Below are 115,343 nucleotides of genomic sequence, written 5' to 3' on the forward strand. Positions count from 1 at the left end.
CGATCCTCATTCTCATTCCGCCGGTACGCGATCTCGTCTGGCGGGCAATCGCCAAACGCTTCGTCGTCGTCAATGCTAAGGGCGGCTCTTCTTCCGGTCCGCAACCCGATTTCCGCGACCGCAAGCCGAACTCGAAGGTGGTCGATCTCGACGAGGAGGACTATCATAGAGAGCCGGATCGCAACTCGCCGTGGTCCGGCAAGCATCTTGGCGATTGAGGCACTGCGGCTGATCAACCGGGCCAAGCGCCCAGGCCAAGCGCTCAGGCCAAGCGCTCAGGGTTGTAAGCCCTTCCCTGAAATGTTAGATGGCGGCACCATTCCCATGCCCCTCGAGGAAAAGCCAATGGCAGACGATAACAACAGCAACGGTGCGGCCAACCCCACCCTTTCGATCCTTGCGCAGTATACCAAGGATCTGTCCTTCGAAAATCCGGGTGCGCCGCGTTCGCTGCAGGCCCGCGACAAGGCGCCGACGATCAACATCAATGTGAACGTCAACGCCAACCCGCTTTCCGATACGGATTTCGATGTCGTGCTGTCGCTGAATGCCGAAGCCAAGGACGGCGACAAGACGGTTTTCCATGCCGAACTCACCTATGGCGGCGTTTTCCGCGTTGCCGGCTTCCCGCAGGAACACATGCTGCCGGTTCTCTTCATCGAGTGCCCGCGCATGCTCTTCCCCTTCGCCCGTCAGATCATCGCCGACGTCACCCGCAACGGTGGTTTCCCGCCGCTGATGATCGACCCGATCGACTTCACGCAAATGTTCGCTCAGCGCGTTGCCGAAGAACAGGCCCGCGCCAAGGTTCAGGCCGTTCCGAACTGACCGGCTCTTTTTTGTCTGAAATGCGGATGCCCGGGCTGGTCCCGGGCATTTTCAATTGAGGACGGTTAATCGAGGTTGGCGTATTTCGCCCAGATGCTTTTTTCACCGAGCTTGGCGACGAGCGCCTCATGCGCCTGCTCCTCGATTTGGCTGAGGCGCGGGGCGAGCGGCCGGGGCCGCTCGAGCACGGCGGCAATCATCACATCGTCTTCCATCGCCATCTCACCGCGAGCTGCCTGGTTGGATTTGCCGACCATGCCGAGGCCGAGCGCCGCCTGTCTGCCGCCGATCATCTCGATATAGACTTCGGCAAGCAGTTCGGAGTCGAGCAGCGCGCCGTGTTTGGTGCGGTGCGAATTATCGATGCCGTAGCGCCGGCAGAGCGCATCGAGCGAATTCGGTCCCATCGGGTGTTTGCGCCGCGCCATCGACAGCGTATCGAGCACCCTTTCCGGCAGGATTGGCGGCAAACCGATCCGCGCGAATTCTGCGTTGATGAAGCCCATATCGAAGGTGGCGTTATGGGCAATCCACTTCGCATCGCCGAAGAAGGTGAGGATTTGTTCGGCGACTTCCGCGAAAGGCTGCTTGTCCTTCAGGAATTCATCGGTAATGCCGTGCACGGCGAGCGCATCCGGATGAACCTTCTGATCTCCAGGATTGATGAAGATGTGGATCGTGTTGCCTGTGGGGAAATGATTGAAGAGCTCGATGCCGCCGATTTCGATAATGCGGTCGGCGCGGTTGTCGAGGCCGGTGGTTTCCGTATCGAAGATGATCTCACGCATTCCGGAAATCTCCCTTGGCAATCCGCGTTTTCAGGTCGGCGACGATCTCGAACACCCGTTCCCTCGTCGTCGAAATACTGTGACTGGTGTCGATCAGATAATCGGCCCGGCGCCGTTTTTCCGTGTCCGGCGTCTGGCGTGAGAGAATCATGTCGAATTTTTCCTCGGTCATGCCTTCGCGCGCAAGCACCCTTTGGCGCTGAATCTGTGGATCAGTGCTGACGACGACGATGACATCCACTCTTGCCTCGGCGCCGGTTTCGAAAAGTAATGGAATATCGAGCAATACCATGTCGGCGCCGGCGGCGCGTTGTCGCTTCAGAAATTCCGTCTCACGTTTGCGAACCAGCGGATGGACGATCGCTTCCAGGCGTTTGAAGCCGTCAGGATCAAGAGCGAGCTGGCGGCCGAGTTCACGCCGGTCGACTGCTCCATCCTTCATCGTGCCAGGGAAGGCGGCATTCACCAGGGGTGCAGCCTCGCCGGCATAGAGATCGTGGACCACGGCATCCGAATCGTTCACCGGGATTCCGGCATCTGCGAAGAGCTTTGCCGCCGTCGATTTTCCCATTCCGATGGAGCCGGTGAGACCGATCTTCAGCATCAGTGTGCTTCCATATCCGCGATGATGAGCGCGCGTAGCGCTGCATCGACGATGGGACGCTGGCCGAACCATTTTTCGAACCCGGGCACGGCTTGGTGCAAGAGCATCCCCAGACCATCGACGGTCGAAAATCCTTGCTCTTCCGCCTGCGTCAGGATCGGCGTCTTCAAGGGCACATAAACGATGTCGGTGACGACGGCATCGGCTGCCAGAGGCGAGAAATCGAGTTGCGGCGCCGCCTCGCCGTCCATGCCGAGCGAGGTGGTATTGATGAAGAGGCCGGCCCCTTTCATGACTTCGGCAAGCGCCCCGGCCGAATGGGCCTGGACACGCGGGCCAAAACGATCCGCGAGTTCACGCGCGCGTTCGACGGTGCGGTTGACGACGTGGATCTCCTTGAAACCGCGATCGCGAACCGCCTGGATGATCGCCCGGCTGGCGCCGCCGGCGCCAAGGACGACAGCCGCGCCATGCCGGTCCCAGCCGGGATGGCGTTCATCAAGATTGTCGATGAAGCCACGACCGTCGGTATTCGTCGCATGCAGAGCGCCATCCTCCAGCCAGAGCGTGTTGGCGGCACCGAGTTCGCGCGACAGCGCGTCCGGTTTGTCGGCGAGGCGGAACGCCAACTCCTTGTGAGGAATAGTGACATTACCTCCGGTAAAGCCGGAACTGCCATCCTTCAACGAGTCAATGAAATCGGCAAAGGCCTCGGGTGCCACTTCATGAGCGCAGTAGCTGCCTGGCAGGCCAAGCGTCTTCAGCCAATATCCGTGGATCAGTGGTGAGCGCGAATGCTTGATGGGAAAGCCGGTGACAAACGCTTTCGGCCCCAATGTTTCACGTGAATCACCCATCGATTGCTCCGAGTTCTCGCAGTTTTTTTAAGAGCGGCAGCATCGGCAGGCCGAGAATAGTGAAATAGTCACCCTCGATGTTTTCGAAAAGCTGGATGCCCTCCCCCTCCAATTGATAGGCGCCGACGCTGGAAAGCGCCCGTTCGCCAACCCGCGCCAGATGTCTGGCGATGAACTCCACCGTCAGCGGCCGCATCGTCAATTCCGCATGCGCAAGATGTTCCCACAAGACAACGCCGCCGCTGACCATCGCGACAGCACTGTTCAATCGGTGGGTTACGCCGGAAAGAGCTTGAAGATGGCTAGCCGCGTCGGCCAAGTCCTTCGGCTTGTGGAAGACGCTGTCGCCGAGCGACATCGTCTGATCCGAACCGATGACCAGGCTAGCCGGAAAACGGCTGCTGACTTCCTCCGCCTTGGCCCTGGCCAGGACGAGGGCCACGGCATCAGGCTTAGCGCCGGCTTTTTCCAGCGGCGCTTCGACGGCCCGTTCATCGATCCTTGCAGCATGCGCCTCGAAGGATAGACCGGCATTTTCCATCAGCATCCGGCGAAAGGGGCTCGACGATGCAAGGATGAGTTTCGGCGTCATGGGTTCCTCGGCGTGCCGGCTTTTCGTCAGCGCTTAGCGCAGCTTCGGCCGCAGGGCAACGATTGCCGCGGCTGTTTCCTCGATTGAGCGGCGGGTGACGTCGATCAGCGGCCAGTTATGACGGGCGCAAAGAGAGCGGGCATATTTCAGCTCCTCCGAAATCGCGGCGCGATCAGTGTAGTGTTCGCGATCGAAGCCCTGCGTCACCCCGAGCACCCGGTTTTCCCGCACCTGGGAAATACGGTCGGTGGTGGCGATCAGGCAGACGATCAGCGGTTTGCTCGCAACGAAGAGGCTCTCCGGCAATGGCACGCCATAGACGATCGGAATGTTCGCCGTCTTGATGCCTCGGTTGGCGAGGTAGATGCTGGTCGGTGTTTTCGACGTACGGCTGATGCCGATGATCACCACATCGGCGTCGTTGTAGTCATCGGGCATCTGACCGTCGTCATGATCCATGGTGAAATTCAGCGCTTCGATGCGCGCGAAGTAGCCGGCATTCATCACATGCTGGGCCCCGACACGACGGCGCGACGGGGCGCCGAGATAGATCTGGAAGGCATTCATCACCGGCTCCAGCACATTCACAGAGGCGACGCCCATCTCGATGCAGCGTTCATCGATCAGGCTTGCAAGCTCCCGGTCGACAATGGTGTAGAGCACGATACCGGGGGCGTCATCGATCGCCTGCAGAACCGGCAGCAGCTGCTTGCGATTGCGGATCAGCGGATAGACATGTTCGATCGGCTGCGCCGATCTGAACTGCGCCGACGCGGCGCGCCCGGCGGAGATCAGAGTCTCTCCCGTTGAGTCAGAAATCAGATGCAGATGAAAGAAGTTCGTTCTGTTCTCCACGCTATTTTCCGCTGCCTGTTGAAAAGACTGGATGAAACAGAGCTACGGCGGCGAGGCAGTCTCCGGCAAGGGAAAACATGCCTCCTTATCCACATTTCGGATTCTGCGGATCGGTTTCGATTGGCCCTGTGGACGATGGGGAAGAGATCTATTTCTTGAAAGCTAGTCCACAGCCTATCCACAGCGATGAGAAAAATTGCCGATCCGGAAGGATTTGGAATCGTTTTCGGATTCGGCTTCTCCCCGAGATTCGGACGAGATCGACAAATCCGTCCGATGTTCTTTTACGGGCGCGCGACAAATGGCATCGGCGGTGGATGGATTTTAATCCTTGATAGTCACCGACTCTAAGAAATAGAAACCTTTTAAAATATCTTTGTTTTTTTATAGGGAAGAAGCGCTTGAGCGATACGCGCCGAAAGATCATGAGGGTTTTGAGTGGCGAGAGCCTCTCCCCTCCTCCTCTCTGGCTGATGAGACAGGCAGGACGTTATCTCCCGGAATATCGGGAGACACGGGCAAAGGCAGGGAGTTTTCTCGATCTCTGCTACACGCCTGACCACGCCGTCGAAGTGACATTGCAGCCGATCCGCCGCTATGGCTTCGATGCTGCGATTCTGTTTTCCGATATCCTGGTCATTCCAGACGCAATGAAGCGGAATGTCCGGTTCACCGAGGGCTATGGCCCGGAGATGGATCCGATCGATGAAGCCGGTATCGGCAGTTTGAACGGCGAAGAGGTTGTCGATTATCTCCGGCCGGTTCTGGAGACGGTGCGGCGGCTGCGCGAGGAGTTGCCAGTCGAGACGACGCTGCTCGGCTTCTGCGGCGCGCCATGGACGGTTGCGACCTACATGATCGCCGGTCACGGCACGCCGGATCAGGCCCCTGCCCGCCTTTTCGCCTACAAGCATCCCCGGGCTTTCGAGCATCTGCTGATGCTGCTTGCCGACGTATCGACCGATTATCTCGTGGCCCAGATCGATGCCGGCGCCGACGCCGTGCAGATCTTCGATTCCTGGGCAGGTGTTCTCGGCGAGAAGGAGTTCGAGGCGTTTGCGATCAGGCCGGTTGCGCGGATGATTGCTTCCGTCAAATCGCGACGGCCGCATGCTCGCATCATCGCTTTTGCCAAGGGTGCCGGCTATCAGCTCAAGACCTATCGCCAGAAGACGGGTGCTGATGCAATCGGCCTCGACTGGTCGGTCCCGCTGGCCTTTGCAGCCGAACTTCAGAAAGATGGACCGGTTCAGGGCAACCTCGATCCGATGCGGGTCGTTGCCGGCGGCCGGGCGCTGGAGGAAGGCATCGACGATATTCTGCAGCATCTCGGCAATGGTCCGCTGATCTTCAATCTCGGACACGGCATTACACCGCAGGCCGATCCAGAGCATGTGCGTCTGCTGGTGGATCGCGTGCGAGGCGGAGCGTGACGATGGAAAAACAGACCGATCGGAGATCTGGCGCTTACGCCCGGCGCCGGGCTCATTTTGCGCTGGCCTTCTTTGCGCTGATGGCGGTCGGACTTTTTGCCTGGAACCCCGATAATCTCTATCTCTGGATCAAGGCGCTGCACATCATCGCGGTCATTTCCTGGATGGCCGGGCTGTTTTATATGCCGAGGCTGTTCATCTATCACACCGATGCGGAGCCCGGCTCGGTGCAGTCGGATACCTTCAAGGTGATGGAGCGCCGGCTGCTTCGGATCATCATGACGCCGGCGATGATGTTGACGTGGATTTTTGGTCTCTATCTCGCCTGGTCGGTTTATGGATTCCAAGGCGGCTGGCTGCATGCCAAGATCGGTCTCGTCGTGTTGCTGACCGGTGTTCACATGTTCTTCAGCCGCGCTGTCAGGGCCTTCGAGCGGGATGAAAACCGCCGCTCGGCGCGCTATTGGCGGTTCATGAACGAAGCTCCGACAGTGCTGATGATCCTGATCGTCATCCTCGTCGTGGTGAAGCCGTTCTGAGGAAAATCGTCCTCAGGTTAAATTTGCTTCATTTTAAGCAGCCCTCTTGCGGCAGCGATTGCGAGTCGCTATTTTCCGCGCATCTCATCTACGTGGCATGTGTGTAGAGTTCAGTCGTCTGCGAGCCCTTTCGCGGTACCGAATACGACCCAACATCGCCTTTCCCCTTTGAAATTGAAAAGAGTATTGGTCACTTCATGGCTGAAATGAAGCTTCAGGAACTTAAGAGTAAATCCCCGACGGATCTGCTGGCATTTGCCGAATCGCTCGAGGTCGAGAATGCAAGCACGATGCGCAAGCAGGAGCTGATGTTTGCGATCCTCAAGATGCTTGCCAGCCAGGATGTCGAAATCATCGGTGAAGGCGTCGTCGAAGTGCTGCAGGACGGTTTCGGCTTCCTGCGTTCGGCCAATGCAAATTACCTGCCGGGCCCGGACGATATTTATATCTCCCCATCGCAGATCCGCCGTTTCTCGTTGAAAACCGGCGATACGGTCGAGGGCCCTATCCGGGGGCCGAAGGAAGGCGAGCGCTATTTCGCGCTGCTCAAGGTCAACACCATCAATTTTGACGATCCGGAAAAGATCCGTCACAAGGTTCATTTCGACAATCTGACGCCGCTCTATCCGAACGAGCGCTTCAAGATGGAACTGGATATTCCCACCACCAAGGATCTGTCGCCGCGTGTGATCGATCTGGTGGCGCCGCTCGGCAAGGGCCAGCGTGGATTGATCGTCGCACCACCGCGTACCGGTAAAACCGTGTTGCTGCAGAACATCGCGCATTCGATCACCGCCAATCATCCGGAGTGCTATCTGATCGTCCTGCTGATCGATGAACGCCCCGAAGAAGTGACCGACATGCAGCGCTCGGTTCGCGGCGAGGTTATCTCCTCGACCTTCGACGAACCGGCCGTGCGTCACGTGCAGGTCGCCGAGATGGTCATCGAGAAGGCCAAGCGCCTTGTCGAACACGGCCGCGACGTTGTCATTCTGCTCGATTCGATCACGCGCCTGGGCCGTGCCTATAACACGGTCGTTCCCTCGTCAGGCAAGGTCCTGACCGGCGGTGTGGACGCCAACGCTCTGCAGCGGCCGAAGCGCTTCTTCGGCGCTGCGCGTAACATCGAGGAAGGCGGCTCTCTGACGATCATCGCGACGGCGCTGATCGATACCGGCAGCCGCATGGACGAAGTCATCTTCGAAGAATTCAAGGGTACCGGCAACTCGGAAATCGTCCTCGACCGCAAGGTCGCCGACAAGCGTATCTTCCCGGCGATGGATATCCTGAAGTCGGGCACACGCAAGGAAGATCTTCTCGTTCCACGCCAGGATTTGCAGAAGATCTTCGTGCTCCGCCGCATCCTGGCTCCGATGGGCACGACCGATGCGATCGAATTCCTTATCGACAAGCTCAAGCAGACGAAGAACAATTCCGACTTCTTCGATTCGATGAATACCTGATCCTTAGCCGGATTCAACTTCCAGAAGCTGGAGGCATCGTCACGGTGTCGCCAGCTTTTCTATTTGAGAGGAATCGATTTCGATTCCAACCGATGAACCAGGCGATATGGCCATGTTGAATGATACCATATATGCGCTATCGAGCGGTGCCCTGCCTTCGGGTGTTTCAGTCGTTCGAATCAGCGGCCCGCTGACCAGAGACCTATTGGTGAAGCTGGTCGGATCCGTTCCGGCAGCCCGGCATGCGTCTTACCGAACGATTCGGACTCGTAACAATCAACCGATCGACTCCGGCCTGGTGCTGTTTTTCCCGGCTCCGAATTCGTTTACCGGCGAGGATGTTGCCGAGCTGCAGATCCATGGCAGCAGAGCCGTGCTGGCGGCGCTGTTCCACGCGCTTGGCGATATTCCGGGTGTTCGCATGGCGGTCGAGGGTGAGTTCTCCCGTCGGGCTTTCGAGAACGGTAAACTTGATCTGGTCGAAGTTGAGGGGCTGGCCGATCTCATTGGCGCCGAGACCGAAATGCAGCGGCGCCTTGCAGTCGAACATAGCGCAGGCGGGCTGTCCGCAATTTACGATTCGTGGGCGGAACGATTGACTCGTGCCCGAGCGCTGATCGAGGCGGAGCTTGATTTCCCTGACGAGGATGACGTTCCAGGGTCCGTATCGGATATGGTTTGGGCCGATATGGCGAAGCTTCGCAGCGGTATCGAGGATCACCTAGCGGCAGCTTCTGCCGGCGAGATTATCCGAGACGGCTTCAAGGTGGTCATCGCCGGCGCTCCGAATGCTGGAAAATCGAGCCTGTTGAACGCCTTAGCGCGTCGAGACGTTGCCATCGTCACGGAGATCGCCGGAACCACCCGCGACGTCCTGCAGGTTGATCTCGACATCGATGGTTATCTGATCAGGCTCTATGACACTGCGGGTCTTCGCGAGGCGGATGACAGGGTCGAAATGGAAGGTGTGCGGCGCGCGCGCGTAGCGCTGCGTGATGCCGATCTTGTCCTGTTGCTGGTCGACATGACGAAACCTCTGATTCCCGACGACTTGGAGCAGTCCTCTTCGCATGTTACTGTTGGGACAAAGAAGGATCTGACCGAAATCGCTTCGGGCCGGTATGATCTGCAGATTTCGACCGCGACGGGTGACGGTCTACCGGAACTAAGGCGGTTGATCGGCGACATTGTCGAGACACGTTTTGCCGGTCTTTCTATGGCAATTCCAAGCCGGCAGCGACATAAGGATTCGCTAGCGAAATGTTTAGCGGCGCTTGATGCGGCCATATCGCAGACGGATGTGGATCTTGAACTGCGGACCGAGCAGCTGCGAATTGCAGCGGAGTATTTGGGCAGAATTACCGGACGAGTGGATGTCGAACAATTGCTCGCGGTAATCTTCTCCGAATTTTGTATTGGCAAATGATTCACGTGAAACCTTTAGGGCTAAGGCCCTCTGCACGGTTTCACGTGAAACGTCTGCGGATGTGGAGTCTTGAATGACCGATAATGTGTTCGATGTGATTGTGATCGGTGGCGGCCATGCGGGGTCGGAGGCTGCCAGCGCAGCTGCGCGCCTCGGGGCAAAAACCGCTCTGATTACGCATAGACGGAACACGATCGGGGTGATGTCCTGTAATCCGGCGATTGGCGGGCTGGGCAAGGGCCATCTTGTTCGGGAGATCGATGCGATGGATGGCCTGATGGGTCGCGTCGCCGATGTTGCCGGCATTCAATTCAGGATGCTCAACAAGAAGAAAGGTGCAGCTGTCCGAGGACCGCGGACGCAGGCGGATCGAAAGCTTTATCGCCTGGCAATGCTGGCGGCGATCGAAGCGACGCCGGACCTGGATATCATCGAAGGCGATGCCTTTGACCTAGACGTTGTCGATGGTTGCGTCGCTGGCGTGATTATGAAGGACGGTCGGACCCTGAAAGCGCCAGCGGTGGTTTTGACCACGGGAACCTTTCTGCGCGGTCTTATTCATATTGGGTCGGAAAAGACACCGGCCGGGCGTGTCGGCGAGGCGCCGTCGGTCGGACTGTCTGCGACCCTCGCCCGGCTGGGACTGCGGCTGGGACGTCTGAAGACCGGCACACCCGCCCGACTGGACGGAAAGACGATCGACTGGCAATCCATCGGTCGACAGGGAGCTGACGAGGAGCTTGTCCCCTTTTCCTTTATGACAGATACGATTACTACGCCACAGATCGAATGCGGGGTCACCAGGACGACCGAAGCAACCCACCGCATCATTGTCGATAACATCATGCGCTCGGCAATGTATTCCGGGCAGATCGAAGGCGTCGGGCCTCGTTATTGCCCGTCGATCGAAGACAAGCTGGTTAAATTCGGAGAGCGGGATGGACATCAGGTCTTTCTCGAACCCGAGGGACTGGACGATGACACGGTTTATCCGAACGGGATTTCTACCTCCTTGCCGGCGGAGGTACAGGCCGACTTCATCAAAACGATTCCCGGCCTTGAAACGGCAAGAATACTGCAACCGGGCTATGCGATCGAATATGATCATGTCGATCCCAGAGAGCTCACTCCGTCGCTGGAGGTTAAACGGCTGAGAGGCCTGTTTCTTGCCGGCCAGATCAATGGCACCACCGGATATGAAGAGGCCGCCGCGCAGGGGTTGGCAGCCGGGCTGAATGCCGCATTGCGAAGCAGCGATTCGGATCCGTTCCATTTCAGCCGAACGAGTTCCTATATCGGTGTCATGATCGACGATCTCACGTCGCGAGGCGTTACGGAGCCGTATCGAATGTTTACCTCGCGCGCGGAGTATCGGCTGACTTTGCGGGCTGACAACGCTGATATGCGCTTGACGCCGCTGGCCATGCGGCTTGGCTGCGTCAGTGACGCGCGAGTGCAGCGATTCACAACCTATCAATTAGAGATCGAAACCGGTCGAGCGCTGTTGCAGTCGCTGGCGGTTACCCCGAATGAGGCGCGTCGCGCGGGCTTGAATATCAATCTCGATGGGCAGCGCCGAACCGCGTATGATTTGTTGTCCTACCCGAATTATGATTTCACCGTGCTCCGTCATGTTTGGCCGGAGCAGCTCGGTATGATTGGACCGAAAGTTGCGGAAGCGTTGGAAATAGAGGCGGGCTATTCGGTTTATCTCGATCGACAAGCCGCGGCGATTGCCGATCAGCAACGCGACGAGGAACGGCAGATACCGCTTGATTTCAGCTATGACGCGCTGTCCGGTCTCTCGAACGAGCTGAAGGCAAAGCTGAGCGCTGCTCGCCCTTTCAATATTGCCCAGGCTGCAATCGTTGAAGGGATGACACCTGCGGCAATCGCGCTGCTGCTCGTACATTTGCGTCGACTATCCTCTGCCGAGCGCCATAGCGCTTGATTACAAGATTTGAGAGTCTTTCAGAATGGAATTAAACGGTTTGCGTGTTTCACGTGAAACACAGGAACGGTTGCAACACTTTGCAGCGCTGTTTCAGAAGTGGGCAAAAGCAATCAACCTGGTGGCGCCGTCGACACTCGATGATCTATGGCACCGGCACATCGCTGATAGCAGCCAGATCTTTCAGATTCATCCTCAACCGACTACCTGGGTTGACCTCGGCAGTGGGGGCGGCTTTCCTGGCGTCATTACGGCCATTTTTCTGGCCGAGCTGAAAGGTGGATGGGTCCATCTGGTCGAAAGCAACCACAAAAAGGCAGCGTTTCTGCGGACAGCGCTGCGGGAGACAAATGCGCGCGGCAGCGTCCATAGCATTCGAATCGAAGATGCTTATACTGAGGTTGGCGAATGTGGTGCGATTTCAGCGCGTGCCCTTGCGGATCTTGAGGGGCTCATCGGTTATTCATCCCCCTGGATGCTTGGCAAGGAAAATTGTCGCGGCTTCTTTCATAAAGGCCGGGATTACCTCAGGGAAATTGACAAAGCACGTGGTCGGTGGGAATTCGATCTGTTAGAACATAAGAGCGCCGTCGAGCAGGAATCTGTTATTCTGGAAATATCAAATCTCCGGCGCTTGGTTTAACAGATCGGATATTGCGGCAATGGCTGGCGAACGACATCGGATTATCACCATCGCAAATCAGAAGGGTGGCGTCGGCAAGACGACCACAGCAATCAATCTGGCAACGGCGCTTGCTGCTATAGGCGAGCGCGTCTTGATCGTCGATCTCGACCCGCAGGGCAATGCCAGTACTGGCCTCGGTATCGATCGTCGTGATCGCAAGCTGTCCTCCTACGACCTTATGGTCGGTGATCGGGGGATCCCCGAAGTGACTCTCGAAACAGCGGTTCCTAATCTGTTTATCGTCCCCTCGACGATGGATCTGCTCGGCATCGAGATGGAAATCTCGCAGCAGAGCGATCGGGTGTTTAAATTGCGGAAGGCGCTGTCTTCGCCCGAAGCCATGGCGTTTTCTTACATTCTTCTGGATTGCCCGCCGTCGTTCAATCTGCTGACGATGAATGCCATGGCGGCAGCGCATTCGGTCCTGGTGCCGCTGCAATGTGAATTCTTTGCCCTGGAAGGGCTGAGCCAGCTGCTTGAGACCGTCAGCCAGGTTCGCCGGACAGTTAACCCGCGTCTGGATATTCAGGGTATCGTCTTGACGATGTTCGATGCGCGCAACAATCTTGCCCAGCAGGTTGTCAATGACGTGCGTACGCATCTCGGGGACAAGGTTTACCACACGTTAATTCCGCGCAACGTCCGGGTTTCCGAAGCTCCGTCCTACGGTAAGCCGGCTATTCTCTATGACTTGAAGTGCGCGGGCAGTCAGGCCTATCTCCAACTGGCCTCCGAGGTCATTCAGCGAGAACGCCAAAGACTGGCCGCGTGATATCATTTTAGGGGTGTAGGTGAGTGTAGATCATGAATGACGATGTATCAAAGCGGCGATTGGGCCGCGGCCTTGCGGCGCTGATTGGTGAAATGGATCAGCCTGTCCCGGTGGAAGCCGAGCGGACTATCAGCGCCGACAGAATGATCCCGATCGAGTTCGTCAGCCGTAATCCCCGCAATCCCCGTCGGTTCTTCGATGACTCGGAGTTGCACGATCTCGCAAGCTCCATTCGTCAACATGGTATCGTTCAGCCGATTGTTGTGCGGACGATGTCGCGGGATCGATATGAAATCATCGCCGGCGAGCGACGCTGGCGCGCCGCTCAGCTTGCCGGGCTGATCGAGATTCCTGTCATTGTCCGTGATGTGGATGACAAGACGGCGCTGGAAATCGCGATTGTCGAAAACGTGCAGCGCGCGGATCTCAATGCCCTGGAAGAGGCGTTGGGTTATGAACAGCTTATCTCGGAATACGGCTACACCCAGAACGACCTTGGCGAAATCATCGGCAAAAGCCGCAGCCACGTTGCCAACTCGTTGCGCCTGTTGAAATTGCCTGATCCGGTTCGCGATCTGCTTGCCGCCGGCAGCTTATCGGCCGGGCACGCGCGAGCATTGGTTTCGACATCCGACCCGGCAGGTCTTGCCCGTACGATCGTTGCCAAGGGCATGTCGGTGCGTGATGCGGAAAAGCTGGCGCAAAACAATATCAAGGCCCAATCGGAGCCGCAGCAGGCGACATTGCGGCGAGATCAGAAAGATTCCGATACGCTGGCGCTGGAACGGACACTTTCCGATGCACTCGGCCTTGATGTTGCGATCAATCACAAGGCAAGCGGCGGCCAGATCAAAATTTCCTATAAGTCGCTAGAGCAGCTCGAGGAAATCTGCCGTTTGCTCGAGAGGCGCTAGAGCGCTGTAGGACGCTCTAACTCCTTGAATCAACGCGTCGTGCTTTCAGAAAACGGTTGTGATTTTCAGTCAATGTGCCCTGGTTAGGCGGATTTCCGACCGGATTGAAGGGTGGTGGACAGCAGCGTTTGCATCGCAACGCTGTCTTCCAGCACCTGCCGCCGTCTGCTTTGCAGAATAGCGGCCTGTAGCCGATTGGATTCACGGGCGATGCTTTCCGCGGTCCATTGGCGCAGCGCTTGTTCGATGATCGGTTTGCGGCGGAAATGCAGATGCCGCCCCATCGTCTGCATGATCTGTGGCGGCTGTAGCCGCTTTTCATCCATTTCGGCACGCATAGAATCCAGAAGCTGGAATTGCTTCAGGCATGCCTGCAGTACGAGAAAGATTGCAGTTTTCGAGCTGCTGATTTTTTGCATGGCGTGCAGAAAGGCGTTGAGATCACCGCCGAGAATGGCGTCGACGGCGTCGTCAACCGAGATGGCGCTGGCGTCGCCGATTATTTCGGTAACGTGATGTTCTTCGACCGTATCGAAGCCGCGGCAGTAAAGAGCAAGCTTGCGCACCTCGTTTCGGGAAGCGATCCTGTCGCCGCCGATCAACGCGATCAGCGCCTGGCGCGCGGCCGGCGTAATGCCGAGCTTTTCTGCACCGAGCTCCGTATCGATCAAAGCATTCAAGGCCCGGCTGTCATCGGCATAGGAGGGGATCGTCATGACAGATCGTGCGGCTTCCGCGGTCTTGCGCAGCAGGGAACCCTTCTTGAGGTCACCGGCCTCGACGATCAGATAAGCGGCTTCGAGTGGTTTTTCGGCCAACAGCGCCAAAGAATCGACGAGATATTTCTCGTTGGCAGCACCGCGGATCCAGATCAGTTTCTCACCGCCGAACAGGCCGATCGACTGGACCTCGTCGACCAACCGACCGGGGTCTTTCTGCAGGTCGCCGATATCGAGCTTCGTCAGCGAGAAGGGATCATCGAGAGCAACACCGCTCTTGCCGGCGAGCTGGCTTGCCCGTTCGGAAACAAGACCACGATCCGGTCCGTAGATGACGTAAATCCGATAGTTCCGTGCCGATTTCTGCAGGAATGTCTCGAATTCGTGGGATTTTATCTCTGCCACGTCTCCGCCCTCAGCGGCTGAGGGCAGCGGCGATATCGGCTCCCACGAATTCCGCCACCTGATCCGCCGCGCGGTTCTCCGCGTCACGGATCGCCCGCTGCTTGGCGAATTCCTGTTCGGAAAAATCCACCAGCGCCGTGGTAGCGCGGCTGCCGGCCTTGATGATGTGATCGTCGGTCGCCGAACGCAGCGTGTAGGTGACGCTGACGGTCACACGGCCGGCGCGCGACGTATCCGAGGAATCCGTCAGGAGCGTATCGGCAACAGACGAGGTCGCGCGAAGCTCAACCTGATATTGCGGGTTTACCGCTTCACCGGCACCGCGCGACGCAAGGAAGATCAGGCGATTGCGCACCTGCTGCTCGACGCGGCTGCTTGCTGGGGAAAAGCCGACCGAGGAAAGCTTTTCGACGACGCCGGAATTCTCGGAGTAAAGCGGTCGGACCTGGCAGGCGGAGAGAAAAGCCGCCGAGGCAAAGATCATGGCGATGCCGGCATCGCGGGCCAGCTTGCAAGCGATATCAAACGACAATGTTTACAATCCTTTGGGGAACCACGATGATCTTCTTCGGTGCCTGTCCGTTCAGCGCATTCTTCACCGCATCCAGAGCCAGCACGGCGTCGGTGACGGCATTCTGATCTGCATCGCGAGAAATTGTCAATTCAGCGCGTTTCTTGCCGTTGATCTGTACCGGCAGGACGACATCGTTTTCGATGACGAGTGTTTCGTCGTAGCGCGGCCAGTCTGTCCGGGCAAGCAGGCCTTCATTGCCGAGCGCGGCCCAGCACTCCTCAGCCAGATGCGGCGTCATCGGAGAGACGAGCTGAATCAGGATCTCGGCGGCATCGCGCACCGCCGCGCGATAGGTGGCATCACCCTCGCCTGCCGCAACTCTCGTCATCGGTGCGGCCAGCGCATTGACGAGTTCGTAAATTCGGGCAACGGCCTTGTTGAACCAGAGCTTGTCATAGTCGTTCTCGACAGCCTTCAGCGTCTTGTGGGCGGCCTGCGAGATCGACAAGGCTTCCCCATCGGTTGCCGGCGCAGGTGCAACGGCGGAGAGCGCGTCCGCTGCTTCGGAAATCAGGCGCCACAGACGCTGGGTGAAACGATGGGCGCCCTCGACGCCTGCCTCGGACCAGATGACATCACGCTCTGGCGGGGAGTCGGACAGAACAAAGAAACGAGCGGTATCGGCGCCGTAAGAGGCGATAATATCGTCGGGATCGACGACGTTCTTCTTCGATTTCGACATTTTCTCGATCGAGCCGATCGCGACTTCTTCGCCCGACGTCAGCAGGAAAGCCCGGCGTTTTCCATCGAGTTCGTCGATACGGATATCGGCGGGAGCCACCCATTCGCGGCTGGCGCCGGCGCCGCGGCTATAGGTTTCGTGGACCACCATGCCCTGGGTGAAGAGACCCTTGAAGGGTTCGGTGGCGGCGACGTGACCGGTCTCGCGCATGGCGCGGGTGAAGAAGCGGGAATAGAGCAAGTGCAGGATCGCGTGCTCGATGCCGCCGATATACTGGTCGACCGGCAGCCAGCGGTTTGCCGCCGCGGGATCGGTCGGCTTTCCTTCCCAGGGTGCGGTGAAGCGGGTGAAGTACCAGCTCGAATCGACGAAGGTGTCCATCGTATCCGTCTCGCGGCGGGCATCCTTGCCGCAGGTCGGGCAGGAGACGTGACGCCAGGTTGGATGACGGTCGAGCGGATTGCCCGGCTGGTCGAAGGTGACGTCGTCGGGCAGCTTGACCGGCAGGTCTTTCTTCGGCACCGGCACGACGCCGCAATCATCGCAATGGATGACCGGGATCGGGCAGCCCCAATAACGCTGGCGGGAAATGCCCCAGTCGCGCAGGCGGAAATTGACCTTGCGTTCGCCCTGCGGCGCATTGCCGAGCGAAGCGGCCGACAGCCGGTCGGCGACGATATTGAAGGCTTCTTCGATCGTCTTGCCGTCGAGGAAGCGTGAATTGATCATCACGCCATCGCCGTCATAGGCGGTGTCACCGACGGAGAAGCTTGCGGCATCGCCATCCCTCGGCATGACGACGGCCACCACCGGCAGGCCATATTTGCGTGCAAAATCAAGGTCGCGCTGGTCGCCCGAGGGGCAGCCGAAGATCGCGCCGGTGCCATAATCCATCAAAACGAAATTGGCGATATAGACCGGCAGCTCCCAGGAGGGATCGAGCGGGTGCCGGACGCGGATACCGGTATCCATACCCTTCTTTTCGGCGGTCTCGAGTGCTGTGAGCGAGGTGCCGGCGCGGCGGCACTCCTCGCAGAAGGCTTCGATATCCGGGTTCTTTGCGGCGGCATCCCTCGCCAGCGGATGATCGGCGGCGATTGCCAGGAAGGAAGCGCCGAAGAGCGTGTCCGGCCGGGTCGTATAGACCGTGACTTCGCTTTCGCCGGCAGGTGCCGTTTCCGGCACGATCTCCCAGCGGATCGTCAGGCCCTCCGAACGGCCGATCCAGTTCTTCTGCATCAGGCGCACTTTTTCCGGCCACTGGTCGAGCGTATCCAGCGCGTCGAGCAGATCCTGGCTGAAGTCGGTAATCTTGAAAAACCATTGCGTCAGTTCACGCTGTTCGACCAGCGCGCCGGAACGCCAGCCGCGTCCATCGATCACCTGTTCGTTGGCGAGCACGGTGTTGTCGACAGGATCCCAGTTGACCTTGGACTGCTTGCGATAGACCAGGCCCTTCTCGAGGAAATCCAGGAAAAGATGCTGCTGGTGCTGATAATATTCGACGTCGCAGGTGGCGAATTCGCGGCTCCAGTCTAGCGAAAGACCCATGGCCTTCAATTGCGCCTTCATCGAGCCGATATTCTGGTGCGTCCAGGAGGCAGGATGCACGCCGCGCTCCATGGCGGCATTCTCCGCCGGCATGCCGAAGGCATCCCAGCCCATCGGATGCAGCACGTTGTAACCGCGGGCGCGCTTGTAGCGGGCGACGACATCGCCCATGGCGTAATTGCGGACATGACCCATGTGGATGCGCCCCGAGGGATAGGGGAACATTTCGAGGACGTAATATTTTTCGCGCGGATCGGCATTGTCGGTTTCGAAGACCTTGTCTTCATTCCATTTTTGCTGCCAGCGGGGCTCGGCATCGCGCGGATTATAACGTTCGGTGGCCATGGTATTCGTATTTCCGGAAAATCAGGGGAAGTTGGTTGAGACCTTCACCATGAAACCACCGTAGCGTCAAGTTTTGCAGGCGCTGCGAGCGTCCGATCTTGATCATGACCAGGCGATTTCGCTAAGGCGGGTCTTGGCAAGCACAGGCTGGCTGGTTAGTTCATTGCCGATCCTTTCATGCTGGTATGTCGAGGCAGAACGATGGAACTTCAAGAGCGCTTGAACGATGTGCGGTCGCGGATTGCGGCCGGGGAACGCGAGGCAGGTCGTTCGGCGGGTTCCGTTCAGCTCGTCGCGGTGTCGAAGACCTTCGAGGCGGACGCGATCCGCCCGGCCATCGAAGCCGGGCAGCGTGTCTTCGGCGAGAACCGGGTGCAGGAAAGCCAGGGCAAGTGGCCGGCGCTGAAAGCAGAGCATCAGAATATCGAGCTGCATCTGATCGGACCGCTGCAATCGAACAAGGCGGCGGATGCTGTGGCGCTTTTCGACGTCATTGAGACGGTAGATCGGGAAAAGATCGCCCGCGCGCTTGCCGAGGAGATGAAGCGGCAAGGCAAGGCGCTGCGGCTCTATGTCCAGGTCAATACCGGGCTCGAACCGCAGAAGGCCGGCATCGCTCCTGACGACACGCCGGCCTTCGTCGCCTTCTGCCGCGACGAACTCGGCCTTTCGATCGAAGGTTTGATGTGCATTCCGCCAGCCGAGGAAAATCCCGGGCCGCATTTCGCCCTCTTGGCGAAGCTCGCGCTCAAATGCGGCGTCGAAAAACTTTCCATGGGCATGTCGGGCGACTACGGGACGGCGATCGCCTTCGGCGCCACCAGCGTGCGTGTGGGATCAGCGATTTTCGGCACGCGCTGAAACGCTGCTTTGGTCGGGCTTCCTGTTCCCCTTAATGCCGCCTAGATTAGGTTTGCATGTCCTGGGGAGGAGCAGATGCAGAACGGCTATCATCAGGCCTATGCGGCCTGGAAGCGCGATCCCGAAGCCTTCTGGCGCGAAGCGGCCAGTGACATCGACTGGTTCAAGCCGGCGGAGCGGGTGTTCTCGCCGAATGACGGCGTCTATGGCCGTTGGTTCTCAGATGCCGAAACCAATACATGCCACAATTGCCTGGACCGGCATGTGGCTGCCGGCCGCGGCGGCGAGACAGCGGTCATCTTCGACAGCGCAATGAACGGCGAGAAGCGCCGTTTCACCTATGATGAGGTGCTTCGCGAGGTGATGGCCGTCGCATCAGCCTTGGTCGAGCGCGGCGTCGGCAAAGGCGATCGCGTCATCCTTTATATGCCGATGGTGCCGCAGGCGGTCTTTTCGATGCTCGCCTGCGCCCGCATCGGTGCGGTTCACTCCGTCGTTTTCGGCGGGTTTGCCGCCAGCGAACTTGCGGCGCGCATCGACGATTGCGGTGCGAAGCTGGTGATCACCGCGAGCTGCGGGCTCGAGCCTGGTCGCATCGTCGCCTACAAGCCACTGGTCGATCAGGCGATCGAGATTGCGCGTTCGAAGCCGGAGCGCTGTCTGGTGCTGCAGCGGCCGGAGCTTCGGGCAGATCTCGTCAGCGGTCGAGATCAGGATTTCGAGGTGGCGGTGGCGCAGCATCGTGGCGCTGAGATCGCCTGTGTCTCCGTCAAGGCGACCGATCCGCTCTACATCCTCTATACCTCGGGCACGACGGGCCAACCCAAGGGCGTCGTGCGCGACAATGGCGGCCATATGGTCGCGCTCAACTGGTCGATGCAGAATATCTACGGCTTGAAACCGGGCGAGGTCTTCTGGACGGCTTCGGATATCGGCTGGGTTGTCGGGCATTCCTATATCGTCTATGCCCCGCTGCTCGCCGGCGTAACCACTTTGATCTTCGAGGGAAAACCGGTCGGCACTCCGGATGCAGGCGCATTCTGGCGCATCGTTTCAGAATATCAGGTGCGGGTGCTCTTCACGGCGCCGACGGCATTCCGCGCCATCCGGCGGGAGGACGGTGACGGTGAACTGATGCACCAATATCCCATGCCGGATTTGCGCGCATTGTTTCTTGCCGGCGAAAGGGCGGATCCGGAGACGTTGAAATGGGCCGAGCGCATGCTCGGCATACCCGTCATCGATCATTGGTGGCAGACGGAAACCGGCTGGCCGATCGCCGCAAATCCCCTGGGCCTCGGCGCTCTTCCGGTCAAGCACGGTTCGCCGGCTCTGCCGATGCCCGGCTATGATATTGCGGTGCTCGACGATGCCGGTCATCCGATAGAGCCGGGAACGCTCGGCAATATCGTCGTGAAGCTGCCCCTGCCGCCCGGCTGCCTGCCGACCCTTTGGAACGCGGACGACCGTTTTCGCTCCGCCTATCTCGATGAGTTTCCCGGCTATTACAAGACGGCCGATGCCGGCTATGTCGATGAGGACGGCTATCTCTTCATCATGTCGCGCACCGACGACATCATCAATTGCGCCGGGCATCGGCTCTCGACAGGGGCGATGGAGGAGGTCTGTGCGCGTCATCCAGATGTCGCCGAATGCGCGGTCATCGGTGTGATCGATGTGCTGAAGGGTCAGGCGCCCTGCGGTTTCCTGGTGCTGAAGCGAAATGTTTTCCGTGATGCGACGGCAATCGAATCAGAGGTCGTATCGATGATTCGTGATTCGATCGGGCCTGTTGCCGCCTTCAAGACGGCCATCACCGTTAACCGGTTGCCGAAGACACGCTCCGGCAAAATCCTGCGTGGAACAATGCAGAAAATCGCCGACGGCATACCCTGGAAAATGCCTGCAACCATCGATGATCCAACGATTTTAGAGGAAATTGCCGAGGCGCTGCGCGGGCGCGGTTTAGGCTCCCTGCCGATGTGAATTAAACTTTCGGTAAGCCTAATTGAGGAATTGTTAACCATGTTGATGCAAGCATTTGTTAACGGCAATGGCTTGCATAGCAGGCTTTGCATGACGCGGTCGCCGTTACCGGCTTAGTCCGGATGCCCCTATCTCAACGATTGTGGAACGGATCATGACAAGCATCCTCACCAACAACGCTGCCATGGCAGCGCTGCAGACTTTGCGCGGCGTAAACGATAGCCTCAAGGACACCCAGGGTCGCGTTTCATCGGGTTATCGTGTCGAGAAGGCGGCTGACAATGCCGCTTACTGGTCGATTGCCACGACTATGCGTTCTGACAACAAGGCGCTTTCGGCCGTCTCCGACGCGCTCGGGCTTGGCGCGGCCAAGGTCGATACCGCTTATTCGGCCATGGATAGCGCGCTCGATGTCGTCAGCGAAATCAAGGCCAAGATCGTCGCCGCCACCGAAAAGGGCGTCGACAAGACGAAGATCCAGCAGGAACTCGACCAGTTTCAGGAGCAGCTGCTCAGCATCGCCCAGTCGGCGTCCTTCTCCGGCGAAAACTGGGTTGCCGGTGCCTCCGGCACGAAGAGCGTCGTTTCGTCCTTCGTGCGCGACGGCAGCAATGCCGTTTCGGTCAAGATGACGGACTACGTGCTCAATGCGGGCACGCTTGGAAACGTGCTTTTCGGCATGACCAGTACCGGTGCGATCGAGACGACCAGCGGTATCATCGGTACGGCCTTCAACGGAACCTATGGCGGTGCCGTCATCGTCATGCCTTCGATATATGCTCTCGACATCACCAATTTCACCCAGGGTCAGCTCGACGCAGCCCTGACCGGTATCGAACTGGTTCTCGGCGCAATGACCGCCGCCGGCTCGGCGCTCGGCTCGATCTCGACGCGTATCCAGCTGCAGGAAACGTTCGTCAGCGGCTTGCACGATTCGATCGACTCCGGCGTCGGCCGCCTGGTCGATGCCGATATGGAAGAGGAATCGAGCAAGCTCTCGGCGTTGCAGACGCAGCAGCAGCTCGCCATCCAGTCGCTCTCGATCGCCAATACCTCGGCGCAGAACATCCTCACCCTGTTCCGCAGCTAATCCGAAACAGGCCATCCGCAATAAAAAACCCCGCCGGTCAGCTCATACCGGCGGGGTTTTCATGAGATGACCGGTATCTCAGTACTGATCGTCGTCCTCGTCCTTCGGCGCCGAGCGCAGCGAGCTCAGCTTGCGGAAGACGGCGTCGGCGTCGATTTCCTTTTCCTTTTCCTCCTCGCGCTCGTAGCTCGGGGTCAGGCGCTCTGTGTCCTGGGCCGATTGCAGCGTTGCGCCGAGCTCGGCAGCGGTCGGCAGCGGACGGCCCTTGGAGGCCTTTTCCACTTCCATGTCGAGATCGATCTGGCTGCAGAGGCCGAGCGTGACCGGATCCATCGGCGCCAGGTTGGCGGAGTTCCAGTGGGTGCGCTCGCGGATCTGCTCGATCGTCGATTTCGTCGTGCCGACGAGGCGGGAAATCTGCGCGTCCTTCAGCTCCGGATGGTTGCGAACCAGCCAGAGAATGGCGTTCGGGCGGTCCTGACGCTTGGAAACCGGCGTATAGCGCGGACCGCGGCGCTTGGATTCCGGCACCCGCACCTTCGGTTCGGAAAGCTTCAGCTTGTGGTTCGGATTGGCCTCGGCGCGGGCAATCTCGTCGCGGGAAAGCTGTCCTGTCGAGATCGGGTCGAGGCCCTTGATGCCCTGCGCCGCTTCGCCGTCGGCGATCGCCTTGACTTCGAGCGGATGCAGTTTGCAGAACTGCGCGATCTGATCGAAAGACAGTGCCGTATTGTCGACGAGCCAAATGGCTGTCGCCTTCGGCATGAGCAGTGTTTGAGCCATGGATATAGTCCTTCTATCGTCCGCGCCGGTCGCGGTCCGTGGATTGTCACCACAATGTCCGGGAAATATGGCGCTATATAACCGCACTGTCGCAGAATTGCAATTCTTCCGAAATGAAATGACCTTTGTCTAATTGCCGTGGCGATGCGAACTGCTATGAATTGCCGTGATTTCAAGTCCGGGCCCTGCATAGCTCACCTGGCCCGTCGCATGTCCCATGAGGAGGAGTTGCATGTCGGAGAAGATTTATCCGGTCACGAAGCCGGTGAAGGCGCGCGCCCTGATCGATAAGGAAAAGTACCTGAAATGGTACGAGGAAAGCGTCGAGAACCCGGACAAGTTCTGGGGCAAGCACGGCAAGCGGATCGACTGGTTCAAGCCCTATACCAAGGTCAAGAACACTTCCTTTACCGGCAAGGTTTCGATCAAGTGGTTCGAGGACGGTCAGACAAACGTCTCCTACAACTGCATCGATCGTCATCTGAAAACGAATGGCGACCAGGTGGCGATCATCTGGGAAGGCGACAACCCCTATATCGACAAGAAGGTCACCTATAACGAGCTCTACGAGCATGTCTGCCGGATGGCGAACGTGTTGAAGAAGCACGGCGTCAAGAAGGGCGATCGCGTTACCATCTATATGCCGATGATCCCGGAAGCGGCCTATGCGATGCTTGCCTGCGCCCGCATCGGCGCGGTGCATTCGGTCGTCTTCGGCGGTTTCTCGCCCGAGGCGCTCGCCGGTCGCATCGTCGACTGCGAATCCACCTTCGTCATCACCTGCGACGAAGGTGTGCGCGGCGGCAAGCCGGTGCCGCTGAAGGACAATACCGATACGGCGATCCATATCGCCGCCCGCCAGCACGTCAATGTCAGCAAGGTGCTGGTCGTTCGCCGCACCGGCGGCAAGACCGGCTGGGCGCCCGGCCGCGACCTCTGGTATCACCAGGAGATCGCCACGGTGAAGGCGGAATGCCCGCCGGTGAAGATGAAGGCGGAAGATCCGCTCTTCATTCTTTATACGTCCGGCTCGACCGGCAAGCCGAAGGGCGTGCTGCACACGACGGGCGGTTATCTCGTCTATGCGGCGATGACGCATGAATATGTCTTCGATTATCACCACGGCGACGTCTACTGGTGTACGGCCGATGTAGGCTGGGTGACCGGCCACTCCTATATCGTCTATGGGCCGCTTGCGAACTGCGCGACGACGCTGATGTTCGAGGGCGTGCCGAATTTCCCGGACCAGGGCCGTTTCTGGGAAGTCATCGACAAGCACAAGGTCAACATCTTCTATACGGCGCCGACGGCGATCCGCTCGCTGATGGGTGCCGGCGACGACTTCGTCACCCGCTCCTCGCGCTCCTCGCTGCGCCTGCTCGGCACGGTCGGCGAGCCGATCAACCCGGAAGCCTGGGAATGGTATTACAATGTCGTCGGCGACAAGCGCTGCCCCGTCATCGATACCTGGTGGCAGACGGAAACCGGCGGCCATATGATCACGCCGCTGCCTGGCGCCACCGATCTGAAGCCCGGTTCGGCGACGGTGCCATTCTTCGGCATCAAGCCGCAGCTGGTCGACAATGAAGGCAAGGTGCTGGAGGGCGCGGCCGACGGCAATCTCTGCATCACCGACAGCTGGCCAGGGCAGATGCGCACGGTCTATGGCGATCACGAGCGCTTCATTCAGACCTATTTCTCCACCTACAAGGGCAAGTATTTCACCGGCGACGGCTGCCGGCGTGATGCGGACGGCTATTACTGGATCACCGGCCGCGTCGACGACGTTCTCAATGTCTCAGGCCACAGGCTCGGCACGGCGGAGGTGGAATCCGCTCTCGTGTCGCATAATCTGGTCTCGGAAGCAGCGGTCGTCGGCTATCCGCATCCGATCAAGGGTCAGGGCATCTATTGTTACGTGACGCTCATGGCGGGTCATGATGGGTCGGACACGCTTCGCCAGGAACTGGTGAAACATGTGCGGGCCGAAATCGGCCCGATCGCCGCACCCGACAAGATCCAGTTCGCGCCCGGCCTGCCGAAGACCCGCTCCGGCAAGATCATGCGCCGCATCCTGCGCAAAATCGCCGAAGACGATTTCGGTGCTCTCGGCGACACTTCGACGCTTGCCGATCCGGCCGTGGTCGACGATCTGATCGCCAACCGGCAAAACAAGGCGACCGCCTGATATGTCGAGCCGCTCCGGCCGCCCCATTTAGGGCTTCCAGGCGGCTCTTTTGTTTCCGCGTTTTCGATGCTTGTTTGCCGCGTCCATTCACGGGCGAAGGCCTGAAAGAAGATTGCCGGCGAGGTCACGCCCGCTAGATGCGGCTGAAATACCTGCCGGCCAGATGTCGTTAGCCGGAGTCTTAGCTCCATTCTGCTGCGGCCGAGGATGCCAACACAAATATTGGCTTAGAAATCGATCGCCCTGCCATTGATTTCGTAATCGCCGAAGCGCGCCGGCTCGGCTCCGCCGCGGCCGCCGATCTCCGGCGGCAGTTCCAGCGGCTTCTGGTTCTTTCGCCGCTCCTCGGCTTCGGCAAGGGCGCGCCGGGCAGCCGGGGACAGCATCTTGCGTGGCGGCTCCGATCCCTCAGCCGTCGGCGTTTCGCTGTTGTCATTATCGGCGTCCTGCATGGCCGTCTCCTGCCGGAATATTGAAAATGGCTGATGAATAACCAAATCATAATGCGCCGGTGCCGGGATTGAAAGCTTGCGACGCCGAAATTGGAGATGGAGATCCGCCATGAACCTCGTTCGCACTGCCATGTTGCTTGCCTTCATGACGGCGCTTTTCATGTTTGTCGGCTTCCTGATCGGCGGTCGGGCCGGCATGATGATTGCCTTCGTTATCGCCGCCGGCATGAATTTCTTCTCCTACTGGAATTCCGACCGCATGGTGCTTTCGGCCTATCGCGCCCAGGAGGTCGACGAGCGTAACGCGCCGGAATTCTTCCGGATCGTGCGCGATCTCGCCCATAATGCCGGCCTGCCGATGCCGAAGGTTTATCTTTACGACAGCCCGCAGCCGAATGCCTTTGCCACCGGCCGCAATCCCAACAATGCCGCCGTCGCCGCCTCGACCGGCCTGCTGAGCGCCTTGTCTGCCGAGGAGGTCGCAGGCGTGATGGCGCATGAACTGGCCCACATCCAGAACCGCGACACGCTGACGATGACGATCACGGCAACGCTTGCCGGTGCGATCTCCATGCTCGGCAACTTCGCCTTCTTCTTCGGCGGCAACCGTGAGAACAACAGCAATCCCCTCGGCTTCGTCGGCGTCATCGTCGCGATGATCGTGGCGCCGCTCGCCGCCATGCTGGTGCAGATGGCGATCAGCCGCACGCGCGAATATTCGGCCGACCGCCGCGGCGCCGAGATCTGCGGCAACCCGCTCTGGCTCGCTTCGGCGCTCGGCAAGATCGCCCGCGGCGCTGCCCACGTGCCGAACGAGGATGCTGAGCGCAATCCGGCGACGGCGCATATGTTCATCATCAATCCGCTCTCCGGCGAACGCATGGACAATCTGTTTTCCACCCATCCAAACACGGAAAACCGCATTGCTGCGCTGCAGGACATGGCGCAAAGCGGCATGAATGTCTCGACGTCGCCGGCGCGTGCTGCTAATCCGTCGCGCAAATCGCGCTCTGTTCCGAATACGGGTCTTGGTCGCGGTGGCTCGCAACCGCCAAAAGGTCCGTGGTCTTGAATTCAGACGGCACGAAGAAGCCATTCCGCAAGCATAAGCCCTCCACCGAGCGATCTGCTCCGGCAAAGCCCGGCCTGCAGGCCCGGGCCGCGGCGGCAAAAATTCTTGCCGCCGTCGTCGACCGCAAGCTGCCGCTCGACGGCGCTCTCGATCATGAACACGGCAATCCGGCCTATAGGGCGCTCGGCGAAAGCGACCGGGCGCTCGTCCGCGCCATCCTGAACACGACGCTGCGCCACCTGCCGCGCATCGATGCTGCGATTGCCGGGCTGCTGGATTCGCCGCTGCCGGAGGGGGCAAGGGCGCTGCATCACGTGCTCGCAATCGGGGCGTCGCAGATCCTCTATCTCGACGTGCCGGATCATTCGGCTGTCGATCTCGCCGTCGAGCAGGCCAATCAGGATCCGCGCAATCGCCGTTTCGCCAAGCTGGTCAATGCCATCCTCCGCCGTCTCGGCCGCGAGAAGGAGCAGGTGCTCGCCGAGATCGGCAAGGTCGCGCCGATGCCGGCCTGGTTCATCGCCAGGCTGGAAAAGGCCTATGGCCGGGACGCGGCGCTGGCAATTTCGGAATCCCAGCTCGAACCGGCGGCAATCGATCTGACCGTCAAGTCCGACGCCGAAGGCTGGGCGAAGCGGCTGAACGGCGTTGTTTTGCCCACAGGCGGCATTCGTCTCGCCGCCTTCGACGGCGGCATCCCCTCGCTCGAAGGCTTCGACGAGGGCGAGTGGTGGGTTCAGGATGCGGCGGCAAGCATTCCTGCGAAGCTTTTCGGCGATCTCTCGGGCAAGCGTGCCGCCGATCTCTGTGCTGCGCCCGGCGGCAAGACGGCGCAGCTCGTCCTTGCCGGCGGCGCAGTCACCGCGCTCGACCAGTCGGAAAACCGGCTGAGACGGCTGCGCTCGAATCTCGACCGGCTCGGCCTCAAAGCGGAGACAATTGCAGCCGATCTGACGACATTCGAGCCGACGGAGCGTTTCGATGCAATCCTGCTCGATGCGCCTTGCTCTTCCACCGGCACGACACGCCGGCACCCTGATGTGTTGTGGACCAAGGGAGCTGAGGATATCGCCAGGCTGGCGGCGCTGCAGGAACGGATGCTGCGTCATGCGCTGACATTGCTGAAGCCGGGCGGCACACTGGTTTTTTCGAATTGTTCGCTCGATCCTGTCGAGGGTGAGGACGTCGTCGCCCGTGTTCTTTCCGATACGGATGCGGTCGAGCGCGTTCCGATCGGCGCCGGTGACTGGCCGGGCCTTGAGACGGCGATCACGCCGCTCGGCGAATTCCGCACGCTTCCCACCATGCTGAAAATGCCTGACGGCATCGGCTCCGGCCTCGATGGCTTCTATGCGGCTGTGCTGCGGCGCCTGGCCTGATTGCAAGGCGTGAACGTTCGCGACGAGCGCGTACGATACGAGGTGCTTGATAGCCTCGTGTCACGCATGCCGTTCTCTCCAAAACCGCCCGCATGATTTCAGGTGAAACGCGTTAATTTGCGTATATTCGAACCTTGTCACAAATTAATTCATTGTGGGCGATGAAATCGGCCGCTTTTCACCTATTCTTAACCACGAGGGTCAATAGACAATAGAATATGCAGTCCGGTCGGCGTTTTGCGAGCATGTATGTTCGGGAGGCTTGGCGGCGCGCCTTGCGCCGCGTCGCGTTGCTGCGCCTGAAGCTCTTTCGCCATTCGATCAAAGTGCCGGAGCGTCTGATCGTCGCGCCGACCGATCTGCGCAGTATCGATCCGCATGTGGCCGACGAGATCCTCAACGGACGGTTTCTTCTGGCCGGGCGCATGCTGGAAACGAACGGAAAGTCGCCCTTCACCTTCACCTTGCCCTCACGCCCTTTCGCGATCCGTCTTCACAGCTTCGGCTGGCTGCGGCATATGCGGGCGAATAAGACGGAGCGTAGTTCGGCTGCGGCCCGTGCGATTGTCGACAGCTGGCTTTCCATCCATGCCGGTCGCATGGAGGGGATTGCCTGGGAGACCGATGTCACCGCCCAACGCGTCATCGCCTGGCTGTCGCATTCGCCGGTGGTGCTGCAGAACGCCGACCGAGGCTTCTATCGCCGCTTCATGAAGTCGCTGGCGTTCCAGGTGAGGTTCCTGCACCGCATGGCGCCGTTCACCCTCGGCGGCTTGGAGCTGTTTCGGCTGCGCATTGCGCTCGCCATGGCCTCCGTCGCTATGCCGGCGCGCGCCTCTACGCTCAGAAGGGCGGCGCAGGCACTCGACCGCGAGTTCGATAGCCAGATTCTATCAGATGGCGGCCATGTGTCGCGCAATCCGCGCGTCGGGCTGGAATTGCTGCTCGATCTGCTGCCGCTCCGGCAGACCTATGTCAATCTCGGCCATGACCTGCCGCAGAAGCTGATCTCCGGCATAGACCGGATGTATCCGGCATTGCGGTTCTTTCGCCATCAGGACGGGGACCTGGCGCTCTTCAACGGGGCGACTTCCACGCTCGCAAACGAGCTGATGTCCGTGCTGCGATATGACGAGACTGCCGGTCAGCCGTTCAAGGCTTTGCCGCATTCGCGCTATCAGCGGCTTTCCGGGGGAAAGACGGTGATCATTGTCGATACCGGCACGCCGCCTTCGGGAGGCGCGCTTCGCACCGTGCATGCCGGCAGCCTCTCCTTCGAGATGTCGTCCGGCCGTCATCGCTTCATCGTCAATTCCGGTTCGCCGAAATTTGCCGGGCATCGTTATGTCCAGATGGCGCGCACGACGGCGGCGCATTCGACCGTCATCCTCAACGACACCTCGTCCAGCCGTTTTTCGCCCTCGCCCTTCCTTAACCACGCAATCATCGAACCGGTGAGGACAATCACCGTCGAGCGTGCCGAAACCGAAGACGGACGCGACGGCATCAAGCTCAGCCACGACGGTTATCTCAGGGTGTTCGGGGTGCTGCACGAGCGTGAGCTGACACTCAATGCCGCAGGCTCGATCGTGACCGGCCACGACCGGCTCGTCGTCCGCGAAGGATATGAGAGTGACGAGCTCCTGAAGGCCGTCGCCCGTTTTCATATCCATCCTTCGATCGTCCTGCATCAGAGTGACGGTGAATCCGTGCTGCTGACGGCGCCGGACGGCGAAAGCTGGCTGTTTTCCGCGCCCGGCAATGAAGTGCTGATTGCCGAGGACATCTTCTTTGCCGACAGCTCGGGCATCTGCGGCTCGGACCAGATCGAAATCGATTTCGATCTTGCCGAGAAGACCGAAATCCGCTGGTTCCTATCCCGCAAAGGCTAGATCATGCGTTGATCCTGTTTGCGAGGCGGCAAAGCTGTGCTAACGCGGCGCCAGCATGCGAACATCCCTTGCGGATGTCCTCCCGAAGCCCGAACGGAGAAGGTTTCATGGCCGTCATTTCCAAGAAGATCCCCGCCCCCGACAAGGTCGAAATCAAGACCGCGCTCATCTCCGTCTTCGACAAGACCGGGATCGTCGACCTCGCCCACGCCTTGTCTGCCAGAGGTGTGCGCCTGCTTTCGACCGGCGGCACGTTTAAAGCGATCACCGCTGCCGGTCTTGCCGTCACCGATGTTTCCGAAATCACCGGTTTTCCGGAGATCATGGACGGGCGTGTGAAGACGCTGCATCCGACGGTGCATGGCGGCCTGCTGGCGATCCGTGACGACAGCGAACACCAGGACGCGATGAAACAGCACGGCATCGAGGGCATCGACCTCGCCGTCATCAACCTCTATCCCTTCGAGGAGGTGCGCGCAGCCGGCGGCGACTATCCGACAACCGTCGAGAATATCGACATCGGCGGTCCGGCGATGATCCGCGCATCGGCCAAGAACCATGCCTATGTGACGATCCTGACGGATCCGGCCGATTATGCCGAACTGCTGGAGCAGCTTTCCGCAGATGACGGCAAGACCGCCTATGCTTTCCGCCAGCGTATGGCCGCCAAGGCCTATGCCCGCACCGCCGCCTATGATGCAATGATCTCCAACTGGTTTGCCGAGGCGCTGTCGATCGACACGCCGCGCCACCGGGTCATCGGCGGTGCGCTGAAGGAAGAAATGCGCTACGGCGAAAACCCGCACCAGAAGGCCGCCTTCTATGTGACCGGCGAGAGGCGTCCGGGTGTTTCGACGGCCGCTCTTCTCCAGGGCAAGCAGCTCTCCTACAACAATATCAACGATACCGATGCGGCCTATGAGCTCGTCGCCGAGTTCCTGCCGGAGAAGGCGCCGGCCTGCGCGATCATCAAGCACGCCAATCCCTGCGGCGTCGCCACCGGATCGACCCTGGTCGAGGCCTATCGGCGGGCGCTCGCCTGCGATTCCGTTTCCGCCTTTGGCGGCATCATCGCGCTCAACCGGACGCTGGATGCCGAAACGGCCGAAGAGATCGTCAAGCTCTTCACCGAAGTCATCATCGCGCCGGATGTCACGGAGGAGGCGAAGGCGATCGTCGCCCGTAAGCCGAACCTGCGGCTGCTGTCCGCCGGCGGCCTGCCCGATCCGCGTGCCGCGGGCCTGACGGCGAAGACCGTTTCCGGCGGTCTGCTGGTCCAGAGCCGCGACAATGGTATGGTCGAGGATCTGGAACTCAAGGTCGTCACCAGGCGCGCGCCAACGGCGCAGGAGCTTGATGATATGAAGTTCGCCTTCAAGGTCGGCAAGCATGTAAAATCGAATGCCGTGGTTTATGCCAAGGACGGCCAGACGGCCGGTATCGGCGCCGGCCAGATGAGCCGGGTCGATTCCGCCCGCATTGCCGCGCTGAAGGCCGAAGAGGCGGCCAAGGCGCTCGGCCTCGCAGTGCCGATGACGCATGGCTCGGCAGTTGCCTCCGAAGCTTTTCTGCCTTTTGCCGACGGTCTTCTGTCGATGATCGCAGCAGGGGCGACGGCGGTTATTCAGCCGGGCGGCTCGATGCGCGACCAGGAAGTCATCGACGCCGCCAACGAACACGGCATCGCGATGGTCTTCACCGGCATGCGTCATTTCCGTCACTGAGAGGTTTGGGCAACCGGCCCGACGGGCCGGTTGTTATGCCCGATCGGCCGGATAGGGCGTGCGGATCAGGAGCACCAGTCCCCCGGCGAGGAACAGGATCAGCGTTGCCATTCCAAGCCGCGGCGATCCGCTGATATAGGTCATCAGCGAGAAGAGCAGCGTTGCCATGAAGCTGGTGGCGCGCCCCGAAAGCGCATAGATGCCGAAGTAGCGGCCGGCTTCCTCGATGTTGACGCTGCGGGCGAGATAGGAGCGTGACGAGGCCTGCACCGGCCCGAAGGCGAGCCCGATCAGCAGGCCATAGAGGATATAGGCCTTTTCTGCAGCCGTACCGAAGAGACCGCCGGAATCCGCCGCCGGCAGCGGCATCAGTCCGAACAGGGTGTAACCCGGTCCTGTCGAGATGATGCCGATGGTGGCGAGAAGCAGCATCGTCAGGCTGATAACGACGGTCACCTTCGAACCGACGCCCTTGTCGATGCGGCCGGCGATCAGGCAGCCGAAGATCGCAACGACATTCAGGATGATGCCGTAGATGCCGATCTCGATCGTCGCCCAGCCGAACATGCCGGCCGCGAAGATGCCGCCAAGGATCAGCAGGCCGTTGACGCCGTCCTGATAGACCATTCGGGCGATGAGGAATGCCAGGATGCCGCGGCGCTCTCTGAGTTCGCCAAGCGTGTTTTTGAGTTCCCGCAAGCCGGAGCGCACCGCGGTGCCGAAGGGAAGACCCTTGCCGACATCGGGCGTGAAGAAGAACATCGGCAGGATGAAGATCAGATACCAGACGGCCGAGATCGGCCCGGTGATGCGGGCATCCTGGCCGGTCTTCGGATCGAGACCGAACAGCGGATCAAGGCCCAGGATGGTCTTGCCGCTCTCGGGGCTCGCCGCCAAAAGCGTGACGACGGCAATGAGCACGATGATGCCACCGAGGTAGCCGAGCCCCCAGGCGGTGTTAGAGAGCCTGCCGACCTCGTGCTTGCCGACCAGGCGCGGCATCATCGAATCGTTGAAGACGATCGAAAACTCGGCCGAGATCGAGGCGAGGATCATGAAAATGACGGGATAGAGAACGGGTGAACCGGGTGCGGCGAACCACAGGCAGAAAAGGCTGGCGATCTTGATGATCGCGAAGAAGCCGATCCAGGGTTTGCGTGCGCCGGATTGGTCGGCGATCGAGCCGAGGACGGGTGAGAGCAGGGCGATGATCACCGAGGAGATCGTCGCCATGTTGCTCCACGTCGTCTGCGCGGAAACCGGGTCATCGGTCAGGCGGGAAACGAAATAAGGCCCGAAGATGAAGGTCGTGACCACGGTAAAGAAGGGCTGCGCTGCCCAATCGAAGAACATCCACCCCCAGATGCCCTTCTCCGTGGCCTTCGGCGGTTGCGTTCCTGTCCAGTCAATGCGATTCAACATCCGCTCCTTGTTTTGACGCGGACTGTCTCACCTCACCCGGTCGCGCGCAAGATCGGTCAGGATACCTGCAGCAACGGTAATACGCGCGAGATTGGGATCGCCGCCGTCGCTGAGGCTTGAAAGCTCCTCGAGGATACGGTTGATGCGGATACGATCCTGTGCATGCCAGGCTTGAACGGGAAGCTTTTCCTTGCCGTGATCGGAAAGGGCCGAGATGACGATGTCGCGCCTTGCGCTGGCGATCTGGTCGATGCTGCGGGCAAGCGCCAGATTCTCGTAATGGTCTGAGGTGAGGATCCGGCCGCCCGCCGCCAGCAGCCTGCCAATACGGAAGGTCTGCGACACGGCGATGTAGTTCTCGGCGGCGCGCACCAGGGGTTCGCCGGTGCGCTCGGCGATCTGCATGATCTCCGGCACCAGTGCGAAGATCGGGAGGCTGGCGATCTCGGCCGCGAGTTTTTCGGGCAGGCCCGCCTGGCTATACTCCGCCTGGCGCACGGCAACCTCGCTGGCCACCTGTCCGGCGAAGGCGGTTTTCAGCTTCTTCAGGGCTGCCTGCAGCCGGCTAATCACTTCCGCCATATCGGCCTTGGTCATGCCCGTTTTCAGCAGCAGGCGCGTTAGCACGACAAAGCTGTGGCTGATCTCCTCGTAGATGCGGTTCTGCATCTCGCCTGATATCTTGCCGTCCAGGGCGTCCGTCCCGGCCCAGAGGCTGGTCAGGTCGAAACCGTCTCTAGCGACGATTGCGGCGCGCACCACTTCCGGTGCCGAAGCCGCCGTTGCGTCCATCATGGCGACGGTGAAGCTCGGCCCGCCGCGGTTGATCGCCTCGTTGGCAAGCACGGTCGCGATGATTTCACGCTTCAGCCGGTGGCCGGCGATATCGCCGGCGTTCGACTTCTGCATCTTGACGGGGAAATAATTCGACAGCGTCGCGATGAAATAGGGATCGTCCGGCAGATCGCTTGCGGCGAGCGCATCGAAGAGCACGATCTTGGCATAGGACACCAGCACGCCGATTTCCGGCCGGGTCAGCGGCTTGCCGGCCGCATAGCGCTCCGCCAGGGTCTGGTCGTCCGGCAGCGTCTCGACCTTGCGATTCAGCTGCTTGGCGCCCTCCAGAACCGTCATGAAGCGCGCAAGTTCCAGGCCGTTTGCCGTACCCTTGCGTTCCGTCAGCGAGATCGCCAGCGACTGCAGGTAGTTGTTGCGCAGCACCAGGGTCGCGACTTCGCCGGTCATCGACGAAAGAAGCTGGTCGCGTTTTGCACGCGTCAGGCGCCCGTCATGCATCGCGGCCGCCAGCGCGATCTTGATATTGACCTCGACGTCCGAGGTGTTGACACCGGCCGAGTTGTCGATGGCGTCGGAATTGCAGCGCCCACCTTTCAGACCGTAGGCAATGCGGCCTTTCTGGGTAACGCCGAGGTTTGCGCCTTCGCCGATCACCTTGGCGCGCACCTCCACCGCGGTGATGCGGATCGGGTCGTTGGCGCGGTCGCCGACTTCGGCGTCGGTTTCGGACGGCGCTTTCACATAGGTGCCGATGCCGCCGAACCAGAGCAGGTCGACCGGGCTCTTCAGGATCGCCGTCATGATCTCGAACGGCGTGGCCACGGCCTTGTCGATGCCGATCGCGGCAACCGCTTCCGGCGTCAGCGTGACCGATTTCGCTGCGCGCGAAATGATCATTGCACCCTTCGACAGAACGCTCTTGTCAAAATCCTGCCAGCTTGAACGCGGCAGGTCGAAGAGCCGCTGGCGCTCAGTCAGCGTCTTTTCCATATCGGGGTCGGGATCGATGATGATGTCGCGGTGATCGAAGGCGGCAATGAGCCGGATCTTCGGAGACAGCAGCATGCCGTTGCCGAAAACGTCGCCCGACATGTCGCCGACGCCGGCGACGGTGAAGGGTGTCGTCTGGATGTCGATGTCCATTTCCCGGAAATGGCGTCTCGCGGTTTCCCAGGCGCCGCGGGCGGTGATGCCCATCTTCTTGTGGTCGTAACCGGCCGAGCCGCCGGAGGCAAAGGCGTCGTCCAGCCAGAAGCCGGCTTCCTGCGCCAGTGCATTGGCGGTGTCGGAAAAGGTCGCGGTGCCCTTGTCGGCGGCGACGACGAAATAGGGATCGTCACCGTCGAGCCTGACGGTATCCTTCGGCGGGACGATATCGGCACCCGCTATATTGTCGGTGATCGAAAGCAGTGTACGGATATAGGTCTTGTAAGCCTCGCGGCCGGCATTGAAGATCTCGTCGCGGCTGCCGCCGACGGGGAGTTTCTTCGGATAGAAGCCGCCCTTGGCGCCGACCGGCACGATCACTGCGTTCTTGACCTGCTGCGCCTTGACGAGGCCGAGCACCTCGGTGCGGTAATCCTCGGCGCGATCCGACCAGCGCAGGCCGCCGCGTGCCACTTTGCCGAAGCGCAGGTGCACGCCTTCCACCTCGACGCCATAGACGAACATCTCGCGGAAGGGTTTCGGCTGCGGCAACCCGTCGACCAGGTGTGGATCGAGCTTGAAGGCCAGCATCGGCTTCGGCGAACCATCCGGGTTCTTCTGGAAATAATTGGTGCGCAGCGTCGCATCGACGATGTTGACGTAGCGGCGCAGGATACGGTCGTCGTCGAGGCTCGGCACGTCGGCAAGCTCGGCCTCGATCGACTGGTGCAGTTCGGCAAGCTTCTTGACGCGGACCTTCTCCGAAAGCCTGGTGTCGAGCGTGTCATGGAAGAGACGAAAGATAGCGGCGGCGACACCGGGATATTTGTCGAGCGTCGTGGCGATATAATCCTGCGAATAGGCGATGCCGGCCTGGCGGAGATAACGCGCGTAGGCGCGTAGCACGTTCGCCTCGCGCGCCGAGAGCCCGGCCGAAAGGATCAGCCGGTTGAAGCTGTCATTGTCGATCGTGCCGGCGAAGGCGGCGACGAAGCCTTCCTCGAGGGCGGCGCCGTAACGCTGGAGATCGATTTCGCCGCCATTGCGGGCCTCGAGCTCCATGTCGTGCAGCACGACGAGTTTCTTTTCTCCATCGGCGGCCGGCACCCCGATGTCGAAAGTGCGTTCACTGACGACGTTGAAGCCGAGATTCTCGAGAAGCGGCACGCGGCGCGACAGCGCCAGCTGGCCGCCAGCGTGGAAAATCTTCAAGGAAAGGATGCGGCCCTGTTCTTCCTGACGATGGTAGAACTGGATGCGCAGCGGTTCGCCGGCGGCGCAGGCACCGATATCGGCGAGGTCGGCCACGGTTTCCTCCGGCGTGAAGGAATCCTGGAAGGCTTGGTCGACGGATATCTTCGGAGCTTTGGCCCCGGCCAGCGCCTCGAAACGGTCGTCCCAGCGGGCCGTGATTTCGCGGATCACCTGCTCGAGCTTTGCCTGCGGAATGCGTGGCGTCTTGCCGCCCGAGCGGCCGATGATGAAATGCACGCGCGCCACGCCGCCTTCCGGGAAAGCCGGGTAATAGGCGGAGACACGACCGTCGTAGACAGTCTTCAGATAGGTGCCGATCCGTTCGCGGACGATCGAGTCATACTCCTCGCGCGGCACGTAGACGATCACCGAGACAAAGCGGTCGAAATGGTCGATGCGCGGCAGGACGCGGACGCGCGGCCGATCGGCCAAGTCGTTGATCTGTTCGGCAAAACTTGCAAGCAGCGTCGTGTCGATCTGGAAAAGGTCGTCGCGCGGATAGGATTCCAGCGTGTTGTCGAGCATACGGCCGGAATGGCTCATCGGGTCGAAGCCGAAATGTTCCTTCACCTTCTCGATCTTGGAACGCAGCAGCGGGATTTCCGAGGCGAGCGAGGTATAGGCGGTCGAGGTGAAAAGGCCGACGATGCGCAGCTCGCCGGTGACGTTACCCTCAGCGTCGAAGCGCTTGACGCCGACATAATCCATATAGGCCCGGCGATGGACGATCGATTTCACATTCGCCTTGGTGACGATCAGGAAGTCGGGGCCGTCGAGGAAGGCGAGGATCTCAGGCGTTGTCGTTACGGCGTCCTTGCCGGTGCGCAGCACGAGAACATCGGGATTGGAGAGGATGCCGAGGCCTGCACCCTTGTCGCGTTCGACCCTGGCATCGGTCCCCTTGCCGGAATAGACATATTCCCGCATGCCGAGGAAGGTGAAATTCTCATCGCGCAGCCAGGTCAGGAAAGCGACGGCTTCGTCGCGATCGGCCTTCTTCCGGCTGGCGCCATTGGCCGCAAGCTCGGCGATCACTCCGTCGATCTTGGAAAGCATCGGCTTCCAGTCGGAAACCGACAGGCGGACCTGTTCGAGGACTTTTTCGATGCGTTTGACGAGATCGGCCGCCTGGGCGGAATTGAGGGGGGCAATATGAAGCTGGATATGGCTGACGCGGTTGGCCGGATCGCTCGGGTGATCGGCGGAATACATCGCCGGCGCCTTGCCCTTTTCCATGACCAGGATGGGATGCACGGCCATGAACAGGTCGCGATAGGTGCTCGTCACTTCGCCCATGACCGATTCAAACAGAAAAGGCATGTTCTGGTCGGTGACTGAAAGCACCGAGACGGCGATGCCATCAGGCGTCACATCGGCAATCGTGTCGATGCTGACGCGGCGCGCCTTGCCGTTCCAGGCAGCAAGCTCCTTTGCCGAATGCACGGCGGAGAGCGCTAGCATTTCCGGCGTATAGAGTTCGAGATCGTCATTGCTTGCCCGGCCGAAGAGAATTTCCGGATCGAGATGCGCCTCGCCTGTCGCCTTGGCGATCTTGCGCGCGCTTTCGATCTGCTTTTCCCGTTTCGGATTGTTTCTGGCAGCCATGGATCGCCTCCCTCAATGTCTGATTTTTTGCAAGCTAGCAGAAGATTCTTCGAAAAAATCTCTAAAAGAGAGGTCCGAAGGATTGTTTTGACGCTTTTTTGGCGCTGGAAAAGAGAAATTGTAAGAGATTTTCCGCTTTCTTCGCCAAGCGAAAGCGAAAGTCCCGTCTTCCGGTTTTTCGTTCCGCCGAACATTTCCACGCCCGCATGAAGAATGGTTGACAGCGTGGCGTCAAAAAGATCATCAAACGCGGTCATCATTCGGATCTTGGATATCATGTCGGAAAATGCAGCGGGCGCAGTCATCGTCATTTCCAGCCATGTGGTGCGGGGCTCGGTCGGAAACCGGGCAGCCGTCTTTGCGCTGGAGACGCTCGGTCATCCGGTCTGGGCCTTGCCGACCATCGTGCTGCCCTGGCATCCCGGCCACGGCCGCTCGACGCGGCTGACTTTTGCGGAAACGGATTTCGACGCGGCGATCGACGATCTGATCCGCGCGCCCTGGATCGGCGAAGTCAAGGCGGTGCTTTCGGGCTATTTCGGCAATGCCGCCCAGGCGCGCTCCGTCGCCCGGCTGATCGGCGCGCTGAGGCAAAACAATCCCGAGCTGCTCTATGTCTGCGATCCCGTCATGGGCGATCTCGGCGGCCTTTACGTGCCGGAAGCGACCGCTGAGGCCATTCGCGATCATCTCATTCCGCTCGCCTCGCTCGCGACGCCGAACCGCTACGAACTCGCATGGCTTTCGGGGGCAGCCCTCGAAGATAACAGTGCGATCATGGAGGCGGCGCTCGCGCTCGGACCATCGCGCATGCTCGTCACTTCGGCGGTGCCGATGATGGCGGGTGGCACCGGCAATCTCTATCTTTCCGGCCGTCACGCGCTTCTTGCGGAGCATCGCGTCGTCGACAACCCGCCGAATGGTCTCGGTGACCTCATCGCCGCCGTCTTCCTGTCGCGCCTGCTTTCCGGGATCGAGGACGAAAAGGCGCTGCAGCTTGCCACCGCCAGCGTCTTCGAGGTGCTTGCGCGTGCCGTCAAGCGCGGCAGCAACGAGTTGATGCTGGCAAGCGATGCTTCCAGCCTTTCGACGCCGATGGCCATGGTGCAGATGCGCCGGCTCGTGCACCCGGCGCAGCGGCGGAAAAAATGACGCATCTGCCAATATGCTCATTTTGCGGTGCAGCAGTTGATCTTGGCTTCGGCGCGCGCTAATCCAGAAGCATGCAGCGTTTTCCAAACCCCCTTCTGGACGGCTATCGCAACTTTATGAACGGGCGTTATGCCGACGCCCGCGACAGGTATCGGCAGCTTGCCGAAAACGGTCAGAGTCCCCATACGCTTGTCATTGCCTGTTCGGATTCTCGCGCGGCACCGGAGCTGATCTTCGATGCCGGCCCAGGCGAATTGTTCGTCATCCGCAACGTCGCCAACATGGTGCCGCCCTACGAGCCGGACGGTCATTTTCATTCGACCTCGGCCGCACTCGAATTTGCCGTGCAGGTGCTGAAGGTCTCGGATATCGTCGTCATGGGCCATGGCCGCTGCGGCGGCATCCGCTCAGCGCTCGATCCGAATGCCGAGCCATTGTCGCCCGGCGATTTCATCGGCCGCTGGATGTCGCTGGTCAAACCCGCCGCCGAGCAGATCCAGAGCAACGACGTGATGACGGCTGCAGAGCGGCAGACGGCGCTGGAGCGTGTCTCCATCCGCAATTCGATCAACAATCTCAGAAGCTTTCCCGACATCAAGGCGCTCGAGGAAGCGGGAAAGCTTCATCTCCACGGCGCCTGGTTCGACATTTCGACCGGTGAACTCTGGGTCATGGACGCCGAGACACGCGACTTCATTCGTCCCGAAATCTAGGGACATGCCAGTTTATCAGTTTTTTAAGGATTGTTGTTAAGCTTGCCGTCAATTGGTCGCGCACGACCGACGTTTTGATCACCGTGGCGATTGGCGATGAAGTTCGAAACCATCAAAAGGGTTATCCTGGCCGCCATCATGCTGCCCTTCGTCTTCATGCTCATTGAAGGCGTCGTCGTCATACGTTCTTCGGTCAATCAATATTGGAACCTCGAAAAGGACCGGCAGTTCGCCGATGTGCTTGCCCGTGGCGGGTCGATCGCCGCCACGGAGATTCTGACCGAAATTGGCGCGACCCGCCGCTACCTTGCACATCCCAGCAGCAGGACTGCCATCGACATGCAGCAAAGCCGGGTGACGCTCGATCGCGAACGCCGCGCTTTTTACGCCAGCCTGCCCTCCCGCGATGCGCTCGACGAGGGTCTCGTCGGCGAATTATCGATTCTCAGCCTTGCCTATAGCCGCATCGTCGCGGCGCGCAGCGCCGTCGACCAGGGCCGTTATACCGGCAGCGATCCCGGTTCCATCTACTGGTATGCGGCTCTCAAGCAGCTTGCCGTCGTCGATGCGCTTTCACCGCTGATCAGCGATCCGGTGCTGCTTGAAAAATCCAACCAGCTGATGGGCATCCTGCTGACCTATTACGGCGAAAGGCTGATCACCGGGATCGGCACCCGTTATCTCGACCAAGGGGCTTCCGCCAGATTGCCGGTGGAGCTCTTCGTGCAGGGCAAGGTCATGCTCGGCGAGGGCATGGATCACATGGTTTTCCATTCCTCCGCGCCGGTCGTGCGCCACATCGTTGCTTATCTCGGCCGCAGCAGCCAGGTGAAGGCGGATGCGATCACCGATGCCATTCTCGCCGGATCGCGGCCGACACGCGCCGTGCATGATTTCTGGGCCGCCGCGCAGAGCGAGCGCATGAGCTTCCTGCAGCAGAAAATGATCGAGGCCGCACAGGATATTCACGAGACCGGCGAAAACCTTTCGACGCGCTCGCACATACACCTGACGCGGATCCTGGCGCTGTGTGCCGGCCTGCTGATACTCGCCACATTGGTGCTGCTGCTGGCGGCAAAGGGCCTGCACCTGATCGACCGGCTGACCCAGGATCGGGAGACGCTGGTGGGCGAGTTGCGCAGCGCCGCCCAGACCGATCTTCTGACCGGCCTTTACAATAGGCGCGGCTTCGAGGTCGCCGCATCCGCACTTCTCACACAGGCCGAGCACGGATCACGCTGGATTTCCGTCGTGCTCTTCGACCTCGATCATTTCAAGAAGACCAACGACGTTCACGGGCATGACGCCGGCGATGCCGTGCTCCGGCATGTCGCGGGCGTCGCGCGTGAGAATTTTCGTTCCTTCGATCTGCTGGTGCGCCATGGCGGCGAGGAGTTCCTGGCGCTTCTGCCCGATTCGACGCCTGACGATGCCGCAATCGTTGCCGAGCGTGTGCGGCTGGCGATCGAGGCGGCGGAAATCCCCCTGCCGAGCGGCGATGTTCTCAAGGTGACGGCGAGTTTCGGATGCGCCGGACGGGCAAATGAAGCCACCAACCGGAACTTCGAGGATCTGGTCAAGCGCGCCGACCTGGCGCTTTACGCCGCCAAGGCCTCCGGCCGCAATTGCGTCGTCTCGGGACCAATCCTGCCGGCCCCGGTGCAGGAGGAGCGACGCAAGGCGGCGTCCGGCGGCGGCTTTGATTCCCGCATATGAAAAACGCCGCATATCGCAGCGGCGTTTTCGCGTATTTTATCGGGCCTATCTGCCGTCGATCTGCTGACCGATATAGGCGATAGCCTGCTGGTAGACGCTGGCGGCGTTCCAGCCCTGGATGGCAACGAAATTCGGCTCTCCCGGCTGATAGCCGGCGCCGGCGCGCCAGCCGTGGCCCTTGAGGAAATTCGCCGTCGAGGCCAGTGCATCGGCGCGGGAACCGACCATGTCGACGCGGCCGTTGCCGTCGCCGTCGGCGCCGAAGCGCACCACATTGCGCGGCAGAAACTGCGTCTGGCCGATTTCACCATGGGCAGCGCCCTTGGCCTGCGGGCTCAGATAACCCTCGGAGACGAGCTGGAGTGCTGCATAGAGCTGGTCGGTGAAATATTGCGAACGACGGCAGTCATAGGCGAGGGTCGAAACAGCCGACAGCGTATGCTGGTTGCCCATATAGCTGCCGAAACCGGTCTCCATGCCCCAGATCGCAATCAGCGGGCCGGCCGGAACGCCGAAACGGCGCTCGATCGAGGCAAAAAGCGCCTGATTGGCGGCCTTCATGCTGCGGCCGCGGGAGATGATCGCGGCACCGCCGCGCTTCTGCATGAAAGCGTCGAAGGAGAGCTTGAAGCTCTTCTGGCCACGGTCGGCGGCAATCGTCGGCCTGTTGTAATTGACGTTGGCGAAGGCGCGGTCGAGGACCGAGCGGCTGACGCCGTTTGCCGCCGCTTCCTGCTTGAAGTCGGCGACCCATGCACCGAAACCGCTGCTATTATTGCCGCATTGAGCGCCCTGGGCCGCTGCCGGCAGCGCCTGGAGGACGCCCGCCGCCGTAAACGCCGCCAGAAAGAATGTTGTCATGCGCATGAGAAACCCCGCTTCCGATCTACTGAAGCGCGCCGCGGCCGATTGGGGCCATGCGACGCGCTCAAAGTCTTCGTTCTGTCTGTCCCGAACCGCTGCGCGGTTTTGGACGGCATGCTTTGGCTTGATGCCGGGCAGAATGCCAGCCGAAGACGATCTTGTCACGATCACCTTTTTCAGCAAGCGCTTATGGACAGAAGCGTCCACAATTCGGCAAAAGCCCTGCCTCAATCATCAGCAGGGCTTTAGCATATTATGGTTTACAAATGGTATCAGGCGGCCTGCTTGCGCGGCTTGACGAGACCACGATTGACGAGCAGCTCGGCGATCTGGATGGCGTTCAACGCAGCGCCCTTGCGCAGATTGTCGGAGACCACCCAGATGTTGAGGCCGTTTTCGACCGTCGCATCCTCGCGGATGCGCGAAATGTAGGTCGCATCCTCGCCAGCGGATTCATAAGGCGTGATATAGCCGCCATCCTCGCGCTTGTCGATGACGAGGCAGCCCGGTGCGTCGCGCAGGATATCGCGGGCCTGGTCGGCGGTGATCTCGTTTTCGAATTCGATGTTGACGGATTCCGAATGACCGATGAAAACCGGCACGCGCACCGCGGTGCAGGTCACCTTGATCTTCGGGTCGAGCATCTTCTTCGTCTCGGCCAGCACCTTCCACTCTTCCTTGGTGTAGCCGTCCTCCATGAAGACGTCGATGTGCGGGATGACATTGAAGGCAATACGCTTGGTGAACTTCTTGTTCTCGATCGGATCGGCGACGAAGACGGCGCGCGTCTGGTTGAAGAGCTCGTCCATGCCGTCCTTGCCGGCGCCGGAGACCGACTGGTAGGTCGAGATGACGACGCGCTTGATCTTGGCGAAGTCGTGCAGCGGCTTCAACGCCACCACCAGCTGGGCGGTCGAGCAATTCGGATTGGCGATGATGTTGCGCTTGGTGAACTGGCTGATGGCATCCGGGTTCACTTCCGGCACGATCAGCGGCACGTCGGCGTCGTAGCGCCAGGCCGAGGAATTGTCGATGACGATGCAGCCCTGCTGGCCGATCTTCGGCGAGAACTTCTTGGAGACCTCGCCGCCGGCCGACATCAGGCAGATGTCGGTATCGGAGAAATCGTAATTCTCCAGATTGGAGACCTTCAGCGTCCGGTCACCGTAGGAAACCTCGGTGCCCTGCGAACGCGAGGAGGCGAGTGCCACGACCTCATCGGCGGGGAAGCCTCGCTCGGAGAGGATGTTGAGCATCTCCCGGCCGACATTTCCGGTCGCTCCCGCAACTGCTACTTTGAAACCCATTTCTCAAGCTCTCTTTCTCTTCTCTCCTCTTGTCCGATGAGGGGAAAGGCGCGATTAATCGCGTCTTCCTGTCCCCAGCCGAGCCGGGGAGAGAGCGGCAGGCCAGAGACGTCAGACGGTTTTCGTCGTCGTTTTGGCCTTGGTTTTGGCAGAAACCGGAACGGCAATGTCCACCCCGGCAACTCGTGCCCGGTCATTGCATTCGGCAATGGCGTGTTCGTCGCGAACCATGGAGATTCCTTTTCCGCTGTTGCTCTTAGAAGGTTTTCTACAGGAGTCAAGGTTTTTGCGCTCAGAGCCGGCAGGCGAAAGCGGCGGCCGCCATGCTGCGACGTTTTGTCATGCCGCTGTCATCCTCGGGAGGTATCCCGGCCCAGTTATCAATGTCTGCAACGAAAACGGGGGTTTTCCATGCGTACGCTTCTTGCCGCCTTTGCGGCCACCACCATCCTTGCGGGCGCCGCTCAGGCGACGACGGTCTATCCGCTCGATCGCGCCACGATTCTTGCCGGCTCGCCGTTCGATTTCAAGGTCGAGCTCAACAAGCAGGTCAAGCCTGAAGACGTGAAGATTACCGTCAACGGCCAGGACTATAAGACCGTTCTCGGCGTAGAGGCGCAGTTCGTCGAGCTGGAAAAGGGCAAGGAAGACAAGGCGCTCGGCTCCGCTCTCCTGTTGCGCGGCCTGAAGATTTCCGCCCCCGGCGCCTATAAGGTCGAGGTCGCTGCCGGCGACGAAACGAAGTCCGTTACCTGGAACGTCTACGAAACCGCGGCTCAGCCGAAGGCCAAGAACATCATCTTCCTCTTGGGTGATGGGCTCTCCGTTGCGCATCGCACCGCCGCCCGCATCATGTCCAAGGGCATGACCGAAGGGAAGGCCAATGGCCGGCTGAACATGGACGACCTCGATCGCATGGCTTTCATCGGCACATCGGCGACGAATGCGGTTGCCACCGACTCGGCCAACACCATGTCGGCCTTCATGACGGGCCATAAGACGGCCGTCAACGCACTCGGCGTTTATGCGGACCGTACGCCGGCTCTGCTCGATGATCCGCGTGTCGAAACCTTTGGGGAAGCCGTTCGCCGCACGACCAAGAAGTCGATCGGTATCGTCGCGACCTCCGAAGTCGAGGACGCGACGCCAGCTGCGGTCGTTTCACATACCCGCAGCCGCAACGACAAGGCCGACATCGTCGGCATGCTGCTCGAGGTGAAGCCGGAAGTTATCCTTGGCGGCGGTTCGGCCTATTTCCTCGGCAAGGAGGTTGCCGGTTCGAAGCGCAAGGATAACCAGGATTACATCAAGCTGTTCCGGGATGCCGGCTATAAGCTGGCGACCGATAAGAACGAGCTCGCCGCCAATGCCTCGGCTGAAGGCAATCTCCTCGGTCTCTTCCACACCGGCAACATGGACGTCACGCTCGATCGAGAGTTCCTGAAGAAGGGCACGGTCGATAAGTTCCCGAACCAGCCGGGCCTCGTTGATATGACCAAGGTTGCGCTCGATCGCCTCTCGAAGAATCCGGAGGGTTTCTTTCTGATGGTCGAAGGCTCCTCCATCGACAAGATGTCGCATCCACTCGATTGGGATCGTGCGGTCATCGACACCATCGAATTCGACAAGGCGATCGGTGTTGCCCGCGAGTTCCAGACGGCCCATCCTGATACGCTGATCGTCGTCACCGGCGACCACACCCACGGCGTATCGATCATCGGTACCGTCGATGATGAGAAGCCCGGCACGGAAATGCGCGAAAAGGTCGGGACCTATGCCGAGGCTGGCTTCCCGAACTACAAGGACGAAAACGGCGACGGCTATCCCGATAAGGTCGACGTCAGCCGCCGGCTGTTCCTGAGCGCCAATAACGGCCCCGATCACTACGAGACCTTCCGTCCGAAGCTCGACGGTCCGTTCGTTCCGGCTGTCCAGAACGAAAAGAAGGAATATGTCGCCAACGAGCAGTATAAGGATGTTCCCGGCGCGGTCTTCGTTCAGGGCAATCTTCCGAAGAGCAGCGAAAGTGGCGTCCATGCGGTCGACGACGTCGTCCTGCAGTCGGCGGGCCCGGGTTCGGAAGAGTTCCATGGTTACATGGAACAGAGCGACGTCTATCGCGTGCTTGCCGACACCTTCGCTCTCGGCGCCAAGCAGACGAACTGATCTGAATCCGGCAAGGCCGCTTGCCGGCCCTGCCCCTTTCGTCGATCATGGTCCCGGCCGTTCAGCGGCCGGGACCTCATTCTTGGAGATCGCCATGGAAAAGCTCCCTTCGCCGCATCTCAGCCGCCGCGGCCTGATCGGCGCCATCGGTACGATGGCCTTTACCGCTGTGGCTCGCCCGAGTTCTGCTGCGGATTCCTCGATCAGCTTCGATGAACTTTACGGCAAGTTCGGCGTGCTCGGCCTCGAATTTTCCGACAAGGTGAAGCGCCTTGCCGGCAACGACGTCAGCATGAAAGGTTTCATGGCACCGCCATTGAAGGCCGAGGCCCAGTTCTTCGTGCTCACCGAGGTGCCGATGTCGCTCTGCCCCTTCTGCTCCTCGGATGCGGACTGGCCGGACAATATCGTCGTCGTCTATCTCGGCGAGAAGCAGACCTTCGTGCAGCCGCGCCAGACGATCGAAGTGCGCGGCACGCTGGAATACGGTTCCTGGACGGACCCGGACACCGGCTTCGTCAGCCTGCTGCGCCTCCGCCAAGCCGAATATTCCGCTGCCTGAACGATATGCTCGCTCTTGATATCGAAAACCTTTCCGTTGCCTTCCGGGGCCTGTCCTCGCCGGCACTTGCGATCGGCCGCCTGTCGATCGATGCCGGCAGCAGGGTCGCCATTACAGGCGCTTCCGGTTCCGGCAAAAGCACCTTCGTCAATATCGTTGCCGGGCTGGAGCGGACACGCCAAGGCCGCATCCGCTGGAACGGCGAGGATATCGCGAATTTTTCAGAAAGCCGGCGCGACCGATTCCGTGCCGCCAATATCGGCCTGGTTATGCAGGAGTTCCATCTCTTCCCCGGCCTGTCGGCGCTGGAAAACGTGCTGCTGCCGGCGCGTCTTGCCGGCGCCGCCACGGATGATGTCATCGAGCGGGCGCATTCGCTTTTGAGCACCGTCGGTCTTTCCCGTCCGGGCCAGAAGATCGAAACCATGTCGCGCGGCGAGATGCAGCGCGTGGCGATCGGCCGGGCGCTGCTGCGCAAGCCCGGCGTCATCATCGCCGACGAGCCGACCGCAAGCCTCGATGCCGAAAGCGGCGAGGCGGTCGGCGATCTCATCCTCGATCTGGCCATCGCCGAAGGCAGCACGCTGATCGTCGTTTCACACGACCAGCGCTTGGCCAGCCGCCTCGATCGGCGCATCACCTTCGGTTCCGGCCGGATCAGCGAAGATTCCGCGGCAACGGCAGGAGAAGCTGCATGATCCGCTTCATCCTTTCCGATCTTCGTCGCCTCTGGGCGGGATCGCTGGTGGTCGTGCTGCTGGTGGCGCTTGCGACCGCGCTCGGCGTTTCCGTCGTCCTGCAGGAGCGGGCGCTTCGTCTCGGCAGCGCACGCGCTGCCGACAAGTTCGATCTTGTCATCGGCGCCGGCGGCAGCGAGACGCAGCTCGTGCTGTCCTCCGTCTTCCTGCAGCCCTCGCCTTTGCCGCTGATGCCGGGCGAAGTGCTGGGCAGGCTTGCCGCGGATCCACGGGTCGATTGGGCAGCTCCGATCGGCTTCGGCGATTCCTTCTCCGGCTATCCGATCATCGGCACGACGACCATGCTGGCGCAGAACCTGTCCGGCGGTCTGGCCGAAGGCAAGATTTTCGGGCGCGAGGGCGAAGCCGTGATCGGCGCCGCTGTCAAGCTGTCGCTCGGCGCCGAGATCAAGCCGATGCACGGGTCGCTGGAAGAGGGCGGCGAGACCCATACCGAGCTCATCTATCGTATCGCCGGCCGCTTGCGGCCGACCGGCACCGCCTGGGATCGGGCCATTCTCGTTCCGATCCAGGCCGTCTGGCACATCCATGGCATGGAGGCGGAAAAGCATTTGGAGGATGGTGCCGAAGCCGAGCACGATCATGAAGTGGCGTCCGGCACGGATAGCGCTGAACATGGTCATGAGCATGAGAAAGCCGGCGCTGATCACCATGGGCATGAGCATCACGGGGAAGCTGATCCGGATGCCGCGCTTGATGAGAGCTGGACTGCGGGCGCTCTCGGCCTTCCCGCCATTCTCGTCAAGCCAAAAACGATCGCCGATGCCTACAAGCTGCGGCAGGACTATCGCAGCGGTGATACCGTCGCCGTCTTTCCCGGCGAGGTGCTGACCAATCTCTACGCCACGCTCGGCGACGCCAAGCAGATTCTCGTCGCGGTCGCCTCCGGCGCGCAAGCTCTCGTCGCAGCCTCGCTGGTGCTGGTCACGGTCATCCATATCGGCCAGCGCCGCCGTCAGATCGGCGCACTCAGGGCCTTCGGCGCCCCGCGCGGCGCGATTTTCGGCATCGTCTGGCTGGAATTCTTTTTCCTGGTCGCGGTCGGCATCACACTCGGATTCGCGCTCGGTTATGCCGCGGCCCTCACTTTGTCCAATATGTTCTCGCAGACGAGCGGGATCACCATGCCGGTCGGCTTCGCCCGTGAAGATACCGCGCTTGCAGCGGTGCTGCTTGCCTTTGCCACAATTCTTGCCGCGCTGCCGGCAGTGCTCGCCTACCGGCAATCGCCGGCGCAGGCGCTGAGAGCGTAACGGGTCCACGTCGCAAACCGCAGTGATACCTGCTTCCAAACCTTCGGCAGCGAAGTCCTCAGGGGCGGCGGCGGGGCTGATGTGCGTGAGAACCGGGCGCCATTATTAGACTAAAGTCATAATCCGAAAGCCTCTCTCTTTTTGATCTGTCGTTTCTGGCACACTCCTGTCAGGCGTGTCGCGGCCAGGGGTATGCTTTGAGGAAAGTAGGTCGCGCGCGTTGATCATCACTCTGTGGAGGACAGACAATGGCAAATGTCGCAAGCATCGACGGCGCGAAGGCCGCTCCGATGACCGGCGAGGAGAAGAAGGTCATCTTCGCCTCTTCGCTGGGCACCGTTTTCGAATGGTACGATTTCTATCTCTATGGTTCGCTCGCCACCTATATCGGTGCGACCTATTTCACCCAATATCCCGAGGCAACGCGTAACATCTTCACGCTGCTCGCCTTTGCCGCCGGCTTCCTGGTCCGCCCTTTCGGCGCGCTGGTGTTCGGCCGTCTCGGCGATCTCGTCGGCCGTAAATACACCTTCCTGGTGACGATCATGATCATGGGTCTGTCGACCTTCCTCGTCGGCATCCTGCCGGGTGCCGCCACCATCGGTATCGCAGCCCCGATCATCCTGATCGCGCTTCGCCTGCTCCAGGGTCTGGCACTGGGCGGTGAATATGGCGGTGCGGCAACCTATGTCGCCGAACATGCGCCGAACGGACGCCGCGGCTACTTCACCTCATGGATCCAGACGACGGCGACGCTCGGCCTGTTCCTGTCGCTGATCGTCATCGTCTTTGTTCAATATCTGATGGGTGCGGCTGAGTTCGCCGCCTGGGGCTGGCGCATTCCGTTCCTGCTCTCGTTCGTCCTGCTCGGCATTTCCGTCTGGATCCGCCTGAAGATGAACGAATCGCCGGCGTTCCAGCGGATGAAGGCGGAAGGTAAGGGCTCCAAGGCGCCGCTGACCGAAGCCTTCGGGACATGGAAAAATGCCAAGATCGCGATCATCGCGCTGCTCGGCGCCACCATGGGCCAGGCGGTCGTCTGGTACGGCGGCCAGTTCTATGCACTGTTCTTCCTGCAGAACGTGCTGAAGGTGGACCTGTTCTCGGCCAATGTCATGGTCGCCATCGCACTTCTCCTCGGCACGCCGTTCTTCGTCATCTTCGGCGGCCTCTCCGACAAGATCGGCCGCAAGCCGATCATCATGGCAGGCCTTCTCATCGCAGCGGTGACCTATAATCCGCTGTTCAAGGCGATGACCTGGACGGCGAACCCGGCGCTTGCCGAAGCGCAGGCTTCGATTCGGGCAACGGTGACGGCTGATCCGGCCGATTGCAGGTTCCAGTTCAACCCGACCGGCACGGCAAAGTTCACCAGCTCCTGCGACGTGGCAACGGCGTTCCTGACGAGGAACTCGGTGCCCTACGACGTCGTGCCCGGTCCTGCCGGACAGCCGGCAACGGTGAAGGTCGGCAACGCGACGATCCCAAGCTTCGACGTCGTCGCTGCCGGCGACAAGGCCAAGGGCATGACCGCCGCCTTTGAAAAGGGCGTCAACATCGCGCTCCAAGGTGCCGGCTACCCGCTGAATCGCGGCGCCGTCAAGGTGCCGGATGCCAAGCTCGATGCCTTCATCGCGGCCAATCCGGAACTGGCGCTCAACGCCGATACCGTGCGCGCCGGCGAGAAGGAAACCATGCCGGCGGCGAAGCTGGTCGAAGGCAAGCTGCTGACGGCGGATGAGGCCAATGGCGTCACCGACATGGCGGTCTACAACATCGCCAATGGCGGTACCTTCGCCATGACCGCCGATCCGGCTCGCGTCAACTGGATCGGTACGATCGCCGTGCTGTTCGTCCTCGTCCTCTATGTGACGATGGTCTACGGCCCGATCGCCGCTCTGCTGGTCGAGCTTTTCCCGACCCGTATCCGCTATACCGGCATGTCGCTGCCCTATCACATCGGCAACGGCTGGTTTGGCGGCCTGCTGCCGGCGACAGCCTTCGCGATGAGCGCTGCCGCAGGCGATATCTACTACGGTCTCTGGTACCCGATCGTCTTTGCGACGATCACGCTGGTGATCGGCCTGATCTTCCTGCCGGAAACGAAGAACAGGGATATCCACGCCATGGATTAAGCGGCCGATTGAGGCCAATCCCTGCTTGAGAAAAAGGCCCGGCGCTCATAAGGCGCCGGGCTTTTCCATATTACAGCGCCGCGCGTCTTTTCGGACGCGCAAGGACGCTGTAACATTTTGAATTGCTGGATAATTTTATCCTTAAATCGATTCCGATTTAAGGAATTATGCAGTGCGAAACAGGCGCTTCGAGAGCGGCCAGCCGTCCGGCGCCAGCTTGAAGAGCAGACCGCAGCGGGCAAAGACGATCGCCGTCAGCAGCGAGAACCAGGCGCCGAAGGCAAGGCCGGCGATGACGTCGCTCGGATAATGGGCGCCGACCATGACGCGCGTCATGCCGAGCCAGATGGCGCAGGCGATGAAGGCAACACGGTAGCGCGGAAACAGCAGGGCGAAGGCGGCGAAGAAGGCGCCGACCGTGGTGGAGTGGCCGGACGGGAAACTTTCGAAAGCGGAATGGCCCGAAAAGGGCGTGAAGGAAAACATGCCGTAGTCATGGAAATGATCGGGACGCGCCCTGCCGATCGCACGTTTCAGCAGATTGGCGAGAAGTCCTGAGAAAACGACCGTGGCGAAGAGATAGGCGCCGATCCAGCTGACATAGAGCGCCTGCGCCTTGGAACGCGCTGTCTTCAAAAGCTTGTAACCTGCCCTGCCCTGAAAGAACAGCAGGATGCTGGTGTAGATCAGCCAGGCGGAATCGCCGAAACCGGTCAGCATCTCGCCGAGGTGTTTCACCGGCGCGGGAACTTCGCTGGCGCCGATCGGCGCGTCGAAGAGCAGCATCGAAAGGATCACGGCATTGAGCGTGACGAAGAGGCAGGCCTGCCAGCGCAAAGGCGGCAGGCCAGCGTCGCTCCGGCGCCAGCGCCTGTCCAGGGAAGCCCAAAATGCCCGCATTTCGTCGTCCGTTCGAATTTGTCCGCTCGTTAAAATCCGGCGCAAAAATACACGAGATTGTGGCTAGGAATAGTCCGTTTAGGATAATTCGACCAAACCGGTCCGGCGAGCGCTCTCAAGAAAAAAGCCCTCCGCATGCCTCATGCGAAGGGCCGGTACTGTTTCACGTGAAATATCAGGCGGAAAGCGTCTTGAACTCGGCGAGGATCGCATCGCCCATCTCGACGGTGCCGACCTGTCTTGCGCCATCGGCCATGATGTCACCGGTGCGGATGCCCTTGTCGAGCACGTTGGCGATCGCCTTTTCCAGATCGTCGGCTTCCTTCACCAGATTGAAGGAGTAACGCAGGCACATGGCGAAGGAGGCGATCATGGCGATCGGATTGGCGATGCCCTTGCCGGCAATGTCAGGGGCCGAGCCGTGCACCGGCTCGTAAAGCGCCTTGCGCTTGCCGGTCTTGCCGTCAGGCGCGCCGAGCGAGGCCGAAGGCAGCATGCCGAGCGAGCCGGTCAGCATGGCGGCAACGTCGGAGAGCATATCGCCGAAGAGATTGTCGGTGACAATGACGTCGAACTGCTTGGGCTGGCGCACCAGCTGCATGCCGCCGGCATCGGCCAGCATGTGTTCGAGCTGGACGTCGGAATATTTTGCCTTGTGCGTCTCGGTCACCACCTGGTTCCAGAGCACGCCCGACTTCATGACGTTGCGCTTTTCCATGGAGCAGACGCGATTCTGCCGCGTGCGGGCCATTTCGAAGGCGACGCCGGCGATGCGCTCGATCTCGTAAGTATCGTAAACCTGCGTGTCGATGCCGCGCTTCTGGCCGTTGCCGAGGTCGATGATTTCCTTCGGCTCGCCGAAATAGACGCCGCCCGTCAGTTCGCGGATGATCAAGATATCGAGGCCTTCGACCAGCTCCGGCTTCAGCGACGAGGCCGCAGCAAGGGCCGGATAGCAGATGGCGGGGCGCAGGTTTGCGAAGAGCTGCAGATCCTTTCGCAGGCGCAGCAGGCCGGCTTCCGGGCGCACTTCGTAAGGCACGCTATCCCATTTCGGACCGCCGACGGCGCCGAACAGAACGGCATCGGCGGCAAGCGCCTTCTGCATGTCGGCTTCCGAGATGGCAGCGCCATGCGCATCATAGGCGCAGCCGCCGACAAGGCCTTCGTCGGTGACGAAACCGGCATTCATTGCCTCGTTCATATAGGCGATGATCTTGCGGACCTCGCCCATGGCCTCGGGACCGATGCCGTCACCCGGCAGCAGGAAAAGATTGCGCGCTGTCATGAAGCCCTCCTGGGAAAAACAAGTTGCGGTTTCTTAGACCCCGGAAATGGGCATTTCAAGCGACAGAAGCAGTGAATCGGTACGCTTCGCTCTTCGCCGCGACGGTTGCTCCTGCGTCCGCAAACGGATTAGAACGGTGACCCTATCTTTATCCTGGATGGTTCCTATGCTTTTCGCGCCTCTCCACCTCGATACGCCCTTGCTCCAGACGGCGACTGGCTACAGCGTCAGCGGCAAACCGCTCTGGCTGAAGCTCGATGCGCTGCAGCCTTCCGGCAGCTTCAAGCTGCGCGGCGTCGGCCGGCTTTGCCAGCACGAGGTGGAAAATGGGGCGCGCGAAATCTTCTGCGCTTCCGGCGGCAATGCCGGCATTGCGGCGGCCTATGCCGGCCGGGCGCTCGGTGTGCCGGTCACCATCGTCGTGCCGGAGACGACGGCGGCCGACGTAAGGCAGACGATTGCCGCAACGGGCGCGAATGTCCTCGTTCATGGTTCGGTTTTCGATGAGGCCAATGCCCATGCGGTCGAACTCGCCCGGAGCCGCAAGGCAACCTATGTGCACCCCTTCGACCATCCGCTTCTGTGGGATGGCCATGCCACGCTGATCGACGAGGTGGTGGCGAAAGGGGCAAAATTCGATTGCGTGGTCACCAGCGTCGGCGGCGGCGGGCTGCTTGCCGGCATCGTCGAGGGGTTGAAGCGCAACGGGCTCTCCGAGGTACCTGTTATCGCCGTCGAAACGGAGGGGGCGGCTTCACTTCATGCCAGCCTCAAGGCGAATGAGCGTATCACCCTTTCCGCCATTACCTCGATTGCCAATTCGCTCGGGGCGCGGCAGGTGGCGCAGCATGTCTTCGACCTGCCGAAGCAGCATCCGATCGAAAGTGTTGTCGTCAGCGACGCCGATGCCGTTGCCGCCTGCCTGAAATTTGCCGATGCGCAGCGCATTCTGGTCGAGCCGGCCTGCGGTGCGGCGCTTGCGGTTGCCGATGTGCATGCCGGGCTGCTTCAGCGCTTCGATCATCCTCTTATCGAGGTCTGCGGCGGCATTGGCGTGTCGCTCGAAAAACTCAGGGCCTGGAAAGAAAAGTTTCTTTGACCCACACCAAAGAAAAAGCCGGGCGTAAGCCAGGCTTGATCGGTAACCGATTGGAAGGGCTCAGGCTGCCCAGGGGTGCGAAGCGGCGTTCTTCTTTTCGAAGCTGTCGATCGCCTTGCCCTTTTCCAGCGTCAGGCCGATATCGTCGAGGCCGTTCAGCAGGCAGTGACGCTTGAACTCGTCGAGATCGAACTTGATCGAGCCACCATCGGGGCCGGTGATCTCGAGGTTTTCGAGGTCGACGGTCAGGATGGCGTTGGAGCCGCGCGAAGCGTCGTCCATCAGCTTGTCGAGATCGTCCTGGCTGACCTTGATCGGCAGGATACCGTTCTTGAAACAGTTGTTGTAGAAAATATCGGCGAAGCTGGTCGAGATGACGCAGCGGATGCCGAAATCCAGAAGCGCCCAGGGCGCGTGCTCGCGCGAGGAGCCGCAGCCGAAATTGTCGCCGGCAACCAGGATCTTGGCATCGCGATAGGCCGGCTTGTTCAGCACGAAATCCGGGTTTTCGGAGCCGTCTTCGTTATAGCGGGCCTCTGCGAAGAGGCCGGTGCCGAGGCCGGTGCGCTTGATCGTCTTCAGATAATCCTTCGGAATGATCATGTCGGTGTCGATGTTGACGACCGGCAAGGGCGCAGCAACGCCCGTGAGCTTCACGAATTTATCCATGACCCATGCTCCATTTCTGCAAATCTACTTCCTGAATTTGCATCTAGTCCAGTTTTTCGCCGAAATGAAGGAGAATCTTTCTAAAGTGGCGGCCGCGCGCGACGTTTCGCGCGGCCTGCCATTGTGCGTGTTTGGTTATTTGGACGGTGCGTTCAACCCCCAGAGGACGCCGAACGGATCACGAAGCTGGCCATAGCGGTCGCCCCAGAACATCAGTTCGACCGGCATGACGACTTCGGCGCCGGCGGAAACCGCGCGATCCCACCAGAAATCGATATCGTCGATAATAAGCTGGATGGCGAAGCCTTCATGGCCTTTGAAGGGGCCGAATTCGGGATAGGCATCCGACAGCATGAGGGAGCTGCCGTTGATGTAGAGATGCACATGCATCGTCCGGCCGTTCTCGTCGACCGGCACGCGATAGGCTTCTTCGGCGCCGAAAGCCTTCTTGTAGAATTCCGCAGCTTTCACCGCGCCGCTGACCGTCAGATAGGGCAGCAGGCCGTTCTTGACCGGTGGCATCTTGGTCGGGTTGCTCTCTGTCGTCGCATCCATGCTTGTCCTCCATTCATTTTTGAACGCCGGCTGAATGCCTGGCTGCTTCAAGGACGTGGCATGGAAGCGTGATCCGACAGTGCCGGCCGAAAATTTTCAGCGACCAAAATTTTCAGCGAAAAGATGATCAGAGATCGATGATCGTGCCGCGGCCGTCGTTCCAGATGCGCATCTCGCGTTGGCCGTTGTTTGCCTTGGCGCGGACCGGAGCGGGCTTCATCTTCATCGAAAGCGCGCGTCCGACCATGAGCACGGTCAGGATGCCGCCGACGGCGAGCGTCACCGAAAAGGTGAAAATCAGCATGGCCACGAAAACGGTGGCGCCGGCAAGCATGAGGAAGATGGAGCGAATGTTCTGCATGGGTTTGAGACCTTTCTTCGGAAAGGAATGTGGTCCTTCTCTTTCCTCTCTGCAAGGCAAGCATGGCTTTTTGTTGTTCTGCGGGAGGTTCTGGGGTGGGCTGCTTGCTTCGGCCGTCAAAGCTTGGCACTAATTCGCCATGAGCCGAAACCACATGACCCGCTCCGTCCGCCTGCGCCGTTCGGTGTTAAGCGTGCCTGCCGTCAATCCCCGCGCCCTCGAAAAAACCCATGCGGTCGATTGCGATGCGGTGATCTTCGATCTCGAGGATTCCGTGGCGCCGGAAAAGAAGGCGGAAGCGCGGGAAAACCTGAGGAATTTCTTTTCGGCTCGGCCGCTCCAAGGCAAGGAGCGGATCATCCGCATCAACAGTCTGTCCACCGATTTCGGCCTGGCGGACATGGAGCTGGTGACGGCGCTTGGTCCCGATGCCGTGCTGCTCCCGAAGGTCGACGAACCGCAGGATGTCATGGCGCTCAGTGACCTTCTCTCCGAGGCCGATGCACCGGAAGATCTGCGCATCTGGGCGATGATCGAGACACCGCGCGGCATCCTCAATGTGGCGGCGATCGCCGAGGCCGGGCGCACGCCGGGCTCGCGGCTCGATTGTCTCGTCGTCGGGCTGAACGACCTGCGCAAGGAAACCGGCGTGCTGCCGCAGCCGGGGCGGAGCTATCTCGTGCCGTGGCTGATGCAGGTCGTCCTTGCGGTCAGCGCCTATGGGCTCGATGCGATCGACAGCGTCTTCAACGATTTCAGGGACGAACAGGGTTTCGATGCCGAATGTCTGCAGGGCCGGGCCATGGGCTTTGCCGGCAAGATGCTGATCCATCCTGCGCAGATCGAGCCCGCCAACCGCCATTTCGGCCCGGATCCGGCAGCGATTGCGGAAGCGGAGGCGATCATATCAGCCTTTGCCGATCCCGCTTCCGATGGGCTGAACGTCATCAATGCAGGCGGGCGGATGGTCGAGCGGCTGCATCTTGTCCAAGCGGAAAGTCTGGTCCATAAAGCCCGCCTGATCGCAGCCCGCCAGGCTGCAGCACGAAAGACGATGTGATGAAACTCTACCGCTTCCTGACCGGTCCCGACGATGCTTCCTTCTGCCATAAGGTCACTGCCGCCCTCAACAAGGGCTGGGCGCTGGAGGGCTCGCCGAGCTATGCCTTCAATGCCGCAACCGGCGCGATGCAGTGCGGCCAGGCCGTCGTCAAGCAGGTCGAAGGCAAGGATTACAATCCCGAGATGAAACTCTCCGAGCAGTAAACGCGTCCTTTTGGACGCGCGGTGCTCAGCGCTCGGCAGCTTCCTCGGCGCTCGCCTCGATCCGCTCCATGTCATCGTCGCTCAGCCCGAAATGGTGGCCGATCTCGTGGATCAGGACGTGGGTGATGATATCGCCGAGCGTCTCGTCGTTCTCAGCCCAGTAATCGAGGATGGGACGGCGGTAGAGACGGATGCGGTTCGGCATCTCGCCGGTTTCCACCGTGAAACGTTCGGAAATGCCCCTGCCCTCGAAAAGACCGAGCAGATCGAAAGGGGTTTCCAGCGCCATGTCCTCGAAAACGTCGTCATCGGGGAAATCTTCGATCTCGATCGTGAGGTTGGTCGTCAGTTGGCGGAATTCATCCGGCAGATGGCTGTAGGCCTCCATGGCCAGCGACTCGAAGGTGCTGATCGTCGGTGCATGGCGGTCTTGCCAATCATCGCTCTGGTCTACGCGGGCCATGAATCTTCCTTCCTTTGCGGGCCCATATAGAACCTTTATCGCCGATTTTCGAGTGCGGAATCAAAGGCAGGAATATTTTCATAGAAAATGGACGTTGACTCTTCATTAGCTCTCTGGAATCTATAAGAACATAACAGGAACAAGACGGATCGGAGAACGCCATGGCGCAGCACGCCCTGGCGCGCGAGCGGCTTTTTGCGCTCCGCGAAACCATCGCCAGACTGGAGGGAAAGCCTGCGCCGGCGCTTGCGGCAGCGGAGCAGGAAGCCTTGGCGGAAGGACGTAAGACCCGCCAGGAGCGCACTCTGCCGCCCCTGCCGTTTGGGGTGGAGTTTCTCGACGGGGCGCTGGAAGGCGGCCTGCCGCTCGATGCGATCACCGAATTCCGTTCCGCTCTGTCTCGTGATGCCGGTGCTGCAAGCGGGCTGGCGATGGCTGTTGCAGCGCGACTGCAAAAGCAGGAAGCGGATGCCGGCCGCCTTCTGCCGTTGCTCTGGATTGGCGATGCCGTCGGCACGCTGGAGGCCGGTCGTCCCTATGCCCCCGGGCTTCGGGATTTCGGGCTGAGCCCGGAGCGGTTTCTCCATGCCGCCCCGCGCAAGCTGGACGAGGCGCTCTGGCTGGCGGAAGTGGCGGTGGAAAGCGCTGCCTTCTCGGCCGTCATCTTCGAAGTGCGGGGCAATCCCGCCCATTTCGGCCTGACCGAAAGCCGCAGGCTCAGTCTCAGGGCGCATGCTGCCCGCTGTCCGCTCTTTCTTGTCCGTCAGGCCGGAGCGGAGGAGGCAAGCAGTGCGGCCTTCCGTCTGCAGGTCGAACCAGCCTCGTCCGCTCTGCGGTCGTTGCCGGATGGATCGAAACTTTCCGGCAGCATCGGCAATCCGATTTTCCGTCTGACGCTGGAGAAGAGCCGAAATCCGGCCCCGCTCTCCTTTCTTCTGGAGTGGAATCCCCATGAACGCGAATTTCTCCCTGTCGCCGAACCAAACCTCGTTCGTCCTTCAGGCGAACAATCAGCGCATTCTGGCGCTCAGCTTCCCGCATCTGCCAACGGACCGCATCGCCCGCAGGCGATGGGGGCTCTCCTGGCGTTCGAAAGGGCGTCCTGAGACGCCGCCTATCGTCTGTTCCGGCAAGCTCAACAATGCCATGCGGCTGACGGCACTGGACGAGTTGGCCGAGAGGCTGGGGTTGAAGAAGGAGCTGGGCGTTGCCGAAGCGCGCGCCATGTACCCGATGCTCGAGGTCGCGGAAGAGGATCCGGCGGCCGACCGCCGGTTGCTGGAGGCAATTGCCGACTGGTGCGACCGCTATACGCCGCTGGTGGCGTTTGACGGCAAGGACGGCCTGTTTCTCGACATTAGCGGCTGCGCCCATCTTTTCGGCGGTGAAAAGGCGCTTCTCAAGGATGTGCTGTCGCGGCTTTTTCATATGGGATTCGATGCCCGCGGCGCGATCTCATCGTCGCCCGGCCTTTCCTGGGCCGCGTCCCGCTTCGGGCAAGGCGGCGTGATCGAGGACGAAGAGACGGAACATGTGCTGACGTCCTTGCCGGTTGCAGCCTTGCGGCTGGAAGGACAAACCGTCGATGCCCTGAAGAAGCTCGGTCTGAAATATATCGGCGACGTTATCGATGCACCGCGAGCGCCGCTGACCCGCCGGTTCGGCCCGGAGCTGCTTCTGCGTCTCGACCAGGCGCTGGGACGTGAAGAGGAGCCGGTCTCGCCCCGGCGTCCGGTTGCCAGCCTCTCGGCCGAAAGCCGGCTGATCGAGCCCATCGGGACGGAAGAGCAGATCCTTGCCGTCACCAGGCAGGTCGCCTTATCGCTGCAGCCGTCGCTGGAGGCGCGGGGGGCTGGCGGGCGGGTGTTCGAACTGGTGCTGTTCCGTGTCGACGGCAGGGTCTTTCGTATCTCCGTCGGCGCTTCTCGGCCGCTTCGCGAACCAAAGTTCATTGCCGGACTTTTTTCCGAGCGATTGCAGGCGGTCTATGACGATCTCGATGCCGGCTATGGTTTCGAGATCCTGCGGTTGAATGTGTTGCGGCACGATCCCTTCAACGAGGCGCAGGGTGATTTCGAGGGCGACCGTCAGGGAGAGATCTCGCTTTCGGCCTTCGTCGACCGGGTTTCCGCCCGGCTTGGTGCGGATTGCCTGCAGAGCTTCCAGCTCCGCGAGAGCCATGTGCCGGAACGCGCCGTCATTACGGTTCCTGTGATGGAGAGCCTTCCCAGGCGGAAGGCCGCGCCGGACATCCAGCTTCCTTTCCGCCAAGAGCGCCCGCTGCGGCTCTTTGCAACGCCGGAGCCCGTCGAGACCATACTTGCCGAAGTGCCCGATGGTCCGCCGCAGATCTTCCGCTGGCGGCGCATGCAGCATCAGGTGGCAAGAAGCGAAGGGCCGGAACGGATTGCCATGGAATGGTGGATCGATGGGGATGAGGCCGAGGCGCGTGACTATTTCCGCATCGAGGACGAGACCGGGCATCGCTTCTGGATCTATCGCCGCGGCTTTTATGGTCAGGAATTCCATCCTCGCTGGTTCATGCACGGTGTTTTCGCATGAAGAGCGAACCCGCATTTTTCGAGATCGGCACGAGAACGAATTTCTCGTTTCTCGAAGGCGCCTCCGGCCCAGAAGAGATGGTCGTACAGGCCGCTCATCTCCGGCTCGGCGGCCTCGGGATTGTTGACCGGAATTCGGTTGCCGGTGTGGTGCGGGCGCATGCACAGGCGGAGCAGCTTGAGGAGAGATACAAAAACAAGGATGCGATTTTAGCCGAGGCGAAGAAGAAAGGAAAAACGGAGGTCATTCTCGATCCTATCCGGGTTCAACCGGGCGCCCGCCTCGTCTTTTGCGATGGAACGCCTGATATCCTCGCCTATCCGCGCAACCGGCGAGGCTGGGCAAATCTCTGCCGTCTGCTCAGCGCCGGCAATCTGAAGGAGGAATCGGTCAAGGGAAGCTGCATTCTGACAGAAGCGGAACTCATGGAATGGGGGGACGAGATGATGCTTGCCCTCGTTCCGGATCGCACCCTTGTCGATCATCAGGCGGGTCAGTCGACGCTGGAAGATTATCTGGAACGGTTTCGCAGACGCTTCCGCAAGGCTTTTTTTATGGCGCTGGCGCCAGCCTATGACAGCCGCGACAGGCAGGTCTTTGCGGTGCTTGCCATGCTTGCTGCTCGAAATCGTGTGCCGCTGATTGCCACCAACCAACCGCTTTACCATCACCCCGAACGCCGGCCGCTTTCGGATGTCGTGATCGCGATCCGGGAGCATGTACAGATAGCGCAAGCCGGTTTCCTGCTGGCGCCGAATGCCGAACGCTACCTCAAGGATTCACGTGAAATGGCCCGGATCTTCCGGGACTATCCTAATGCGGTCGAGAATACGCAGGTATTTTTCGACAGTTTGACCTTTTCGCTGAAGGAACTGGAGCACAATTATCCGCCAGAAAACGATCCCGGCGAAACGCCGCAGGAGACTCTCGAAAGGCTGACGAGAGCGGGAGCGGTAAGACGCTATCCCGAGGGTATCCCGCCCAAGGTGGCGCAACAGATCGATTATGAACTAAAACTCATTGGGGATAAGAAATATGCCTCCTATTTCCTGACGGTGCACAGGATCATCCAGCACGCCCGCTATGAACTCAAGGTCTTGTGCCAGGGGCGCGGATCGGCGGCAAATTCGGTCATCTGCTATTGTCTCGAGATAACGGAAGTCGATCCCGAAAAGAGCACACTGCTCTTCGACCGCTTCATTTCGATGGATCGCGACGAACCGCCGGATATCGATGTCGATTTCGAGCATGACCGGCGTGAAGAGGTCATCCAGTTTATTTACAAAAACTACAAAAGAGAACATGCGGGACTGACGGCGGGGGTGACCACCTACCGCACCCGTTCGGCCGGCCGCGAGGTCGCCAAGGCCTTCGGTCTGTCGGAGGATGTTCAGTCGGCGATCAGCAGCCTTGTCTGGGGCTGGTCCGAAGACAATCTCTCGGAACGGGATGCCAAGGCAGCTGGCCTCGATATCAAGGATCCGGTGACACGGAACGTGCTGAAATATGCCTCAGAGCTTCTCGGCTTCCCGCGCCACCTCACCCAGCATGTCGGCGGCTTCGTCATCACGCGGGACCGGCTCGACGAGGTGGTGCCGATCATGAAGACGGCGATGCCGGATCGCTACATGATCGAATGGGACAAAGACGATCTCGACAACGTCAAGATCCTCAAGGTGGATGTGCTGGCGCTCGGCATGCTGACCTGTCTGCGGAAGGCGTTTTCGCTGCTTGAATTGCATTACGACGTGAAGAAGACGCTCGCAGACCTCGGCAACAAGGAGCATGGGGACGAAGGCGAGCCGGTCTACGACATGATGGGCCGGGCCGATACGCTCGGCGTCTTCCAGATCGAAAGCCGGGCGCAGATGAGCATGCTGCCGCGTCTGAAGCCGACGCTATTCTACGATCTCGTCATCGAGGTGGCGATCGTGCGGCCAGGGCCGATCCAGGGCGACATGGTGCATCCCTATCTGAAGCGCCGGGAGCAGCGGGCCAAGAACATCCCGATCGAATATCCGAGCAAGGAGCTGGAAACGGTTCTGGAAAGAACCCTCGGCGTGCCCTTGTTCCAGGAACAGGCTATGCAGATCGCCATTACCGCCGCAGGCTTCAAACCGGCGGAAGCCGACAAGCTTCGCAGAGCGATGGCGACATTCAAGAGAACCGGTACGATCGGCAATTTCGAAAAGCGGTTCATCGAAGGAATGGTCTCAAAGGGCTATGCCCAGGAATTCGCGCAGCAGTGTTTCAACCAGATCAAGGGCTTCGGCGAATATGGTTTCCCGGAAAGCCATGCCGCTTCCTTCGCGCTGCTCGTCTATGCCTCCTCATGGCTCAAGGCCTATTATCCCGACGTCTTCTGCGCGGCGATGCTGAACTCTCAGCCGATGGGCTTTTATGCACCGGCGCAGCTGGTGCGGGATGCACGCGAGCACGGGGTAAGGATCCTGCCGGTCGATATCAATGAATCGAACTGGGATTGCGGGCTGGAAGAAGCTGTCTTCGATCAGAATGCCGTCGATTTCCGGCATGAGAAGATGCGCGCGATCATCAAGACCCGACATGCGGTGCGGCTCGGCTTCCGGCAGATCAAGGGCCTTTCGACAGACGATATGGAACAGCTGGTCTGTCATCGAGGCGAAGGCTACAGCTCGGTGCGGGATCTCTGGCTACGCTCCGGTCTGCAGAAGTCGGTCATCGAGCGACTGGCGGATGCCGATGCGTTCCAGTCCCTCAAACTGTCACGACGCGACGCGCTCTGGGCGGTGCGGGCGCTGGATGTGAAGAGCGCGGCCGAGGAGCTGCCGCTTTTCGAGCAGGTCAGTCATGTCGACCTCCAGGCCGAGCCTGCGGCAAAGTTGCCGGAAATGCTTCCCGGAGAGCAGGTCATCGAGGACTATCGTTATCTCTCACTGTCACTGAAGGCGCACCCCGTCTCCTTCTTGCGTGAGGAATTGCGCAAGGCCGGTGTGACGCGCAATGTCGATCTGTTGAAAGTCGCGAACGGAAAGAGGGTGACGATCGCGGGCCTCGTGCTGGTGCGCCAGCGGCCGGGTTCGGCCAAAGGTGTGATCTTCATGACGTTGGAAGACGAGACCGGGGTTGCCAATGCGATCGTCTGGAACAAGATATTCGACAAATACCGCTCGGTCGTGATGGGCGCCCGGCTGGTGAAAATCCGCGGCAGGCTGCAAAGCCAGAGCGGCGTGATCCATACCGTCGTCGAGCATATCGAGGACATGACGCCGGCGCTCGGGATCCTGCAACGCGAGGCCCGGCGTTTCGGCGTCTGCGAGCGGGCAGACGAGGTGTTGAGGCCGGGTGCCGATCAGCGGCAGAAAAAGCTTGCGAATGTGCAGGAGAGGGCCGAGCTGGAAAAACGGATTGTTGCCACAGGCCGCCATGCTGGCGCGGCAGAAACCGCCCAAGTGATGCCGCGCGGACGCAACTTTCATTAAAAATGCGTCGCACCGATAAGGACCATACGACGCGCCTTTATTTGCTTATGGCGTCATCATCCTGAAACCGCTGCATAATCCCGGACGATATGCATCGAGGTCTCACCGGACACCGCTGTTCAATGATGCAGGACTCGAATTTTTTCTTGACAGCCACCATCTTCTTTAGCAGAAAACACGATAGTCAGTGTCATGTTTGGAATGAAGACGTGCTTGTCTGCAGCTGCAATTATATAACCGATAAAGAAATTCGGGAGGTTATCACCAACCTTCTCGATGAAGACTGTTGGCAGCTTATCGTGCCTGCGAAGGTCTACCACGCCATGGAAAAACGCGGCCGCTGCTGCGGTTGTTTCCCCAACGTCGTCGACATCATTATCCAGACGACCGAGGAATATCACGCCCGTCGCCACTCGACGGAGACCGAAATATTTGATTTCATGTCCCGCTTGAAACAATTCCATGAGGAAAACAGGAGAGCGGACATTGAAAGGCGACAAAAAGGTCATCGAGCGGCTTAACGAGGCGTTGTTCCTCGAACTCGGTGCGGTCAACCAATACTGGGTTCATTATCGTCTTCTTGAGGACTGGGGCTACACCAAGCTCGCCAAGAAGGAGCGCGCCGAATCCATCGAAGAGATGCACCATGCCGACCGGCTCGTTGCACGCATCATCTTCCTCGAAGGCCATCCCAATCTGCAGACTCTTGCACCTCTGCGCATCGGCCAGAACGTCAAGGAAGTTCTGGAAGCCGATCTTGCCGGCGAGTACGACGCCCGCGCGGCCTACAAAAAGTCGCGCGATATCTGTCATGACGCCGGCGACTACGTTTCCATGAAACTTTTCGAGGAGCTGCTGGCGGACGAGGAAGGTCATATCGACTTCCTCGAAACACAGATCGACCTGCTCGAGAAAATCGGCGAGAGCAAATACGGCCAGCTCAACGCCGATTCCGCCAACGAAGCCGAATAAGGTTCGAACGAGATACCGGCCGCCCATGGCGGCCGGGGTTACCTATCGAATTATCCGCTGCCAGCCACCGCGATCGGCTGCATCAAACCGGATCGAAACCGGTGCCCCTTATTTCATTTCCATCTGCTGAAATCAAAAACGGACCTGATCAATCGCGATCATGCTGTATCAATCAGTCTTCCGATTGTAGGGCTGCTAGATGCTGGAACTCGGCCACCACCTGGTCGTAGACGCCGCGCTTGAAGGGCACGATCAGCCCCGGCAGTTGCTGCATCGGCTTCCATTCCCAGGCATCGAATTCCGGCTCGTGGCCGCCAGGCGGCGGATTGATAGCGATCTCGCTGTCGTCGCCTTCGAAGCGGAAGGCGAACCAGCGCTGCGTCTGGCCGCGGAATTTCCCCTTCAGCCCGATGCCGATCAGTGCCGGTGGCAGATCATAGTTGATCCAGTCTCTCGCTTCGGCAAGCAGGGTTACCGTCTTGATGCCGGTCTCCTCGTAAAGCTCGCGGTAGGCGGCGTCCAATGGATCCTCGCCCTTGTCGATGCCCCCCTGCGGCATCTGCCAGAGCTGCGGCGAGCCGTCATATTCGGAATTGCCGTCGGAGATGCGCCTTCCCGCCCAGACGAGGCCATCGCGGTTCAGGATCATCACGCCGACGCAGGGGCGGTAGGGCAGATCCTCGGCTTTCACGGTCGCCTGGCTCATCTTCTTCTCCGTTCTGGGATTCCTCTCAAGGATCCCTCTCAAGGATTCTTCTCAAGGATTCCGGGGGTCGTTGGAAAGGGCGGCGACGCCGACGATCTCGATGCCGCGCATCGCGGCCTCCTCGCTCCATTTGGCGATGGCGTCAACGCTCTCATCGAAAGCCGAGGCGACGCCGATCGCCTGGCCGTTCTTGCGGGCGATGCGCTCGAGCTCGTCGAGCTTCTTCAGGACAGCGTTGATATCGAGCTGGCTGTCGAGTTGCAGGTCGGCGAAGGCATAGGCCAGTTCGGTTCCCTTGGCGATCGCAGCCGTCTTCGACTGCGCCGATGTGCCGTCGTCGAGAAACAGCAAGCCGCGCTTGCCGATGTCGCGCATGACAGGTTCCATGGCGGCGGGATCAGACAGGAAACGGCCGCCGAGATAATTCATGACGCCGGTATAGTTGGTGATCTCGCCCATCGCCTTGTGCAGGTTTTCGATGTTCCGCGCGGCCGGCTTCGTGGTCAGCAGCGTTTCGGGGCCTGGATCGTTCGCCGGGTAATCAAAGGGTTCGAGCGGCACCTGGAGAAGGATCTCGTGACCGCCGCGGCGGGCTTCCTGCATCCAGCGCTGCAGGCTGTTGCCGCTTGCGGCAAAAGCGAAGGTGATCTCTTCCGGGAGTTCGGCGATGGCGCGCTGCGTTCCGGTCTGGCTGAGCCCGAGGCCGCTGACGACGATGGCGATGCGGACGCCGCGCGCGCCGGACGAGGGACGCGCATATTGATCCATCGGTCGCCGGCCATCGGGGCCGACGATCGGCAGCCTGCCAAAAGGCGTCTCTTCGAGCAGCGCTTCATTGGGCTGAGCTGCCATGCGCGGATCCTGGCCGATCTGCATGGCGTCGACCAGCACCGGCCCGCCGCCGTCGCGCGGGCGGGGACTGTATTTGGTGACGACCGAGCCGTCGCCGGTGACCATCTGCTCGACATTGGCGCCCGAGCGCGGGTCGGCGCGGGGCATGCCGTCTGCCGCTTGGCCCGTAGTGGCCGTCGGCGGCTGAGGGGCGTTGGCAGGCGGCGTTGCGGCTTGTTCGGCCGCCGGCGGTTTGGTGCGGTCGAGCCCATCGCCGCGAAATGCCGTATAGAGCGAAAAGCCGCCTATCGCAAAAAGGCAAAGGCTGGCGGCGATACGGCCGAGGCGCAGGACGCCTGGGCGCCGGCGGCCGGTTTTGCGGTTGCGGCCCAGAGGCGCATGCAGGTCCGTTCCCAATTTTTTGCCCGCTCCAAAACCGGGAAACAGCAGAAAGGCTCAAGGCCGGGCGAGGTGCCCGGCCTTGAGCTGATCGATTACTTGGCGACGACGGCCTTGTCCGGGTTCGGCGGGAAGGCCGGATCGGTCTTCTTGCCGCGCAGAAGGTCGAGCGCGTAGTTCAGCTGAACGTCGTCCTTCGGGTCCGGCGGCACGTAGGCAACGGAGCCCGAACCTTCGTCGGTTTCGCTCTGACCCTTGATGTGGCCGCGCAGGCTGGATTCGCCTTCGGTCACCATCTTGCCCTGCAGTTCCTCCGGCAGCGGCTCCTCGACCTTGATGTCGGGGGCGATGCCGGTGCCCTGGATCGAGCGGCCCGACGGCGTGTAGTAGAGCGCCGTGGTCAGACGCAGCGCGCCGTTTTCACCGAGCGGGATGATCGTTTGGACGGAGCCCTTGCCGAAGGAGCGCGTGCCGAGAACGGTGGCACGGCGCAGATCCTGAAGAGCGCCGGCGACGATTTCCGATGCGGAAGCCGAACCGCCGTTGATCAGCACGATCACCGGCTTGCCATCCGTCAGGTCGCCCGGGCCGGCATTGAAGCGGCGGGTTTCATCCGGATTGCGGCCGCGGGTCGAAACGACTTCGCCTCGCTGCAACAGGGCATCGGAGACGTTGATCGCCTGGTCGAGCAGACCGCCCGGATTGAGGCGCAGGTCGAGAACATAACCCTTCAGCTTGTCGGCCGGAACGGTGTCCTTGATCTTCTTGATCGCCTTTTCCATGTCAGGATAGGTCTTCTCGGTGAAGGAGATGATGCGGAGATAACCGACATCGTCCTCGACACGCGACTTGACTGCCTGGACGGCGACGACGTCACGAACGATCGTCAGCTCGATCGGCTTGTCGGCACCCTTGCGGATCAGCGTCAGCTTGATCGGCGTGTTGACGGCGCCGCGCATCTTCTCGACGGCGTCTTCCAGCTTCAGGCCGCGCACGGACTGGCCGTCGATCTCGGAGATGTAGTCGCCGGCGAGAACGCCGGCCTTGGCGGCGGGCGTATCGTCGATCGGGGTAATGACCTTGACGAGTTCGTCTTCCATCGTGACTTCGATGCCGAGGCCGCCGAACTCACCCTTGGTCTGGGTGCGCATGTCCTCGGCGTCCTTCGCATTCATGTAGCTCGAATGCGGATCGAGCGAGGAGAGCATGCCGTTGATGGCGTTCTCGATCAGCTTGTCTTCCGCAGGCGGCGTCACATATTGCGCACGCACACGCTCGAAGACATCTCCGAAAACCGAAAGTTCCTTGTAGGTCGAGGATCCGGCCGCTTCTGCCGGCACACCTGCCGAATAAATGACGCTCATTGCGGTCGCACCCATCAATGCGCCGACCAGAACAAGAGAAGCCCTACGAATCATTGCGTGCCTTTCCAGTGTCTTTGGCGGTCCACCACGGCCGGGAATCGACCGGTTTACCGTCCTTTCGAAATTCAATGTAAAGCGTTGGCCGGTTCGTTTCCAGCGCCAATGCAGTTGCGCTTGCCACTCTTTTCGCGCCCATCACGGCAAGCGGCTCGCCGGAGAAAACGAACTTTCCCTGACGGGTATTGATCGTATCCATTCCCGAGAGAACCAGGTGGTATCCATCGCCCGCGTCGAGGATGATCATCTGGCCGTAACTACGGAATGCGCCGGCGAAAACCACCAGACCATCCGCAGGCGCCGTCACCACTGTCTCTGGATTGGTGGCGACCGTCATTCCCATGGCCTCGTGCCCGGTGCCGTCGGCATCGCCGAACTGGCGCAGGATATCGCCCGTAACGGGCACCTCCAATTTCGCCTTCAATTCTCCGAAGGGATATGCGGGCGCAATGCGGTTTTTATCGGGCACGCCGCTGTCGGCAAGCGCCTTGGCCTGGGCGCGCTGCTCGTCCGTCATAAGCTTGCGGTTCTCCTCGGCCTGACGGGCGGCAGCGGCGGCATCCCGCACCGAAGCGATCTCGGATTCCATCGAGGCGACGAGGCCTTCAAGGCTCGTCGCCTTGCCCGCCAGCTCCTCGGAACGTTTCCTTTCGGCCGCGAGTTCGGCAGCGTTGCTGCGGCTGAGCTTGTCGTTTTCGGCAAGCAGCAGATCCATGCGCCGCTCTTCCTCGATGCCGTTGGTCATCGTCGCGGTCAGCGAGGTCTTCTCGGCAGCGCTTGCGGTCTGCAATGCGGCGAGGCTTGCAAGGTCTGCGGCAAGCTTGTCGGTCTCCTTGCGGATGCCGGGCACGACGGCGCCGAGCAGAATGGCGCTGCGCACCGAGGCGAGCGCATCGTCGGGGGTGACGAGCAAAGCGGGCGGCGGGTTGCGGCCCATGCGCTGGAGCGCTGCCAGCACCTCGGCCAGCAGGCCGCGGCGCTCGTGCAGGGAGCGGCGAATGCCATCCTCCTTGACGCCGAGATCGGCAAGCTTCTTCTCGCTTTCGAGGATCTGTTTTTCGAGCGTCTTGCGGCGGGTAGCTGAATCGATCAGCGCCTGGCGGATGCTTTCCGTGCTCTTTTCGAGATCGGCGATGCCCTGCTGAAGCGCGCTCACCTTGTCGGCGGAGAGGCTGATCGTTTTCGACAGGGTTTCGAGTTCGGCACGGGTCTGGTCACGCTTGGCGGCAAGTTCGGCGGCCGGATCGGGCGGCGGCGGCTCGGCTGCCGGCGGAGGTGCGGCCAGCTCGGTCGAAGGCTGTGCCGCCTCGGGGCCGGCTTCCTGCGCCCGGACGCTGAACGGATTTGCCGACACGACAATCGCCGCCACACCGACACCGGCCGCGATAGCCGGCAGGATCATGCGGTGTCGCCTGGTGGATGCTCTCGTCATGCGTGTTGGGGCACTTTCTCAAATCGCGCGGAGACTAAGCTGATTTGGTGCGCTTTGCCATAACGTTTGCAGGAGAACGGGCTGCCTAGCAAAACACGCCTGCGTGACATTGCGATTGTCGACGCATCGGGGCCGACGCGGCATCAGACGCGATGATAGGGGTGGCCGGAAAGGATGGTGACGGCGCGATAGAGCTGCTCGGCGATCAGTGTGCGTACGAGCTGGTGCGGCCAGGTCATTTTGCCCAGGCACAGCGTGGCGTCGGCACGGTCGTAAAGGGAGGGATCGAGGCCGTCGGCGCCGCCGATCGCGATTGTCAGCTCGCGTTTGCCCTGGTCGCGATAGGAGCCGAGCAGGTTTGCGAAGGCTTCGCTGTCGAGCGCCTTGCCGCGTTCATCGAGAAGAATGAGGATACTGCCATCGGCAAGCGATTTCAGAAGCATCGCCGCCTCTTCGCGCTTGCGGGTCTCCGCATTGGAGGCGCGGCTTTCGCCAACTTCGGCAACACGGGTCAGTTCGAGGCCGACGGCAGGGCCGGCCTTGGCGAAACGGTCGAAATAACGGGCGGCAAGATCCTTTTCCGGGCCGGACTTCAGCCATCCCACCGCAAAAAGACCTATTCGCATTCATCCGCTCCCGCTCATGCAGCACATCGGGCGCACACCACGCCACCGGCCGGCTTATCTGTTGCCGGCCAGCCAATGCCACGTCTCAGGCGCCGGACAGAATGCCGGCTCGCCTGTCAGTGCCGTGTTTCTTCATCCATATCCGGAGCCGCCCACATCTTTTCGATGTTGTAGAACTCGCGGATTTCGGGCCGGAACACATGCACGATAATGTCACCGGTGTCGATCAGGACCCAATCGCCGCCTTCCTGACCTTCGACGCGGGCCGTACCGAGGCCGTCGTCCTTAAGGTCGGTGAGCAGGTGATCCGAGATCGCCATGACATGCCTGTTCGAGCGGCCGGAGACGACGATCATGTAGTCTCCCAGCGCCGATTTTCCGGCAATGTCGATGGTAACGATATCTTCAGCTTTGGAGTCCTCGAGGCTGGCGAGGACGGTTTCTAGGGCACGGGCGGCGGCATCGGCGCCACGTTCCGCACTCTTCGGGATAACGGCGAGCGTTTTTCCCTTGGCGTGTACTGTTGTCAGTGCTTTCCCTTTCCTGGAATGACAAACTATGCACAACACGAGATCCGATCGAGACCGGATCATGGTTAAGATAGGCATCAAACCATTAATGTTTCAAGACATGCTAAGGTACGGAACGGCCGAAAATCCGATCTGCCCTTCGAATTGAAGTATTTGACTGCTCGGGGCGGCCTTGTGCGGGCGGTGTACAGTTTCCCTGCCGCAGCGTAAAGTGCGGCAAATTCCACGATCTCCAGATTCAATGACCGACTCAGCCGCAAAAACACTCGTGCCCGTCCTGCGAATCAGCTTTCCGGACGAGGATCGCCTCGGCCATGGCAAGATGGAACTGCTGGAGCATATCCGCCAGACCGGATCGATCTCGGCGGCGGGGCGGGCGATGGACATGTCCTATCGGCGGGCATGGCTGCTGGTCAGCGAGATGAACCGGATGTTTAACGAGCAGGTGGTGGAATCGCAGCGCGGCGGGCAAAAGGGCGGCGGCGCGGTGCTGACGCCGTTCGGCGAGGAACTGCTCGACCGTTTCCGTCGGATGGAAAAGACGGTGCGGACCAGCCTTGCGGAGGACCTCGCCTGGCTCGAGGCCAAGCGCAACCTGCAGCAAAGCGAGCGCGGCTGATCAGGCCTCCAGGGCAACCGTCTTGATGACGGCGAAGACCACCCTTCCCGGTCGAAGATCGAGACGCTCGCAGGAGAGCGTCGTGATCCGGGAAAGAACGATATCGCCGCCGCAATCGAGCCGGATTTCCACCGTTCCGTCCTCGGTCGACGATATCCCGTCTATCTTTGCTTCCAGGATATTCAGCGCGCTCAGCCCCTCGGGCCTTGCGGTCGCCAGCATGACATCGCGGGCAGGAATGCGGATGCGGACCGATTTGCCGGGCGCAAGGGCCGCACCCGGAATATGGAGCTGACAGGATTTCAGCGCGACCGTCGATAGACAGTGACGTGCATCGAAGCTCTCCACCGTGCCTTCCAGCAGTGCGCCCGCTTCTCGCCGGTCGGAGGCGGCGGAGGGGCGGCTCAATATGTCGATAGCGGAGCCTGTCGCTTCCACTGTGCCGTCACGCATGACGACGACTTGGTTGGCCAGCCGTGCCACCTCGGCGATCGAGTGGCTGACATAGACGATCGGGATGTCGGTTTCGTCGCGCAATCGCTCCAGATAAGGCAGGATCTCGGCCTTGCGCGCCTCGTCGAGGGCGGCGAGCGGTTCGTCCATCAACAGCAGGCGGGGCGAGGAGAGAAGGGCGCGGCCGATGGCGACGCGCTGCTTCTCGCCGCCGGAGAGTTTCGAGGGGCTACGCTCCAGCAGCGTCTCAATGCCGAGCAGGTCGACGATGCGATCGAAGCTCTCGCCGCGCGCCGTTCTTGCCGCGAACCAGCGGCCATAGAATAGATTGGCGCGAACGCTGAGATGCGGGAAAAGCCGCGCTTCCTGAAAGACATAACCGAAGCGGCGGCGATGTTTCGGGACGAAGATGTCGGTTTCGGTTTCGGTCAAGGCCTCGCCGTCGAGGACGACGCGGCCTTCGTCCGGGCGGGCGAGGCCGGCGATGATGCGGATCATCGAGGTCTTACCGGAGCCGGAGCGGCCGAACAGCGCGGTGACGCCTCGCTCGGAGGTGAAGGCGGCATCGAGCGAAAAGGCGCCGAGCCTCTGTTTTGCCGCGACGATCAGCGTCATTCCGGATCGATCCTCCGGCCGGCAAGACGGGCGAGGAATTCGGAGGCGAGCAGGGCGGCCATGGAAATGACGACCGCGACGAGCGTCAGGCGGAGCGCGCCAGCATCGCCGCCCGGCACCTGGGTGAAGGTATAGATCGCCGCCGACAGCGTCTGGGTTTCGCCCGGAATGTTGGAGACGAAGGTGATCGTCGCACCGAATTCGCCCATCGCCTTGGCGAAGGAAAGGATCATACCGGCGATGATGCCGGGCAGGGTCAGCGGCAGGGTGATCGTCAGGAAGACCCAGACAGGGCCGGCGCCGAGCGTTCCGGCTGCTTCTTCCAGCTTGCGGTCGACCGCCTCAATCGACAGGCGGATGCTGCGCACCATCAGCGGAAAGGCCATGACGGCGCAGGCCAGAGCCGCACCGGTCCATCGGAAGGAGAGAACAATGCCGAAATATTGATCGAGCAGGCTGCCGATCGGACCGCGGCGGCCAAACAGGATGAGGAGAAGAAAACCGGTGACCACCGGAGGCAGGATCAGCGGCAGATGAACGACGCCGTTCAGCACCGACTTGCCCCAGAAGCGGCCGCGGGCAAGCAGCAGTGCGACGAGGATGCCGAAGGGCAGGCTTGCCAGCATGGCGACGATCGAGACGCGCAGGCTGAGCAGGATCGCCGTCCATTCCTCATTGCTCAAGCCCAGAGCGTCCAACAAGCGCCTTTATTCCTCTCAAAAGTGAAGGCTTGCACATGCAAGCCGTTTGTTGCCAAATCTTGCTCTTTACTCGGCGTCATCCTCGGCCTTGTGCCGAGGATCTGCTGCCTCTCCAAAATCGACCGGATGCAGATGCTCGGGACAGGCCCGAGCATGACGATAGAGGAGTTAGCGGTCTTCGTCAGTAGACTGAAACATCGTGATGTGAGCCGCAAGTCAGGCACTGACGTGCAAATCCCGCAATCATTTCAGGCCTCGATCATTTCAGGATGGTGAAACCCTGCGCTGTGAAGAAGGCGGCTGCCTTGTCGGATTTCAGGAAGTCGAGATAGGCTGATGCATCCGGGTTCTTGCTTTCGGCGAGGATGGCGATCGGATAGATGATCGGCGGATGGGAATCGGCGGGGAAGGTGCCGACGATGGCGACACTCTTATCGGCTGCGGCATCCGTCTGGTAGACGATGCCAAAGGGCGCTTCGCCGCGCGAGACGAGGGCCAGGGCGGCGCGCACGCTTTCGGCGCCGGCGACCTTGGTTTCGACCGATTTCCAGACGCCGAGCTTTTCGAGTGCGGCCATGCCGTATTTGCCGGCCGGAACCGATTTCGGCTCACCCATCGCAAGCTTGCCGTCACCCAAAAGCCCGGCGAGGTCGAAGCCCTGCTTGATCTCGACCGGCTTTGCCCTGTCCTTTTCCGCAACGAGCACAATCTTGTTGCCGAGCAGGTTGGAGCGGCTATCGGCCTTGATCAGGTTTTTCTTGGCGACATAATCCATCCAGTCGAGATCGGCCGAGATGAAAATATCGGCGGGTGCCGCGTTTTCGATCTGTTTGGCCAGCGCCCCGCTTGCCGCATAGGAGGTGACGGCTTCCTTGCCGCTTTCCTTTGCCCAGGCGGCATTGGCGGCGTCGAGCGCATCCTTGAGGCTCGCCGCCGCAAAGACGGTGAGTTTTTCGGCTGCGGCGGCAGGCGCTGGAAACGCTGCTGCGCCAAGCCAGAGGGCCAGGATCGCGGCGGTTGCCAGTTTCATCCATCGGCGGCGGTTCTGCATGATTTCTCCCCAGGTTTCGAAATATTGCGACGAATATAACGGGCGAGGCATCTTGGCTAGGGATATATCCAGGAAAATATAACCATATTAGGCCGCCATATACGCAACGACCCATGGTTACGCATTGTTGAAGTGCATGGCTTGAACCGCGGCGTGAGATCCATAGGGTGGAAATACCCGAGCGACAGGTTGGCAAACCGCAAGAACTCCCGGCGGCAGAGAATGCTCCGTCGATTCTGCTAAGAAAAACGGCAATGCCAAAGCCACAAGGCTGCACAGGATTGCACGCGATGCATTGCTGCAATGCACCAATCGATATTCATCTTCCTGCGAAATATGGTACAACACACTCATCGAAACGGCTTCTCCTCCTCCCATAGCCGTTCGGTAGGATCGACAACACTCCTCCTCCCAGTTGTCGATCGAGTTTATAAGCCCGACGGATCTCCTCCCCCGTCGGGCTTTCTCGTTTTCGGGATCTTCTGAAATCAGACTGGTGCATGCGTCTTGCTGGGCGCGCGGCGCTCTATTCGGCGTCGCCGTGCGAAGAGCCGTTGCGGATTGCCGTCGAGCTCAGGCCGGAGCGCGGTCCGTGGATGAAGGTCCAGGCCGGCGCACGTTTCTTCCAGAGAACACGGGCGTCATCCTCGTCGACCCGGGCGAAATCGAAGGTCCTTGTCATTTTCGAGGACAGGAAGGACAGCGTCGCGCCCGGCCGATCGATCACCGCGATCGGGAAGGTGCGGGCAATCTCCTGCCATTTCTGCCATTTGTGAAAGCTCTGCAGGCTGTCTGCGCCCATGATCCAGATGAAATGCACATGCGGATTGCGGGCCTTGACGCGGGCAAGCGTGTTGGCGGTGTAGCTGGTGCCGAGCGTCTGTTCGAAGGCGGTGACCTTGACGCGGGGATCGGCGGCAACACGCTCGCTTTCGGCAATGCGTTCGGCAAGCGGAGCGAGCTGGTTGCGGCTCTTCAGCGGATTGCCCGGGGTGACCATCCACCAGAGTTGGTCGAGGCCAAGCCGCTTGAGGGCGATCTCGGCGACGAGCGCGTGGCCCTGATGCGGCGGATTGAACGAACCGCCGAACAGACCGACGACCATGCCGCGCTCGCTGTGCGGCATGCGGAGATAGCGCCGGTCCACATCCTCATTCGTCACGTCAGGGCCGCGTCTGTCCGGCACCGTGCACCCGATATTTGAAGGAGGTGAGCTGTTCGACGCCGACCGGGCCACGGGCATGCATCTTGCCGGTGGCGATGCCAATTTCCGCACCCATGCCGAACTCGCCGCCATCGGCAAACTGCGTCGAGGCATTATGCAGCAGGATCGCCGAATCGACCTCGGTGAAGAAACGCGCGACGACGTCAGGGTCCTCGGCGATGACCGCCTCGGTGTGGTTCGAGGAATATGTCTGGATATGGGCGATCGCGCCCGAAATGCCGTCGACGACGGCAACTGAAATGATCGCATCGAGATATTCGGTCGACCAGTCCTCCTCGGCCGCGGGCTTCATGCCGGGTGCAACCTTCAGCACCGTCGGCGAAGCACGGACCTCGCAGCCGGCCTCTGTCAGAACCTCGAGCAGCGGCGTCAGATGCGTGCCGATCGCAGCACCATCGACGAGCAGGGTTTCGACTGCGCCGCAGATGCCGGTGCGGCGCATCTTGGCGTTGACGATGATCTTTTTCGCCATTTCGATGTCGGCCGAGGCATCGACATAGATATGGCAAAGACCTTCGAGATGGGCAAAAACCGGCACGCGGGCCTCGCTCTGCACGCGGGCAACCAGGCTCTTGCCGCCGCGCGGCACGATGACGTCGATTGCGCCGTCCAGGCCGCGCAGCATGGCGCCGACGGCGGCGCGGTCGGTGACCGGCACGAGCTGGATAGCATGCTCTGGAAGTCCCGCCGTCTTCAGGCCCTCGACCAGGCAGGCATGGATAGCCTGCGATGAACGGCGCGAATCCGAGCCGCAACGCAGGATGACGGCATTGCCCGCCTTGAGGCAGAGGGCGCCGGCATCGGCGGTGACGTTCGGCCGGCTTTCGAAGATCACGCCGATGACGCCGAGCGGCGTACGGACGCGCTCGATCTTCAGGCCGTTCGGCCGGTCCCAGGCAGCGATGACTTCGCCGACCGGATCGGAAAGGGCGGCGATGGCGCGGATTCCCTCGGCCATTTCGGCGATGCGCTTGTCGTTCAGCGTCAGCCGGTCGACGAAGGAAGTGAGCATCTCGGTGCCTTCGATGTCCTTCAGGTCCTTGGCGTTCTCCGCAAGAATCTGCGCCTTGTTTGCCAGGATCGCATCGGCCATGGCATTCAACGCCCTGTTCTTGGCCTCGGTGGACGCAAAGCCCAGCGGTCGTGCGGCAGCCTTTGCCTTGCGGCCGATGTCGTTCATCAGCACGTCAATGTCAGGGCCCGGCGCAACGGTATCAAGCATAGCTCGCGTCCTTCTTCTGCCTTTCCGATTTCGAACCGATCTGCGCGGTCATCACCATGTCGTCGCGATGGACCATGGCGGCTCGCCCGGCATAACCGAGAATGGCCTCGATTTCCGCCGACTTGCGGCCGGCAATCCGACGGGCGTCGTCGGCATCGTAGCTTACAAGGCCGCGGGCGATCTCGCGGCCGGCCGGGCCGATGATCGCCACCGTATCGCCGCGGCTGAAGAGGCCGGAAACGCTGCGCACGCCGGCCGGAAGCAGGCTCTTGCCGGCACCGAGGGCGACGACGGCGCCGTCGTCGACATGCAGTTCGCCGGCCGGCTGCAGCTGCCCGGCAATCCAGGTCTTGCGGGCGGTAACGGGTGTGCCCGACGGCGCGAACCAGGAGGAACGCGCGCCGTTTTCGATTGCCGACAGAGGGTTGTCGGTCTTGCCGGAGGCGATGATCATGGCGCAGCCTGATGCCGTCGCAATCTTGCCGGCATCGATCTTGGTGCGCATGCCGCCGCGCGAGAGTTCGGAGGCCGCACCTCCGGCCATCGCCTCGATCTCCGGGGTGATTGCGGCAATCGTTTCCAGGAACGTCGCGTTCGGGTCGAGATGCGGCGGCGCGGTGTAGAGGCCGTCGATGTCGGAGAGAAGGATGAGCAGATCGGCGCCGGTCATCGTCGCGACGCGGGCGGCCAGCCGGTCGTTGTCGCCATAGCGGATCTCGCTGGTGGCGACGGTGTCGTTCTCGTTGATGATCGGCACGGCGCCGATCTTCAAAAGCTGATTGATGGTGGCGCGGGCATTGAGATAACGGCGGCGCTCCTCGGTATCGCCGAGCGTCAGCAGGATCTGGCCGGCGACGATCTCGTCGCGTGACAGGCTTTCCGACCAGGCGCGCGCCAGCGCGATCTGGCCGACGGCCGCCGCTGCCTGGCTTTCCTCCAGCTTCAGCGCACCTGACGGCAGGTCGAGCACCGAGCGGCCGAGCGCGATTGCGCCCGAGGAGACGACGAGCACATCGATACCCTTGGCCTTCAGGCCGGAGATATCGGCGCACATGGCGTCGAGCCAGGCCTTCTTCAGCCCGGCCTTGCGATCGACCAGAAGCGCGGATCCGATCTTGATGACGATCCGGCGGTAGCGGCCAAGCGGCTTACGGCTGGTCATCGTCCTCGTCCCCACGCTTGTCCTCGCCCTCATCGGTGACGACCATGTCGCGATGGCGCAGCTTCGGCACCTTGGCCGGCTTCTCCTCGGTATTGGCTTCGACGATGATGTCGCGGAGTGCCCGCAGCACCTCGGTCATGCCCTTGCCGGTGACGGCCGAAATCTGGAACGGCGTCTTGCCGCAGGCCTTGGCCAATTCCTTGGACTTCTTCTTCAGTTCGGCATCATCGAGCACGTCGATCTGCGACAGCGCCACGATCTCGGCCTTGTCGGTCAGATCGTTTCCATAGGCTTCGAGCTCGTGCTTAACCGTCTTATACGCCTTGCCGACCTTTTCCTCCTGGGCGGAGATGAGGTGGAGCAGAACGCGGGTGCGCTCGACATGGCCGAGGAATCGGTCGCCGATTCCGACACCTTCATGGGCGCCTTCGATCAGGCCCGGAATGTCGGCCAGGATGAATTCGCGCTCGTCGATGGTGGCGACGCCGAGATTAGGATGCAGCGTGGTGAAGGGATAGTTGGCGATCTTCGGCCGGGCGCGGGTGACGGCAGCTAGGAAGGTCGACTTGCCGGCATTGGGCAGGCCGACGAGGCCGGCATCGGCAATCAGCTTCAGGCGCAGCCAGATGGTTTTTTCCTCGCCGGGCAGGCCGGGATTGGCCCAATCCGGCGCCTGGTTGGTCGAGGTCTTGAAATGGGCGTTGCCGAAGCCGCCATTGCCGCCATGGGCCAGGCAGTAACGCTGGCCCTCGACGGTCAGGTCGCAGATCAGCGTTTCCTGATCTTCCTCGAAGATCTGGGTGCCCACGGGAACCTTCAACGTCACGTCGCTTCCATTGGCGCCGGTGCGGTTCCTTCCCATGCCATGGGTGCCGATCGTCGCCTTGAAATGCTGCTGATAGCGGAAATCGATCAGCGTGTTCAGGCCGTTGACGGCCTCGACCCAGACGTCGCCGCCGCGTCCGCCATCACCGCCATCCGGGCCGCCGAACTCGATGAATTTCTCGCGCCGGAAGGAAACGCTGCCGCCGCCGCCGTCCCCGGACTTGATATAGACCTTTGCTTCGTCGAGAAATTTCATTTTACTTCCAATATTCAGTGGCAGTTGGACGGCCCGTCTTGGCCCATTCGATATAGGCGGTTCCGACGGAGGTCAAAGATTATCGTGAATTTTGCGAGCTATAACATACAGTACGGCTTCGGTCTCGACGGCAGATACGATCTGGTGCGGATTGCCCGGAGTCTCGAGGGTGCAGATGTCATCGCATTGCAGGAGGTGACCCGCGGCTTCTCCCGCAACGGTTTTGCCGACATGGTGGCCGATGTTGCAGCCTTCTTTGCCGACTATTTCTGGGTCTATGGGCCGGCCTGCGACATGCATATCGAGGCTGATGAAGGCGGGCTCCAGCCGGTGCCTGGCACCCGTTTTCAGTTCGGCAATATGGTGCTGTCGCGCTGGCCGATCCTCTCGACCCGAACGCTGCTTCTGCCGCGCAGCCGGACGATCGGCAAGATCAACCTGCAGCGCGGCGCAACCGAGGCGGTGATCGACGCACCCGGCGGTGCGGTCCGCGTCTATTCCGTGCATCTCGACCATGTCTCCGCCGACGAGCGCATCCGCCAGCTGCAATTCTTGAACACGCATATCAATGCCTTCGTCCAGGAGGGTGGGTCGCTGACGGGAGGTGGTGAATTCGACCTGCCGGAGCCGCCGCTGCCGGAGGATTATATCATCATGGGTGATTTCAACATGGAGCCGGAATCGCCGGAATATTGCGCGCTTGCCGGGGCTGGCGGCGGATATTACGGCCGCGTGGCGAGGATCGGCACGCCGGTCGACGCCTTTGCGGCGCTGGAGGCCTACTCTCCGGAGAGCTACAGCTGGATGGATCCCGAAGATCACGGCAAGCGCATGCATCTCGATTATTGCTTCGTCAGTTGCGGCCTGCAGAGCCGGTTGAAATCCGCCCGGATCGATACGCAATCCGTCGGTTCCGACCACTTCCCTCTATGGGTCGAGATCGGCGATTAAAGGAGACGCCGCCGGTGCGGCGACGTCTCGATCTTGATCAGGCAACCTTCCGCGGCTGCAGCATGCCCGGCTGCAGCACGGTTTCGATGTGCGACACCATGGTGTTGCGGGCGAAACAGTAGATTTCGCCGCAACCCGTCATGCGGAAACCGAGTTTCTCCTGCAGTCGCAGCGAAGCCGGGTTGTCGGCGAAGACGCCGGAATAGATCGGCGTCTCCGGCATGCGGCGCGAGAAGCGCTCGATGATCGCCGCCACCGCCTCGCTCATATAGCCGCGCCGCCAGTAGTAGCGGTTCAGCCAGTAGCCGAGGTGCCAGCGGCCGTGGCGCAGCTCGATCGAGACGTTGCCGATATGGACATCGTCCTTATCGGTGATCGCCAGCGGCCAGTCGGGCAGGGTGCCCGAGGTGACCGGGACCAGCCAGTCCAGCGCATCCTGCCGGTCGAACGGCGCGGGTACGCGGGACAGCATGCGCGTGACCGCGAAATCGGAGAGCGATTCCGCGATCGCAGGCGCATCGCTCAGCCTGTGGGGGCGGAGCGTCAGCCGGGCGGTCGAGATGACCGGCGCGGGGCCGGGCATCATCGGCTTGACCTCGGGCCTTTGCAGCGCAGTCGTGCTCATGCGATGTTCCCCCAGCTTCTGAGGGACATCCAGGTCTTGCGGTCGAGCCTGTACCATTCGACCGGCACGTTGCTGCCGAGCGCCAGCGAGGCGGCGAGCCCCGAACCCTGGAACTGGAAGCCGCACTTCTGGATGACGCGGCGCGAGGCGACATTCATTACCCGGCAACGGGCGTCGATCTGATCGACGTCCTGGCGGGTCCTGAATACCATATCGACCAGGGCATGGCAGGCCTCGGTCGTATAACCCTTGTTCCAATAGGGCTCGCCCAGCCAGTAGCCGATCTCGACGGTCTTGCCGTCTGTCTGCGGTTCCACACCGCAGCAGCCGATAAAGGCGCCGTTTTCGGCCTTGGTGATCGCATAGACGCACTTGCCAATCTCGCCATTTTTCGTGCGACGCACGAAGTCGGCAGCATCATCGGCGGTATAAGGGTGCGGCATACGCGATACCATGGTGGCGACTTTGGCGTTATTGGCGAGATGGGCAAGGGCGTCGATGTCTTCTTCGTGGGGCGCGCGCATGACGAGCCTTTCCGATAACAAGACAGGGCAATCGGTCCTTAACCGTTCCGGCCTCAGCCGCTCCGTGGAAGACCGCTGGTCTTCCCGGGAAGACCGTGATTGGTCTACCCTTAACAATTCGCCTTGCATGGTTCAGTCCTCCTTGAGGGGTAAAGAAAAAGGGGAGATGGCGCCCCATCTCCCCTGTTTTCTAGACTGAACCTGATACGGCCAGCCGGGTCGATGAGACGCCGGCTGTTTTTGAGCGCTACCGGCTTATTCCGCTGCTTCCGCTTTCGGCATGACAGACACGTAGACGCGACCGTTGGCCTTGGTTCGGTAGTTCACATTGCCGGCGGTAAGCGCAAAAATCGTGTGATCCTTGCCGAGGCCGACGTTGGAACCCGGATGCCACTCAGTACCGCGCTGACGCACGATGATGTTGCCTGCGATGACGGCTTCGCCGCCGAACTTCTTCACGCCAAGGCGCTTGGACTGAGAATCGCGACCGTTGCGCGATGAACCGCCAGCTTTTTTGTGTGCCATTGGAGTTCTCCTTTAAACCTTGTCCCGTTGATCTTACTTGGCAGCCACGATGTCCGTGATACGGACGACCGTGTGATGCTGACGATGGCCGCGCGAACGCTTCGAATTCTGACGGCGGCGCTTCTTGAAGGCGATGACCTTCTTGCCGCGGTTCTGTTCGACGACTTCTGCCTTGACAGAGGCGCCGGTTACGAAGGGCGCACCGATCGCAGCGTCGGCGCCTTCGCCGATCACGAGCACTTCGGTGAATTCAATGGAGTCGCCAGCGGTGGCTTCCAGCTTTTCGATGGTCAGCACGTCGTTGGCTGCCACACGGTACTGTTTACCGCCGGTCTTGATGACTGCGAACATTTTTTATCCTTTCATGTTCGTTCCAGCGCTCCCCGCAAATCCAGCAGGTGGCTGTCTTTTTATCAGTCGAAGTTAAGCAGGGATTTCAGAGGTCTAATCCTCGAACTCGTCCTGCCGGTGAAGCCCCGCGCGAGCGCGGGACGGCTAAGGCGCGGATTTCTCCAAACCTATTGCGCAGCCGAGATACGCGAGTGACAAAAAGGTGTCAAGGCAAAAGGATGGAATGCTTCGACTTTTCGGCTTGCCAGCCTGTCATTTGCCCGTTATGAGAACGCCCGCGCCGAACAAGCGCCGACCAGACCGCGGAGAGGTGGCAGAGTGGTCGAATGCACCGCACTCGAAATGCGGCATACCTGCAAGGGTATCGTGGGTTCAAATCCCACCCTCTCCGCCATAAACATAATTATCATGCAATGGAGCACGTGCGAAAACGTACGGCTGGCGTACGCCACATTCGATTGCAGGGCCGCATCCGCGGCGCGGATGAAGCAACCCGTCCACAAGAGGCGACGCAGGCGGTTATGGCCCGTTAATGATGCGATACACGGAAGCATTGCCTTCAACTCCGTGGAGTGAGGAACCAAATTCCACGACATGGTGGCCGGTCAGGAGATGAATGACGCCTGGCGCCGTATAGAGCGCTTCCGAGATACAGATCTCGCCAGCATCTGCCAGAGATTGCACGCGGGCGGCAACATTTACGGTCTGACCAAAATAGTCGAGATTATCGTTTAGCGTGACAGCTATCGATGGGCCGCAGTGTGCGCCGATTTTGAGGATGATGCCCGGCTCACCATGTTCGAGATTGAAACGCTCGATTTCCTTTAAGATCTGCAATGCGGCCGAGACTGCGTCTGTTGGGCGAGAGAAGACGGCCATCACTGCGTCGCCGATCGTCTTTACGATGGCGCCGGAATGTTGCTGTGCCGTCAATTCGAGGAGAGCAAAATGCTCCCTCACCAAGGCGTAGGCGTTCAGGTCGCCCAAGCGCTCATACAGAGCCGTTGAACCTTTTAGGTCTGTGAAGAGGAAAGTCACCTGGCGAATGCCGAGCCCTTCCCGCTCGTCGACTCGCTCGGACCGGAACAGGCGCCTGAAGGTCTGCCTTGCCAGCAACATCCCGCCGGAGATATACGGCTCGAATTCGAGCTGCGGCTTGATTGTCAGGGCTGCCACCTCGGGCGGCCAGTTTATCAAAAGCAGTGAGCCACGAACGAGTCCTGTATTTTCCACCTCGATAATACAAGGACCCGGCGATAAAACGGCGAGGGCCGGGGAAAAGCGTTGCCCATCATACCTGACCCGCAGCAGCGTCGGCGCTGTGGCCGGCTCACCCGATATCGGCGTCATGAAAGCGGCTTGCGTTTGGACATTCACGCCGGAGAGAACACCAGGACCCAGTTCCGCCCGTAGCGTGACGCTCGAGCTCGGCGGCAGATAAGTGAGGCCCCGGACCAGTTCGCGCAGGTAGTCGAGAAATCGAGCTTGCTGGCCGGGCAGCTTGCCGTCGTTGGCGAAGCGAAGCTTCCAGTGGAAGTCTTCGACCGAGAGCGAGTCGGGATCATGAAACGGCAGCCGCCGAAGATGCGGCGACACGGAGAACGTAACTTCGATGAAGTCATCGAGGTCAGTTTCACCCGATACGTCGCACAAGCCACAGACATAATGGGTCTTGAGCGTGCGCAAGGCGCCAAAGCTGTCGAGCACCATTCCAGATTGGGGACAAAGCACATCCCAAGTCATCTCGAACAGGCCGCATCGGGTGGCATGGAGGAACAGATCAATGGATTCCGTGTCAGTTATCGCGCGGTCACGTGCGAACGCCAGCGGATTGACACGATAAAGGGAGAGATCGTTGCCGTCCCTGATTAGCGCTTCGAACTTAGAGATCACGCGCGGGCTCCAGGATCGAGCCTGCTCGATCTGGATCATCTTACTTTCGAGAAGCCGATCGTCGACGCCAGTCATGGTCAACTTGTCCGAAGGCGTTACGAGCGGAATTTCAGTGCGTCGCCGGGATCGAGTTCCCAATGACCTACATGTTCGAACCTTCACCCGCCGCTGTAGATTGCCAGCCCCAATTCTACCGAATGAACCCTGCTGACACAAGGTCGTGACCGGAGCTGGGGTTTTGCGAATACGCTTCCAGAGGCGCACGATGCAGGTCGTCACCAAGTTATTGGAGACCAGATGGCGGACGATCCGAAAACTCAGAGGCCGCTGGCAAGCCTGGGTCCGGCGGCGTGGCACGCAGCTACATGTCTACATGGCGTTTAGCTTGCGAAACCAGTCTTGAACCAGGGAATAAGCGATTGGGAAGATCGCGACACATGATATTCATGGCGGTCAAGAACTGGCAGCAGACAAATAAGCGGGGGAGGTAGCCTCTGGCACTCGGCCAGGTTCAGTTGCCCAGCGCCTTCATCACAGACTCCAACCTCATCGCCGCTAACTCATGTCGGCTTGAACCAGCCCGTCGATCATGAGGGTCGGCGAGACATGGATGCCAGACTGTCGCGGCTCATGGGCGGGTGATCCTATAGACCAGCAAATCGTCCGAATCCACAAGCTTGGTTGCGGTCTTGTCCAGATAATCGATGACGCCAACATGATGCTCGACGAACCGCAAGTCCTGATGGTCGGTGGCGTTCTTGGTCACCCCGAACAGATCCGCGCCTTGCGCGCGCAGTTCCTCGAGCTGCGCGATGGCAGTGGCGTCATCCGCTACGAATTTCGACCAGTCCGCATCGCCTCCTCCAGGCGGGAACACCCAGCCGCGCACCCTGCTGTAGTAGACTGCGACGGGGTCGCCGACGTCGGGCGCGGTGGCGACAACGAGATCGCCCGGTCGCGCCAGCCGCGCTAGTTCCTCGCCAAGCAGCTTGCCGTTCATGGCGATTGGCTTCTTCATTGTCCTGACGAGGGGCAAGGTCGACCAGGCAAGCGCGATGGCCACGATGAAGATCGCGCGAAGCACGACGGCGGGGGTCAGAACCGTTCGCGATGCAAGCGTTGCCAGAAGAAGCCCGCCGCGGCCGCAGAACATCGCGACGGGCACATGGAAGATGTGGAAGTTCCACACATTGCTGGTGATCTCGCCTGCCGCCGCCAGATAGATGATCAAGGCCGCAGCCAGCCACACATAGGGAATGGCCGAAAGGGTGCGTTGCTTCGGGTCTTCGGCGGGTCTGGGCGGCATCCATAAGCCGACCGCGAGCAGCACCATGAACGGATAGCCGTAGAACCACCAGACCGACGTGTTCCACGCCGATTTGAAGTAGAACCTGTGTTTAACGTATGCCCGGAAGCCGTCATCCCAGATATAACCGCCGCCGGCGATATGAAAGGGCGGATAGCTGCGGCCGAGATAAATCGCCCAGATGTAATAAGCGGCGATGATAGCGAGGCTCAGAAGCCCCCACAGGAAGACTGCGGTTGCCTGCTTCTGCTTCTTCTCCAGAATCCAGCAAACCATCAAATAGAAGATAACGGCGCCGGCGACGAGGCCTGGCGGCTTTGACAGTGCGCCGAGCGAGAAGCTGACCGTGGCAAGCGGCAAGAGCCAGGGGCTGCCGCCGGTCCAGTATTTGACGAACAGCCAGACGCCAAGGGTCACCAAGGCGAGCATCGCGGGATCGGGAAGAAACGAGCTGTCGATCATGATCGCCGCCGGCATCAGCGCGTAGGCGAGTGCCGCCGCGTGGGCGTGCATCCTGTCCCAGCATAGTGCCGTCAGCCTGTGTAGCGAAAACACCGTCACCAGACCGAAGAATGCCGCAACCACGCGGCCGAACCAGTCGTGCCAACCGAAGAGTTGGTAGAGCAAGGCTGTGAGATAGCTGACGATCTGGAATTCGCGGCCCTGATAGCCTGGCCCGGGCCCGGTCCAGCTGACCTCCGGAAAGAAGATGTTCCAGCTGCGCTGCTGGAAATTGTCGGCCATCATTGCGGTGCTTATCTCGCGCCAGCTGAAGCCGTCGACCAGTGGTAAGGTGATCTTATGAAACCTGAAGACGATGGCAATAAACAGGATCCCCAGCAAGATCGCAGTGTCGAGGCTCGGGTATTTGCGAGCAACCATGTCCCAGTCGCTCGTCTGCTGCTGACATTGCTGACCTTCGGCTCGATTCAATTTCGGGTCGTCGCTCATCTGAACCGTGTCCTTCCCACTGACGCCCGACACCGCGCGATACGCGCCGGCATCTGATCGAGAGGAAGATTTGGTTGAGCGGGATTAGGCCGTCGGCGCTGTCGGCTGCGAAGTGGCTCGTAGGCTTCACCGAGCACCGGTTTGGAAGGCTTGCGGGGCGGCTTTGTCATGATGGCAGTTCATCAGCAATGCCTCAAAAAGCAATTAGCCCAGATTGATTACTGATTCCATCCCCGTACGAACACGATAGGGCATCGGTGAGAGACGGCTCACCTTTTGATAGTCTCTGGCACATGGCCAGCGTCAGCTCCCCAGCGCCTTCTTCACCCAGACTCCGACCTCATCGCCGCTGCTCATATCGGGCTGCACCAGCCCATCTATCATGAAGGTCGGCGAGACATGGATGCCGTTCTGCCTGGCATATTTGCAATGCCATTTGATCTCCCGGTCGAGGTCCGGGATTGCGAAGGCTTCTTTCAGCTTGACACCGCTGTAGCCTTCCAGGCGCTCGATGATCTGGTTCGGCGTCACATCCATATTCGGGCCGCCGGCATGGCGTTCAAACTCGAACTCCTCGCGATGGGTGGCGATGGCAGCCATGATCTTCTTTGCAGTTTCCTTGCCACCTTCCAGAGTCGAAGCTGCGATGATGCAGCGGACAAGGACGCCGGAATACATGTGCCAAGGTTGCGACTGCAGGCGGATCTTCACGGTGATCTTGTCTTCGCCCGCCTGGCTCGGCAGTTCGTGGAACTTGTTGAACGCCCTGACCGAGTAAGGGCAAGTCGGTTCCAGAAAGGCTTCGAAGATGCGGGGGCCGGTTCCCCAGGTGAGCGGATCGGCGTGCCAGGAAGGGGTCGTCATGGGATTCCTCTCTGAAGGTAAAACATCCGAAGCGACTTAAGGTACCAGTCTCCAGAAGCCATGCTTCTTGCCGTGCCGGCGCTTGAGTTCCGCGACATAGGCGTCATGGGATCTTATGTTGCTGAAGTCATCGATATGAGGCGCAAGCGACGCGCAGTCCGCAAGATGCCTCGCCGCGTGTTTATAGCGGCTGGACCGGCTGTTATCGAGCGCGAAATCGATCATGGAGCGCAAGACCATGGTCGCTGCGAGCGGATGTTTCTCCGCCAGAGCTTCGGCCGCCGGCGTCATCAGCTCATAGAGATCGCCGTTCAGTTCCGCTTTCCTGATCGCCACCAGTTTTGCCGCCTCGGCAAGTGCCGGCCAATTCAGAAAAAAGACAAGTGCCTGGTGGACGTCCGGGAAAGCCCGGGCATGGGCAAATGCCTTCTCCTCGGCCTCAAGATCGTCGAAATCCGGCAATCGCTTGAGGAAGGCCTTGAGGTGCCCGGCATGCAGCGACCGCTCGAAGCACGCCCATCGATAGGTCTGTGCCTCCTCTACGCGCCCCAGAGCCTCAAGCGTCTCGACGCGAGCAAGCTGCCACTCGAATGGCATTTCGGCCCAGCCTCTCCTGTCGGCCCCATCCAACGTCTGCAGCGCTTCCTTCGCCCGCCCGGCCGAAAGCAGACGATTGGCGATGTCGGCCGCAATCATCGGCGCCTTGCGTGTCTCCTCGGGATGCTGGCCAATGTAGGCATCAACATCGCCCTGAGCGTCGGCAATTTGCTGCAAGGCTATGCGCACCGTCAGATCCCGGTGAGTGCCGGCGATCTCATCTTGGTAAATCGCGCCGCCGCTGCCCCAGCCAATGACCTTGCGCTCCTCTTCCGCCGGCTTGTCTTTCGGCTCCTTGGACCATTGGGCGACGAGGGTTTTCAAGCGATCGAGACCATCCTTGCCGAGGGCTGGCACCATCGCGGCAATCAAGTTGTCGTACTGGCCGTAGCTATCGTCCTGCACGGCTTTGAACACCTTATCGGCCAGAACATGGGCGTCGATTTTGGCGGACCCAGCAATTGCAGCAGCATCCTCGCAAGCCTGGTGAAAACTTTGGATAAGCGAACCGCCGCGGTCGTTGGACCTCTCAAAGATCGAATCGGCCAGTGCGAGGAACTGCCATATCAGTTCGAAAGCTTCCTGGGGATCATCGGCGGCAACCGTCTCTGCGATCGTCTTGCGCTGGGTTTCGAGATCGTTCTTCAGCGCCTTCACTTTGTGCCAGTTGATGAGGGTGCGAGCCCGGGCAATGCTCGCAAGCCGCTTTCGCACCTCACGCGCCACCTCGGCGCTGCCGTGATTGCCGGCAAGCTCCATTCGAAGCCGTCGCTTGTGGGCGGCACTGCCCATGCTGACCTCGATCAGCAGCTCGGCAAGGCGCTGCGCTCCAAGGGATTCGAGATTTTTCGCATTGAGTGTCGTCTTGGCTGCCATCGTCATCGCTGTCGTTTCTGCGGGTGACCCTACCCTGCAGGCAGTACGAGGCCAAGGTCCGGGAATGTGTACACGGGATAATCCTTCGGCGCCTCGCTATTAGCTAAAAACTAACGCTGCCTCGTAACGACTCCTAAAGCCGGTTTTGGCACCTTGTTGCCTGTCGAATATTGCTTCCAAATTTCTCGCTGGGGTTGATTATGAGTCATAATAAAGACGCCTGGGTCAGCCAGCGCGCTTATTCGTTGTGGGAATCGGAAGGCAGGCCGGATGGCCGCGGGGAAAGCCATTGGGCGCAGGCGTTGAGGGAGTTCGAGCAGCTTGAGCTGACGAAGGCCTCGCCTGACGGAAACGATCTCATCGAGAAGCTGAAAGCAGCCGGGCGGCTGATGCGGATCTATGATCAGGCAGCGCCCGCCGTCGAGAACGACCGGCAGATCAAAGCGGCTCGCTAGACCATGTTGCCACTCCCCTGAATGCCGAAATGTTCAGCGGCATTCCAGGCGGACGATCGGCCTTGCCGGCAGGCGTCTTGCCACTTCGGCGAAACCGGCATCGAGAAACATCGAGAGCGCTCCCGGATAGAGCTCGGCTCCGTTCGAAGCACGGGCGGCCTGATCAACAGGGTAGGCTTCGAGACATTCGGCTCCGTTCGCGCTTGCGAATTCGACGGCGTGTTTCAATAACAGTCGCGACAGGCCCCGCCGCCGGAACGGCTTGCGGACGATGAAGCAATTGATCGACCAGGCCGGCCTGTCATCGACCGGAGCAAAGGGTTTTGAACGGCGCAGCCGGTCGAATACGGCGCGTGGCGCGACACCGCACCATCCGGCCGGCTCATTCTCGTGATAGCCGAGAATGCCCGGCGGGCGCGGCCCGGCGAGCAGGCTTCGGAACCAGTTGCGATTTCCCTCGCCCCAACCTGCCTTGTAGTCGGCATTCGGACGATACCAGTAGGCGCAGCGACAATTCCGGCCGCCGGAGCAATCGTCGAAGACTGCTTCTATATCGGTCAAGCGGTCGGCAGTGGCGGGAAGGAAAGAGAAGCGATCCGGCATACGGGGAGATTAGTCGCGGGTGGGCGATTGGCAAGACTGCTCACCCGCCCTCCAACGCTACTGACGGGCGGCCCAGCTCAGACCACGCCGCAGGATGAGCGGCATGTAGGGATGGTCGAATTCGGCCGCGACATGGCCGAGGGCGGAATAAAAGATGCGGCCGGCGCCGAAATGGCGCTTGAAGACGACGGGCATCACGACATTGCGGGCTGCCGGATCGTAGGCGCCGGTGAAGGTGGTCGTCGCCAGGATTTCGACGGTCGGATCATAGTGGAGATAATATTGCTCCGAACGATAGTCGAAGTCGGGAATGCCCTCCATGACGGGATCGTTCTGGCGGGTGACGGCGACGCGGAAGTCGATGATGTTGCCGGGATGGGCGACCCAGGTGACGCCGGAGACATAGCGGAAATGCGCGCTTTCCTTGAAGGATGTGGCGAGCGCGCCGTGATGGCCGGCAAGCCCGAGCCCGCCACGCACGGCTTCGCCGAGGGCAGTGGCATGTTCCCTCTCAAGCTTTTCGCCGGTGATGATGGGCACCAGCAGATCGGCTTTCGCCAGCGTCGGAGATCCGAATACGCCGAGATCGCTGGTCACCTCGACCGTAAAATCGTCCTCGCGCAGGAGATCGGCGACGATATGAGCGCATTGCTCCGGCTCGTGGCCTTGCCAGCCGCCCCAAACGACCAATGCCTTCCTCATTCGCGCTCTCCCTGCCTGATGGCTGCAGACCGTTGATCATCACATGGTGGTGCAAGCCCCTTAGATCGGGCGGCTATGCAAATCACGCGAATAATTCATGAATATTGCCGACCCGGCACAACGGACACGGGCGGGCGGCTTCGGCATTTGACGTATTGTCCGTTGACGCCGATCGCAGTTCCTTCTTTTTATTGACGTGTATCTCGTCTAGGTTTCTCTCATCTCTCGTGAAGAATAAGGGTGGTGTATGGCAGGTGAAACGGTTCTTGTCGTCGGCGGTGCCGGCTATATCGGCTCGCATACGTGCCTCGACCTGGCGAACAAGGGCTATAGGCCTGTCGTCTTCGATAATTTTTCGAACGGTCATCGCGAGTTCGTCAGATGGGGGCCGGCCGAGGAAGGCGATATTCGCGACCGCGCCCGGCTGGATGAGGTGCTGGCCAAACACAAGCCGGCGGCGATCCTGCATTTTGCGGCGCTGATCGAGGTCGGCGAATCGGTCAAGGATCCGGTTTCCTTCTACGAGAACAATGTGATCGGTACTTTGACGCTGCTTTCAGCAGCCCAGGCGGCTGATATCAACGCCTTCGTCTTCTCCTCTACCTGCGCGACCTACGGCCTGCCGCAGAGCGTGCCGCTCGACGAAACGCACCGGCAGGTGCCGATCAATCCCTACGGGCGGACGAAATATATCGTCGAGCAGGCGCTTGCCGATTACGACCAGTACAGGAGCCTGCGCTCGGTGGTGTTGCGTTATTTCAATGCGGCTGGCGCCGATTTCGAGGGCCGGATCGGCGAATGGCATCAGCCGGAAACCCATGCGATACCGCTAGCGATCGACGCGGCGCTCGGTCGCCGCCAGGGTTTCAAGGTGTTCGGCAGCGACTACGAGACCCGCGACGGCACCTGCGTGCGCGACTATATTCATGTGCTCGATCTTGCCGATGCGCATGTGCGCGCCGTCGAATATCTGCTGAAGGGCGGCGATTCCGTCGCGCTCAACCTTGGCACCGGCACCGGCACGACAGTCAAGGAATTGCTGGGCGCCATCGAGGACGTGTCGAACCGGCCTTTCCCGGTCGAATATATCGGCCGTCGCGAAGGCGATTCGCATACGCTGGTCGCCAATAACGACAAGGCGCGCGACGTGCTCGGCTGGGTGCCGCAGTATGATCTGTCCGAGATCATCCGCTCCGCCTGGGACTGGCATGCGAAATCCAACCAGCATTGAAAAGGCGCGTCGGCCGAACATCCTGCTGATCACGGCGGACCAGTGGCGCGGCGATTGCCTGTCGGCCGTCGGTCATGCCTGCGTGAAGACGCCCGGTGTCGATGCGCTGGCGCGTGAAGGCACGCTCTTCCGGCGGCACTATGCCGGGGCGGCACCATGCTCGCCGGCGAGGGCCACACTCTATACCGGTCTCTATCAGATGAACCACCGGGTCTGCCGCAACGGTTCGCCGCTCGATGCCCGCTTCGACAATTTGGCACTGGCGGCCCGGCGGGCGGGATACGACCCGGCGCTGTTCGGCTATACGGATACGGCGCCTGATCCGCGCGGCATGGATGCCGGCGATCCGCATCTGACGAGTTATGAAGGCGTGCTGCCGGGTTTTACCGCCCGCCAGCTTCTGCCCGAACATGAGAAACAATGGCTCTCCTGGCTCAGGTCCCGCGGCCATGCGGATGCCGTCAGCCGCGATATCCATATTCCTGTTGGTGCCAGAGCTGGAGAAATTTCCGATACGGCGCCGGCCTATTCCAGCGACGAGACCCAGACGGCGTTCCTGGCCGGCGAGTTCATCCGCTGGATGGGCGAACAGGACGGCCCGTGGTTCGCGCATGTCTCCTTCTTACGTCCGCATCCGCCATTCTCCGTGCCGGAGCCGTTCAACCGAATGTTCAAGCCGGGGGACGGACCGGTTTTTGCACGCGCGGAAGACCGCGAAGCGGAAGAGAACAGTCATCCCTATCTCGCCTATGCCATGCCGCGCGTTGAGAAGGGCAACTTCATCCACGGCGCAACGGGACCGCTCGGCGACTGGAACGCCGAGGATTTCGCCATGATAAGGGCGATCTATTACGGGATGATATCGGAGGTCGATGCGCAGCTCGGCCGCATCTGGCAAGCCCTGAAGGATGCGGGCGCTTGGGACGATACATTGATCGTCTTCACCTCCGACCATGCCGAGATGGCGGGCGATCACTGGACGCTCGGCAAGGGCGGCTTCTTCGACGGCAGTTATCATATTCCGCTTGTTATTCGGGATCCCGCAAGCGGTGCTCGGGGCGGGATCGTCGACGATTTCACCAGTGCTGCGGATATTTTTCCGACCCTTTGCCAAAGGCTCGGCATCGACGCGAAGAACGGGCTCGATGGCCGGTCGCTCATGCCGTTCGTCAACGGCGGGAGCGGACAGGGTTGGCGGGATGCGGCATTCTGGGAATTCGATTTCCGCGACATTGCGCATTGCGGGGCCGAGCGGCATTTCGGGCTCCGGTCCAACCAATGCAATCTCGCGGTGATCCGCGACAGACAGTTCAAATATGTGCATTTTACCGCATTGCCGCCGCTGCTCTTCGATCTTCGCAACGATCCGATGGAGCTCGACAATGTCGCAGCGGATCCGGCCTATGCGGCGATACGGCTCGCCTATGCCGAGAAGCTGCTGTCGCTGCGGGCACGGCATCTCGACCAGACGCTTGCCTATACCGAGCTGACGGAAAGAGGGCCGGTGACGCACCGGCCCTGACATTACAGCGCTGCGCGTCCTTTCAGACGCGCAGAGGGCGCTGTACACTTTGAATCGCTGCATAATTTTATCCTTAAATCGATTCCGATTTAAGGAATTATGCAGTGGCTCAGCCGAGATAATCGCGCTTGCCGATCGGGACGCCCTGGTTGCGCAGAATGGCGTGGGCCGTCGCGACGTGGAAATAGAAGTTCGGCAGGGCGAAGGTGGCGATATATTCGTCACCGGGGAGCACGATACCGCTCTTTCCCGGCAGGGTGATCTCACGGTTTTCCGCGCCTTCCAGCGCTTGGGCCGAGAAGCCGGCGAGATAGGCTTCGGTTTTTGCCAGGCGCTCGCGCAGGGCATAGAGCGTCGTTTCGTTGTCTTCGAACTTCGGGGCGTCGGTGGCGGTCAGGCGGGCGAGCGCGAATTTGGCGCTGTCGCTGGCGCGCTGATACTGGCCGGAGAGCGGCAGCATGTCGGGCGCAAGGCGAGCGGCGACCAATATGGCAGGATCGATATTCTTTTCCGTGGCATAGGCTTCGGCCTTGTCGAGGTAGGTTTTCAGGCCGGCGAGGCCGCGCTGGAACATCGGAACGGTGAGGCGATAGATCGAAATGGGCATCTGTCCTGTCTCCAAAATCTTCAAATGATTGGGGCCGCAGCGAGAGATCAAAGACGCCTGCGACTCTCGGCCTGTCTTCGACCCCGCATAGATGGATGCTCGCTTCGCCTTTCACAACGCAGGAAATGCAGGCGCCGGCCGTGAAGGCCCATGGCATTGCGCTTCATCCGTATCTGGTCGCCGCTAAAGAGACTTGACGCCGTTCCCAGAAAATGGAATGAATATTCCGCAGAACGGATTTGACGGTTTGTTTGTTCCGTTTTGCGGAGCGCCGCGGGAGAGGTGGCGCGGGGAAATTGCAGCTTCAGAGCAAATGCCTGGAGCTCCGGCGTGAGGAGGGTGCAGCCGGGCACCGCTTTGTGGAGGAAGTGAAAATGAAAAAGTTTATCCTGGGCACTGCGATGGCGCTCGTCCTGTCGACGGCCGCTCACGCAGAAACCGTCGGCGTCTCGATGGCGAAATTCGACGACAATTTCCTGACCGTTCTGCGCAACGGCATGACCGATTATGCAAAGACACTGAGCGGCGTGACGCTGCAGGTCGAAGACGCGCAGAACGACGTTTCCAAGCAGCAGAGCCAGATCCAGAATTTCATCGCCTCCAAGGTCGATGCAATCATCGTCAACCCTGTCGATACCGATGCGACCACGGCAATGTCGAAGCTCGCGGCCGATGCCGGCATTCCGCTGGTTTACGTCAACCGTCAGCCGGTCAACGTCGACACGCTGCCGGACAATCAGGCCTTCGTCGCTTCCAACGAGCAGGAATCCGGCACGCTGGAAACCAAGGAAATCTGCCGCATTCTCGGCGGTAAGGGCAAGGCCGTCGTCATCATGGGCGAGCTCTCCAACCAGGCTGCGCGCATGCGGACCCAGGACGTTCATGACGTCATCAAGACGGATGAATGCAAGGGTCTGGAGATCGTTGAAGAGCAGACGGCGAACTGGGACCGCACCCAGGGCGCCGACCTGATGACCAACTGGCTCTCCAGCGGTATCGAATTCGACGCCGTGATCTCCAACAACGACGAAATGGCGATCGGCGCCATCCAGGCGCTGAAGGCAGCCGGCAAGGATATGAGCAAGGTCGTCGTCGGCGGCGTCGACGCCACGCAGGACGCGCTTGCCGCCATGCAGGCGGGTGATCTCGACGTCACCGTCTTCCAGGATGCTGCCGGCCAGGGCAAGGGCTCGCTCGATGCAGCGCTCAAGCTTGCCAAGGGCGAAAAGGTCGACAAAAAGGTCTACATTCCCTTCCAGCTCGTCACGCCTGAGAACGTCAAGGACTTCGTCACCAAGAACTGAGGCGAATGCCAAGCAGGATGCGGGCTTTGCCCGCATCCTTTCCGCCTGTCCGTATCCGGAGGAGATGATATGGCCGTCAGCCCGACAACCATGGCCGCCGTGCGCGCGAGTGGTGCAGTTCCGAATGCGGAATATCTCTTGAGCGCCGAGGGCGTTCGCAAGGAATTTCCGGGTGTCGTCGCACTCGACGACGTGCAGTTCCGGCTGAAGCGCGCCTCCGTGCATGCGCTGATGGGCGAAAACGGCGCCGGCAAATCGACGTTGATGAAGATCCTCGCCGGCATTTACATCCCCGACAAGGGCGATATCCGCCTGAAAGGGATCGAGATTCGGCTGAAATCTCCGCTCGATGCGCTGGAGAACGGGATTGCCATGATCCATCAGGAACTGAACCTGATGCCATTCATGACGGTCGCGGAAAATATCTGGATCCGCCGCGAACCGAAAAACCGCTTGGGTTTCATCGATCACGGCCGCATGCATCGCATGACCGAGGAGCTGTTTGCCCGGCTCAATATCGACATTGATCCCGATATCGAGGTTCGGCACCTCTCGGTCGCCAACCGGCAGATGGTTGAGATCGCCAAGGCGGTTTCCTATAATTCCGACGTGCTGATCATGGACGAGCCGACTTCGGCACTGACGGAGCGCGAGGTCGAGCATCTTTTCCGTATTATCCGCGACCTCAGGGCCCAAGGCATCGGCATCGTCTACATCACCCACAAGATGAACGAGCTTTTCGAGATCGCCGACGAGTTCTCCGTCTTCCGCGACGGCCGATATATCGGCACCCATGCCTCGACCGACGTCACCCGCGACGACATCATCCGCATGATGGTCGGGCGCGAGATCACCCAGATGTTCCCCAAAGAAGAGGTGCCGATCGGCGAGGTCGTGCTCTCGGTCAAGGATCTTTGTCTCAACGGCGTCTTCAAGAACGTCTCCTTCGAGGTCAGGGCCGGCGAAATCCTCGGCGTGGCCGGCCTCGTCGGTTCCGGGCGGTCGAACGTCGCCGAAACGCTGTTTGGGGTGACGCCGGCAAGTTCCGGCTCGATCGAGCTCTACGGCAAGCCGGTCACCATTTCTTCGCCGACCGAGGCCATCCGCAATCGGATGGCGTTCCTGACCGAGGACCGGAAAGATACAGGCTGCCTGCTGATCCTCGATATTCTCGAGAACATGCAGATCGCCGTTCTGCAGGACAGATATGTCAAGGGTGGCTTCGTGCAGCAGGGCGCAGTCGAGGCAACCTGCGAAGACATGGCAAAAAAGCTGCGCGTGAAAACGCCCAATCTTTACGAGCGGGTGGAAAATCTTTCGGGCGGCAATCAACAGAAGGTGCTGATCGGGCGCTGGCTGCTCACCAATCCGCGCATCCTCATCCTCGACGAGCCGACGCGCGGCATCGATGTCGGCGCCAAGGCGGAAATCCACCGGCTGGTCGTGGAGATGGCGCGAGACGGTGTGGCGGTGGTCATGATTTCTTCCGAAATGCCCGAGGTCCTCGGGATGAGCGACCGCATCATGGTCATGCACGAGGGGCGCGTGACCGGTTTCCTCAATCGCGACGAAGCAACGCAGATCAAGGTGATGGAGCTGGCTGCGCAGTGATGCGTTGACGGCGATCGTCCAAGGGAGGTTTGACATGACTACCAAGGCAGCAGAGGGCGCGGCTCCGCTCGCAACCCGGCAAAGGCGGCGGCGCATACCGACGGAACTCAGCATTTTCCTCGTGCTCGTCGGCATCGCGCTCATCTACGAAGTGCTCGGCTGGATGTTCATCGGCCAAAGCTTCCTGATGAATTCGCAGCGTCTGACGATCATGATCCTACAGGTCTCCGTCATCGGCATTATTGCCGTCGGCGTCACGCAGGTCATCATCACCGGCGGCATCGATCTTTCGTCGGGCTCGGTCGTCGGCATGACGGCGATGATCGCAACAAGCTTCGCCCAGTCCTCGACCTGGGGACGAGCCGTTTTTCCCTCGCTGACCGACCTGCCGGCTTTCGTGCCGATCGTCGTTGGTCTGCTGATCGGGGCGGCCGCCGGTCTCGCGAACGGCGCGCTCATCGCCTACACGAAGATCCCGCCGTTCATTGCAACGCTTGGCATGTTCGTTTCGGCTAGAGGTGTCGCCAAGTGGTATACGAAGGGACAGCCGGTTTCGGGGATCACCGAACAGTTTCATTTCATCGGAACGAAAGCCTGGCCGGTTGTCGTCTTCCTGGTCGTTGCGCTGATCTTTCATATTGCGCTGCGCTATACGCGTTACGGAAAGTTCACCTATGCCATCGGCGCGAACCCGCAGGCCGCACGCGTTTCCGGCATCAACATCGAGGCGCATCTCGTCAAGGTCTATGTGATTGCCGGATTGCTCGCCGGCCTTGCCGGTATCGTCACGGCGGCACGTGCTGAAACCGCACAGGCCAGCATGGGCGTCGGATATGAACTCGACGCGATCGCTGCGACCGTCATCGGCGGCACCTCGCTCACCGGCGGTGTTGGGCGCATCACCGGCACCGTCATCGGCACCATCATCCTCGGCGTCATGACCTCCGGCTTCACGTTCCTCAGGATCGATGCCTATTACCAGGAGATCGTCAAAGGCCTTATCATTGTCGCGGCTGTCGTCATCGACGTCTACAGACAGAAGAAGCGCCGCAAGCACTGATCTCCGTCGATCCGTTGGTTTTTGCGGGGGCTTGGGCCCCCGTTTCGTTTTCAGCGCCGATGGATTTCTAAAAAAAGAGGTGGCGAATTCCGTCAGCTTTTCTATTCTGGCCGCTTCATTCGCCCGATCGGGCAGCGCAGGAAGACAGATGCAATTCGTATTTGACGGTCACAACGACGTTCTCCTTCGACTCTGGACACATTCAAAAGACGGCAGCGACCCGATCGCGGAATTCGCAGACGGCACGACGGTCGGCCATATCGATGCGCATCGGGCGAGAGAGGGCGGTCTTTCAGGCGGTCTCTGCGCCATCTACATTCCCTCGGGCGATCTCGTCTTCGCCGATCCGGATGCCGATGGCCGCTATGTGACGCCGATGGCGGCCCCTCTCGATCCGCTGCCTTCCCTTGCCATCGCCAATGAAATGGCGGCCATCGCGCTGCGGCTCGATCAGGCCGGCGCCTGGCGGCTCTGCCGGACGGTGAAGGATATCCGCGGCGCCATGGCGGACGGCATTTTCGCCGCCGTCATGCATATGGAAGGCTGCGAGGCAATCGGCGCCGATCTCGCGGCGCTCGAGGTATTCTATGCGGCAGGGCTGCGGTCGCTCGGGCCGGTCTGGAGCCGACACAACGTGTTCGGTCACGGCGTGCCCTTCGCTTTCCCGATGTCACCGGACACGGCGCCCGGCCTTACCGATGCCGGCTTCGCGCTGGTCAGGGAATGCAATCGCCTCGGTATCTTGATAGACCTTGCCCATATCACAGAGAAGGGTTTCTGGGACGTGGCGAAGAAGACGGACCAGCCGCTGGTCGCCAGCCATTCCAATGCCCACGCCCTTACGCCGGTCGCGCGCAACCTGACGGATAGGCAGCTCGATGCGATCCGCGAAAGCCGCGGGCTGGTCGGCATCAATTATGCCACCGCCATGCTGCGCGCCGACGGCCGCTCGGACAGTGATACGCCGCTTGCCGATATGATCCGCCACATCGACTATCTTGTGAACCGCATCGGCATCGACTGCGTGGGGCTCGGATCGGACTTCGACGGGGCCACCATTCCCGAGGAAATCGGCGATGCAGCCGGCAATCAGAAGCTGATTGCCGCTCTCAGAGAGGTTGGCTATGGTGAAGCCGATCTCACGAAACTTGCCCGTGAAAATTGGCTTCGCATTCTCGCACAGGCTTGGCGGGAGGGTCACGCCTAAAGCGCCGCGCGCGCCTCTGGACGCGCTGAGAAGGCACCATAGTTTTCATGGGTATGACCGCAAACGCTTCGTAATCAATCAAAACAGGGGAACAAACTATGATGATGACCAAGCTCCACCGCAATTTCCGTATGCTTTCCGCGGGAGCTGCACTTTCACTGCTGATGATGGCCACACCCTCGGCCTTTGCCGAGACGCCGAAAGATACGCTGGTCGAAGGTTTCGCCATCGATGATATCATCACGATGGATCCGGGCGAGGCTTTCGAGCTTTCGACCGCCGAAATTACCAGCAACAGCTACAGCCTGCTCGTCCGTCTCGATATGGACGACACGTCCAAGGTGAAGGGCGATCTGGCCGAAAGCTGGAGCGTTTCCGATGACGGTCTCACCTATACGTTCAAGCTGAAGTCCGGCCTGAAATTCGCCTCCGGCAACCCGATCACCGCCGAAGACGTTGCCTGGTCGTTCGAGCGGGCCGTCAAGCTCGACAAGAGCCCGGCTTTCATTCTCACCCAATTCGGCCTGACCGGCGACAACGTCACGGAAAAGGCCAAGGCGGCCGATGCCGGCACCTTCGTCTTCACAGTCGACAAGGCCTATGCGCCGAGCTTCGTGCTCAACTGCCTGACGGCAACGGTGGCTTCCGTCGTCGACAAGAAGCTGGTGCTGGAGCATGTGAAGGCGGTGACGCCCGATGCCGACCACAAATACGACAACGACTTCGGCAATGAATGGCTGAAGACCGGCTATGCCGGTTCCGGCGCCTATAAGATGCGCGAATGGCGCGCCAACGAAGTCGTCGTGCTGGAGCGCAACGACAATTATTATGGCGACAAGGCAAAGCTCAACCGCGTCATCTACCGCTACATGAAGGAAAGTTCTGCCCAGCGCCTGGCGCTCGAAGCCGGTGACATCGATATCGCCCGCAATCTCGAGCCGGGCGACATCGACGCCGTTTCGAAGAATGCCGATCTCGCGACAACGAGTGCGCCGAAGGGCACGATCTATTATGTCAGCCTGAACAACAAGAACGAGAACCTGAAAAAGCCGGAAGTCCAGGAAGCCTTCAAATATCTGGTCGATTACGATGCGATCGGCGCAACGTTGATCAAGGGTATCGGCGAGATCCATCAGACCTTCCTGCCAAAGGGTCAACTCGGCGCGCTCGATGAGAATCCCTACAAGCTCGATGTCGCCAAGGCCAAGGAACTGCTGGCCAAGGCCGGTGTACCCGACGGTTTCTCGATCACCATGGACGTGCGCAACACGCAGCCGGTGACCGGTATCGCTGAATCGATGCAGCAGACGCTGGCGCAGGCCGGCGTGAAGATGGAAATCATCCCCGGCGACGGCAAGCAGACGCTGACCAAGTACCGCGCCCGTACCCACGACATGTATATCGGCCAATGGGGTTCTGACTATTTCGACCCGAATTCCAATGCCGACACCTTTACCAGCAATCCTGACAATTCCGATGCCGGCACGGTGAAGACGCTCGCGTGGCGCAACAGCTGGGAAGCGCCGGAGCTCGACAAGCTAGCTAAGGCAGCACTTCTGGAACGCGACGCCGCCAAGCGTGCCGCCATATATCAGGACATCCAGAAGAAGTATCTTGCAAACAGCCCCTTCGTCTTCATCTTCCAGCAGACCGAGGTGGCCGGCTACCGCAAGAGCGTGAAGGACTTCAAGCTGGGTCCGAGCTTCGACACCAATTTCGTCGGTCCGATCGCCAAGGAATAGTCCGGCGGGATTGAGTGACTTGAGCACCGTCGAAACAACGCAGGAGGCGCGGCCCCGAAAGGGCCGTGCTGGGGCCTTTGCGAAGGCGCTAGGGCGGTTTCTGTTTGCCGCCGTAACCACCTATCTCGGCCTTCTGGCCGTCACCTTCTTCATCGGCCGCGTCGTGCCGATCGATCCCGTGCTCGCCATTCTCGGCGACCGCGCGCCCAACCACGTCGTCGAGCGCGTACGCCAGGAAATGGGCTTCAACCTGCCGCTCTATCAGCAATTCTTTATCTATATCAAAGGCATCCTGTCCGGCGACTTCGGCAATTCAGTGCTGACGACCAATCCTGTCATGGTCGATATCCGCCGTGTCCTGCCGGCGACAATCGAGCTCGCAACGTTCGGAACGATCATCGGCGCCGTCGTCGGCGTACCGCTCGGCGTTCTCGCCGCGGTGCGCCGCGGCAGCATCGTCGACCAGGTGGTGCGCGTCATCGGCCTCGTCGGCTATTCGGTGCCGATCTTCTGGCTGGCATTGATCTCGCTCGTCATCTTCTATGCGCGGCTGCGCTGGGTGGCTTTCCCCGGCCGCATCGACATCGTTTTCGAATATACGTTCACGCCGATCACCGGCCTTTACCTGCTAGACAGCGCCTGGCAAGGGCAATGGGACGTCTTCTATGATGTCTTCCGTCACATCATCCTGCCCGCCTCCCTGCTTGGCTATTTCTCGCTCGCCTATATCAGCCGCATGACGCGCAGCTTCATGCTGAACGAGCTTTCCCAGGAATATATCGTTGCCGCACGCGCCAAGGGGCTTTCGGAAACGCGGGTGATCTGGGGTCATGCGCTGCGCAATGCCGCCGTGCCGCTCGTAACCGTGATTGCGCTTTCCTATGCCGGTCTGCTCGAAGGATCGGTGTTGACGGAGACCGTCTTTTCCTGGCCGGGTATCGGGCTCTACATCACCAATTCGCTGCAGAATGCCGACATGAACGCCGTGCTCGGCGGCACGATCGTTATCGGTACGGTCTTCATCGGCATCAACCTTCTGTCCGATCTTCTCTACCGGACGCTCGACCCGAGGACGCGAAACCGATGACGGCCAATGCCAGCCCATCTCCTGCGATGAGCCGCCGCGAATGGCTGCTTTCCGACCGGCCGCAATCGCGCCTGCAAGCCCGCCTCGGCCGTGCCTACGTCACCTGGCGGCAGTTCACGGCAAACAGGCTCGCCGTCGTCGGCCTGCTGATCATCGTGGCGCTGCTCTTCATCGCCGCCTTTGCCGATGTGCTCGCCACCCACAATCCCGTTGTCGGCGATCTGCGCAATGCCCGCCTGCTGCCGCCCGGGACGGGGGAATTCTGGCTCGGTTCGGACGATCAGGGTCGTGATATCTATTCGCGGCTGATCTACGGATCGCGATTGACGCTGCTCGTCGTCGTGCTCGTCGCCGTCATCTCGGCGCCGATCGGGCTGATCGTCGGTACGGTCTCCGGTTATGCCGGAGGCTGGGTGGATGCGACGCTGATGCGCATCACCGATATCTTCCTCGCCTTTCCCAAGCTGGTGCTGGCGCTCGCCTTCGTCGCAGCCCTCGGCCCCGGCATTCAGAACGCGATCATCGCCATCGCCATCACCTCCTGGCCGCCCTATGCCCGTATCGCGCGCGCCGAGACGCTGACGGTCCGGCGTTCCGATTATATTTCGGCAGTGAAGCTGATGGGCGCCTCGCCTTTCCGCATTATCGTACGCCATGTCATGCCGCTCTGCATTTCCTCGCTGATCGTGCGTGTAACGCTCGACATGGCGGGGATCATCCTGACGGCTGCCGGTCTCGGTTTCCTCGGCCTCGGGGCGCAGCCGCCGCTGCCGGAATGGGGTGCGATGATCGCCTCGGGACGGCGCTTCATCCTCGATCAATGGTGGGTTGCGGCGATGCCGGGCATCGCCATCCTTGTCGTCAGCCTCGGCTTCAATCTGCTTGGCGACGGCCTGCGCGACGCGCTCGATCCGAAGGAGAGCGGCCAATGACGACACTTCTGACGGTGGACAAGCTCAAGGTCAGCTACCCCACGCGCACCGGGGTGATCGAGGCCGTGCGCGGCGTCTCCTTCACGCTCGGCAAGGAAAGGCTGGGCATCGTCGGCGAATCCGGCTCGGGCAAGTCGCAGACCGGCCGGGCGATCATGGGTCTGACGCCGAAACACGGTGTCGTCACGGCCGAGAGGCTTAACTTCAACGGCATCGATCTTATCAATGTGTCTGCCGGCGAAAGGCGCAGGCTGCGCGGCAAGCGCATCGCCATGATCCTGCAGGATCCGAAATACTCGCTCGATCCCGTCATGTCGATCGGACGGCAGATCTGCGAAACGTTGCGCACGCATGAGAAGGTGGGCAAGGCGGAGGCCCGCGAGCGCGCGCTCGCCATGCTGGAAGCGGTGCAGATCCGCGATCCGAAACGTGTCTTCGACCTGCATCCGCACGAGGTCTCGGGCGGCATGGGGCAGCGCGCGATGATCGCCATGATGCTGATTGCCGGCCCTGAATTGCTAATTGCCGACGAACCGACCTCGGCGCTTGACGTAACGGTGCAACTCGACGTGCTGAGGATCATGGACAGACTGGTGTCCGAGCGCGGGATGGGGCTGATCTTCGTCTCCCACGATCTGAGGCTGGTCTCCTCCTTCTGCGACCGCGTCATCGTCATGTATGCCGGAAAGATCGTCGAGGAGCTGGCGGCGGCCGATCTCAGACATGCACAGCATCCCTATACGCAGGGCCTGCTGAACTGCATGCCCGAGATCGGCGCAAACCGTCATCCGCTGCCGGTGCTCGACCGCAAGCCGGAGTGGGCGGCATGAGCGCAGCTCTCCAAGTCGACAATCTCAGTGTCGTCTACGACCATTTTCATGCCTTGAAGAATGTCAGCATCAGTGTCGAACGCGGCGAATCCTTTGGTCTCGTCGGCGAGTCCGGCTCGGGAAAATCGACCTTGCTGCGGGCCGTTGCCGGACTTGCGCCGGTCAGCGGCGGCACGATCAACATCGATGGCGAGCCGCTGAAAGGTTCGAAACGCAGCAAAACCTTCTATCGACGCGTGCAAATGGTCTTTCAGGATCCTTATGGTTCGCTGCATCCTCGTCAGACGATCGACCGGCTTCTGCTCGAACCGCTTGCAATCCACGGCATCGCCGACAGCGAGAAGCGGATCGCCCGCGCGCTTGACGAGGTCGGCCTCGGCAATGGTTTCCGTTTCCGCTACCCGCACCAGCTCTCCGGCGGCCAGCGACAGCGCGTGGCGATCGCCCGGGCGCTGATCGTGGAACCGTCGATCCTGCTGCTCGACGAGCCGACATCGGCGCTCGACGCTTCGGTGCAGGCCGAGGTGCTGAACCTGCTGGAAGAGATCCGGCGCGACCGCAAGCTCACCTTCGTGATGGTGAGCCATGATCTCGGCGTCGTCACCCATATGTGTGAGAGGCTCGCCGTGATGCGCAACGGCGCCGTCGTCGAGCGGCTGAGCTCGCAAGAGCTGGCGGGCGGCGCGTTTCATGAGGACTACACGCGAAATTTGATGATCGCGAGCAAGGGTTTCGTCAAAGCCTGAACGGCAATCTTTTCAAGCCCTTGAAAAGGAAAGATCGATTGCGGCGTTAAGGATAATGCTTCGCTAAAAGACGACCATTCAACTAGACTATTGACAGCTGACTTGCTTCTGTCATGATCCCGTTAACGTTTGTTAGCTTTCGTGATCGATGGAGGTTGAAGCATGTTCTTTCTCGGTGGGATGACCATGGGCTACCTCGATCCTCCCATGAGAACCGATCGCCAAGAGCAGGCTTCGGTATCCCTTCCTGCGGAGAAGGACCGCCGGCTGATCGAGACTTCCTCCAACCCGCCTGAGAATGAGAGTGCCGTCGAGCGCTCGTGGATCTGGGCTTGGCGCACGCTCTGCTAAAAGGGCTGGTTGAATTTTCTCTTCCGTTCGCTCTGGACGGAAATTTATCTCTACCTACTTGATAGAGAAAATAAGAATATAAGCGCGAGCCGCACAACCGGCCGCACGAGAACAACGGAGGCGACATATGGCAGATCTGGGTATTTCGCATACTCACGTGAACCAATACGGTTCCGTGGCGACGAAAAAGCCGCTCACAACGCGTCACCGGCTTCAGACGGTGCTCCATGGAGCAATCTTCACGGCGGCATTCCTGTTCGTCGTGGCGATGGTTTGCGGCGTCGTCGGATAATCCGGTCGATGATAAGCGTCGGCAGATGCCGGCGCTGCGGCGGTTTTCGCCTTTATTGGATTCCGGAACGTTTGATTGTCCCGTCATTCTCCTGACACTCGCCGAATGGAGAGTGGTCATGAGAGCTATCTTGCTCCGGTGGTCGGCATTCCGATCCTCATCGTCCTTCTTCCATATTCTTTTCATACCATCTGAGGCGATCGCATCGAACGTCTTCATGCGATGTGGCTGGGCTTCATATTTCCGGTGCGCACCTGGACGACCGCCATCAGCACTCCTGAGCCCGGCCGGACGAGATAGGTTTTGCCGGTGACGCCACACCCGTTCCTTCCCGAAATCAAAGAGCTGTCGCATTGCCGGAACAGTGCCGGCATTTTGTCAATCCAGCCGCCCGGACGAGCGCGGGGGGTACCGACTCCTGCCTCTTGACTTGAATTATTCCGATGATGGCCAAGTTTTCGCCATGGCTTTCGCGGAGAGGGTATCGATGGTCTCGATCATCCGTTGAGCAGCGCTGAGACCGGGGCTTCGCCCGTTCGCATCGCTGGCCGAAGCGTCATTTATCCCGATTCATCGATCTTCGAAGAATAGGGCTCCGTTCATGTAGCAGTCATGATAAGCAGTGCAAAAGGCTGAGCAAAACAGCCATAACTTCGTTTGGATCCAGAACCGAACCCATGTCTATTTCTCATCTTTCTCCGAGCCTTCCGCGCGAACCCGAGACGAAGCAGATCGATCACAACGGTTCGATCCGCTCGACCTATCTTTCGAACGAGGACATCAAGGCGATGGGCGATGCGGTCGCCCGCAACGGCGTCGACAAGCTGCCGGCTTTCGCCCCCTTTGATTTCTTTGCTCGGCATAAGGAAAACGAGAAGGAAATCCTGCGCGTCTACCGGACCACGGCGACCGACGTCGAGGCCGGCGAGACGATTACGCCGGCGGCAGAATGGCTGCTGGACAACCATTATATCGTCGAAGAGGCGATCCAGGAGGTAAGGCGCGACTTCCCCCGCCGCTTCTATCGCGAATTGCCGACCATGGTCGTCGGCGGCGTCGAGGTGCCGCGCACCCTCGTGCTTGCCTGGCTCTATGTCGCCCATACCCACAGCACGATCTCGCAGGAAAGTCTGACGGCGCTGGTCGACGGCTTCCAGGCCAGCGAGACGCTCAGGATCGGCGAATTGTGGGCGTTGCCCTCTCTCGTACGCTACGTGCTCGTGGAAAACCTTCGCCGTATTTCGAGCCGTGTCGAGGCCAGCCGCCGGCTGCGCCGCCGCGCCAACGAGGCAGCCGACGAATTGGTGCGACTGACCGATCCGGCCGCGGCGGCCGCCTATCTGAAGACGCTGGAACCGCTTGCCGAAGACAATACCTTCTCGACGCAGTTCCTCTATCGCCTGCGCGACGGCTCGCAGACATCGAGCCTGGCGATCACCTGGCTCGACGAGCGGTTGGAAGAGCTCGGCCGCAACACCGAAGAGGCGACGACGGCCGAACACAGCCGGCTCTCTTCCGGCAATGTGACGATGGGCAACATCATCCGCAGCCTTCGCGAGATCGATGATGCCGAATGGTCGGTCTGGGTCGAGCAGGTCAGCCATGTCGACAAGCTGCTCTGGGAGCATTCGGATTACGGCATCCTCGATTCCGGCTCGCGCAACAAATATCGCAAGCAGATAGAGAGGTTGGCCAAGCGCTCGCCGCTGTCAGAAATGGAAATCGCCCAGCTGGCGCTCGACATGACCGATGCCGCCAAGGCCTCCGAGGAGCCGCAGCCGCACGAACCGAATGTCGGCGGCTTCCTGTCGGGCGCGCAGCGGCCGAAGCTCGAGGCGCGGGCGAACTATCGCCCGACGGTCACCCAGCATTTCGTGCGCGCCGTGCGCCGGTTCAACTGGCTGGCGATTGCCGTGCCCGTCATGCTGCTGACGGTTATCGCCATGGCGATCGTCGGCAAGTTCATGGCGAATGCCGGCATGGGTGCTTTTGAAATCGCCCTGCTGCTAATCATGTTCTCAGTGCCGGCGTCGGAGGGGGCGACAGGCCTCTTCAACACCTTGCTGTCCTTCTTCGTGACGCCGGCGCGCCTCGTCGGCTATGAGTTCAAGGAAGGCATTCCGGAAGATGCGCGCACGCTGCTCGTCGTGCCCTGTCTGATCTCGAACCGCGACAGCGTCGACGACCACGTGCGCAATCTCGAGGTCCATTATCTCGCCAATCCTCGCGGCGAGATCTATTTCGCGATGCTCAGCGACTGGCCGGACAGCGACGTCGAGGAAACGCCCGCCGATCTCGAGGTTCTCGATTATGCGCGACGCGAGATCGCCAATCTCTCCGCCCGCTATGCCTATGACGGCAAGACGCGTTTCTATCTGCTGCATCGCCGCCGCCTCTACAATCCCTCGGAAGGCGTCTGGATGGGTTGGGAGCGCAAGCGCGGCAAGCTGCACGAGCTGAACATGCTTCTGCGCGGCGACCGCGACACGACCTACCTGCCGGGCGCCAATACTGTGCCGGCCAATGTGCAATATGTCATGACGCTCGATGCCGATACGCGCCTGATGCGCGATGCCGTCACCAAGCTGGTCGGCAAGCTCTATCATCCGATCAACCGCCCGGTCATCAATCCGAAAACCGCCCGCGTCGAAAGCGGCTACGGCGTGCTGCAGCCGCGTGTCACGCCGTCGCTGACGACGGGCAAGGACGCGTCGGTCTTCCAGCGCGTCTTTTCGATCAACCGCGGCCTCGATCCTTATGTCTTCACCGTTTCCGACGTCTATCAGGACCTCGCCGGCGAAGGCACCTTCACCGGCAAGGGCCTTTACCATGTCGACGCCTTCGAAGCGTCGCTCAAGGGCCGGATCGACGAGAACTCCGTGCTCAGCCACGATCTTCTCGAAGGCTCGATGGCGCGCTGCGCGCTCGTCACCGATCTCGAATTGGTCGAGGATTTCCCGATCCGCTATGAGGTGGAAACCTCGCGCCAGCATCGCTGGGCGCGCGGCGACTGGCAGCTTCTCCCCTACATGTTCAATCCGAAATACGGCGTCACGGCACTCGGCCGCTGGAAGATGTTCGACAATCTGCGCCGCTCGCTGACGCCGATCGCCTGGTTCTTCGCCTCCGTGCTCGGCTGGTATTTCATGGGTCCGCTCGGCGCACTCATCTGGCAGATTCTGCTGATCTTCTGCCTCTTCGTCGCGCCGACGCTGTCGCTCATCAACGGCATCATCCCGCGCACCAGCGATATCATCGCCCGCGCCCATCTCTATACGGTCTGGTCCGATATTACCGCCGCCAACGCGCAGGTTGCGCTGCGCATCGTTTTCATCGCCGATTCGGCTTGCATGATGGCGGATGCGATCGGCCGTTCGCTCTACCGCCTGTTCGTCAGCCGCAAGCTGATGCTGCAATGGCGGACCGCCGCCAGCGTTCAGGCCGGCGGTCAGGGTACGCTGATCTCCTATTACAAGGCGATGTGGCATGCTCCGGTGCTGGCACTGCTGGCGCTCGGTTTTGCTGCCCTTCCCGGCGACAACGCCTTCCTCGTCGGTATTCCCTTCGCGCTGCTGTGGATCCTGTCGCCGGTTGTCGCCTGGTATGTCAGCCAGTCGGCGGAGACCGAGGACCGGCTCGAGGTCGCCGATTCCGTGTCGAGCGAACTGCGCAAGATCGCCCGGCGCACCTGGCGGTATTTCGAGACCTTCACGACGGCCGAGCAGAACTATCTGCCGCCGGACAATGTCCAGGAAACGCCGCATGTGATCGTCGCGGCGCGTACCTCGCCGACCAATATCGGCGTCTATCTGCTTTCCGTCGTTTCCGGCCGGCATTTCGGCTGGTTCTCCTTCGAGGAGACGCTCGAGCGGCTGGAGCAGACGATCGCGACGATCGATAGAATGGAGAAATTCCGCGGTCACCTGTTCAACTGGTACCACACCGATACGCTGCAGACGCTTGGCCCCCGTTATGTCTCCGCTGTCGACAGCGGCAATCTCGCCGGCCATCTGATCGCTATTTCGTCGGCCTGCCGCAACTGGGCCGAGGCGCCGTCCGCCCATATGCAGGGCAATCTCGACGGCGTCGGCGACACGGCCGGCATTCTCGGCGAAGTGCTGGCGGACCTGCCCGACGATCGCAAGACCGTGCGCCCGCTGCGCCGGCGCCTGGAGGAGCGCATCGTCGGCTTCCAGAACGCGCTTGCCGCCGTCAAACGCGAGCACGAATTCGCCTCGATCCGCATCATCAATCTCGCCGTTCTCGCGCGCGACATCGAGAAGCTCGCCGCCAATCTCGACCATGAGGTCAAGTCGAAGCAGAGCGAAGAGGTCACCCTGTGGGCGGCATCGCTGGTGAAGGTCTGCGAGGCGCATATTTCCGACAGCACCTTCGACCTTTCCAAGGTCGATGCGTTGAGGCCGCGGCTGGTGGCGCTGCGCGACAAGGCGCGCGATCTCGCCTTCTCGATGGATTTCGGCTTCCTGTTCCGGCCGGAGCGGCGTCTGCTGTCGATCGGCTACCGCGTCGAAAGCGGTGAACTCGACCAGGCCTGCTATGACCTTCTCGCCTCGGAATGCCGCCTGACCAGCCTCTTCGGCATCGCCAAGGGCGATCTGCCGACGGAACACTGGTACCGCCTCGGCCGCCAGGTCGTGCCAGTCGGCTCGCGCGGTGCGCTGGTTTCATGGTCCGGCTCGATGTTCGAATATCTGATGCCGCCGCTCGTCATGCAGGAGCGCGGCGGGGGGATTCTCAACCAGACGAACAATCTGGTCGTCGTCGAGCAGATGAATTACGCCCGCAAGCTCGGTATTCCCTGGGGCATTTCGGAAGCGGCCTTCAACGCCCGCGACCATAACCTCAATTATCAGTACACGAATTTCGGCGTGCCGACGCTCGGCCTGAAGCGCGGTCTCGGCCACAATGCCGTCATCGCGCCTTACGCCTCGCTGCTCGCTGCCCAGTACGACCCGCCGGGGGCGCTTGAAAACCTGCAGAGGCTGCGTAAGGTCGGTGCGCTCGGCAAGTTCGGCTTCCACGACGCCGTCGACTTCACGCCGACGCGCGTGCCGGAAGGCAAGAAATGCGCGGTGGTCTACAATTATTATGCCCACCATCACGGCATGTCGATCGCGGCAGTCGCCAACGTCGCCTTCAACGGTCATCTGCGCGAGCTCTTCCACGCCGATCCCGTCATCGAGGCAGCGGAGTTGCTGCTGCAGGAAAAGGCGCCGCGCGACATTCCGGTCATGAGCGGCAAGCATGAATCCGATACGCCGGCCAGCATCCAGGACGATCTCCTGCGGCCGGAGATCAGAAAGATCAGCGATCCGGCGTCGCGCGACCGAGAAGTGGTGTTCCTGTCGAACGGCCATTATTCGCTGATGCTGACAGCAACGGGCGCCGGCTATTCCCGCTGGAACGGCCTTGCCGTTTCGCGCTGGAAAGCCGATCCGACCGAAGACCGCTGGGGCAGCTTCATCTTCCTGCGCGATACCGCCACGAATGAATGGTGGTCGACGAGCGCCGAGCCGAAGGGTGTCGAAGGCGAAAAGATCAAGGTCGAATTCGCCGACGAGAAGGCGCAGTTCACCAAGACGGTCGGCGACCTCACAAGCGAGGTGGAGTGCATCATCGCGACCGAGCATGATGCCGAGGCCCGCCGCGTCACCCTGCTCAACATGGGCACGGAAGACCGTTTCATCGAGGTCACCTCCTATCTCGAACCGGTGATTACCTCCGACGATACCGACAATGCGCATCCGGCATTCGCCCGCATGTTCGTCAAGACCGAGATCGGCAAGCGCGGCGACGTCATCCGCGCCGAACGCAACAAGCGCGATCCGAACGAGCCGAACATCAGCATCGCCCATCTGATCGTCGACAATGCCGGCGACACCCGCCATACCGAATTCGAGACCGACCGGCGCAAGTTCATCGGCCGTGGCCGGAGTCTTGCCGATGCGGCCGCCTTCGATCCGGGTGCTACGCTTTCCGGCAGCGACGGTTTCATGCTCGATGCCGTCATGTCGCTGCGTCGAACCGTCCGCGTACCGGCCGGCAAGAAAGTCAGCGTGATCTTCTGGACGATTGCGGCGCCAAGCCGCGAGGAAGTCGACAAGGCGGTCAATCGCTACCGTCATCCCGATGCCTTCACTCACGAGCTCGTCCAGGCCTGGACGCGCACCCAGGTGCAGATGCGTCACGTCGGCGTCACCTCGCAGCAGGCGGCGGCCTTCCAGCATCTCGGACGCTATCTCGTCTATCCCGACATGCAACTGCGCAAGGACGAGGCGACCGTCGAGGCCGGCCTGCAGTCGCAATCGGCGCTCTGGCCGCTGGCGATCTCCGGCGACTTCCCGATCTTCACGCTGCGCATCAACGACGACATGGATCTCGAGATCGCCCGCGAGGCGCTGCTGGCGCAGGAATATCTGCGCTCGCGCGGCGTCACTGCCGATCTCGTCATCATGAACGAACGCGCTTCGTCCTATGCGCAGGACATGCAGCATGCGCTTGACGCCATGTGCGAAAACGTGCGCCGCATGGGCCAGGCCGACGGATTGCGCCAGCATATCTTTGCGGTTCGCAAGGACCTGATGGAGGAAAGCACCTACCATGCGCTGATCGCGGCTTCCCGCGTCACCCTGCATACCAAGAACGGCAAGGTCGTCGACCAGATCAACCGCGCCGTCGCGCTGTTTGCACCCTCCAAGGAGGAGCTGCAGGAGATGGAACGGGCCGAGCGCAACAAAGCCCCCGTCAAGCGTATCGCGCCGGTGCCGCCACCTGTCGTGCCGGCCGTCGTCATTGAGGAGGAAGGCGATCTCGACTTCTGGAACGGCATCGGCGGTTTTGCCCGCGACGGGCGCGAATATGTCGTTCGGCTGCCTGGAGGTCATGCGACGCCGCAGCCCTGGATCAATGTCATCTCCAATGACAGATTCGGCTTCCACGTGTCGGCCGAGGGCTCGGGCTTCACCTGGAGCGCCAATTCGCGCGACTATCAGCTGACCTCCTGGTCGAACGATGCGGTGGTCAACCGTTCGGGCGAGGCATTCTATCTCACCGATCTCGACAGCGGTGCCGTCATGACGCCGTTCGCAGCGCTTTCCCGCCGCCCGGACATCCGCTTCGAAGCCCGCCACGGGCTCGGTTATTCCGTCTTCTCCAGCGTTCAGCACGAGATCGCGCTCGAGTTGACGCAGACGATCGACCGCGAAAAGCCGGTGAAACTGCAGCGCCTACGCCTGCGCAACACCGCTTCGGCCAGCCGTAAGCTGCGTCTCTACGGTTATGTCGAATGGGTCCTCGGCAGCAATCCGGCCCGCACGGTGCCTTTCATCCTGTCGAGCCATGACGAGGAGACGGGGGCGCTGTTTGCCACCAATCCCTACAGCATCGATTTTTCCAACCGCACCGCCTTCTTCGCGGCGAGCGAGACGCTTTCGAGCTTCTCGGCAAGCCGGCGCGAATTCATCGGCAAGGCGGGAACGATCCAGACGCCGCAGGCCGTCACCTCCGCCGCTGCCCTTTCCGGTACGACCGATCTCGACGGTGACCCGGCCGCGGCTGTTGCGATCAACATCGAGCTCGGCGCCGGCGAGGAGCGCGACTTCACCTTCTACCTCGGCGACACGCCGACGGAAGAAGAAGCGCGCGCCGTCATCGCCGATATTCGCAAGGCGTCGTTCGACGATGCCGTCGAGGCGAACCGCGCCTTCTGGCGCGACTTCACCGGCAGGCTGCAGATATCGACGCCGGATCGCGGGATGAACAATCTCGTCAATACCTGGCTGCCGTATCAGAGCCTCGGCTGCCGCATCATGGCCCGCACCGCCTTCTACCAGGCAAGCGGCGCCTTCGGCTTCCGCGATCAGCTGCAGGACACGCTGGCCTTCGTGCTGCACGAACCCTCGCTTGCCCGCCGGCAGATCCTGAATGCCGCTTCGCGGCAATTCCGCGAAGGCGATGTACAGCATTGGTGGCTGCCCGGAACGGGTGCCGGCGTGCGCACGCTGATCTCGGACGACGTCGTCTGGCTCAGCTATGCAATCCATCATTATTGCAGCGTCACCGGCGACAAAAACGTGCTCGACGAGGAGATCGCCTTCCTGGAAGGGCCGGCCCTGCTCGAAGGCCAGCACGACTCGTTCTACAAGCCGGAGATTTCCGAGGACAAGGCGAGCGTCTACGAACACGCGGCGCTGGCGCTCGATCTCGCCATCGCCCGCAAGGGGACAAACGGCCTGCCGCTGTTCCTTGGCGGCGACTGGAACGACGGCATGAACCGCGTCGGCATCGGCGGGCGCGGCACCAGCGTCTGGCTCGGCTGGTTCCTGGCGGGTGCATTGCGCTCCTTCATTCCCTATGCCGAAGAGCGCGGCGACACGGCCCGTGTGGAGCGCTGGTCGGCGCATCTTACCGAGCTGAAGAAGGCGCTCGAAACTGCGGCCTGGGATGGCGGCTACTATCGCCGCGGCACGTTCGACGACGGTACGCTGCTTGGCTCCCTCGAAAGCCCCGAATGCCGGATCGATTCGATCGCGCAGTCCTGGAGCGTTCTGTCCGGCGAAGGCGACCCGGCCCGCGCCGTCAAGGCGATGGATGCCGTGCTCGATCAGCTGGTCGATGAGGATGCCCGCATCATCCGGCTGTTCACGCCGCCTTTCGCTAATTCCGCCAAGGATCCCGGCTATATCAAGGCCTATCCGCCGGGTGTGCGGGAAAACGGCGGGCAATATACCCATGCCGCAACCTGGGTGGTGATGGCGCTGGCGGAGCTGAAGCGGGGCGACGATGCTTTCCGCTGCTTCCAGATCCTCAACCCGATCACCCATGCGTTCGACAAGGCTTCAGCGGAGCAATACCGCGTTGAACCCTATGTCGTGGCAGCCGACGTTTACGGACATGAGCCCTATGCATCGCGCGGCGGCTGGACCTGGTATACTGGGTCAGCCGGCTGGCTCTACCGCGCCGCGGTCGAGGGCATCCTCGGTATCCGGCTGAAGGATGGCCGGCTCTATGTGCGCCCGTCGCTCCCTTCGGAATGGGACGGTTTTGCGGCAGAGGTGGAGCAAGGCGGCGGCAAATACCGCATTTCGGTCTCAAAAGCGTCCAATGATAGCGGCTACACTCTGTCGATCAACGGCTGCGAAGTCACCGATCCCGAAGAGGGATATCCGCTCGGATAACAGCGTTCTCCACGCTGAAAAACACGGCGATTCGCGACGGCCAAAAGGGAACCCTTTTGGCCGTCGTCGCGTTTGCAAATCGGATAATAAGGAGAGATCAATGGCAAGCACGCCGACCGAAGCCATCGCCACGGGGCGCAGTTCCCTATCCGTAGCTGCGCCAGTGCGTGACACGAGGCTCGACGTCTTGCGTGGCGTGGCCCTGATCATGATCTTTATCAATCATGTTCCCGGCCAGATCTTCGAATATGTAACGACGAAGAATTTCGGTTTCTCCGATGCCGCCGAAGCCTTCGTGCTGATCTCGGGCATTGCCGTCGGCCTTGCCTATGGATCCCGATTCCAGCCGGGTAACCGGCTCACGGTGGCGATCAAGGCGGTAAAGCGCGCCTTCACGCTCTATCTCGCCCATATGATCACCACCTTCATGACGCTCGCGCTCTTCATCTGCGGTGCCTGGCTGTTCCATCGGCCGGGATTGCTGGTAGAAATCAATATCCTGGCGGTTCTGATGAACCTGAAGGAAGGCATTCCGGCACTTCTCCTGCTCGGCCACCAGATCGGCTACAACAATATCCTGCCGATGTACGGCGCGCTGATGCTGATGGTGCCGATCATCTTGCTGTTGAATGCGCGCAGCCCTTGGCTGGCGCTCGGCGTCTCGGCCGCGGTCTGGCTGCTTGCGGGCATCTACCAGGTGGCGCCGCACAACATGCTGATTGAAGACTATTGGTTCCTCAATCCGCTCTCCTGGCAGTTCCTGTTTACGATCGGCATCGTCTCGATGCTGCATATCAAGCGCGGTGGTGCGATCCCGCGCCATCCGCTGCTGCTTGTGGCCGCTGCCGGCTACGTCATGCTGTCCTTCATCTGGGTGACCGGCCATCTCTGGATCTGGGGCAATTCTCTGGCGGCACTCGGCCTGCCGACGGTCATCACCGGTTTCGACAAGACCTTCCTGTCGCTGCCACGGCTGCTGCATGTGCTGGCGCTGACCTATCTCGTCATCAGCATCCCGGCGCTCTCACGCATCCTGCGCCGTCCTGCGGACCATCCGCTGACGATCCTCGGCCGTCATTCGCTGAACATCTTCGTCGCCGGCACGATCCTCGCCATGATCGGCCAGGTGGTGCTCTACATCACCAACAAGGATCAGCTGGCCGGTCCGCTCTTCGTGATTGCAGGGATCGCGATACAATTCGCCTATGCCTATTATCTCGAGCGCAAGCGCCAGCAGGGCAAGGTCAAGGGGAAACTTGTCGCCGATACCGCCACTATCCCCGTTCCCGTCCGCATTGGCGGGACGGTCAATGCCTATCGCCGGAACGATCGGAAATAGGGTTCGGATTTTCCCGACATGAAGGAGCCGGTGGCCGATGGTCGCCGGCACAATTTTTATGCACGAGGATGTTCACCAGCTTGCCGAAGGGATCGCGCACATAAAAGCGTCTGACGCCCCAAGGCTCGTTGGCCGGGCCGTACTCGATCGGGAAACCTGAGGCCGACATCGCCTCGAAAGCAGCATCGAGGTCGTCGACCTCGATCGAGAGGGCGGGCACCTCCGTTCCGGAACCGCCTTGACTGGCGATGCTGAGCTGAACGTTCATCGAGAGCGCGGTGCCGAACGTTGTGATCCAGCCGTGATCCATGATGACGTCAAGACCGAGGATATCCTGATAGAAGCGCCGGGCCAGAGTGATATCCGGTGCCTGAATATTGGCGACGATGCGCAGGACCTTCATGGGTTCGCTCCTGGGGACACTGCATGATGGAAGAGGATAGAGGGGATCAGCGGAGCGATCAATCATGCGTCGAGTGTCGAGGCACGGTGCCGTACGGTAACCCTCTGCCCTGCGGGGCATGTCTTCCCACTAGGAGGGCGATCGGCAGGAGGCTTGCTCCCCACGCAAAGCACCAACGCCATAGAAGCTTGACCCACCCAAATGCTATCGCGGTGGGACGCCGGCGCCGCATCCCATCTCCCTCCTTGTCGGAGAGACGCCTGGCAGGTACAACATCGGCCCCCATCTCGCGATCGCTGCGCGCAAGGCTTTGCTGTCATAGGCTTTATTGCCGAGAATGGCCTGGCCTGTCTGGTCATTGAGAAGAGCGGGAGCTTGCGTGATGTCGCCAACCTGACCGGCCGTCACGATAAAGCGCAGGGGACGTCCGAGCGCATCGGCCAGCATATGGACCTTGGTCGTTAGTCCACCTCTGGAACGCCCCAGCGCCTGATCCTTGGCCCTCCTTTTCCGCTCGCCGCCTGTTGATGAGCACGCAGGATGGTGCTGTCGATCACCAAATACTGATTGTCCCGGTCAGCGGTGAGTGCATCGAAGACCCGCTCCCATATGCCGGCATGGCACCAGCGACTGAACCGGCGGTGGACCGTCTTCCACTTGCCGTAGCGCTCCGGCAGGTCCTGCCAGTGTGCGCCCGAGCGGAGCACCCACAAACACCCGTTCACAAA

At 60.7% G+C, this 115,343-nt stretch carries 98 protein-coding genes, 1 tRNA gene and 4 pseudogenes (2 of these 103 cut by a window edge); 53 read left to right on the forward strand and 50 right to left on the reverse strand.

Features of this window, described 5'->3' with window-relative positions:
- Together OIU37_RS24845 and secB are read left to right on the forward strand one after the other, a co-directional pair.
- Positions 1-218 carry the 3' end of an FxsA family protein gene (locus tag OIU37_RS24845; RefSeq protein ID WP_319004760.1) on the forward strand. Its footprint begins 289 nt before the window's first position, so only the last 218 of its 507 coding nucleotides appear in the window; the start codon falls outside the window, past its left edge; its stop codon occupies positions 216-218.
- Positions 219-345: 127 nt separating this feature from the next.
- Positions 346-828 (forward strand): protein-export chaperone SecB, encoded by a 483-nt coding sequence (secB, locus tag OIU37_RS24850; protein WP_003544086.1) that lies wholly within the window; start codon positions 346-348, stop codon positions 826-828.
- A 65-nt stretch (positions 829-893) separates the two neighbouring features.
- Here the strand turns inward: secB and dnaQ are convergent, their stop codons facing one another.
- The 5 genes from dnaQ to OIU37_RS24875 are packed head-to-tail and all read right to left on the reverse strand — an operon-like array spanning position 894 to position 4,524.
- The gene (gene dnaQ / locus OIU37_RS24855) at positions 894-1,616 is read right to left on the reverse strand and encodes a DNA polymerase III subunit epsilon (protein WP_182208669.1); all 723 of its coding nucleotides are present in this window, start codon (positions 1,614-1,616) and stop codon (positions 894-896) included.
- The gene (gene coaE, locus OIU37_RS24860; protein ID WP_171604410.1) at positions 1,609-2,220 is read right to left on the reverse strand and encodes a dephospho-CoA kinase; all 612 of its coding nucleotides are present in this window, start codon (positions 2,218-2,220) and stop codon (positions 1,609-1,611) included. The genes dnaQ and coaE overlap by 8 nt, the downstream gene beginning before the upstream one ends.
- Positions 2,220-3,077 (reverse strand): shikimate dehydrogenase, encoded by an 858-nt coding sequence (locus OIU37_RS24865; protein ID WP_182208668.1) that lies wholly within the window; start codon positions 3,075-3,077, stop codon positions 2,220-2,222. Before OIU37_RS24865 ends, coaE begins: the two co-directional genes overlap by 1 nt.
- Entirely contained in the window at positions 3,070-3,669 is a 600-nt protein-coding gene (locus OIU37_RS24870) for a Maf-like protein (protein WP_182208667.1), read from the reverse strand. Before OIU37_RS24870 ends, OIU37_RS24865 begins: the two co-directional genes overlap by 8 nt.
- A gap of 33 nt (positions 3,670-3,702) precedes the next feature.
- Positions 3,703-4,524 (reverse strand): pyruvate, water dikinase regulatory protein, encoded by an 822-nt coding sequence (locus OIU37_RS24875; protein WP_011649834.1) that lies wholly within the window; start codon positions 4,522-4,524, stop codon positions 3,703-3,705.
- A 401-nt stretch (positions 4,525-4,925) separates the two neighbouring features.
- Between OIU37_RS24875 and hemE the strand changes: the two genes are divergently transcribed.
- From hemE to OIU37_RS24915, 8 genes are all read left to right on the forward strand, one after another.
- The gene (gene hemE / locus OIU37_RS24880; RefSeq protein ID WP_182208666.1) at positions 4,926-5,957 is read left to right on the forward strand and encodes a uroporphyrinogen decarboxylase; all 1,032 of its coding nucleotides are present in this window, start codon (positions 4,926-4,928) and stop codon (positions 5,955-5,957) included.
- A 2-nt stretch (positions 5,958-5,959) separates the two neighbouring features.
- Positions 5,960-6,496: a protoporphyrinogen oxidase HemJ gene (hemJ, locus tag OIU37_RS24885; RefSeq protein ID WP_180696630.1), complete on the forward strand. Its 537-nt coding sequence runs from the start codon at positions 5,960-5,962 to the stop codon at positions 6,494-6,496.
- 197 nt (positions 6,497-6,693) lie between these two features.
- Positions 6,694-7,959, forward strand: a complete 1,266-nt coding sequence (gene rho, locus OIU37_RS24890; RefSeq protein WP_011654069.1) for a transcription termination factor Rho — start codon at positions 6,694-6,696, stop codon at positions 7,957-7,959.
- Between the two features lie 106 nt (positions 7,960-8,065).
- On the forward strand, positions 8,066-9,385 hold the full coding sequence (gene mnmE / locus OIU37_RS24895) for a tRNA uridine-5-carboxymethylaminomethyl(34) synthesis GTPase MnmE (protein ID WP_264258929.1): 1,320 nt from the start codon (positions 8,066-8,068) through the stop codon (positions 9,383-9,385).
- A 73-nt stretch (positions 9,386-9,458) separates the two neighbouring features.
- Positions 9,459-11,336 carry a tRNA uridine-5-carboxymethylaminomethyl(34) synthesis enzyme MnmG gene (gene mnmG / locus OIU37_RS24900; protein ID WP_264258930.1) on the forward strand — a complete coding sequence of 626 codons (1,878 nt, stop codon included), beginning with the start codon at positions 9,459-9,461 and terminating at the stop codon, positions 11,334-11,336.
- Between the two features lie 25 nt (positions 11,337-11,361).
- On the forward strand, positions 11,362-11,979 hold the full coding sequence (gene rsmG, locus OIU37_RS24905; RefSeq protein ID WP_264258931.1) for a 16S rRNA (guanine(527)-N(7))-methyltransferase RsmG: 618 nt from the start codon (positions 11,362-11,364) through the stop codon (positions 11,977-11,979).
- A gap of 19 nt (positions 11,980-11,998) precedes the next feature.
- Positions 11,999-12,793 carry a ParA family protein gene (locus OIU37_RS24910; RefSeq protein ID WP_011654065.1) on the forward strand — a complete coding sequence of 265 codons (795 nt, stop codon included), beginning with the start codon at positions 11,999-12,001 and terminating at the stop codon, positions 12,791-12,793.
- Between the two features lie 32 nt (positions 12,794-12,825).
- The gene (locus tag OIU37_RS24915) at positions 12,826-13,707 is read left to right on the forward strand and encodes a ParB/RepB/Spo0J family partition protein (RefSeq protein ID WP_168314948.1); all 882 of its coding nucleotides are present in this window, start codon (positions 12,826-12,828) and stop codon (positions 13,705-13,707) included.
- Between the two features lie 83 nt (positions 13,708-13,790).
- Here the strand turns inward: OIU37_RS24915 and holA are convergent, their stop codons facing one another.
- From holA to leuS, 3 genes are read right to left on the reverse strand one after another with little or no spacing between them, the layout of a single operon-like run.
- The gene (gene holA / locus OIU37_RS24920) at positions 13,791-14,831 is read right to left on the reverse strand and encodes a DNA polymerase III subunit delta (protein ID WP_264258932.1); all 1,041 of its coding nucleotides are present in this window, start codon (positions 14,829-14,831) and stop codon (positions 13,791-13,793) included.
- A 10-nt stretch (positions 14,832-14,841) separates the two neighbouring features.
- Positions 14,842-15,363, reverse strand: coding sequence for an LPS assembly lipoprotein LptE (gene lptE / locus OIU37_RS24925; protein WP_168314946.1), 522 nt, complete (start codon positions 15,361-15,363; stop codon positions 14,842-14,844).
- On the reverse strand, positions 15,353-17,983 hold the full coding sequence (gene leuS / locus OIU37_RS24930; RefSeq protein WP_180696626.1) for a leucine--tRNA ligase: 2,631 nt from the start codon (positions 17,981-17,983) through the stop codon (positions 15,353-15,355). Before leuS ends, lptE begins: the two co-directional genes overlap by 11 nt.
- 201 nt (positions 17,984-18,184) lie before the next feature.
- On the opposite strand from leuS, the gene OIU37_RS24935 reads away from it, so the two are divergent.
- From OIU37_RS24935 to OIU37_RS24945, 3 genes are all read left to right on the forward strand, one after another.
- Positions 18,185-18,844, forward strand: a complete 660-nt coding sequence (locus OIU37_RS24935; protein WP_171378220.1) for a YggS family pyridoxal phosphate-dependent enzyme — start codon at positions 18,185-18,187, stop codon at positions 18,842-18,844.
- A 75-nt stretch (positions 18,845-18,919) separates the two neighbouring features.
- Positions 18,920-20,830: a propionyl-CoA synthetase gene (locus OIU37_RS24940; RefSeq protein ID WP_264258933.1), complete on the forward strand. Its 1,911-nt coding sequence runs from the start codon at positions 18,920-18,922 to the stop codon at positions 20,828-20,830.
- Between the two features lie 154 nt (positions 20,831-20,984).
- Positions 20,985-21,920, forward strand: coding sequence for a flagellin (locus tag OIU37_RS24945; RefSeq protein WP_168309228.1), 936 nt, complete (start codon positions 20,985-20,987; stop codon positions 21,918-21,920).
- 78 nt (positions 21,921-21,998) lie between these two features.
- On the opposite strand, the gene OIU37_RS24950 is transcribed toward OIU37_RS24945, so the two are convergent.
- Positions 21,999-22,703 carry a DUF1013 domain-containing protein gene (locus OIU37_RS24950; protein ID WP_032984599.1) on the reverse strand — a complete coding sequence of 235 codons (705 nt, stop codon included), beginning with the start codon at positions 22,701-22,703 and terminating at the stop codon, positions 21,999-22,001.
- Positions 22,704-22,935: 232 nt separating this feature from the next.
- Between OIU37_RS24950 and acs the strand changes: the two genes are divergently transcribed.
- Positions 22,936-24,891: an acetate--CoA ligase gene (gene acs / locus OIU37_RS24955; RefSeq protein WP_180696624.1), complete on the forward strand. Its 1,956-nt coding sequence runs from the start codon at positions 22,936-22,938 to the stop codon at positions 24,889-24,891.
- Between the two features lie 227 nt (positions 24,892-25,118).
- Here acs and OIU37_RS24960 read toward each other — a convergent pair whose 3' ends face one another.
- Entirely contained in the window at positions 25,119-25,343 is a 225-nt protein-coding gene (locus OIU37_RS24960) for a DUF1674 domain-containing protein (RefSeq protein WP_065282598.1), read from the reverse strand.
- Positions 25,344-25,452: 109 nt separating this feature from the next.
- On the opposite strand from OIU37_RS24960, the gene htpX reads away from it, so the two are divergent.
- The 4 genes from htpX (at position 25,453) to purH (ending at position 31,410) form a co-directional block, all read left to right on the forward strand.
- Positions 25,453-26,415 carry a zinc metalloprotease HtpX gene (htpX, locus tag OIU37_RS24965; RefSeq protein WP_264258936.1) on the forward strand — a complete coding sequence of 321 codons (963 nt, stop codon included), beginning with the start codon at positions 25,453-25,455 and terminating at the stop codon, positions 26,413-26,415.
- Positions 26,406-27,794 (forward strand): RsmB/NOP family class I SAM-dependent RNA methyltransferase, encoded by a 1,389-nt coding sequence (locus OIU37_RS24970; RefSeq protein ID WP_264258937.1) that lies wholly within the window; start codon positions 26,406-26,408, stop codon positions 27,792-27,794. Before htpX ends, OIU37_RS24970 begins: the two co-directional genes overlap by 10 nt.
- Before the next feature lie 218 nt (positions 27,795-28,012).
- On the forward strand, positions 28,013-29,686 hold the full coding sequence (locus OIU37_RS24975) for a heparinase II/III family protein (RefSeq protein WP_264258938.1): 1,674 nt from the start codon (positions 28,013-28,015) through the stop codon (positions 29,684-29,686).
- 107 nt (positions 29,687-29,793) lie between these two features.
- A complete protein-coding gene (gene purH, locus OIU37_RS24980) occupies positions 29,794-31,410 on the forward strand; it encodes a bifunctional phosphoribosylaminoimidazolecarboxamide formyltransferase/IMP cyclohydrolase (RefSeq protein ID WP_264258939.1) in 1,617 nt (538 codons plus the stop codon).
- 33 nt (positions 31,411-31,443) lie between these two features.
- Here the strand turns inward: purH and OIU37_RS24985 are convergent, their stop codons facing one another.
- On the reverse strand, positions 31,444-32,832 hold the full coding sequence (locus OIU37_RS24985; protein ID WP_264258940.1) for an MFS transporter: 1,389 nt from the start codon (positions 32,830-32,832) through the stop codon (positions 31,444-31,446).
- A 27-nt stretch (positions 32,833-32,859) separates the two neighbouring features.
- On the reverse strand, positions 32,860-37,635 hold the full coding sequence (locus OIU37_RS24990; RefSeq protein WP_264258941.1) for an NAD-glutamate dehydrogenase: 4,776 nt from the start codon (positions 37,633-37,635) through the stop codon (positions 32,860-32,862).
- A 276-nt stretch (positions 37,636-37,911) separates the two neighbouring features.
- Here OIU37_RS24990 and pdxY point away from each other — a divergent pair, with 276 nt between their 5' ends.
- The 3 genes from pdxY (at position 37,912) to OIU37_RS25005 (ending at position 41,216) form a co-directional block, all read left to right on the forward strand.
- The gene (pdxY, locus tag OIU37_RS24995) at positions 37,912-38,787 is read left to right on the forward strand and encodes a pyridoxal kinase PdxY (RefSeq protein ID WP_062940004.1); all 876 of its coding nucleotides are present in this window, start codon (positions 37,912-37,914) and stop codon (positions 38,785-38,787) included.
- A gap of 71 nt (positions 38,788-38,858) precedes the next feature.
- Positions 38,859-39,500, forward strand: coding sequence for a carbonic anhydrase (locus OIU37_RS25000; RefSeq protein ID WP_113546681.1), 642 nt, complete (start codon positions 38,859-38,861; stop codon positions 39,498-39,500).
- Positions 39,501-39,596: 96 nt separating this feature from the next.
- Positions 39,597-41,216, forward strand: a complete 1,620-nt coding sequence (locus tag OIU37_RS25005; RefSeq protein WP_180696616.1) for a GGDEF domain-containing protein — start codon at positions 39,597-39,599, stop codon at positions 41,214-41,216.
- A 45-nt stretch (positions 41,217-41,261) separates the two neighbouring features.
- Here the strand turns inward: OIU37_RS25005 and OIU37_RS25010 are convergent, their stop codons facing one another.
- The 3 genes and pseudogenes from OIU37_RS25010 to OIU37_RS25020 all read right to left on the reverse strand — a co-directional run.
- Positions 41,262-42,083, reverse strand: a complete 822-nt coding sequence (locus tag OIU37_RS25010) for a lytic transglycosylase domain-containing protein (protein WP_180696615.1) — start codon at positions 42,081-42,083, stop codon at positions 41,262-41,264.
- Between the two features lie 269 nt (positions 42,084-42,352).
- Complete coding sequence (locus OIU37_RS25015; RefSeq protein ID WP_012759513.1) at positions 42,353-43,387, reverse strand: aspartate-semialdehyde dehydrogenase; 1,035 nt, start codon at positions 43,385-43,387, stop codon at positions 42,353-42,355.
- 111 nt (positions 43,388-43,498) lie between these two features.
- A pseudogene (locus tag OIU37_RS25020) lies at positions 43,499-43,708 on the reverse strand (hypothetical protein); the annotation flags it as partial.
- 90 nt (positions 43,709-43,798) lie between these two features.
- Between OIU37_RS25020 and OIU37_RS25025 the strand changes: the two are divergent.
- The 5 genes from OIU37_RS25025 to OIU37_RS25045 all read left to right on the forward strand — a co-directional run bounded on the left by OIU37_RS25025 (position 43,799) and on the right by OIU37_RS25045 (position 50,261).
- Positions 43,799-45,553 carry an alkaline phosphatase gene (locus OIU37_RS25025; RefSeq protein WP_264258942.1) on the forward strand — a complete coding sequence of 585 codons (1,755 nt, stop codon included), beginning with the start codon at positions 43,799-43,801 and terminating at the stop codon, positions 45,551-45,553.
- 94 nt (positions 45,554-45,647) lie between these two features.
- On the forward strand, positions 45,648-46,115 hold the full coding sequence (locus OIU37_RS25030) for a hypothetical protein (protein ID WP_264258943.1): 468 nt from the start codon (positions 45,648-45,650) through the stop codon (positions 46,113-46,115).
- A 5-nt stretch (positions 46,116-46,120) separates the two neighbouring features.
- The gene (locus OIU37_RS25035; RefSeq protein ID WP_180696612.1) at positions 46,121-46,813 is read left to right on the forward strand and encodes an ABC transporter ATP-binding protein; all 693 of its coding nucleotides are present in this window, start codon (positions 46,121-46,123) and stop codon (positions 46,811-46,813) included.
- Positions 46,810-48,126 (forward strand): ABC transporter permease, encoded by a 1,317-nt coding sequence (locus OIU37_RS25040; protein ID WP_264258944.1) that lies wholly within the window; start codon positions 46,810-46,812, stop codon positions 48,124-48,126. Before OIU37_RS25035 ends, OIU37_RS25040 begins: the two co-directional genes overlap by 4 nt.
- A 248-nt stretch (positions 48,127-48,374) precedes the next feature.
- Positions 48,375-50,261, forward strand: a complete 1,887-nt coding sequence (locus OIU37_RS25045; RefSeq protein ID WP_171604434.1) for an MFS transporter — start codon at positions 48,375-48,377, stop codon at positions 50,259-50,261.
- 165 nt (positions 50,262-50,426) lie between these two features.
- Here OIU37_RS25045 and lpxE read toward each other — a convergent pair whose 3' ends face one another.
- Both lpxE and leuB read right to left on the reverse strand, forming a co-directional pair.
- The gene (gene lpxE / locus OIU37_RS25050) at positions 50,427-51,161 is read right to left on the reverse strand and encodes a lipid A 1-phosphatase LpxE (protein WP_264258945.1); all 735 of its coding nucleotides are present in this window, start codon (positions 51,159-51,161) and stop codon (positions 50,427-50,429) included.
- A 175-nt stretch (positions 51,162-51,336) separates the two neighbouring features.
- Complete coding sequence (leuB, locus tag OIU37_RS25055) at positions 51,337-52,449, reverse strand: 3-isopropylmalate dehydrogenase (protein ID WP_003543987.1); 1,113 nt, start codon at positions 52,447-52,449, stop codon at positions 51,337-51,339.
- 166 nt (positions 52,450-52,615) lie between these two features.
- Here leuB and OIU37_RS25060 point away from each other — a divergent pair, with 166 nt between their 5' ends.
- On the forward strand, positions 52,616-53,548 hold the full coding sequence (locus OIU37_RS25060; RefSeq protein ID WP_264258946.1) for a pyridoxal-phosphate dependent enzyme: 933 nt from the start codon (positions 52,616-52,618) through the stop codon (positions 53,546-53,548).
- 60 nt (positions 53,549-53,608) lie between these two features.
- Here OIU37_RS25060 and leuD read toward each other — a convergent pair whose 3' ends face one another.
- The 3 genes from leuD to OIU37_RS25075 form a co-directional block, all read right to left on the reverse strand.
- Positions 53,609-54,217: a 3-isopropylmalate dehydratase small subunit gene (leuD, locus tag OIU37_RS25065; RefSeq protein ID WP_126907201.1), complete on the reverse strand. Its 609-nt coding sequence runs from the start codon at positions 54,215-54,217 to the stop codon at positions 53,609-53,611.
- Between the two features lie 135 nt (positions 54,218-54,352).
- Positions 54,353-54,772 carry a glyoxalase/bleomycin resistance/extradiol dioxygenase family protein gene (locus tag OIU37_RS25070; RefSeq protein ID WP_171604438.1) on the reverse strand — a complete coding sequence of 140 codons (420 nt, stop codon included), beginning with the start codon at positions 54,770-54,772 and terminating at the stop codon, positions 54,353-54,355.
- 127 nt (positions 54,773-54,899) lie between these two features.
- Positions 54,900-55,133, reverse strand: a complete 234-nt coding sequence (locus OIU37_RS25075; protein WP_182208645.1) for a hypothetical protein — start codon at positions 55,131-55,133, stop codon at positions 54,900-54,902.
- 139 nt (positions 55,134-55,272) lie between these two features.
- On the opposite strand from OIU37_RS25075, the gene OIU37_RS25080 reads away from it, so the two are divergent.
- Together OIU37_RS25080 and OIU37_RS25085 are read left to right on the forward strand one after the other, a co-directional pair.
- The gene (locus OIU37_RS25080) at positions 55,273-56,193 is read left to right on the forward strand and encodes a CoA ester lyase (protein ID WP_182208644.1); all 921 of its coding nucleotides are present in this window, start codon (positions 55,273-55,275) and stop codon (positions 56,191-56,193) included.
- The gene (locus tag OIU37_RS25085) at positions 56,193-56,399 is read left to right on the forward strand and encodes a DUF1737 domain-containing protein (RefSeq protein WP_171604726.1); all 207 of its coding nucleotides are present in this window, start codon (positions 56,193-56,195) and stop codon (positions 56,397-56,399) included. The genes OIU37_RS25080 and OIU37_RS25085 overlap by 1 nt, the downstream gene beginning before the upstream one ends.
- A 25-nt stretch (positions 56,400-56,424) precedes the next feature.
- Here the strand turns inward: OIU37_RS25085 and OIU37_RS25090 are convergent, their stop codons facing one another.
- Complete coding sequence (locus OIU37_RS25090; protein ID WP_131628227.1) at positions 56,425-56,862, reverse strand: metallopeptidase family protein; 438 nt, start codon at positions 56,860-56,862, stop codon at positions 56,425-56,427.
- 161 nt (positions 56,863-57,023) lie between these two features.
- Here OIU37_RS25090 and OIU37_RS25095 point away from each other — a divergent pair, with 161 nt between their 5' ends.
- The 5 genes from OIU37_RS25095 (at position 57,024) to bfr (ending at position 63,857) form a co-directional block, all read left to right on the forward strand.
- Positions 57,024-57,968 (forward strand): ImuA family protein, encoded by a 945-nt coding sequence (locus OIU37_RS25095; protein WP_246813144.1) that lies wholly within the window; start codon positions 57,024-57,026, stop codon positions 57,966-57,968.
- A gap of 10 nt (positions 57,969-57,978) precedes the next feature.
- Positions 57,979-59,424, forward strand: coding sequence for a DNA polymerase Y family protein (locus OIU37_RS25100; RefSeq protein WP_264259218.1), 1,446 nt, complete (start codon positions 57,979-57,981; stop codon positions 59,422-59,424).
- Complete coding sequence (locus OIU37_RS25105; RefSeq protein WP_264258947.1) at positions 59,421-62,885, forward strand: error-prone DNA polymerase; 3,465 nt, start codon at positions 59,421-59,423, stop codon at positions 62,883-62,885. The genes OIU37_RS25100 and OIU37_RS25105 overlap by 4 nt, the downstream gene beginning before the upstream one ends.
- 122 nt (positions 62,886-63,007) lie before the next feature.
- Positions 63,008-63,406, forward strand: a complete 399-nt coding sequence (locus OIU37_RS25110) for a (2Fe-2S)-binding protein (RefSeq protein WP_240603957.1) — start codon at positions 63,008-63,010, stop codon at positions 63,404-63,406.
- A complete protein-coding gene (gene bfr, locus OIU37_RS25115; protein WP_003543950.1) occupies positions 63,372-63,857 on the forward strand; it encodes a bacterioferritin in 486 nt (161 codons plus the stop codon). Before OIU37_RS25110 ends, bfr begins: the two co-directional genes overlap by 35 nt.
- 172 nt (positions 63,858-64,029) lie before the next feature.
- Here the strand turns inward: bfr and OIU37_RS25120 are convergent, their stop codons facing one another.
- The 6 genes from OIU37_RS25120 to rsfS form a co-directional block, all read right to left on the reverse strand.
- Positions 64,030-64,563, reverse strand: coding sequence for an RNA pyrophosphohydrolase (locus OIU37_RS25120; RefSeq protein ID WP_171604443.1), 534 nt, complete (start codon positions 64,561-64,563; stop codon positions 64,030-64,032).
- Positions 64,564-64,614: 51 nt separating this feature from the next.
- Positions 64,615-65,811 carry a divergent polysaccharide deacetylase family protein gene (locus OIU37_RS25125; RefSeq protein WP_171604444.1) on the reverse strand — a complete coding sequence of 399 codons (1,197 nt, stop codon included), beginning with the start codon at positions 65,809-65,811 and terminating at the stop codon, positions 64,615-64,617.
- A 77-nt stretch (positions 65,812-65,888) separates the two neighbouring features.
- A complete protein-coding gene (locus tag OIU37_RS25130; protein WP_065281649.1) occupies positions 65,889-67,211 on the reverse strand; it encodes a S41 family peptidase in 1,323 nt (440 codons plus the stop codon).
- On the reverse strand, positions 67,201-68,616 hold the full coding sequence (locus tag OIU37_RS25135) for a murein hydrolase activator EnvC (protein WP_171604445.1): 1,416 nt from the start codon (positions 68,614-68,616) through the stop codon (positions 67,201-67,203). The genes OIU37_RS25130 and OIU37_RS25135 overlap by 11 nt, the downstream gene beginning before the upstream one ends.
- A 173-nt stretch (positions 68,617-68,789) precedes the next feature.
- Positions 68,790-69,272: a 23S rRNA (pseudouridine(1915)-N(3))-methyltransferase RlmH gene (rlmH, locus tag OIU37_RS25140; RefSeq protein ID WP_264258949.1), complete on the reverse strand. Its 483-nt coding sequence runs from the start codon at positions 69,270-69,272 to the stop codon at positions 68,790-68,792.
- A 116-nt stretch (positions 69,273-69,388) separates the two neighbouring features.
- A complete protein-coding gene (rsfS, locus tag OIU37_RS25145; RefSeq protein WP_032984631.1) occupies positions 69,389-69,832 on the reverse strand; it encodes a ribosome silencing factor in 444 nt (147 codons plus the stop codon).
- Positions 69,833-70,043: 211 nt separating this feature from the next.
- Between rsfS and OIU37_RS25150 the strand changes: the two genes are divergently transcribed.
- The gene (locus OIU37_RS25150; RefSeq protein WP_171604446.1) at positions 70,044-70,421 is read left to right on the forward strand and encodes a winged helix-turn-helix domain-containing protein; all 378 of its coding nucleotides are present in this window, start codon (positions 70,044-70,046) and stop codon (positions 70,419-70,421) included.
- Here the strand turns inward: OIU37_RS25150 and modC are convergent, their stop codons facing one another.
- The 7 genes from modC to obgE all read right to left on the reverse strand — a co-directional run bounded on the left by modC (position 70,422) and on the right by obgE (position 77,931).
- Positions 70,422-71,489: a molybdenum ABC transporter ATP-binding protein gene (gene modC, locus OIU37_RS25155; protein WP_171604447.1), complete on the reverse strand. Its 1,068-nt coding sequence runs from the start codon at positions 71,487-71,489 to the stop codon at positions 70,422-70,424.
- Entirely contained in the window at positions 71,486-72,187 is a 702-nt protein-coding gene (modB, locus tag OIU37_RS25160; RefSeq protein WP_138332029.1) for a molybdate ABC transporter permease subunit, read from the reverse strand. Before modB ends, modC begins: the two co-directional genes overlap by 4 nt.
- Before the next feature lie 262 nt (positions 72,188-72,449).
- Positions 72,450-73,241, reverse strand: coding sequence for a molybdate ABC transporter substrate-binding protein (gene modA / locus OIU37_RS25165; protein WP_264258950.1), 792 nt, complete (start codon positions 73,239-73,241; stop codon positions 72,450-72,452).
- A gap of 526 nt (positions 73,242-73,767) precedes the next feature.
- Complete coding sequence (locus OIU37_RS25170; protein WP_244956245.1) at positions 73,768-74,367, reverse strand: nicotinate-nucleotide adenylyltransferase; 600 nt, start codon at positions 74,365-74,367, stop codon at positions 73,768-73,770.
- A gap of 37 nt (positions 74,368-74,404) precedes the next feature.
- Positions 74,405-75,688 carry a glutamate-5-semialdehyde dehydrogenase gene (locus tag OIU37_RS25175; protein WP_180696592.1) on the reverse strand — a complete coding sequence of 428 codons (1,284 nt, stop codon included), beginning with the start codon at positions 75,686-75,688 and terminating at the stop codon, positions 74,405-74,407.
- Positions 75,681-76,850, reverse strand: coding sequence for a glutamate 5-kinase (proB, locus tag OIU37_RS25180; protein ID WP_168309195.1), 1,170 nt, complete (start codon positions 76,848-76,850; stop codon positions 75,681-75,683). The genes OIU37_RS25175 and proB overlap by 8 nt, the downstream gene beginning before the upstream one ends.
- Complete coding sequence (gene obgE / locus OIU37_RS25185) at positions 76,837-77,931, reverse strand: GTPase ObgE (protein WP_168309194.1); 1,095 nt, start codon at positions 77,929-77,931, stop codon at positions 76,837-76,839. The genes proB and obgE overlap by 14 nt, the downstream gene beginning before the upstream one ends.
- A gap of 84 nt (positions 77,932-78,015) precedes the next feature.
- Here obgE and OIU37_RS25190 point away from each other — a divergent pair, with 84 nt between their 5' ends.
- Complete coding sequence (locus OIU37_RS25190) at positions 78,016-78,882, forward strand: endonuclease/exonuclease/phosphatase family protein (protein WP_180696589.1); 867 nt, start codon at positions 78,016-78,018, stop codon at positions 78,880-78,882.
- Positions 78,883-78,919: 37 nt separating this feature from the next.
- On the opposite strand, the gene OIU37_RS25195 is transcribed toward OIU37_RS25190, so the two are convergent.
- From OIU37_RS25195 to rplU, 4 genes are all read right to left on the reverse strand, one after another.
- Entirely contained in the window at positions 78,920-79,507 is a 588-nt protein-coding gene (locus tag OIU37_RS25195) for a GNAT family N-acetyltransferase (protein ID WP_240603966.1), read from the reverse strand.
- On the reverse strand, positions 79,504-80,160 hold the full coding sequence (locus tag OIU37_RS25200; RefSeq protein WP_168314917.1) for a GNAT family N-acetyltransferase: 657 nt from the start codon (positions 80,158-80,160) through the stop codon (positions 79,504-79,506). Before OIU37_RS25200 ends, OIU37_RS25195 begins: the two co-directional genes overlap by 4 nt.
- A 126-nt stretch (positions 80,161-80,286) precedes the next feature.
- Positions 80,287-80,556 (reverse strand): 50S ribosomal protein L27, encoded by a 270-nt coding sequence (rpmA, locus tag OIU37_RS25205; RefSeq protein WP_003543909.1) that lies wholly within the window; start codon positions 80,554-80,556, stop codon positions 80,287-80,289.
- 33 nt (positions 80,557-80,589) lie between these two features.
- Complete coding sequence (gene rplU, locus OIU37_RS25210) at positions 80,590-80,907, reverse strand: 50S ribosomal protein L21 (RefSeq protein WP_003543907.1); 318 nt, start codon at positions 80,905-80,907, stop codon at positions 80,590-80,592.
- Positions 80,908-81,211: 304 nt separating this feature from the next.
- On the opposite strand from rplU, the gene OIU37_RS25215 reads away from it, so the two are divergent.
- Positions 81,212-81,301: transfer RNA gene (locus tag OIU37_RS25215), tRNA-Ser, on the forward strand.
- Positions 81,302-81,426: 125 nt separating this feature from the next.
- On the opposite strand, the gene OIU37_RS25220 is transcribed toward OIU37_RS25215, so the two are convergent.
- The 5 genes and pseudogenes from OIU37_RS25220 to OIU37_RS25240 form a co-directional block, all read right to left on the reverse strand.
- Positions 81,427-82,875 (reverse strand): adenylate/guanylate cyclase domain-containing protein, encoded by a 1,449-nt coding sequence (locus tag OIU37_RS25220; RefSeq protein WP_264258953.1) that lies wholly within the window; start codon positions 82,873-82,875, stop codon positions 81,427-81,429.
- Between the two features lie 436 nt (positions 82,876-83,311).
- Positions 83,312-83,424, reverse strand: a pseudogene (locus OIU37_RS25225) (thioredoxin); the annotation flags it as partial.
- 4 nt (positions 83,425-83,428) lie between these two features.
- The gene (locus tag OIU37_RS25230; protein ID WP_264258954.1) at positions 83,429-85,057 is read right to left on the reverse strand and encodes a glycosyltransferase family 39 protein; all 1,629 of its coding nucleotides are present in this window, start codon (positions 85,055-85,057) and stop codon (positions 83,429-83,431) included.
- A 303-nt stretch (positions 85,058-85,360) separates the two neighbouring features.
- Positions 85,361-85,921 (reverse strand): DsbA family protein, encoded by a 561-nt coding sequence (locus tag OIU37_RS25235; protein WP_264258955.1) that lies wholly within the window; start codon positions 85,919-85,921, stop codon positions 85,361-85,363.
- 36 nt (positions 85,922-85,957) lie between these two features.
- On the reverse strand, positions 85,958-87,394 hold the full coding sequence (locus tag OIU37_RS25240; RefSeq protein WP_264259219.1) for a DUF6880 family protein: 1,437 nt from the start codon (positions 87,392-87,394) through the stop codon (positions 85,958-85,960).
- Between the two features lie 200 nt (positions 87,395-87,594).
- On the opposite strand from OIU37_RS25240, the gene OIU37_RS25245 reads away from it, so the two are divergent.
- Complete coding sequence (locus OIU37_RS25245) at positions 87,595-87,849, forward strand: DUF2934 domain-containing protein (RefSeq protein ID WP_130718321.1); 255 nt, start codon at positions 87,595-87,597, stop codon at positions 87,847-87,849.
- Between the two features lie 33 nt (positions 87,850-87,882).
- On the opposite strand, the gene OIU37_RS25250 is transcribed toward OIU37_RS25245, so the two are convergent.
- Positions 87,883-88,452, reverse strand: coding sequence for a GNAT family N-acetyltransferase (locus OIU37_RS25250; RefSeq protein WP_168309185.1), 570 nt, complete (start codon positions 88,450-88,452; stop codon positions 87,883-87,885).
- A 57-nt stretch (positions 88,453-88,509) separates the two neighbouring features.
- Positions 88,510-89,154, reverse strand: a complete 645-nt coding sequence (locus tag OIU37_RS25255; RefSeq protein ID WP_264258956.1) for a ThuA domain-containing protein — start codon at positions 89,152-89,154, stop codon at positions 88,510-88,512.
- A 247-nt stretch (positions 89,155-89,401) separates the two neighbouring features.
- Here OIU37_RS25255 and galE point away from each other — a divergent pair, with 247 nt between their 5' ends.
- Positions 89,402-90,385, forward strand: coding sequence for a UDP-glucose 4-epimerase GalE (gene galE, locus OIU37_RS25260; protein WP_168309183.1), 984 nt, complete (start codon positions 89,402-89,404; stop codon positions 90,383-90,385).
- Positions 90,363-91,907: an alkaline phosphatase family protein gene (locus OIU37_RS25265; protein ID WP_264258957.1), complete on the forward strand. Its 1,545-nt coding sequence runs from the start codon at positions 90,363-90,365 to the stop codon at positions 91,905-91,907. The genes galE and OIU37_RS25265 overlap by 23 nt, the downstream gene beginning before the upstream one ends.
- A 109-nt stretch (positions 91,908-92,016) precedes the next feature.
- On the opposite strand, the gene OIU37_RS25270 is transcribed toward OIU37_RS25265, so the two are convergent.
- The gene (locus OIU37_RS25270; RefSeq protein WP_264258958.1) at positions 92,017-92,514 is read right to left on the reverse strand and encodes a DUF1993 family protein; all 498 of its coding nucleotides are present in this window, start codon (positions 92,512-92,514) and stop codon (positions 92,017-92,019) included.
- Positions 92,515-92,888: 374 nt separating this feature from the next.
- Here OIU37_RS25270 and OIU37_RS25275 point away from each other — a divergent pair, with 374 nt between their 5' ends.
- The 11 genes from OIU37_RS25275 (at position 92,889) to OIU37_RS25325 (ending at position 103,676) form a co-directional block, all read left to right on the forward strand.
- Complete coding sequence (locus tag OIU37_RS25275) at positions 92,889-93,818, forward strand: sugar ABC transporter substrate-binding protein (RefSeq protein ID WP_168309180.1); 930 nt, start codon at positions 92,889-92,891, stop codon at positions 93,816-93,818.
- Between the two features lie 69 nt (positions 93,819-93,887).
- Complete coding sequence (locus tag OIU37_RS25280; RefSeq protein ID WP_168309179.1) at positions 93,888-95,429, forward strand: sugar ABC transporter ATP-binding protein; 1,542 nt, start codon at positions 93,888-93,890, stop codon at positions 95,427-95,429.
- Between the two features lie 34 nt (positions 95,430-95,463).
- Positions 95,464-96,489 (forward strand): ABC transporter permease, encoded by a 1,026-nt coding sequence (locus OIU37_RS25285; protein ID WP_011653996.1) that lies wholly within the window; start codon positions 95,464-95,466, stop codon positions 96,487-96,489.
- A 148-nt stretch (positions 96,490-96,637) separates the two neighbouring features.
- Positions 96,638-97,696 carry a dipeptidase gene (locus OIU37_RS25290; protein ID WP_168309178.1) on the forward strand — a complete coding sequence of 353 codons (1,059 nt, stop codon included), beginning with the start codon at positions 96,638-96,640 and terminating at the stop codon, positions 97,694-97,696.
- A gap of 98 nt (positions 97,697-97,794) precedes the next feature.
- On the forward strand, positions 97,795-99,438 hold the full coding sequence (locus OIU37_RS25295) for an ABC transporter substrate-binding protein (RefSeq protein WP_264258959.1): 1,644 nt from the start codon (positions 97,795-97,797) through the stop codon (positions 99,436-99,438).
- A 19-nt stretch (positions 99,439-99,457) separates the two neighbouring features.
- Positions 99,458-100,525: an ABC transporter permease gene (locus OIU37_RS25300; RefSeq protein ID WP_264258960.1), complete on the forward strand. Its 1,068-nt coding sequence runs from the start codon at positions 99,458-99,460 to the stop codon at positions 100,523-100,525.
- Positions 100,522-101,457 carry an ABC transporter permease gene (locus tag OIU37_RS25305; protein ID WP_171604469.1) on the forward strand — a complete coding sequence of 312 codons (936 nt, stop codon included), beginning with the start codon at positions 100,522-100,524 and terminating at the stop codon, positions 101,455-101,457. The genes OIU37_RS25300 and OIU37_RS25305 overlap by 4 nt, the downstream gene beginning before the upstream one ends.
- A complete protein-coding gene (locus tag OIU37_RS25310) occupies positions 101,454-102,287 on the forward strand; it encodes an ABC transporter ATP-binding protein (RefSeq protein ID WP_171604470.1) in 834 nt (277 codons plus the stop codon). The genes OIU37_RS25305 and OIU37_RS25310 overlap by 4 nt, the downstream gene beginning before the upstream one ends.
- A complete protein-coding gene (locus OIU37_RS25315; protein ID WP_264258961.1) occupies positions 102,284-103,033 on the forward strand; it encodes an ABC transporter ATP-binding protein in 750 nt (249 codons plus the stop codon). The genes OIU37_RS25310 and OIU37_RS25315 overlap by 4 nt, the downstream gene beginning before the upstream one ends.
- A 162-nt stretch (positions 103,034-103,195) precedes the next feature.
- Entirely contained in the window at positions 103,196-103,384 is a 189-nt protein-coding gene (locus OIU37_RS25320; RefSeq protein ID WP_168309172.1) for a hypothetical protein, read from the forward strand.
- 127 nt (positions 103,385-103,511) lie between these two features.
- A complete protein-coding gene (locus OIU37_RS25325) occupies positions 103,512-103,676 on the forward strand; it encodes a hypothetical protein (protein ID WP_171604473.1) in 165 nt (54 codons plus the stop codon).
- A gap of 215 nt (positions 103,677-103,891) precedes the next feature.
- Here OIU37_RS25325 and OIU37_RS25330 read toward each other — a convergent pair whose 3' ends face one another.
- Positions 103,892-104,050 carry a hypothetical protein gene (locus tag OIU37_RS25330; protein WP_171604474.1) on the reverse strand — a complete coding sequence of 53 codons (159 nt, stop codon included), beginning with the start codon at positions 104,048-104,050 and terminating at the stop codon, positions 103,892-103,894.
- Between the two features lie 303 nt (positions 104,051-104,353).
- Between OIU37_RS25330 and OIU37_RS25335 the strand changes: the two genes are divergently transcribed.
- A complete protein-coding gene (locus OIU37_RS25335) occupies positions 104,354-112,873 on the forward strand; it encodes a GH36-type glycosyl hydrolase domain-containing protein (RefSeq protein ID WP_264258962.1) in 8,520 nt (2,839 codons plus the stop codon).
- 100 nt (positions 112,874-112,973) lie between these two features.
- Positions 112,974-114,212 carry an OpgC family protein gene (locus tag OIU37_RS25340; protein ID WP_264258963.1) on the forward strand — a complete coding sequence of 413 codons (1,239 nt, stop codon included), beginning with the start codon at positions 112,974-112,976 and terminating at the stop codon, positions 114,210-114,212.
- Between the two features lie 52 nt (positions 114,213-114,264).
- Here OIU37_RS25340 and OIU37_RS25345 read toward each other — a convergent pair.
- The 3 genes and pseudogenes from OIU37_RS25345 to OIU37_RS25355 form a co-directional block, all read right to left on the reverse strand.
- Positions 114,265-114,615: pseudogene (locus OIU37_RS25345) on the reverse strand (VOC family protein); the annotation flags it as partial.
- A 204-nt stretch (positions 114,616-114,819) separates the two neighbouring features.
- Positions 114,820-115,110: pseudogene (locus OIU37_RS25350) on the reverse strand (transposase); the annotation flags it as partial.
- Positions 115,077-115,343, reverse strand: partial view of an IS5 family transposase gene (locus OIU37_RS25355; protein WP_372353392.1) — the 3' portion only. It continues 111 nt past the right edge of the window; the window shows 267 of its 378 coding nt (coding positions 112-378); its start codon lies off the right edge, out of view; its stop codon occupies positions 115,077-115,079. The pseudogene OIU37_RS25350 and the gene OIU37_RS25355, both read right to left, overlap by 34 nt.

This window comes from Rhizobium sp. BT-226 (assembly GCF_025847085.2).
Lineage (GTDB): Bacteria > Pseudomonadota > Alphaproteobacteria > Rhizobiales > Rhizobiaceae > Rhizobium > Rhizobium sophorae.

What these genes read in the sequence shown, in the direction of transcription:
- rho (WP_011654069.1), top strand. Translation starts at nt 6,694, where the DNA reads ATGGCTGAAATGAAGCTTCAGGAACTTAAGAGTAAATCCCCGACGGAT.
- acs (WP_180696624.1), top strand. Translation starts at nt 22,936, where the DNA reads ATGTCGGAGAAGATTTATCCGGTCACGAAGCCGGTGAAGGCGCGCGCC.
- OIU37_RS25280 (WP_168309179.1), top strand. Translation starts at nt 93,888, where the DNA reads ATGGCCGTCAGCCCGACAACCATGGCCGCCGTGCGCGCGAGTGGTGCA.
- OIU37_RS24990 (WP_264258941.1), bottom strand. Translation starts at nt 37,635, where the DNA reads ATGGCTGCCAGAAACAATCCGAAACGGGAAAAGCAGATCGAAAGCGCG.
- OIU37_RS24960 (WP_065282598.1), bottom strand. Translation starts at nt 25,343, where the DNA reads ATGCAGGACGCCGATAATGACAACAGCGAAACGCCGACGGCTGAGGGA.
- lpxE (WP_264258945.1), bottom strand. Translation starts at nt 51,161, where the DNA reads ATGCGGGCATTTTGGGCTTCCCTGGACAGGCGCTGGCGCCGGAGCGAC.
- OIU37_RS25295 (WP_264258959.1), top strand. Translation starts at nt 97,795, where the DNA reads ATGATGATGACCAAGCTCCACCGCAATTTCCGTATGCTTTCCGCGGGA.
- OIU37_RS24940 (WP_264258933.1), top strand. Translation starts at nt 18,920, where the DNA reads ATGCAGAACGGCTATCATCAGGCCTATGCGGCCTGGAAGCGCGATCCC.
- OIU37_RS25200 (WP_168314917.1), bottom strand. Translation starts at nt 80,160, where the DNA reads ATGCAAGGCGAATTGTTAAGGGTAGACCAATCACGGTCTTCCCGGGAA.
- htpX (WP_264258936.1), top strand. Translation starts at nt 25,453, where the DNA reads ATGAACCTCGTTCGCACTGCCATGTTGCTTGCCTTCATGACGGCGCTT.
- OIU37_RS25080 (WP_182208644.1), top strand. Translation starts at nt 55,273, where the DNA reads ATGAGCCGAAACCACATGACCCGCTCCGTCCGCCTGCGCCGTTCGGTG.
- OIU37_RS25070 (WP_171604438.1), bottom strand. Translation starts at nt 54,772, where the DNA reads ATGGATGCGACGACAGAGAGCAACCCGACCAAGATGCCACCGGTCAAG.
- OIU37_RS25250 (WP_168309185.1), bottom strand. Translation starts at nt 88,452, where the DNA reads ATGCCGGATCGCTTCTCTTTCCTTCCCGCCACTGCCGACCGCTTGACC.
- OIU37_RS25105 (WP_264258947.1), top strand. Translation starts at nt 59,421, where the DNA reads ATGAAGAGCGAACCCGCATTTTTCGAGATCGGCACGAGAACGAATTTC.
- OIU37_RS25010 (WP_180696615.1), bottom strand. Translation starts at nt 42,083, where the DNA reads ATGCGCATGACAACATTCTTTCTGGCGGCGTTTACGGCGGCGGGCGTC.
- OIU37_RS25025 (WP_264258942.1), top strand. Translation starts at nt 43,799, where the DNA reads ATGCGTACGCTTCTTGCCGCCTTTGCGGCCACCACCATCCTTGCGGGC.
- coaE (WP_171604410.1), bottom strand. Translation starts at nt 2,220, where the DNA reads ATGCTGAAGATCGGTCTCACCGGCTCCATCGGAATGGGAAAATCGACG.
- leuD (WP_126907201.1), bottom strand. Translation starts at nt 54,217, where the DNA reads ATGGATAAATTCGTGAAGCTCACGGGCGTTGCTGCGCCCTTGCCGGTC.
- OIU37_RS25320 (WP_168309172.1), top strand. Translation starts at nt 103,196, where the DNA reads ATGTTCTTTCTCGGTGGGATGACCATGGGCTACCTCGATCCTCCCATG.
- OIU37_RS25045 (WP_171604434.1), top strand. Translation starts at nt 48,375, where the DNA reads ATGGCAAATGTCGCAAGCATCGACGGCGCGAAGGCCGCTCCGATGACC.
- hemJ (WP_180696630.1), top strand. Translation starts at nt 5,960, where the DNA reads ATGGAAAAACAGACCGATCGGAGATCTGGCGCTTACGCCCGGCGCCGG.
- OIU37_RS25000 (WP_113546681.1), top strand. Translation starts at nt 38,859, where the DNA reads ATGCAGCGTTTTCCAAACCCCCTTCTGGACGGCTATCGCAACTTTATG.
- OIU37_RS24915 (WP_168314948.1), top strand. Translation starts at nt 12,826, where the DNA reads ATGAATGACGATGTATCAAAGCGGCGATTGGGCCGCGGCCTTGCGGCG.
- OIU37_RS25335 (WP_264258962.1), top strand. Translation starts at nt 104,354, where the DNA reads ATGTCTATTTCTCATCTTTCTCCGAGCCTTCCGCGCGAACCCGAGACG.
- OIU37_RS24945 (WP_168309228.1), top strand. Translation starts at nt 20,985, where the DNA reads ATGACAAGCATCCTCACCAACAACGCTGCCATGGCAGCGCTGCAGACT.
- OIU37_RS24975 (WP_264258938.1), top strand. Translation starts at nt 28,013, where the DNA reads ATGCAGTCCGGTCGGCGTTTTGCGAGCATGTATGTTCGGGAGGCTTGG.
- OIU37_RS25175 (WP_180696592.1), bottom strand. Translation starts at nt 75,688, where the DNA reads ATGCTTGATACCGTTGCGCCGGGCCCTGACATTGACGTGCTGATGAAC.
- OIU37_RS25285 (WP_011653996.1), top strand. Translation starts at nt 95,464, where the DNA reads ATGACTACCAAGGCAGCAGAGGGCGCGGCTCCGCTCGCAACCCGGCAA.
- OIU37_RS25035 (WP_180696612.1), top strand. Translation starts at nt 46,121, where the DNA reads ATGCTCGCTCTTGATATCGAAAACCTTTCCGTTGCCTTCCGGGGCCTG.
- OIU37_RS25325 (WP_171604473.1), top strand. Translation starts at nt 103,512, where the DNA reads ATGGCAGATCTGGGTATTTCGCATACTCACGTGAACCAATACGGTTCC.
- leuS (WP_180696626.1), bottom strand. Translation starts at nt 17,983, where the DNA reads ATGGCCACCGAACGTTATAATCCGCGCGATGCCGAGCCCCGCTGGCAG.
- OIU37_RS25340 (WP_264258963.1), top strand. Translation starts at nt 112,974, where the DNA reads ATGGCAAGCACGCCGACCGAAGCCATCGCCACGGGGCGCAGTTCCCTA.
- OIU37_RS25150 (WP_171604446.1), top strand. Translation starts at nt 70,044, where the DNA reads ATGACCGACTCAGCCGCAAAAACACTCGTGCCCGTCCTGCGAATCAGC.
- OIU37_RS25315 (WP_264258961.1), top strand. Translation starts at nt 102,284, where the DNA reads ATGAGCGCAGCTCTCCAAGTCGACAATCTCAGTGTCGTCTACGACCAT.
- OIU37_RS25030 (WP_264258943.1), top strand. Translation starts at nt 45,648, where the DNA reads ATGGAAAAGCTCCCTTCGCCGCATCTCAGCCGCCGCGGCCTGATCGGC.
- OIU37_RS25195 (WP_240603966.1), bottom strand. Translation starts at nt 79,507, where the DNA reads ATGAGCACGACTGCGCTGCAAAGGCCCGAGGTCAAGCCGATGATGCCC.
- mnmE (WP_264258929.1), top strand. Translation starts at nt 8,066, where the DNA reads ATGGCCATGTTGAATGATACCATATATGCGCTATCGAGCGGTGCCCTG.
- obgE (WP_168309194.1), bottom strand. Translation starts at nt 77,931, where the DNA reads ATGAAATTTCTCGACGAAGCAAAGGTCTATATCAAGTCCGGGGACGGC.
- OIU37_RS24865 (WP_182208668.1), bottom strand. Translation starts at nt 3,077, where the DNA reads ATGGGTGATTCACGTGAAACATTGGGGCCGAAAGCGTTTGTCACCGGC.
- OIU37_RS25265 (WP_264258957.1), top strand. Translation starts at nt 90,363, where the DNA reads ATGCGAAATCCAACCAGCATTGAAAAGGCGCGTCGGCCGAACATCCTG.
- OIU37_RS25290 (WP_168309178.1), top strand. Translation starts at nt 96,638, where the DNA reads ATGCAATTCGTATTTGACGGTCACAACGACGTTCTCCTTCGACTCTGG.
- OIU37_RS25275 (WP_168309180.1), top strand. Translation starts at nt 92,889, where the DNA reads ATGAAAAAGTTTATCCTGGGCACTGCGATGGCGCTCGTCCTGTCGACG.
- OIU37_RS24870 (WP_182208667.1), bottom strand. Translation starts at nt 3,669, where the DNA reads ATGACGCCGAAACTCATCCTTGCATCGTCGAGCCCCTTTCGCCGGATG.
- modA (WP_264258950.1), bottom strand. Translation starts at nt 73,241, where the DNA reads ATGCAGAACCGCCGCCGATGGATGAAACTGGCAACCGCCGCGATCCTG.
- pdxY (WP_062940004.1), top strand. Translation starts at nt 37,912, where the DNA reads ATGTCGGAAAATGCAGCGGGCGCAGTCATCGTCATTTCCAGCCATGTG.
- OIU37_RS25110 (WP_240603957.1), top strand. Translation starts at nt 63,008, where the DNA reads ATGATGCAGGACTCGAATTTTTTCTTGACAGCCACCATCTTCTTTAGC.
- OIU37_RS25245 (WP_130718321.1), top strand. Translation starts at nt 87,595, where the DNA reads ATGAGTCATAATAAAGACGCCTGGGTCAGCCAGCGCGCTTATTCGTTG.
- OIU37_RS25255 (WP_264258956.1), bottom strand. Translation starts at nt 89,154, where the DNA reads ATGAGGAAGGCATTGGTCGTTTGGGGCGGCTGGCAAGGCCACGAGCCG.
- rsmG (WP_264258931.1), top strand. Translation starts at nt 11,362, where the DNA reads ATGGAATTAAACGGTTTGCGTGTTTCACGTGAAACACAGGAACGGTTG.
- OIU37_RS24910 (WP_011654065.1), top strand. Translation starts at nt 11,999, where the DNA reads ATGGCTGGCGAACGACATCGGATTATCACCATCGCAAATCAGAAGGGT.
- OIU37_RS24935 (WP_171378220.1), top strand. Translation starts at nt 18,185, where the DNA reads ATGGAACTTCAAGAGCGCTTGAACGATGTGCGGTCGCGGATTGCGGCC.
- OIU37_RS24950 (WP_032984599.1), bottom strand. Translation starts at nt 22,703, where the DNA reads ATGGCTCAAACACTGCTCATGCCGAAGGCGACAGCCATTTGGCTCGTC.
- OIU37_RS25120 (WP_171604443.1), bottom strand. Translation starts at nt 64,563, where the DNA reads ATGAGCCAGGCGACCGTGAAAGCCGAGGATCTGCCCTACCGCCCCTGC.
- galE (WP_168309183.1), top strand. Translation starts at nt 89,402, where the DNA reads ATGGCAGGTGAAACGGTTCTTGTCGTCGGCGGTGCCGGCTATATCGGC.
- modC (WP_171604447.1), bottom strand. Translation starts at nt 71,489, where the DNA reads ATGACGCTGATCGTCGCGGCAAAACAGAGGCTCGGCGCCTTTTCGCTC.
- OIU37_RS25130 (WP_065281649.1), bottom strand. Translation starts at nt 67,211, where the DNA reads ATGATTCGTAGGGCTTCTCTTGTTCTGGTCGGCGCATTGATGGGTGCG.
- OIU37_RS25305 (WP_171604469.1), top strand. Translation starts at nt 100,522, where the DNA reads ATGACGGCCAATGCCAGCCCATCTCCTGCGATGAGCCGCCGCGAATGG.
- rplU (WP_003543907.1), bottom strand. Translation starts at nt 80,907, where the DNA reads ATGTTCGCAGTCATCAAGACCGGCGGTAAACAGTACCGTGTGGCAGCC.
- OIU37_RS25330 (WP_171604474.1), bottom strand. Translation starts at nt 104,050, where the DNA reads ATGCCGGCACTGTTCCGGCAATGCGACAGCTCTTTGATTTCGGGAAGG.
- OIU37_RS25310 (WP_171604470.1), top strand. Translation starts at nt 101,454, where the DNA reads ATGACGACACTTCTGACGGTGGACAAGCTCAAGGTCAGCTACCCCACG.
- OIU37_RS25060 (WP_264258946.1), top strand. Translation starts at nt 52,616, where the DNA reads ATGCTTTTCGCGCCTCTCCACCTCGATACGCCCTTGCTCCAGACGGCG.
- rlmH (WP_264258949.1), bottom strand. Translation starts at nt 69,272, where the DNA reads ATGCGAATAGGTCTTTTTGCGGTGGGATGGCTGAAGTCCGGCCCGGAA.
- OIU37_RS25090 (WP_131628227.1), bottom strand. Translation starts at nt 56,862, where the DNA reads ATGGCCCGCGTAGACCAGAGCGATGATTGGCAAGACCGCCATGCACCG.
- OIU37_RS25095 (WP_246813144.1), top strand. Translation starts at nt 57,024, where the DNA reads ATGGCGCAGCACGCCCTGGCGCGCGAGCGGCTTTTTGCGCTCCGCGAA.
- OIU37_RS25085 (WP_171604726.1), top strand. Translation starts at nt 56,193, where the DNA reads ATGAAACTCTACCGCTTCCTGACCGGTCCCGACGATGCTTCCTTCTGC.
- mnmG (WP_264258930.1), top strand. Translation starts at nt 9,459, where the DNA reads ATGACCGATAATGTGTTCGATGTGATTGTGATCGGTGGCGGCCATGCG.
- OIU37_RS25240 (WP_264259219.1), bottom strand. Translation starts at nt 87,394, where the DNA reads ATGGCAGCCAAGACGACACTCAATGCGAAAAATCTCGAATCCCTTGGA.
- rpmA (WP_003543909.1), bottom strand. Translation starts at nt 80,556, where the DNA reads ATGGCACACAAAAAAGCTGGCGGTTCATCGCGCAACGGTCGCGATTCT.
- OIU37_RS25230 (WP_264258954.1), bottom strand. Translation starts at nt 85,057, where the DNA reads ATGAGCGACGACCCGAAATTGAATCGAGCCGAAGGTCAGCAATGTCAG.
- dnaQ (WP_182208669.1), bottom strand. Translation starts at nt 1,616, where the DNA reads ATGCGTGAGATCATCTTCGATACGGAAACCACCGGCCTCGACAACCGC.
- leuB (WP_003543987.1), bottom strand. Translation starts at nt 52,449, where the DNA reads ATGACAGCGCGCAATCTTTTCCTGCTGCCGGGTGACGGCATCGGTCCC.
- proB (WP_168309195.1), bottom strand. Translation starts at nt 76,850, where the DNA reads ATGACCAGCCGTAAGCCGCTTGGCCGCTACCGCCGGATCGTCATCAAG.
- purH (WP_264258939.1), top strand. Translation starts at nt 29,794, where the DNA reads ATGGCCGTCATTTCCAAGAAGATCCCCGCCCCCGACAAGGTCGAAATC.
- OIU37_RS25075 (WP_182208645.1), bottom strand. Translation starts at nt 55,133, where the DNA reads ATGCAGAACATTCGCTCCATCTTCCTCATGCTTGCCGGCGCCACCGTT.
- OIU37_RS25015 (WP_012759513.1), bottom strand. Translation starts at nt 43,387, where the DNA reads ATGGGTTTCAAAGTAGCAGTTGCGGGAGCGACCGGAAATGTCGGCCGG.
- secB (WP_003544086.1), top strand. Translation starts at nt 346, where the DNA reads ATGGCAGACGATAACAACAGCAACGGTGCGGCCAACCCCACCCTTTCG.
- OIU37_RS24985 (WP_264258940.1), bottom strand. Translation starts at nt 32,832, where the DNA reads ATGTTGAATCGCATTGACTGGACAGGAACGCAACCGCCGAAGGCCACG.
- OIU37_RS25270 (WP_264258958.1), bottom strand. Translation starts at nt 92,514, where the DNA reads ATGCCCATTTCGATCTATCGCCTCACCGTTCCGATGTTCCAGCGCGGC.
- OIU37_RS25040 (WP_264258944.1), top strand. Translation starts at nt 46,810, where the DNA reads ATGATCCGCTTCATCCTTTCCGATCTTCGTCGCCTCTGGGCGGGATCG.
- OIU37_RS25005 (WP_180696616.1), top strand. Translation starts at nt 39,597, where the DNA reads ATGAAGTTCGAAACCATCAAAAGGGTTATCCTGGCCGCCATCATGCTG.
- OIU37_RS25135 (WP_171604445.1), bottom strand. Translation starts at nt 68,616, where the DNA reads ATGATCCTGCCGGCTATCGCGGCCGGTGTCGGTGTGGCGGCGATTGTC.
- OIU37_RS25170 (WP_244956245.1), bottom strand. Translation starts at nt 74,367, where the DNA reads ATGCCGCACAGCGAGCGCGGCATGGTCGTCGGTCTGTTCGGCGGTTCG.
- OIU37_RS25235 (WP_264258955.1), bottom strand. Translation starts at nt 85,921, where the DNA reads ATGACGACCCCTTCCTGGCACGCCGATCCGCTCACCTGGGGAACCGGC.
- OIU37_RS25220 (WP_264258953.1), bottom strand. Translation starts at nt 82,875, where the DNA reads ATGACTGGCGTCGACGATCGGCTTCTCGAAAGTAAGATGATCCAGATC.